We start from the raw sequence: 113085 nt of genomic DNA, 5'->3' as shown, positions 1-113085 counted from the left end.
TCGCCACCGCCGAGGATGGTGCTGGCGCGCCAGCGTTCCAAGGCCGTCGGGGCGTTTTCATCTCTGGCGATAAGGTCGTCACACCCTGTCAAAAGCACAGCCGCAGCTGCGCCAAGCACAAACTTTTTCATCATCTGCCTCAATATACGCGCCCGGATGTACCCCCGGATCGCCCTGCTTTTTTTCGCATCGTTAGCATAAGTTTGGCCCGTAAGGGTCTAGAAAGGAAAGAAAAGAACATATGCCACGCACATGTGTGCCCCATATGCAACGCCGTATCTTTTGCGCCGGTCGGCGCGTTGCAGGGCCGTGAAGGCCAGCGCCGTCAGCGCCGCGAGGCACAGAATAAGGGTGATCCTGTCAGGCCCCGCCAGGATGCCAAGGGCGGCGGCGAGCCAGATATCACCGGTGCCAAGCGCCATGACCCCACGCAGTTTCAGGAACATGAATTGCAAGGCCCAAAGCAGGCCGCCCCCCAATACGCCACCTATCAGCGCCATCGGCAGTGCCCCCTCTGTCAAGGCCTGCAAAAGCCCCAGCCCAAGCAATGGAAGGGTCCATTCGAGAGGCAGCCAACGCCACGCGAGATCCATCAATGCAAGGAATGACAAAAGTGCAAAAGTTGCGGTCACCACGGCCGCGGTCACATCCATGACGACCAGCGCCAGCAAGACGGCAAGAACCGCGCCAGCGGCGACTCCCCAAGTCACGGGATGTTGCCAGCGGCGCATCCGCGGCACATCTCCAAGGCGCCGAAGCACGGTACGGATCATCAGGCGCAAGGGTCCGACGAAAACGGCGTAGCCGATGGCCAGCAAAGCGGTCGCTCCCAAAATCATATCGCTCATGATCCCGCTCACCGCACCTGCCGGACCGACAGGATTTCGTATTGCATCAGCCCACCGCGAAAGGCGACGCCCCGTTGCGCGACTTGCGCCTGCAGGACCGCACGCGCACCTGTCGCCAAGATCGCCTCGGCCTCGATCGTGTAGACCGGCCCGGCGCGTTCCGACAGCCACAGCGCGGCGCTGCCAAGCCGGGGCAGGGGCTGGCCATCGGCGCGACGGGCCATGATTTCTTCCACGTCGCTCGGCCCGAGCCCTGGGATCGCCTGCAGCACTACCCGTGGCGCGGTGCGCGGATTGACCTGCGCGGTAAAGTTCAGCGTGGTCAGATAACGCCCCGCGATATTCGCCGTGCGTGCACTGAACCCCGCCCGCGTCAGTGCGGCATAGACCGATCCAATAGACCCGTCCGGCTCCGCCGCGAAATCGGCGATCGCGTCGGCGACGGTCACAGCGTCGAACGCATCCACGCCCTCAGCCTCGGCAATCAGAACCAAGGCCGGGGCGATCAACTGACGTGGCGCGTTCAGGATGTCGATCTTGCCCGTTTCATCCTGCAGACGATAGATTACAGTGCCTTCGGCCATGTTCAGCGTGACGGGCGTGCCATCCAGCGGACTGCGCGCCTGATCTGGGTTGATCCGTCCCAGATCGGCCAGCGCGACGTTCAACCCACTGCGGGCGAGCGCTACCGCACGGGCGGCCCCAACCTCGGCGCGAACACCCAGCGCCTCTTGCCGAGCGGTCGCCAGAAAGGCGGCAACGGCCAGCAGAAGGGCAAGGCTGATCCACAACACGGTAATCAGCATGTAGCCCTTGGCGCGATGGCGGCGTCTTATCGCAAGGCGCATCGGCGTTCCTCCAGCCCGCCGGGGCCAAGTGCGCCAAGGCACGAGGCGCTGATCGTCGGGAAAACCGGTGCGGTCAGCATACGCCTGTCGCCCACCTCGATCCCGATGGCGGTGGGCACCCCGTCATCGCCACTGCCTGTCTCGTACCGCCATGATAGTCCAACGACATCGCCCTCACGTGGCAACAGGTACAATAGCCGGATCGGATCAAAGGCGCGCAGCACCGCGGTTTCCTGCGGCTCATCCGCCGTTACCCGCGCATCGGGCTGGCCGAAATGGCGCGCGGCGATCAGGGCATAGATGCCGTCTGCCACCGCCTCGACCCGTAATTCGCCGACGAAAGGCACGCTGCGGCCTGTGCCCTCGGGCATGACGACCATCCGCGCGGTCGTGGCGGTCCCGATGATGCGGCTTTCGGTGTTCAGACGGCCTGATGCTGTGATACCGCCCGCCCAATCGGCCAAGGCCCGGCGCGCTGCCAGCCAGTCGGCGGCGGATGTCTGGGCCGCTGCCGCACGGCTTTCCGACGCGATTCGCAACCCAAAGACGGCGCTGGTCAGCAGGGCCAAGGTCAAGGCGGCGATGGCGAGGGCCACCAATGCCTCTGCCAGTACGAACCCTTCCTGATGCCGCCGCCTCATAACGGGGTCTGCGCATAGCGAATGGCGCGCAGCACGACGGGATCGGCGGACCCATCAGTTACGCTGACCGACACGAACAGCAACTCGCCGTCGTAGACAGGTCCCAACTGCATATCAGCGGGCGGCGTGTTGCCGATCACCAGATCCCATGACAGATCATCGTGCGTGCCCGTGTCGACCGTGCCTGCGCGCAAAGGAATATCGATGCCGACCTGATCCATGATCGTCGTGGCCAGCAGCACTTTTTCCGCCTGTTGATCCGCGCGGCTGTTGAGCAGGCTGCCCGTCGACAGTGCGCTATAGAACCCGTTGATCACCAACGCCGCGATGGCCAGCGCCACCAGCGTCTCGATCAGGGTGAACCCGCGGTTGAATGCCGTCCTCACTCGACCACCACGCGGCCGGTCAGCCAATCAAGTGTGACCTGCGCCGATTGGGTGCCCTTGGTCAGGGACATGACCAAGCCATCCGAACCGCCTGCAGGGGCAAGAACCAGTTGTGCGGCCTCGGGCGCAATGTCGATGTCGTCGGAGAACGGAAAGACGTGTCCACCCGCCTGCAGTACCCCCTCATCACCGGAAAGGATGATCTCGATCGGGCGGCCACCCTCCAGCGCGCGCAGACGGGTCTGCTGCAGGAACAGCCCTAACTCCGCCGCTTCGTTACGCACCTGCGCGCGGTCGGTATTGCCGAATGTCAGCACGCCAATGGTCCCGACGACCATGACGATGGCAACGGCGACCAGAACCTCGACCGTGGCGACCCCGCGCGCGGCGCGGCGTTTATCCGGTGATATCCGCATTGCGGCCCGTCCCGCCGGGTTGCCCATCGGCCCCCAGCGACATGATCTGCACCTGATCGCCCTCTAGCGTGTAGATGAACGGGTTGCCCCAACCATCGACCGGCAGCTTGCCGTCGCGGACATAAGGACCGTTCCACCCCGGGATCGCGCCATTGTCCGCGACCAGCACGTTCAGTCCCTCAGCCTCGTTCGGCACCCGCCCCGTCTCGATGGCGAAGATATCGACCGCCGCGCGCAACTGGCTGATCTGCGCCTCGGTGGTATTCACCCGCGACCCTTGCAGCTGCCGCATCGCCGCGGGGCCCACAAGACCAACCAACAGGCCGACGATCGCGACGGCCACCAGCATTTCGATCAACGAAAAGCCGCTGGTCGCCCGCGTCCGCCTAGAACGAAATCGCATTGACCGAGACGATAGCCGAGAAAAGCGCATAAAGGCTGACCCCTACAAGTAGACCCACGATGACGATCAAGGCGGGTTGGAAAAGCGCAAGAAAACGTTCCAGTTCACGGTCCGCCGTCTCGCGCATTTCTGCGGCGGCCCGTCCGATCATGCCCGGCAGATCGCCGGTTTCTTCGCCGATGCGGATCATCTCGACCGCCGCCGACGGCATGATATTGGCGGCGCGCAAGGACGATGACAATGGCTGACCGGTCTCGACCTCGGATGACACTTGATCCACCGCCGCGCGCACCCGTCCACCGGGCGCGGTGTTGGTGACGACGCGCAACGCCTCGCTCAGCGTGACCTCGCGGCGCAGCATGGCGGCAAGGATATAAAGGACGATCATCACCTGATTTCGCACGATCACCCCGCTGATCACGGGCAAACGCGCGCTGAAGGTTTGCAGGATCGGCACGGCACGGCCCCGCCGGTGTAAGATCCACAAGGCAAAGCCGCCAATCAGCATCCCGCCAACCAGGATCGGCCAGATCGCCGTCAACGTGGCCGAGATCGCGAATATCGCGCGGCCCAACACCGGGATCGCGTCCATCCGATCTTCGACCAAGGGCCGGAATTGCGGAATGATCGCGATCATGATCAACCCGACCGAGATGATGGCGACCACGAGCAACAGCGATGGATAAAGCAGCCCCGTCATGATCCGCCGCGTCAGCATCAACCGTTGTTCGAGGATACCTGCCGCTGTCGCCAGCGCGTCCGCCATATCGCCCGAAATCTCTGCCCCGCGCACCAGTGCCTGTGTGGCAGCGTCATCGAGGCCCAGATGCTGTTGCAGCCCATCGGCAAACCCGCCGCCTTCGCGCATATGCACCCGCAACGCACCCGCGCGGCCCGCAATCGCGCCATCATCGCCATCGGCCATGATCGCCAGCGCCCGGTCGAGGCTGATCTGGCTACCCGTCAGTTTAGCCAAGCGCGATACGAAAGCCGCCCGTTGCCGCGCGGACATTTGGCCCGACACGCGGCGGGGCTTTTCCTTGGCCACCGATGCCGGACGAGCCGCCCGAATTTCGATCGGATACAGCCCCTCGGCCCTTAACCTTTTGGCCGCATCCGTATCATCGCGCGCGGTGATACGGCCCTTCTTGCGCCCGCCAGCGGCATCGCGGGCGGCGTAATCAAAGGGGATCAGGTCGGATCGTGCCGCCTCGGGCATCAGGTCACACCCAGAATTCGCCCGCGCCAAAGACGCGTACCAATTCGTTCAGCGTTGTCTGTCCGCGAGTGAACAGGCCCAGCCCCTCCAGCCCCATGGTCCGATAGCGTGGGCGCTGGCCTGATGCGGCGGCCAGGGCCTCACCCTCACTCATCATTTCGAACAGGGCCATCCGGCCCGAATAGCCGGTATTGTTGCAATGGCTGCAGCCCTTGGCCACATGCGGGGCCCACGTGTCGGGGTGACCCAGCGACGGGTCCGCTTTCAAAAATGTCTCGGCCAGCGATGCATAGCTGGGATTGACCGTCAGATCGACGGGCTCTGCGCAATGGTCGCACAAGGTGCGGACCAACCGCTGCGCGCCGACAAGGCGCAGCACCGACTTCAGCAGATAATCCGGCACGCCCATATCGCCCAAACGCAATACGGCCTCCGCCGCGCGGTTGGTGTGCAAGGTCGACAGGACAAGGTGCCCGGTCAAAGCAGCACGCACCGCCAGTTCCGCCGTTTCGGCATCCCTGATCTCACCCACCATCAGCACGTCGGGGTCATGGCGAAGGACTGACCGGAGGGCGCTGGCAAAGGTCCAGCCAAGTTCAGGCTTGATATCGATCTGGATCAGGCCGGGCGTCTGGATTTCGACTGGGTTTTCGATCGTGATGATCTTGCGGCCCGTCTCGTTCAATTCAGCCAAGGCAGCGTGCAATGTCGTGGTCTTACCACTGCCCGTCGGGCCAGTGACAAGGATCAGACCATTCGGCTGATCCAGCGCCGTCTCCAACCGCTCCCGCGCGGCATTCGGCATCGCCAGCAGGTCAAGGCGGGCGCGCTGCTGCGAATTGTCCAACAGGCGCAGCACCAGCGTCTCTCCGTGCACCGTGGGCGCACTGGCCACACGCACATCGATCGACCGGCCCGAGGCCTTTTGCCGGATGCGCCCGTCCTGCGGCAGGCGGCGTTCGCTGATATCCATCCCGGCTAATATCTTCAGGCGGGACACGACACCTTCGTACAGGTGACGCTCGACCGCCGCGGTCTCGACCAAAATCCCGTCGATCCGCAACCGCACGCGCGGACCTTTTTCAAGCGCCTCGATATGAATATCGGTCGCGTTCCGCTCAACAGCTTTGGAGAACAGACCATCCAGATACTTCACCGTCGGCGCGTTGTTGGCCAGTTCGGTCAGACGATCCGTGTCGATCTCACCATCGGCCAACGCTATGACGTCATCAAGCGCGTCGCCCTCTTCGTTTGTTTCCTCGCCCAACGCCTCGCTGCGGTCCAACGCGGCCTCGATATCGCGGTCGGTGGCCACGGTGAAATCGATTCGCGCGCCGAAGATCATGCGCAGGGCCTGACGGACCTGCTGGGCCATCGGATTGGCGATCGCAATGCGCGGCACGTCATCCTCGGTCAGCGATAGCAGCGCGACGCTATTGCGCTTCATATATTCCATCGACAACCGGTCATCGCGCGGCAGACGCTCTGGAAAGTCGTCCAAGGCAATCAACGGAAGGTTGTTGGCCTCGGCTACTGTCTCGGCCCAGCGGCTTTGCGAAATAATGCCAAGGCGGTCCAAAACGACACGCACAGGTTGACCAGTGGATGCACTGACCTGCCGCGCCTTGATCACGTCATTGGATGCAAGGGTGCCGTCCTGCAGAAAGCGGGCAGGGATTTCGATGTCGTCCACATGGACTGTCAGTACACGCGCCATTGGTCCCTATCCTCAGCTACCCACCCCAGATAGACCTGCATCTGATAGACCCATGCCTGCCATTTCGCAATAAATCATGGCAAATCGGGCAGAAAAGTGGCGGACTGTTCTTCAAAGCGCGGCAATTCCGGGACTTCTTAAGTGATTGTTCCAAGCGGCAAATCTGCGATGGGCGGAAAAACTCCGAAAGGGGATCATTCGACACGGCACTTTTGACAGACGCATTCCGCCTACCTACCCCGAAAGGCAATCGTGATTGTACGGGACAGGTGTCAGGATGAAGATCACAACGACCAAGTCATGGCTGATTTCAAGCGCGGCCATCATCGCCCTTGGTGTCGCGGCGCACGCCGAACCGACGGCCAACTTGCCATCGATGACCATTCAGGATGCGGCGAAACTTGCCGCCGAAGCGGTCGAAAATCAGCGGCTCTTGCGCAAGCTGACCCTGCCCACCGACGGTATGGTCGCTGTACATGTGCCCGGCAATTCGGGGCTGACGATCAAGATCGATGGTCAAGTCGTCGTCGATGCGACAGGCACCCGCCGCGCGGAGTTGCGGGAAGACATCACCGGTATCCTGTCGCTGCAATCCGGTGATCATGCGGTCGAAATCGGCGGGGCCGATATCGAAAATACCTATCTCAGCGGCATCATGGTCAATCAGGTCGGTCAGACGCCGCAGATGATTCTGGACGCCACCACGGCGATCGAAGTGGATGAGGCGAACGAAATCCTGGCAGCACGGTCGTCGCTCGATCCGGCGGGCGCCCCCGCCGCAGTGAAAAGCGCAGGCGAGACGCAGCAGGCCTCGGCTTTCTCGATCGGTGGCGGATCGTCCAGATCGGAGGGCGCCGCGACACCCGGCGCCGCGCCAATGACGGCTTCGGTCCAAAGCGCCGCAACGGCGTCCGACATCGCAACGCGCGCCGCGACCGAAGGATCAGGTGGCGGCAAGCGCAAGGTGGCGCTGTCGTCATCGGTCGGGCGTCTGGGTTCGATCGGGATGGTGCCTGAAATTCCCACCGCATTCGGTGGCAACGGTGGTGGCAGCAGTGATTCCGATGCGCCACCCCCACCTCCACCCGCCGGTGCCGTGGTGATGTCACCATTGTCGCCACCGACAAATGTCACCCTGACACAGATGGTCGAATTGACCGCCGTCGGCAACAGCAACAACCAGGTTCCCAACACCGGCGCGACCCTTTTCGGCGGCGTGATGGACAACGCCATGTTCGATCAGGTCGACGTCGTTGTCGGGCCCGTGAATCGGCGCACCACCGTCGATGTGGGTGCCCAGACCGGTCAATTCGCCATACGCCTGTTCGAAGAGGACTTCGCCCAAGGCGCCAACGTCACTGTCACACTGACGGGCAGCCACAGTTCCGGGTCCGATGTGACCTCTGAGCCGGTCAGCTATACCGTCACAGGCGTCGTGCCCACGGACGGGGCGACCCAAGCGCTCAGCCGTCTGACATTCGGGCCGACGCCTGCCCTCTATGCACGCCTGCGCGGTATCGGGTTCGAGGCCTATGTCGAACAGCAGTTGAACCCCGACCGGATCAATGACCGCGCTTTCCAGAACATGCGGCCCGGCAACCTTGTGAACCGCCGGACCGATAACCGGGGTGAGATGTTCCGGGGCCTGATGGCGCATGAAATCGCCCATGCGGCCTTTAGCGAAAAGCAACTGCAGGAAGTGATGGCCCAGTTCTGGTCCAACCATTTTCATGCAGTCAACAAGGACACGAACATCTATCAGCAGGCGATCCTCGATCGCGATTTCTTCCGCGCCAACGCGCTTGGCAATTTTCAGGATCTGTTGCTGTACAGCGCGCGCAGCCCGCTGATGTCGCAATACCTGGACAATGACCAGAACCGCCGTGGCCGGATCAATGAAAACTACGGGCGCGAGATTCTGGAATTGTCCACCATCGGGACCGAGGCCGGATATACGCCCGAGGACGTGATTGCCGTTTCGCGTATTTTCACCGGCTGGGCCTATGAACGGACCAACCCGAATGCCGAAGGCGTGGCTCCGGAATACCGGTTCGCCTTCTTCCCCGACCGGCACGACACAGACGACAAGGTCATCCCGTTCTTCGATACCACGATCGAAGGCCGCGAAGGCCCGGCAGGTGTGCAGGAAGGCGAAGAACTGATCGCGATCCTGGCCCAGCACCCGCTGACCCGGAATCGGATCTGCGGCAAGATCGTCCAGCTTTTGGTGGCAGATGTGCCGCCTGCCAGTTTCGTGCAATCCTGTGCTGCCGCGTGGGAAGAAACCGGCGGCGAAATCGAACCGATGCTGCGTGCGATCCTGCTGGACCCGGCCTACATCCGGAACGTGGAATATCAGCGAAGCAAGGGCAAGACGCCGTTCGAATATGCGGTATCCGCCATCCGTGCCTTTGGGGCAACCCCGACAGGGAATGCGGACGACCGTGAACGCTTTTACCGGATTATTCGCGAAACGTCCGAGGATGCGGGCTATGCCCCTCTTTCCTTCCCGGTTCCGACGGGCCTGCCCGAGGTCGCTTCGGCCTGGTCGAACACTGCGTCGATGATCGCGGCATATCGCGAGATGACGAATATCGCCCGCCAACCTGAACGCTATGGCGTCAATCTTGCAATCGATATGCAAGATGCGGGGCTCGAAACAGCGGAAGAGGTGGCCAGCTATCTGCTTGCCGTCGCAACGGCAGACCGTTTCTCGGAAGAGGAATTCGAAGCGACGCTGACCGCCCTCAAGCAAAACGACGGGATCTTCGACCCGCGCAATAACAATGAGCAGCGTGGGTATAGACGGGCGATCGGCGTTATCGCGGTCACACCCAGCTTCCTGCTGCAATAACGACAACCCAAACCGGGTATGGAGTAAACGAACATGACAACGCGCAGAGACTTTTTGAAATCCCTCACCGCCGCTGCGGCGATGGTCGGTAGCGCAGGCGCCCCCAAATTCTCCTTCGCTCAAGAGGCGGGCGGCAAGACCTTTATCAAGGTGTTCATGCGCGGTGGCGCGGACGGGCTGCACCTGTTTCCGCTTTACGGCGATGACTTCTATTATACCTACCGGCCCGACATGGCGATCGAGCGTCCATCAGATAGCGACGGGAACACGGCGATCGACCTTGGCCCTGCGGCAGGCGGCATGCGCGGGATGAACCCGAACCTTGAACCGCTGATGGATATCTGGGACGCGGGCAACATGATGATCGCGCCAGCGACATCGTTCAATCCGAACAACCGGTCGCATTTCGACTGTCAGCGCTGGATCGGCACCGGCGCGCGCAATAATCTGATCGACGGTTATCTTAACCGTTATATGCAACAAGACCTGACCAATGATCACCCCCTGCGCGGCGTCGTGGCTGGTAAAACATCGATCAGCACTGAAATCCGCGGTGAACTGCGGGTCCCCGCCGTGTTCAACCGCGAAAGTTTCGACCTTCGGAACGGCGATTTCTGCATGGGCGATGGATGTTCCGACAACCAACTCACCGACCTGATGCGCGAAATCTCGTCCCACGACGTCGATCTGCCCGGGGCCGAAGGCGAATTCCGCGACACGCAGGTCGTCCTGCTGGACACCATCGCCGAGGTGCAGGCCGCCGGCGCGAGCTATACGCCCGCAGATGGCGTGACATATACGAACTCCGACCTTGGTCGTGGTCTTCGGCTGTGTGCGCAACTGATCAAAGCCGGTGTGCCGTTGGAAGTGGCGGCGCTGGACTGGAACATCGGATGGGACACCCATTCCGACCAGATACCGGGCAACAATGCGATGAACCGGTTCACCGACCAGAATTTCCGCTATCACCGCCGCATGGCCGAAGGCGCGCGAGACTTTGCGGCCTTCTACCGCGATCTGGGCGCTGACATGTCGAACGTCGTTGTCCTGGTTGGCAGTGAATTCGGCCGGACCAAGAAACAAAACGGCAGCCGTGGCAGCGACCATGGCGAAGGCGGGAGCTGGTTCGCATTCGGTGGGCCGACACAGCAGGCCATAGCGCCGGATGTTTCTACAATCGACGACTCCATGATCGATCGGAATTGGCTCCCGACGGTGACCAATTACCGCAACATCGTGGGTGAGATCATGGTGCGGCACATGGGCATGTCGCAACAGCTGATCTCAACCATCTTCCCGAATCACAGTTTCGAGGATTATTCTCTGTTCCGTGGCGCGTCTTCCTGATCTATAGGCAGCATCACACAATGCGGGGGCGCTGACTGAGGAACGGATAGGCACATCGTGGCAGACAGGACAAGTGGCCCTTCGTTTGCCGGTGCGGCAAAACCGTTCGCGCGTCAGATCATCCGTTTTCGCAATCTGGTCAGTCAGGGCCTGGCCGAGGCAGGCACTGCACCCGCAGCCGCGGCGCATCTGTCCGACTACTACATCGAAATCGGCGAAGATCAGATGATTATTCGCCGTCCCGAAAAGCCGGGTCATATTTTCGTCGGTGATGAAACCCTTACCCAGCTTGTGGACAAAATCGATGGCCAGCCCGTCGACCTTGTCTTCGTCGGCAACAGCTGTATCGACCTTAAGTTCAAGCTGCCGGTCGGGCTGATCAGCGAAATGCGCCCGATCATCGAAAATGAAATCCAGTTTCGATCGCCCTTCAACGAAGACGCCGCGTTGTCGTTCTATGTGGCCGAGGAGTTACCCGACAAGAGCTGGCAGGCCCGCGCTGCGGTCACCCTGCGCAAACCGGTCGAGGACCTGATCGGCAAACTCAAGGACCGTGGTATCGCGCTGGGCGTCGCGCGGCGTGAGGGCGAGAACAAACGGATCACGGCGCGCCCCGACTGGATGCATCCCGGCGTTGCACGCAAGGCAACGCTGCGCAATTTGCCTGTCAGCCTAAAGCTGGCCTTGCTGGGTGGCATCGTGTTTTGCGGCTCCGCGCTCGCCCTGACCGTGCAGCAGGGTGTCGCCAGCAATGATTTGGCTGAACGCGCCACTGTCGCCCGCGCGCAACTTGGCGAACAGGCACGGGCCAATGAGGGCAACCGGGCGGTCGCCGACGCGATGGCACGCGGCACACAGAAACTCGCCCTGACCGGCACGCTCAGCGGCCTGTTGCCGGACGGTGTCTGGCTGGAACAGCTGGTAATCGAGGATGAAACCGTCACCATGATCGGTTTCGCGCCCTCCGCTGCGGATGTCACCCGGCTGCTCACCACGCTGCCCTATCTGACCGACATCCACTTCGCTTCGCCCGTGACACGCGACAACACCCAGTCGCTTGAACGGTTCCGCATCGCGGCGACATTGGGCGAGGGCGCGGGATGAGCGATTTTCAGTTCGCCAAATCCACGGCCCCCGCTCGCGCTGTGTATGTCGCGGGGATCATTGGCGTGACCGCGCTGATCGCGATTGGCCTTCTTGCATTGACCGGCGGATCTGACCGACTTGCCGACCGCGCACAGAACCGCGATATCATCGCGCGCGCCGCGGCCTTGTCCAACAGGGGACAGGTCGGACTGGCCCAGGATCAGTTCTATACCGGCGACACGCCGCAACTCGCCCAGGCCGCGCTGCAGACCAACCTGCAGACGCTGGCCGAAAGTTTCGGCATCCAGATCGATGTGATTCGCGCGGATGAAATCGAACAGATCGACAATATGGTGCGGCTGAACCTCACGCTGAACGGCGTCGCGCCCGAGGAAGAACTGGGCGAATTCCTGCACGGGGTGGGCACGCTGAAACCGGCCGTGATCGTTGAACAACTGAGCCTGCGGCGGGCGCGCACCGCCAGGTCGGAACAGGGGCGCAAGATCGCCTTTCAAACCCGCCTTTATGGGATGGCGCTGCGATGAAGAGGCTTTGGGGATCGACGCGCAACCTGATCGGCCTGCTGATCTGCACGCTGCTTTGTATGGCGGCGCTGTTGATCTGGCGGACCGACCCGCCCGCGCCACCGCCGCAAACCAGCCAGCAGCAAGACACGCTTGCCCAGCGTATCGCCGAGCGGGAAGAGACGCTTGCCCCGCTCATCGCTGTCACGCAGGAACGTCCGCTTTTTCACGCCTCACGCAGTCCTGTCCAGGCGCCGACGCCCGCTGCACCCGTCGCCGCACCCCAGCCCACGCTGGCCCTGGTCGGCATCCTCGCCGATCAAGAGGCACGCATCGCCCTCTTGCGGTTATCGAACAGTACGGAACTTTATCGGGTGGGCCCGGGCGGGCGGCTGGCACAATGGGAGGTTGTGACCGTCGGACCGGACTTTGTTGCGGTGCGCGAAAATGGTGGCGAAATGGTCACATTGTCGATGGATGCAGAGTGAAAAAGCCCAGCTTGGGTAACGCTACGTCATTTCGGTCGATAGGCGCCTTGAAAGTTAAGCGACACCCTTTAATTCTGCCTGAAAACAACAAGTTACAGCAAAGCTCCACTTGTGGTTCGTATGTGTTGAAAATAGACTTCCTTGCGTGGGTCCTCCTCCCCCCGAACATGATCGATACCACCAGCAAGTTATTGAAAATAAATCGAAAATTACGAAATCGCATCGAATGATCCAAAAACAATCATCACGCCGCATTCTTGCCTTCCAAAGGCTTTGTCTGTTCAAAACCAGACATAGACTAAAGTATGATATCGCCTACACTGACCGACGACCGGAGATACGAGGCCTGATGCTGAAAAAGATCGCGATCGCATTGTTTTTGACGACCAGTCCGGTCGCGTTGCTGGCCCAAGAGGTCGAGTTGCAGTCGGCAGACGGATTTATCAGCGTCACCGGTCAGATCGTCGGTTTTAACGGAACGATGCTATCGGTGGAAACATCGGTCGGGGTTGTTAGCGTGCCAGCGTCCGAGGTGGCCTGTATCGGTGATGCCTGCCTGACGGCGCTGGCCGATCCGGCCTTGGGGTTGACAGAGGACGATTTCGAGGACGTCATCGCAAGCGCCACGCCGCCTGCGCCCGCACCGGCCCCTGTGCCCGTGGTGACACCACGGTCCGACACGCTTTCGATCAGTTTCGCGCAATCCGGTTTCGGGGAACTGTTCGGTGCCCTCGCCAACAATTTCGCCAGCAATGCCGATGATGGGGTCACCGAAAACATCACTGCCGCAGGTGCCGTAGAGCTTGCCAACAGCGCGCAGCAGCAGAACGCGACGATCAACGTCACCCAAGGCAACTCGAACAGCGCGATCCGCGTCGTGACGGCGCCCCTCACGGGCACGGACACGGCCGAATATCAAAGCCCCGCAGATTGGTCCCTGATCGGGCCATGGACGCATCACATGATGGCGCTGCGCGGCTTTGCGGTCGTCGTGTCCCCGGACGTGCCGGTCACGCAGATGTCGCTTGCCGATCTGGCAGGCATCTATGCCGGGGAAATCGACAACTGGTCCGACCTTGGTGGCCCGGACAAGCGGATCCTGCCGCTGCAACTGCCTGCAGGTAGCGCGGCGCGGGACGAATTGATCGCGCTGGTGATGGAACCGGCAGGCAAAACCATCGCGGGCAATGTACTGACCATGGCCGATGAAAGGGCGATTGCGGGATCGGTGCAGCAATTCCCCGGCAGTATCAGTGTCGTCGGTCTCGAGAATATCGGTGACAACGACGTGCTGCCCGTCGCCGGTTCTTGCGGCAAGGCCGTAACTCCGGATCCGTTCAACCTGATCTCGGGGGATTACCCGCTGGTGCGGCCGGTGATGGCGCAAATGAATACAACCCCCAGCACATCGCTTGTCACCGGATTTTTCGACTCGGCCGCACGTCCGGCCGGGCAGGCCACCGCGGCCGCCTTGGGTTTCGTCGATCAGACACCCGTCACCCAAGATGCCGGGCTGAACAACGAACGGCTCGCCACCATTCTGGGAAGTGAGCTTGGCAATGCCTCGCGCGCCGCAGCCGCCCGCATGTTCGAGTCCCTGTTCGACGCCGAACGTCTGTCCCCCACGCTGATCTCGGGCCCGCTTAGCGGGGTCGAAGGGGCCTGGAACCGTGCGATGTTCGTCAGCCTCGCCGATCTGTTGGCGGGCGATGACTATACCGGGCGCGAGGTGTTCTTCGTCGGTCTTGCCGAAGCTGAAAGCGATCAGGCCGCCATCGACATCTCACAGCGCGCTGCAGCGGAAATGCAGGCCGCGTTCGGTCAGTTCGCCGCCGATGTAATCAGCGAAAATGATCTGCAACTGTCGTCTTTCGGTTTCGGCAACGTGGCGCAGGTGACCTGCTACGACAGTCAGATTTCTGGTGAGGTCAGCGGCCAGATCGAAATCTGGGTGCGATAGGCACGCAATTCTGCAACACCGCATACCGGCGCTGAAACCGGTGTTTGCGGATAGCGAAAATCTGCTTTGCGCAGGGTTCTGCCCAAGTCCGGGCCCTATTCAACGCCAACAACAGGAGGGGTGGCACATGACAAACATCGCAATCACCCTCCACGGGCGCATCACGACCTAAAGGGCCGTGACCTCTGGCAGCAAGGCCATCTCAGACATACGAATATGGAACCATTTCAATGGGCAATCCTGCTAAGGATGGCCGTCCGTCTGCTGTACAGTCGGATGGGGTCATCACACGTTTCTACACCTCTGCCGCCTGGATCGAAGGGCGGGCAGAGGATCAGCTGAACCACGTCGGCACATGGGCTGGCGTCACCAAAATCGCCGCCTTTCCCGACCTTCAAAGAGGTCACATAACCGTGTGAGGATCGGCAACGCACCACCAATTAGGAGAAAAAATAAATTATTATCAATGCCTTAAACAAAATCGCACGACCCGGTTATCCGAAAACCGGCGGCGTGATATCGCTTAGCGCGTGCAGCTCGGCTGTTGTGCCCCATATGCAACGGGTGCAAACAGGCACCTCAAACCATAGGTAAGGGCCATGACCAGACGTATTTTCATTTTCGCCATGACGGCGCTTCTTGCGATCTATGCAGGGGCGGCCTCGGCGCAGCAGCTGAGCCTCGGGCAGTTATCCGGCTATCTGAACCAGCTTCAGACGGCACAAGGCGGGTTCACCCAGATCAACGCCGATGGCACGCTGTCCACCGGCACGATCTACATCAAACGGCCCGGTCGGATCCGGTTCGAATACAACCCGCCGGAAAAGTCACTGGTGATCGGGCAGGGCGGTCAGTTGGCCATTTTCGATCCCCGGTCGAACCAGAACCCCGAAACCTATCCACTGAACCAGACGCCGCTGGGGATCATTCTGCAACGGAACGTGGACCTTGGCCGCGCGCGAATGGTGACGAACCAGACGTCCGACGGGACAACAACGACGATCACAGCCCAAGACCCGGACAACCCGCAATACGGTAACATCCAGCTGGTCTTCACCGCCAATCCGATCGAGCTGCGGCAATGGATCGTGACTGACGATACCGGGACACAGACCACGGTGATCCTGAACGACCTCGTCTCGGGCGGCGGGATTAACGACCGCAAGTTCAACATCGTCGCCGCAACGCGGGATTGGCGGCCCTAAACCGAGAGTTCACAAGGTCATAGCCGAGGCGGGCCAACTGGTCCGTCTCATTCGTTATGTGAAGACGAACGCATGCCACTGTCGGCAAGCCCTATCTTTGGGTACTTCTAGCGCCGTTCTCCGGTGTGGCCCCGGCATGAAACTCCCAAAAGCACAACGTATGTATCGCTTGTATACTCGACCGTATCCTCCAAACCTGACAGATTGGTTTCCGGGCATGTTATGCGAATAGCGTCCCTCGCAAGTTCCATACGCTTCGTCTCGTCCGGGACCCGACGCGCGAAAAACAGCTCAATGTCATCCCGAAAAACATCGGCATGCCCGGGTGTTCCATCAGACCGTGTTATCGATACGCCGACAATTTCTCTGACTGCACGCAAATTTACACGCGGCCTAAAGTCCAGGTGGTTTTCGTAGTACGGATACAATCGTTCGTAATACCAGGCGCCTTCATACCCGGATCGATCATTTTGAATCGTGCATCCAGCAAGGAAAGCAGCAAGCGGCCAGACACTTCTAGCTCGCATCATGCAGGACCACTGTCACCGTTCCGTTTTCGCAAGACTGATGACGCAAACCTACCGCCGCCCACACCCCCGCAGCTGCGTATCATACAGCACCGCCCGCGCTTCGACCTCTCCAGCGATCCGTACGAGCCAGCTTTTCGATCGCCAAGTGCCGCGTTTGAACCCGGTGCGCCCGTCGTGATAGGCCAGATATTGGTTGCGCGTGTCATAGATCGGCACGCCCGTCTCTTCCACGGTCTGTTGCATGTACCAGCCCATGAAATCGGTCGCAGCGTCGATATCATCGCGCCTTGCACGGCGTCCGGCGACCTGATCCTGATATTCCTCCCACGTGCCATCCAGCGCCTGGGAATAGCCGAATGCCGAGGACTGGCGACCGACCGGGATCACTCCCAGCGCGTATTGATGCGGGGTCCGGTTGTCGCTGATGAATTTGCTTTCCTGATAGATGATCGCCATCAGGGAAGGGACAGGAACGCCATATTTGCGTTCCACACGCTGAAACGCGCGTTGGTATTCGGGGCGCTCGGATAGGATACTGCAAGCATTGTCCAGCTCACGCGGGGCCTTGCCATAGCCACTGCCGCCCCCGCTGCAGCTACCAAGGACCAGTATCACCATCATTGCGCGAAAGATTCTGCTCATTGGCCTCTCGCTTTTCTTTGTTTTTTTACAGTCTAACCGATTCAGGTCGGTCTTGGAATCCTAAATCACGAAGGCAAGGATCAGCGGCAGTGCCACGACCGACAAAAGCGTGGAAATCACCACCAACCCGGCCACCGGTTGCGCATCGGTTCCGTATTTCTCGGCCAAAAGGTATGACGTGACGGCCACCGGCGTCGCCACTTGCACGATCAGAACCGCGGCCGCGACCGGATCCAGCGCGAAATACGTCGCGGCAACCCATGCCGCCCCGACACAGATCACCACCTTGATCACCGACAGAAACACCGCCCGCCCGATCGCCTTGACCTCCAGCCGGGCCACGGCCACGCCAAGCGTGATCAGCATCAGGGGAATCGCCATCTGCCCGATCAGATCCAGCGCATTAGTCAGGAATTCCGGCGTCTCCCACCCCTGCCACAGGAACAAGGCACCCAGTAACGTGGCGGCAACCAGCGGTTCCTGCACCAGCCGTTTCAGCGACCCGCCACCCGATACGATCCAGATGCCGATGGTGAACGACAGGATCGCCATGACCGCGAAAACCACCACGGCATAGCCCAGCCCGACCTCACCGAATGCAAAAAGGGCAAGAGGCAGGCCCAGGTTGCCCGTATTGCCGAACACCATTGGCGCCAGATAGGTCGGCACATCCAGCCGCATGATCTTCACCAGCGCAAAACAGGCAGCCATAACAAGGGCATAAGCGACGAACGATGCCAGCGACAGCGCCGCCAACGCCTCTGGCGCGATCTCAGTCCGCATCAAGGCGACAAAGATCAGGCACGGCACCGCCAGCGTCATCGCCATCCGGGTGACAAAGGCCACGCGATACTCGAATCCCAGCCTGACCCAGACGAATCCCACCGCAGCCAGAAGAAAGACAGGTGCCGTGATGTTCAGCACTGTCAGGGCAATGTTCACAGACTGTTTCCTTTGATTCGCAGGCCGAACGGTAGACTTTTTAATGCTGCAGGCGCATATATAAAGGTGTGGGGTAGTTCTATTATGTTAAAAACACGCGCGAAATATCATTTAGGGCAGGTGGTCCGGCATCGGAAACACCCCTTTCGGGGTGTCGTTTTCGACGTGGACGCGATGTTTTCGAACACAGACGCCTGGTACAATGCCATTCCCGAAGACAGCCGGCCCAAGAAGGACCAGCCGTTTTATCACCTGCTCGCCGAGAACGAACAGAGCTTTTACGTGGCTTATGTGTCAGAACAGAACCTTGTCGCCGACTATTCCGGTGAACCTGTGGAACATCCCGACCTCGACGATCTGTTCGGTCCGTTCGAAGATGGGCAATATCCGCTACAGGTGCAGTTGAACTAGGCATCCGGCGTGATAAATCCCTAAGAAACGTTCAGGGATACACATGCTCATCACCATTTCACCCGCCAAATCGCTTGATCTGGCGCCTGTCGATATCGCACCCTCCGCACCAGCCTTTCAGAAAGAGGCGATCAGCCTCGCGCGCACAGCGCGAAACCTGACCTTACGCAATCTCAAGGGCCTGATGGGGCTCTCCGACGATCTGGCGCGGCTGAACCGGGACAGGTTCAAGAACTTTGCTGATGCGCCCGACGCAGACGCGATCAAACCCGCGGCCCTCGCCTTCAACGGCGATACCTATCAAGGGCTCGAGGCGAAAACGCTCTCCTCCAACGATCTGAACTGGGCGCAGGACCACCTGCGTATCCTCTCGGGGCTCTACGGCCTCTTGCGCCCGCTCGACGCGATCCAGCCGTACCGGCTGGAAATGGGCAGCCGCCTGAAAACCCGGCGGGGTAAATCGCTCTATGACTATTGGGGTGACACGATCGCCAAGGCGCTGAACATGCAGGCCGAGGTGCTTGGCACCGACATCCTGATCAACTGCGCCAGCCAGGAATATTTCGGCGCCGCCGACCGGCCAGCGCTGAAACTGCGAGTGATTACGCCAGTGTTCATGGAGCTCAAAGACAACAAACCGCGCATCGTCAGCTTCTTCGCCAAACGGGCACGCGGGGCCATGGCGCGGCACATCATCGAAAACCGGCTGACGCAGGCGGAAGATATCAAAGGGTTCACCAGCGGCGGCTACGCCTTCGACGCGGACCTGTCGGAAGGGGACAAATGGGTGTTTCTACGGGATTATCCGTCTTAGCCGCAATGGCTGACTTCGGGCCCTTATATCGCTTAACCGAATGTCTACTTTGACGAAACCAAAGATGCAGTTTTCAAATGTCACGCCCGCCTGCGCGGGGGCCAGGCGACGATCTTCCACAACGGCGGTAAGGCAGCACCGAAAAGGATAATCGCGATGCCGAGAATTGCCGTTGGCCCAATGGGCGTGTCGAAGATGACGGACGCAGCCAGTGCGCCGATGCCGGGCGCACCGGCGGCAAGAAGCCCCAGGATTGGCGTTGGCAGACGGGACAACGCAAAATTGTAGGCCAGATAACTTACCGCCGTCATGCCGACGATCAGGTACAGAAATGCAGGCACCTCGGTCGCAAGCGCGGCCGGATCCAGGGTCGCACCGGTCAAAAAGGTCCCGATCCACGCAACAATCGCGCCGCCTGTCACCTGAAGTGGGGCCAGTACAAACCATGGCATGACGGCGCCTGTATTGAACGCCCGCCCCGCGATCATCGCGCCGCTGGTCAGTAACAGACCCAAACCGCCCAACGCGAACCCCATCGGTGTATTCGCGCCAGTCGTCTCGCGTTCAGAGATGAGAACGACCAGCCCAATCAGGCTGACGCATATGCCCATAAGCACCACGGGACGCAGGGTTTCCCGCAGGATCAGCCGGCCACCTACGGCGATGAAGGCCGGGCCAAGCGCAAGCAGCAAAACTGCCGTAACACTGTCGAGACCGCCGCTTGCCGCCGTGTAGACGATCATGAATGCACCGGGGTGCAAAATGCCAAGGGCAAGCCCCATCAGAATGGCACGAGGGCCGACTGATGCCTTCGGAAAGAGAAGCCAGCGCACCAGCCAAAGCAGGACTGCCCCGCCCGTGGCCTGTATTGCGATGATCAGGAAGGGGCTGAACGACGCGACAAGCCACTTTTGAACAACGACCCCCACAGGGCCAAGGCTGAACGACAACAGTGCCGCCAAAATGCCCAAGGCAGCGCCATTATAGGTGGGCGTGACAGAGCTTGGGGTGGTGTGTGGGGCAGCGGACATGGTGTTCTCCGGATTGAAAAGCAGTCGGTAGTCGCTCGTTCGCATTCATGCTATTATGAGAGTAGCATATCAAATGCAACTAAGAAAGTAGCATGAAACGAAACTCACGTCTTTCCCTCGCGCTGCACGCACTTGGCCATATGGCGGCCCAACCGGACCAGTCTCGAACATCTGCTGAGATTGCCGAGCAGCATGCAACCCATCCCGCCTTCGTGCGACGGGTTTTGGGGCTCCTCAAGGACGGGGGCATCCTGCGGTCCGAGAAAGGTCATGCGGGTGGATGGTCACTGGCGCGGTCGGCAGATGAAATCGCCCTATCCGATGTCTATGTCGCCCTTGGCGAGCGCTTCTTGCGCCCAGAGCCCGAGGGGTCGGAAAACCCGGTCACATGCGCCATTGAGCGCGCATTGCGCGGAAAGGTGGAAACCGCGCTTGATCTTGCTGAGGCAACGCTCATCGCAGAATTGAAGCGCACGTCGATCGCATCGCTTGCCATCGATCCAGATCGGCAGGTTAAAGATCACTGAACGATCCGCTCCGATGTCGCGCCGTGGATCGCCCGGTTTCATGAACGTGGCGACCATAAGCGTCGGCAAATGCCGTAACATCCGCCCGGCATATCCGGGCGAATGTGTGGTCTCTCCAGACCTCAGTTTCGGATGAACGTCACCCGCCGGTTCAGCGCGCGGCCCTCGGCGCTGTCATTGCTGGCGACCGGGCTGCTTTCGCCCTTGCCGCCAATCAGCAATGTCACATCGACATCGTGGACCAGCTTCAGCTCGTTCACGACCGTTTGCGACCGGGCATTGGACAGGGCGAAATTGTCGGCGTCCGATCCGACGCTATCGGTATGACCCTCGACCAGCACTTTGACCTCTTCGTCGAAAATGAAAAACGCCTCTGCCACCTGCGCGACTTGTGCCTTTCCGTCCGCGGTCAATGCGGCAGAGCCGCTATCGAACAGAATGGACACGTTGACTGACGCACCGGGAGTTTCCATCGCTTCGGTCATCGCGGCAACATTGATTTCGCTGCCCATCGAGACCGAGCCATCGGCCTCGACCCGCATCCCCGGCATGATCACGGCGCCATCGGCACCCACTGAAATATCGCCAAGGGCGACATTGCCGTCCGCACCTGCGACCAGGCCACCGATGCTTGCGCCACCGGCGCCTGCGTTCAGACTGCCGCCGATCGTCACATCACCATCGCCATCCGCGGTGATCTCACCGATTTCGACATCCCCATCCCCCGTGACCGAAAGCCCGGGCAGCGATACATCGCCATCCCCCGTCACACTGACCTGCGCAGCGGCAGGCACAGCCAGAACAAGCGACAAAATAACAGGGACAAGACGGGAAGGACGTTGAAACATGATTTGGTTTCCTTGGCGTAGTGAAAAAATCGCAATGTGTTTGCTGCCGCATGCGTAATGATTTTCCCACCTGCTATTCAATAGCGTGCAAGGAAAAAGGCGACGCACGGCTCGGAAAACCAGCCGCGCGGTCGTCAGGCTATCCAATCTCGGTATGGACGTCGATCCGATGTGAAAGAAACTGTGGTCAGTCCGCCTGGAAAGCGCCCAGAACGCGGATGTCTTCGCTTGTATCGTTGAACACCAGCACACCGCCCAGCTCATCCGCCTCTGGGCCGAAGAAGTTCCCACTAGTCGAACTTGTGACGTTCAACGGCGCAAAAATGCCCGTCCCAGTCACCCGACCACCCGAGAAATTGTCGCCAGTGATAGTCGCATCGGTTAGAATGATCGTGCCTTGGTTTTCAACGCTGGTTTCACCGATACTTCCCGACAGGTTGAAGAACCGGCCATTGATGTTACCGCCACCGTCGTTCCAGGCCGCCTCGAAGGTCGCGTCACCCGTCAGGCCGTAGGTGCCCTCCTCAAGAATAGCGGTCATATTGACCCAGCCTTCGTTATACATCGTCGTTCCGGTCGTCGGTAAATCGCCTTGGACATCCAGACCGACAACGCCGAACAGGCTTCGCGGTTCGATTAGCACAATCCGGGAAAATTCACCATTGGCTGGATTTACATACGCATCTGGATCATCAATGTTGGTGCCGTTTAGCAAGTTGTCCGCGACCGCTCCACTATTGTAGGTAAATGTGACGGTAGCGCTGCCGACAGGATCCTCTCCATCCAGCAAGATATAGGTCATGTCTGCGGTGCTGGTTGCCGATGAACGATTGCTCAGGTCGGCGTTGACGTCTTCGACTTCAATGGCATCCTCGGTCGGTTCTGTCGGGATCACAGGGGTGCCACCACCGCTGCCGCCCCCTCCACCGCCGCCGCAAGCGGTCAACGCCATGGCAATCAAAGCGATCGGTACGGTACGCAATAGGGGCATGGTCATCACATGAAGTCCGCTTCAGTCACAACGGCGTCTTCGAACGTGATCGAGAAACGAACACTGCCTTGGTTGAACGTAAAGATCGTATCATCGCCCGAGGCGCTCAGGCTGCCCTGATCAACAGTAAAGCCCTCTAGTTCCACCATGTCAAAGCCCACCTCAAAATCCAGAATCCGATTGCTGCCGCTGGCGCGGTTGAACACGAATGTATCCGAACCGCCGCCGCCTTCCAGCACATCGTTGCCAGCCCCTGCAATCAGCGTATCATTGCCAGAGATAAAGCCGCCCACAGGATCGCCCCGCAGCGTATCGTTGCCAGTGCCGCCGTCCAGAACATCATCACCGATCCCGCCGATCAGCGTATCGTTACCTGCATTGCCCTCGGCATTCAGCGTCCCGCCACCGCCGACGATTGTGTCATTGCCATCGCCGCCAAACAGATCGTTGCGGCCACGGGTATCAACCAGCAGATCATTGCCGCCCTGGCCATACAGGTCATCATCACCGAAGCCGCCGTAAAAGCTGTCGCCGCGCGAGGTCCCGCTAAGGTCGTCGTTCCCGCCCTTGGCAAACACCGTCTGCCCGACGCCGATATGCTTGAAATCGACATCCTCGCCCGTGTTGTCCCAGCGGCGCGCGCCATAAAGGTTCTGAACGCCCGCAATGTCATCGTCACCCAATGTGCGTGAACCATCGTTAGCAAAAGTGTTCATGATCGAGTCGGATACGTCGAAATGATCAAGACCCAGCGCATGTCCGATTTCGTGCATCAGAACCTGCACGAAAGTGTATGTGCCGCCATTTCCATCGGCACGCCAGAACTCGCTGCTGTCCATCTCGATGTCGGATCTGGTGATTTCGGTCAAACCGCTGAAGTTGAAGTCGGTCGTAAATGCGAAAGTCGTCGCCACGCCAAGTGTACTGCCGGACAAGTTCGCCATGTTGATGTCGATATCTGCCGTACCGAAGTCCTCTTCGAACCGAAACGTCAGGCCGGCGATCGCTTCCCATGCCGCGAAGGCCTCAAACGCGACCCGCTCAAAATCCGCAACGCTGAATCCGCTCGCTCGCTGAAGACCCGCCAGGTTCATCGACCAGGTGATTTCCCCACTTTCCGTCCCCCGGATCGTGTTGCCCCACTTGATGTTCACGATGTTGTTTCGGTCGCTCAGCCGTTCACTCAGATTGAAAGCATCCGTTCTCGTCTCAAGCATGTCATCAGCACCGCAACCGGCGCAGCCGCACATGATACACATTCGTCAGGTCCCCAATTAACGCACCGACTGCACGGCGCCTCGATCAGCCTTTCACCTAGGCGAGCAATAGGCCCAAAATATGACGAAACAACGATCATAACCCGTCGATCAAGACTGGCCATTCTCTTATCCCGCACCGCTCACTGCTGCGCATCCGACAGGTCGCGGTTCAGGGGCAGGACACCCAGATCGGCCAGCGCCATTTCGACCTGCGCGGCGCGCTCCAGGTCCTCTTCGCGATCAATGCGCAGCCGCTCGCGTTGGGTCGCGACAACCATGCCCGGTCCCACGGGCATGACCACCGCAAAGTCAGGCAGGGACGAGGGGGCGATCTGCTCGGGAAACCACCCGATCCACCCGCGCCAAGCCCGCAGCTCGAACACCGCATAGTGGTGGGCATAGGACGATGTACCAACGGTCAGATACCGCGTCTTGCGCCACGTGGTGATGGTTTCGATCATGCTGATCCACTGATCAAAGGTCAGATCCTGCGTGACCTGCGGAGCGCGTGTCTGAAACCGGACCTCATCGAAGAGGCGTCTGGACAGGCCGCCGGTATAGCTGAACTGTGCGCTGTAGGAACGCGGATCATCAGGGTAGATCAGATCACTGAAAGCAAGAATTTCCATGATGTGCCAGTCATCGGACTGTCGGTCGTGGTGTCTTAGAAACTGGATGTACTCTTCTGTCTGGGTGATCGGGTCCAATCCCGTTACGGCCTCGTGATCCTCGGGTGAACGGACGATGCGCCAGCTTTGACAGAAATCGTTCTGCTCACGCAGCGCCATCAGCACATCGCGCAGGCTGTGCACCGCATGATCAAGGGTTTGTGGAACAGTAAACAGTCTGCCAAATAACGAAGGTCTTTGGTTTGGGTTGGGAGCAAAGTGCTCTCTGAGCTGCGCACGAAGATTACGTTCCGCCTCACGCAGCAATGCCTCACGATCGCCCATCAATTATCCTCCCAATAGCCATAGTCCTGCTCTCCGTTGTCATAGAGCGCACGAACAAATGTGGTTCCGTTCGGGGCCAACTCGTAAGGTACATGTCTTGTGGTGATGTTATAAATCTCCATATCGTCAAGTATCATCAGAAAGACCCATAATACGTCACTATCACTAAAAACCCATTCTAGCGTCACGATTGGCCAATCCGGGCTGAACGCGGCATGCTGCGCAGAAATTTGGCCCTTCCATTGTCTCTGGAGCGTCCCTAGAAACGGTTTTCTGGGATTGCGTGTAGTATGCGGGTCATCCTCAGGTGGCGGATCACCAAACGCGCGCGGCGCGATCAAATCCTCATCCAGAAAATCGCGATACCCCAGTTTGCATTCGATCAGCTTGCATTCCGCATGGTGCAGCTCATCCCAGCTTCCGGCGCGGCCGCGCCTCCATTCCCATTCCTCGATGTGAACGCGCAGTTTCCCGCCGATATCCTCGGCCCCAAACCCGAACCACGGCACCACATGGTGCTGATACAGCGCTCCCTTTGCTCGTGGCGACGGCTTTCGCACCGTGCCCGCGTCGAAAATGTGCCAGGGCACGGTGGGGTTCCCATCAACGGCGGGTTTGCAATCGGGGCATTCCTCCTGATCCTCGTCCTCACACCGCCTGCGCATACGTTTTTGCGTCCGCACCATCTGCTCCAACGCCTGTCGCAAGGCTTCGTTGCTTGGTCTCGGCTGCCGAAGCGGTGTGCGTTCCGGCTCGCGTTCAGGGTCAGGTTCCGGATCCGTTCGCAGATAATCGGGCAGTTCGATGCGCCCCAATTCCAGCTCTTCATCACGATATCGCTGCAGCGCTGGCCCCCGCCGCGGCAAGGATGGCAATGCCCCAGACGATCGGATACGCAAACGCAACCATGCTACCACCACACCTCAATCGTGGCGCGGTCCTGCCGTGCGATGTATTTCAGCTTTGCACAGAAATCCTCGAACAGATCATTGGCCTGCCCGGGCCTTTCGCGGATTTGCTGCCACATCGGTAGTTCCAGGAAAGCGGGCCATGGTTTCGGGTATTTGATAAAGGCAAGGATCATCATCCGCGCGCGCAGTTCCGGGTCCGACAGCCCCACATCCCACACTTCATCGGCAAATTGGTGCAGCAACGGCACAAGGTCACTCGGTTTGTCCCCATATCTCGATGCCTCGTGGGGATGAAGTTCGAACAGGTCATCAGCAGCATCAACCATCTGCCGATGCAGGCGCGCGCGGCGTCCTGCTTCCATTTGGGTCTGTTTGATCCGGAGAACCAATGCAACACCTCGTCTTAACGCACACACGCTCTCATTGTTATGCGGTGGTGTCTACCCGTTTCCCGGTCATTTTCGGCGCCTCTCTGTGTCGGTCTAAATGAAGCGCGCTGACGTACCCTTCACCTTCCCTTAACGCCCCCATCCACAAACTCAGATCCTTAACAAAAACCATCCCGACCGCGCGCGATGGTCAGATGGAAGTCCGATGAAATTCCGATAGTTTTCCGATAGAGTGATTTTACGATTCGTGATTTTAGATCAAAGGGTTACACTTACTTCGCCGGAAAAAGCGCAAATTTCCCCTCTGACCACTCAATTCTTGACGAAACCTTAACGGAAATCTCAGAAATCCACTGCAATTCGCTGATCGCGCAAGGGTCTGACGATATCGATCGATTTCTGATACAAGGGATGGGCCCGATACGCTTCCAGATCCGCGATACTGTCGAATTCCGCATAGACGACCACATCCATATCGGGCGATATCGGGTCCGATCCAAGATTGCGCCGCACCTCGAAATGCCGCGCTGCGGGGATATCCGCCAGCACTTCGAGCCCGGCGACGATCCGCGGGATGTCAGACCGGTCCCGTGCGCTGAAAAAGACGACGTGGCGGATCGTGGGGCGGTCGGACATGACCGCGATATGCGCCCGATCGGAAAGGAACCGCCACCGGACAGAAGGTCGCGCTATTCGATGCTCATGTAGATCTCGGCGACCCGTTCGGCCTTGTCGCCTGCCGCGATGTCGGCGCTATAAAGCGCGTTCAGCAGACGCAGATCGGGCGCCCGGTCTTCACGCACGTCACCGGTATTGTCGAAGGTGAAAATCGTGGACCCTTGCGAGTCGTTCAACAGCCCCAGGGTCTGCATGAATTCCTCATAGATGCATTCCAGAACAGGGGTCTGCGCATCGTCCATATTGACGAAGATGAACCCTGCGCGCAGTTCGTCATTCTTCGACATCAGGTGGAAATAGCACTTGGTATTGGTGCCCTCGGCAAACTGACGGCTGAGGCGTTCGGTGCTTTGCGTCAAGGCGCCAAACGTGATCCCGGCCTCGAGCCCGGTCAGGAAGATAAAGATGTTCCCCGTGATGTCCTGATCCTGCGCCTCATCCTCACCACGGAACAGCGCGCGGACGATCGATCCTTCAACACCATCGAAATCGGTCGTGCGCATGCGGAAATTCGTGTTGCCCGCAAGCCTGCGGTCATAGGCGTTCAGGTCGAAAAACTCGACCGCGCCCACACCGGGAAAATTGGGAATGCCGGTATTCACGCCATCGACCATCTGCTGGATGTAATCCTGCTGCGCGTTGCCTTGGTGGATCACCGTCACCTTCGGCGCATAGGTCCATTTTCGCACGGTGCCGCGGTTCGACGACACGATTTCGACCACCTGATCATAGATCGGTTTTTCGTCCGCTTTGACCGTCGTGGGCATCATTCCCATCGCCAAAGCCGCCATGTATGAAAGAAGTCTTCCGTTCCGCAACGCCCTTACTCCTTATCTGAACCGCTTCGTTCAGACTGGAGAGCAAAGGCGTCAGAAATGGGGCCGGTCCGAGCCTTTCTGTCGGCAATCACTGAAAAGACGGCGGACTGTTTCCAAAATGCAACGTCAGAGGCGTTCGATCGCCAGCGCGATTCCCTGACCGCCACCTATGCACATCGTGATCAGGGCGCGTTTCCCAGCGATCCGCTCAAGCTCGTACATTGCCTTGACGGTGATGATCGCGCCCGTTGCGCCAACCGGATGGCCAAGCGCGATCGCGCCACCATTCGGGTTCACCTTCGCACCGTCGAAACCAAGTTCGCGGGACACGGCGATGGCTTGGGCCGCAAAGGCCTCGTTCGACTCGATCACGTCGAAATCGCGCACCGATAGGCCCGTCTTGTCCAACAGATTGCGAACCGCAGGGACTGGCCCGATCCCCATCACCTCCGGGCGGACGCCTGCATGTGCATAGCCCAGCACGCGGAATTTCGGCGTCAGCCCGGCCTTTTCCGCCGCATCCGCCGTCGCCAACACGACAGCCGCCGCGCCATCGTTCAGGCCCGATGCATTGCCTGCGGTGACCGAACCATCCTTCTGAAACACCGGTCGCAATCCGGCCAAGGCCTCGGCCGTGGTCGCCTTCGGATGCTCGTCCTCCATGAAATCCATCACCTCGCGCTTGCGCTTGACCTGCACGGGCACGATCTGATCCTCGAAATGACCCGCGGTGATCGCCGCCGCCGCACGTTCCTGGCTTTCCAATGCAAAAGCATCCTGATCTTCGCGGCTGACCTGATGCTCACCCGCGACATTCTCGGCCGTCACGCCCATATGCCCTGTCCCAAAGGGGCAGTTCAGCGCACCCAGCATCATGTCCTGCGTGCGGACATCGCCCATCTTCGCGCCCCAGCGCTGGTCCGAGATGATAAAGGGTGACCGGCTCATGTTCTCGGCCCCACCGGCAAGGCCGAATGCCGCATCGCCCAGCATCAACGACTGCACGACCGACACAATCGCCTGCACGCCCGAGCCACACAACCGGTTCACGTTCATCGCAGGGGTCGTGTCCGGCACACCGGCATTCATTGCGGCGACGCGGCTGACATACATGTCTTTGGGTTCGGTGTTGATGACATGGCCCATGGCGACATGGCCGATCTGCGCGCCATCAACCCCAGCGCGCGCCAACGCGGCTTCGGCCGCCACAGTCCCCAGTTCGATCGGCGTCGTTCCCGCCAATGATCCGCCGAATGTCCCGATCGCGGTGCGCGCGCCGCTTAGGATGACGATATCAGTCATGAAATCCTCCCTTGATGTTTGCGCGAATTATAACGCGCTGTTCCGCAAGATCAGAAAAACGTCACGGCAATCGGGCACTTGAATTTCAGCTGAACGTATACATATACTGTATACAATAGTATGCAGATATTTGGAGGCTACATGGCGCAAGATGTTCTCGACAGCAATTTGATTATCGTCGTCCTCGTGATTGCGGGGGTTTTCTGGCTTTTGGGACGTACCGGCAAAGGGTCATCCCGCCGTCGAAACAGCCGCGACAACGGCGGCGGCGGATGGTTTGATGGTGATTTCGGTGGCGGCGATGGCGGCGGAGGCGGAGAATGATCACCAGCCTCGACCACGTCCAACTCGCCCTGCCAGCGAGGGCCGAGGATAAGATGCGCGCCTTCTATTGCGATCTGTTGGGGATGCCAGAAATCGAAAAACCCGCGCCACTGCAAGGGCGCGGCGGTCTCTGGGTGATGGCAGGCGCAATGCAGATCCATTTCGGGGTCGATCCTGACTTCAAGGCGGCGGGCAAAGCCCATCCGGCCTTTCGGGTCACCGACCTTGACGCACTGGCGCAAGACCTCGACAAAGCGGGTCATATCGTGAAATGGGATACGTCATTGCCTGATATCCGACGCTTTTTCACGGCTGACCCGGTCGGAAATCGTGTTGAACTGATCGCGGCGGCGTAGACGCGGAAGACACCTCTATGGAAGACCTCAGCACATTTGTCGGCGTTTTCGGCGCGCTGATCCTGATCATGGTCTACTTCAACCTGCGCCGTCGTCCTCCCGAGGACCGGCCCAAGGTCAAACCGGGCGGCGCCGACATGGCCCTGAGCGCCGGACGCGACGCAGGAAACAAAACCAATATGGCGCAAGAGGTTCACGTGCCGATGGAACCGGAAGAGGAACCGGCGATGCGGGCCTTCTACCTCGATCTGATCGGCATGGATGAAATGCGCGCGCCTACATGGCCAAAGGAACAGGATGGGTTCTGGGCCATCCTCGGAACGCGACGCACGTATTTCGGCCTGTCGCCCAGTTTCACGGTCAAGGCCGGCATTCTGCCCACCTTTGCCATTCGCGATCTTGACGCGATGGCCGACCGTTTGACGACCGCCGGGCACGAGATCGCATGGGATAACCGTTTCGACTATGCGCGCAGGCTTGCAACGTTGGACCCCGCAGGTAACGGCATCGTCTTCGTGCGGGGATAAGTGCCGCACCCCGTTTCCTTCCTTCGCCGCCGTGATAGATCATCAGCAACGGACGAGGGATCATGTTGCTGAACGTCACGAATATCCACAAAACTTATCAGGCTGCCGATGGCCCGTTCGAGGTGCTGCGCGGGGTCGACCTGACGTTAGAGGCGGGCGAAACACTTGCGCTGACCGGCGAATCCGGCAGTGGGAAAAGCACGCTTCTGCATCTGATCGGCGGGCTCGACACGCCCGATCAAGGCATGATAATGGTGGATGGTCGGGACATTGCGGCGCTGGATGACGAGGGACGCGCGGAATTGCGGCGTGGGAAGGTCGGGGTCGTCTTTCAGCAATTCAACCTGATCCCCAGCCTCAAGGTTGCCGACAACATCGCCTTTCAGGCGCGGCTGGGCGGACGGCATGAAGCGGGCTGGACGGAAGTGTTGGCCGATCGGATGGGCCTGACGCCGCATCTGGCGAAATACCCCGAGCAGTTGTCTGGTGGCCAGCAGCAACGAGTCGCCATCGCGCGGACCCTGGCCCCGAAACCAGCGCTGGTGCTGGCGGACGAACCCACCGGCAATCTGGACGAGACGACAGCGGGTACCGTCATGGACCTCATGCTGGAACTCGTCACTGAGGCCGGCGCGGGCCTCTTGATGGTCACCCATTCCGAAACGCTCGCCGCCCGGATGTCGCGCGGCCTGCATTTGCGGGCAGGGCGGGTTGCATGACGGGGGTGACCCTTCAGGCGCTATTGTCGCATTGGTGGCGCAATCCGCTGCAGCTGTTCACGTTGCTGGCCGGGCTGGCGCTGGCCACGGCGCTGTGGTCCGGCGTGCAGGCCGTGAATGCCGAGGCGCGGGCCAGCTATGACGCGGCTGCCGCGACCCTGGGCGAAGGCCAGTTCGACCGGCTGCAGCGTCGTGATGGACAGCCGATGGATCAGCAAGCCTTTATCGACCTGCGCCGGGCGGGATGGCTTGTCAGTCCGGTTGTGCAGGGGCGGTTTAATGGGGTACGGATTATCGGGATTGATCTGCTCACCGCACCGGGCAGCATCGGCCCGGTTGATCTGACCGGCGATGTCGCAATCGATGCCTTTCTGACCGGTGAAGGGCAGTTGTTCGCAAACCCCGAAGCCGCCGCCCAGCTGCCTGATCTGAACGTCCGGATCAGCCCCGAAACCGCGCCGAATACCGCCGTGACGGATATCGGTGTGGCGCAAAGGCTACTGGGCAAAGAAGGGCAGATCGACAGCCTGATCATCGCCCCGAACCAGCCCATCGGACGGCCCGATCTTGCGGACATCGCCCCGCAACTGATCCGCCAGCAGGCCCAAGGCGGGTCGGATATCGGGCGGCTGACGGACAGCTTTCATCTGAACCTGACGGCCTTTGGCCTGCTTTCTTTCGCCGTCGGCATCTTCATCGTCAACGGTGCGATCGGCCTCGCCTTCGAACAACGCCGCCCCGTCGTGCGAACGCTGCGCGCGCTGGGTCTGCCGCTGCGACGGCTAATCCTCCTGATGGGCGCAGAACTGATGCTGTTCGCGCTGGTCGCCGGGGCGATTGGGGTCGCGCTCGGCTACGTCATCGCCGCGCTCCTCCTCCCCGATGTCGCCGCGACCCTGCGCGGGCTCTATGGCGCAGACGTCGCGGGTAACCTGCAATTACGGCCTGTCTGGTGGCTGTCGGGCCTCGCCATCGCGCTGGGCGGTACGGCCATCGCGGCCAGCGGCGCACTTTATGGCCTGTCGAAAATGCCTCTGCTCGCCGCCGCGCAGCCCCGTGCGTTGGCGATGGCGGCAGGACGGCGTGCGATGATCCAGGGTATCCTCGCCGCGATGTTGATCGCCTTGTCTATTGTCCTGATGTTCACCGCCGATGGCCTGATCGGCGGCTTCGCCTTGCTCGGATCGTTGCTGATCGGCGCAGCCCTCGCCTTACCCCTGATCCTTGACCGGGTCCTCGCGGGTGCAAGCCTGACGGCCAAATCCGTCAGCGCCCAGTGGTTTTGGGCCGACACGCGCCAGCAACTGCCGGGCCTGTCGCTCGCGCTGATGGCGCTTCTGCTGGCGATGGCCGCCAATATTGGTGTGTCGACCATGGTCTCGAGCTTCCGCCTGACCTTCATCGATTTCCTCGACCAGCGGCTCGCATCCGAGCTTTACGTCAGTACCGAAAACGCCAGCCAAACCGCCGATCTGCTGGCCTTTGCCGCCCCGCGCGTCGATGAAATCCTGCCGATCCAGAATGCCGACACCGAAGTCGCGGGTCAGCCCACGCAGGTTTTTGGCGCCGACGACAACCGCACCTATCGTGAAAACTGGACCTTCCTGCAAAGCACCGCCGATCCTTGGGACACGACCTTTGCGGGCGACAGTATCGTGATCAACGAACAACTCGCCCGCCGGAGCGCTTTGAGCATCAGCGACACCGTGACTCTACAGGACACCACATTCACCATCGCGGGCATCTACGGCGATTACGGGAACCCGATCGGGCAGGCGGTCATCAGCGAGGCGCAATTCCAGCGCCTATATCCCGACATCGCACCCACCCGCTTCGGCCTGCGGATGGACCCAGACGCTGTGGCCGATTTCGTAGCCGCGATGGAGGCCGAGGCCGGCATTCCCGCCAGCCAAACGATCAATCAAGCGGGGATCAAGGCGATCTCACTGCAAGTCTTCGAACGGACGTTCACCGTGACGACCGCGCTCAACATCCTGACGCTGGCGGTCGCCGGGTTCGCCATCCTCATGAGCCTCCTAACCCTCGCCACGATGCGCATCCCGCAACTCGCACCCGCATGGGCGGTGGGGATGACACGGCGAAAACTCGGTCAACTGGAGTTGTTGCGCGCTGTGCTGCTAGCCGTGCTGACAGCCATCGTCGCGCTACCGCTGGGTCTGGCACTGGCATGGGCGCTGCTTGCGGTCGTAAACGTGGCGGCGTTCGGATGGAAGCTGCCCATGTTCCTTTTCCCATTCGATTACGCGCGGCTGGGCCTCTTCGCGCTCTTCGCGGCGGCATTGGCGGCCGCGTGGCCCGCAATCCGACTGTCGCGTACGCCACCGGCCGATCTGCTCAAGGTGTTTTCCAATGAACGCTAAAGTCCTTTTGCTCTGCCTGCTGCCGTTCGAGGCGACGGCGCAAGGCTTCGCAGGTCTCGGCACCTCCGCCGAAGGCTTCGCCGTGCCCAAACCCAACCCCGCGTTCGACTTCCCCGCCGATCATGGCGCGCACCCGGAATACCGGATCGAATGGTGGTATCTGACCGCGAACCTCACCGCCGGAGACGGCACCCCCTACGGCTTGCAATGGACCCTTTTCCGCTCTGCCCTCGCACCCGAGGCAGGCGAGGGTTGGACCGCGCCGCAACTCTGGATGGGGCATGCCGCGGTCACGACGCCGGACGAACACTTTGTCACCGAACGGCTCGCCCGCGGGGGTATCGGGCAAGCGGGCGTCACCGCCGAGCCGTTCGAAGCCTGGATCGACGACTGGTCCCTGCAGGGCGACTGGCAAACCCTGCAGATGAACGCGACCGGTCCCGATTTCGGCTATGACATGACCTTGAGCGCCGAAGGACCGCTGGTCTTCCACGGCGATAACGGCTTCTCGGTCAAATCCGCGCAGGGGCAGGCATCTTATTACTATTCCCAACCGTTCTTCAGCATCACTGGTACGCTGCAACTGCCCGCAGGCGATGTGCAGGTCACCGGCAACGCCTGGCTCGACCGTGAATGGTCCTCGCAACCCTTGTCCGACGACCAGACCGGCTGGGACTGGTTCTCGCTCTCCTTCGACGACGGGAACAAGTTGATGGGCTTCCGGCTGCAGCAGACGGACGGGAACAACTACACATCCGCCACGTGGATCACGCCGGATGGCAAAACGACAGCCTTTCCGGACGGCGCGTTTCAGGCAACGCCGCTGGAAACCCACACCACCGCAGGCCGTGACATCCCGGTGCGCTGGCAGGTCCAACTGCCCGACAAGGATATCGACGTGACGGTCAGCGCCATCAACCCCGATGCGTTCATGACAACCACGGTGCCATACTGGGAGGGTCCGGTGACGGTCACCGGCAGCCACGACGGCATCGGCTATCTGGAGATGACGGGTTATGAGTGAGTGGTTCGAAACGCTCGACGGCATCCACACCCGGCTCTGGTCCACCCTCGGGCGCGGGGTGGCGGACGCGAAACACCCCGCGCGCATCCCGACACTCGCCACGGTCTCGCCTGACGGCTGGCCCGAGGCGCGCACGGTCGTTCTGCGCTCCGCCGACCGACCGACCACGCAACTAACGATCCATACCGATATCACCTCGGACAAGATCAAAAGCCTACGGGCAAACCCGCGGGCCGCCCTGCACATCTGGGACCGCAAGCAAGCCTTGCAGATCAGACTGCAGACAGAGGTCACTATCGAAACCGGCCCCTCGGCCCGCCCGCTCTGGGACAAAATTCCCGACCACGCCAAGCAAAGCTATGGCATCACACCGCCGCCCGGCACACCCATCCCCGACGCGCTCGACTACGTCAAAGACCCGGACCCCGCGACCTTTGCCATCCTCCACTGCCAGATCACCCATATTGACGCTGTGCATTTGGGCGAACAGCACCGTCGTGCCGCATTCTCACAAAGCGATGACTGGAAAGGGAGGTGGCTTTCGCCGTAGGAAAGCCACCGCTACAACCGGTTCATGAACAGTTTTCCTTTGACCCGTGACCTGGTCCTGATCGGCGGCGGCCACACCCACGCATTGGTGCTGCGCAGTTGGGGAATGAACCCGCTGCCCGGTGCCCGGCTGACCGTCATCAACCCCGGACCGACGGCCCCCTATTCCGGCATGCTGCCCGGATTTGTCGCCGGGCATTACACGCGGGATGAGTTGGACATTGACCTTATCAAACTCGCCCGTTTCGCCGGCGCGCGGCTGATCAACGGGGCGGCGGACGGGATCGACCGTGAGGCCCAAACCGTCCACGTTCCCGGTCATCCACCCATCGCCTACGACACGCTGGCGGTTGATGTCGGCATCACATCCGCAATGCCCGCACTGCCCGGTTTCGCGCAACACGGCATCCCGGCCAAACCGCTCGGCACGTTCGCATCGCGCTGGGATGCATTCCGGAACACCACGCAAGAGCCGCAAATCGCCATCATCGGTGGGGGTGTTGCAGGGGCGGAACTGGCCATGGCTATGGCCTACGCGCTGCGGGACAAAGCTCCAAAGGTGAGGCTGATCGAACAGGCCAAGGTGCTAACGGCGCTGGGCTACAAAGCGCGGCAACTGATGCTGGCAGCGCTCCGTGCAGCGGAAATCGACATCATCGAAGACGCTCAGGTGACCGAGATCTTCGCCGAAGGCATCATCCTGCATGATGGGCGCACGATCCGCAGCGATTTCACGACCGGCGCGGCAGGCGCTAAGCCGCATGACTGGATCGCAGGCACAGGGCTGGACCTGCATGAGGGCTTTGTCACCGTCGACCGCAACCTGCAATCAAGCGATCCGAACATTTTCGCCGTCGGCGATTGCGCGCATCTGCGCGACAACCCACGGTCTAAGGCCGGAGTTTATGCCGTGCGGGAGGCCCCCGTGCTTTATGATAACCTGCGCGCCGCGTTGTCGGGTGGCAGCCTGCGACCGTACAAACCGCAGAACGATTACCTCAAGCTGATCTCACTCGGCGAAAAATCCGCGCTGGCCGAGAAATTCGGGACCGCCCGACAAGGGCCGTGGCTGTGGAAGCTGAAGGACTACATCGACCGCAAATTCATGGACCAATTCGATGAATTGCCGGTGATGCGCGTGCCCAAGCCACCGCGCACGGCGGCCTTGGGCATGAAAGAGGCACTGGGCGACAAACCCATATGCGGCGGCTGCGGGGCCAAGGTCGGGCGTGGCGCGTTGCAGACGCTCACCACCTTCGGCGACGACGCGGCCGAGGTGCAGCGGGGGCAGTTCATCACCACCGATCACCTGCGCACCATGGTGTACGACCCTGTGATGATGACGCGCGTCGCGGCCATCCACGCGCTGGGTGACATCTGGGCCATGGGCGCGCAGCCGCAGGCGGCGACGGCACAGATCATCCTGCCGCGGATGTCGGCGGAGTTGCAGGCACGAACGCTCTCAGAGATTACGGAAGCGGCGACGAAAGCGATGGAAGAGGCGGGCGCCAAAATCGTCGGCGGGCATACATCGGTTGGCGAAGAACTGACCATCGGTTTCACGATCACCGGTCTGACGGACCAGCCCATCACCCTCACCGGCGCACGACCCGGCGACGCGCTCATACTGACCAAACCCATCGGCAGCGGGACAATCATGGCCGCCGAGATGGCCGGGCAGGCAAAGGGGTCGGACGTGATCGCCTGCCTTGATCTGATGACCCAAAGCCAGGCCCAAGCCGCCGCGATCCTGCGCACCGCCCACGCGATGACCGACGTCACCGGTTTCGGCCTCGCCGGGCATTTACGGAATATGTGCGAAGCGTCCGCGGTCGGAGCTTCGCTGAACGCCGATGCAATCCCGACGATGCAAGGGGCCGAGGGGCTGTCGGAACAGGGCATCCGATCCAGCCTTTTCGCTGACAACAAGACCGGAGCGGGACAGATCATGGGCAGTCCACATGTCCTCCTCTTCGACCCGCAAACCGCCGGCGGGTTACTCGCAGCGGTCGATGCTGACACGGCTTCGGGCATCCTCAACCAACTACAGGATGCAGGCTACAAAGCCGCGATCATCGGCACGATCACCGAAGATCAGATACTCCATGTCAGTTAGCCTGACGCAGTCCCGGATTTAATCCGGGACCTCTTTCCGATGGCCGAGGTAGAGGCCCCGGATCACCTCCGGGGCTGCGTATCGGATGGACGTTCAGCCGTAAAATCAACCTGCCGCTCCGGCAACGCCGCCGCGAACGCTGGCAACGCCCGACACAGCGCATCAATCGCTCTCAGCCGCGCAAACGCCGAAAGATCACACCCGAACCGCCGCGCATTCGCCATCTGCGGGACGAGACAGATATCGGCCACAGTCGGACAGTCCGCAAAGCAAAATCGCTGATCGCGCCCGACGCTTTTCTCCAAAGCCCCCAGTGTCTCTGACGTCCAATGCGCATACCAGTCAGAAACCAGATCCGATGGCAATCGCTTCCGCACGCGCTTGACTGTCAACGCATGCAACTCCGCACAAATCCCCACCGCAAAGGCCCGCGCCTGCGCCCGCCGCACCGCATCTTCCGGGAAAATCGTCGGCGTCGGACACACCTTCTCCAGATATTCAAGGATCGCCAGCGACTGGCTAATCGGCTGCCCATCCACCTCAAGCGTCGGCATTAGCTGCTGCGGGTTGAGCCGTTCATACTCCGGTCCAGCCAAATCCGGGATCGGCACATATTCATAGTCCAACCCTTTCAGGTTCAGCGCAATCCGCACCCGCTCTCCGGCTGAGTTCCGCGCCTGTGTATGCAAGCGCAACCTCATAGCAGCCCTACGACCGCATCCGCCGCCCGTGCCAGACCATCAGCATCCAGCCGGTCCACGGCCACCGTGCCCAACATCTCCCGCGTATCGATCCGCCGCGATTTCGCATAGGCCGGATCGTAATGTTCCGTCACCAATGCCGCCGCCAATGCACGCAAGTCTCCTGCGCGCGAAAGCGCAATCCACCGATCCACAACCGCGTGACCGCGCACACGGCGCAACGGTGCAAGCCGCTCTGCCAGCCCGTCCGCATCCGCAATCACATCGTGATATGCCTCGGCCAAATAGGTGGCGCGCGCATTCAGTGGCACCTCCATCACAATCCGCGGGGCGGCCAACATGGCCTGCCAAAGGGCGGGGGGCAGGGTGATCCGCCCGATCTTGCTGCTCTCGGCCTCCACTACCACAGGGCGTGCGGGATCCAGCGCCACCAAAGCCTGCGCCAGTCCCGTCTCAAACCCTTTCTGCGTCGGCTGGCCACCCGGCATCGCCCCCAGCAACGACCCGCGATGGCAGGCCAGACCCTCCAAATCCAACATCTGCATCCCACGCGCCTGCAACAGCGGCAGCAGGGCGGTCTTCGCAGTCCCCGTATTTCCATCCAGCAACACCAGCCGATAGGGCAGCGGATCGTCATACAGCATCCGGGCCACCAACCTGCGATAGGTCTGATAGCCACCTTTCACCGTCTCGGCCCGCCACCCGATCTCGGACAACAGCGTGCGAAACACGCCCGACCGCTGCCCACCCCGCCAGCAATAGACCAGAGGGCGCCATGACCCGTCCTTGCCCGCCAAAGGCCCATCCAGATGATCCGCCACATTGCGCACGACCATCCCGGCCCCGATCTTGCGGGCGCCAAACGGGCTCACCTGTTTGTACATCGTGCCCACCTCGGCCCGCTGGGCGTTGTCCAAGGCAGGCAGATTGATCGCCCCCGGCACGTGATCCTCGGCAAATTCGGCGGGGGAGCGCACGTCGATTACGGTGTCGAACCCATGCGTCAAAAGCGCGGCGAGACTATCGAATTTGAGCGGCATTCCGTGGCATCTAAGCTACTCTGCCGCCATGCAAAAGGGGCAAACGGCATTCGCGGATTGCCGGATCATCCGCCCACCCCTAGCCTTGCCCTCATGATTTACGACGACCTGCATCTGATCACCGATTGGGCGCAAGTGGTGCAGCTGCGCGAAGATGATCTGCTCACCCCGGCCGAGCTGACCCTGATCGAACAGGTCGCGCAAGGCGAGGTCGCCCGCATCGGGCCGACGGTTCCCACGCTCAAAGCGCCGCAGGTCCTGATCCGGGCGGCCTTGCTGCGCTATCTGATCCTTGGCGGCTGCAAAGACTTCGCGACCCAACCCATGGGTGTCACCGTGACCGGCGCTTGGATAGCAGGCAAACTCGACCTCAGCTTCACGCAGGCGCGGGGGCCGATCGACCTATTCAACTGCCACATCGCCGAACAGCCCCAGATGCTGCAACTTCAGGCCGATGGGCTGGCGCTGGCGGGCAGTACGCTGCCGCAAGGGCTGAACGCCGCACGTCTCCAGATCAGTGGGAATGTCGCGCTGAACGGGGCGCGGATCGACGGCAAAACCTCGCTATCGGGGGGCGAGATCAAGGGGCATCTCGCCTGCAATCGCGCCGTGTTCCACAACCCCGGCAAATCGGCCTTCAAGGCGCAGGGCATCCGCATCGCCAGCAGCGTGCATTTCGAGGAAACCCGGGCCGAGGGTCTCGTCAGCCTGCTTGGCGCACGTATCGGCGGGCAGGTCGTCTGCATCGGGGCCGATCTGCGCAACGAAAACGGCATCGCACTGAACGCGCAAAGCACGCAGGTGCAGGGCGACGCCTTCTTGCGGGAAAGTGTATTCGAGGGCGAGGTCAGCTTTCTGGGGGCCGAAATCGGTGGCGTGCTGGATTGCGCCCACGCGACGCTTCACAATCAGGGTGGCCACGCGCTGAACGCGCAACGGCTGGTCGTGAAAGAGGGGTTCATCTGGCGGCGGATCACGGATGTGGCGGGCGCGGTCGATCTGACCTCGGCCCATGTGGGCGACCTTTGGGACGACGCGCAAAGCTGGGCCAAGGTCGATCGGCTGTTCCTGTCCGGCTTCCGCTACGATGTGCTGCACGGCGGGATCAACGTGCCCGAACGGCTGACCTGGCTGCAAAAGGGGGCGGTGTCGCGGCGGGAATTCTATCCGCAACCCTATGAACAACTGGCGGCGCTCTTGCGCGAAACGGGGCACCGGTCCGACGCTCGCGCGATCATGGTCGCGAAGGAAAAGGAACAGCGCAAAGCCTCGCGCGTGCGCTGGCAGCGCGAAATGGACTGGCGGGATGATCTGGTCAAGGCAAGCCTGATGGAGGGCGAGGCGCGGGACACCCGGCTGTCGCGGTTAGGGAAACGCCGGCCCGATGACAAGAACCTGCGGCGCCTGCAGATGCTGCTCGACCCCGGCGCGGTCGGGGCGCTGACCCATGGCTACGGCCTGAAACAGTTCCGCGACGAACAGCGCTGGCACAACATCCGGGCGCGTCTGCGGAATGCAGGCAGTCTGGCCGCCGACAAGGTGTTCGGGCTCGTCGTCGGCTACGGGCACAAGCCCGAGCGCAGCTTTTACATGCTCATGGCGCTGGTGCTGATCGGCTGGCTCTTGGCCGATCAGGCATGGAAACGGGGGGATTTTGCCCCCACCGCCGCCCCCATCCTGATCTCCGAAGGCTGGCAGGTACTCGCCCGCGACGACAATGTGGCCAACCCCGCGCAGGTCTGGTCCGACAAATACATCGCAGGCACCGACGCCTACACCGAAGGACGCGACTACGAAACATTCAACGCCGTCGCTTACGCGGTTGATCTGGTGGTGCCGCTGGTGGCACTGGGGCAAGAGGCCGCCTGGGCCCCATCAACGACGCGGGGCCCATGGGGGCAATGGCTCTGGTGGACACGGTGGTGGCTGATCACGCTCGGCTGGGTAGTGACAGCGATCGGAGCCGCAGCGGTGACCGGGGTTATTCGACGGGAGTGATGCGGTTTGGGTGAGCGATCATGAGGGTCGGGTTTGAGGCCAAGGTGACATCTGCTTGTAGGCGCACAGGGACCACTTAGCGAATTGTTTCATATTTGTTGTTGGACGGTGGCCGCGGTCAGCTTGGTGAAACTTTGAAATTCCAAATCGCCATTCGTGTTCGCAAAGGGAGACAGAAGCTCTCGAAGTTCTCTATCAAAGCTCTCGAGATCACTACCCAGCTTTGAAATCGTAAAAGTATCGCGAGAGTGTTGGCATGAAATGAAGTCCTCGATGCTCTGATGCATTGGCTCGGAAACGATCTCATGCGTTTCCTTTACCTCGACATAATCGAGATACCGTTCCCAGAACGAAGGATCTTTGTTCGGATGAAATGGCTTTCCAGTAAGCTTTGGCACCCACTTTTCATGGAAGGTTTGCCAATCGCTTTCCCACGGTGGTTTATGCGCGCCATCACCTTCTATGACTGCAAAGAGATGATGCGTTTTCAGATGCTCAGACAGTTTGGGAAAGAGAACATCATGGTTCATCCAATGGATGCTAAGGGCGGCGACGACAGTGTCGTACCGACCTGTCAACGGCGCTGTTTCCGCATAGCTTTCGACCCATTCAAGGTTCGTCGCCGCTCCAAATTCAAGGGACTTTCCAAGTGCGAGCATGTGTGCTGATGGGTCAACTGCCGTCACAGAGCTGAAATGTTGTGACATCGGCCTTGCGATTTTGCCGTGTCCGCACCCCAGATCCAGAATACGGCCTCTGCTAGGGGAATGACTGACAATCAGATCGTATATTTTTTGGGGGTATGGGGGTCGATAGAGATAGAGATCGACGACCTCTTCAGATTGAAAAGAAGTTCCGATCTTTTGTTTCATTCAATTTCCCAATCAACAGGATCCGCAAGTTGTCATAGTGTTTTCGCTGTATTGGCTCAATGGCAGCTTCTTCCCGCAAAGCCGAAATCAAACCGATATAACTCTTTGGCAGACAACTCCCATAAGCTGATTAGAAATTGCTGCCTGTTCACCCTCTTTTAACCGTCCTGACGCATGCTCTCAAACGTTAACGCGACGATGACCGTGCGCACTGTGGGGTCCTATGGAGGTCCGATGGAATTCATATCTTTTTCCGATAGATGGTTTTGAGGATTAGATAAATTATATCAATAGCTTAAGCTGATCATGGCATAAACGAGAAGATTTTGACTCTACATTTCCCGCTAGGGTTGTAACGCCACGCGCCCGGCATTGGTCAAAAGCCAGCAATCACGCCCTTCGAACACAGCCGGGATCAGCGGGTTCCCATAACCCGCGCCGCCATCCAGATCGACGCGGTTGCCGAAGTGCTGCGGGTGATCGAGCGCTGTGTGACCATGCACGATCAGCCACCCGAAATCATGATCGCTGTCGAGAAAACCATCGCGAATCCAGATCAGATCATCCTCCACCTGATCTTCAAGCGGCACGCCCGGGCACAGCCCTGCATGGACGAAGAGCAGATCATCGGTCCGGTGCCAGAAGGGCAGGGCGTCAAGGAAATCAAGGTGTTCGGTCGGCACTTCCCTGCGCGCGATATCTAACAACTTTTCGGGACTGATCCACCCAAGATCGCTTTCGAAATGGGCCAACCGTTCAGGCTCGCCAACAGAATGCGGATCAAAATGCATCACGCCATTGATTTCGTATGAGGCCAAAGTGGCCTCACCGCCAAGTCGTCGATTGACCCACGAGATCCCCGACTTCACCCGCGCATCGTGTTCAATCCCGTGCCGCACGAAATTAGTGAACATCCGGTCATGATTACCTTTCAGGCAAGTCCAGTCGCGCCCCGCGGCAACCCCGTCCATCAGCGTTTGCACGACCCCCCGACTATCCGGCCCACGATCCGTGTAGTCGCCCAGAAACACCACCTGCGCCTCTGGACCGCCATCTTTCTCGATCAATGATAACGCCCGATCCAGCATCGCCTTCTGGCCATGCACATCGCCAATCGCATAGAACGGGCGCGTCATTCTCACACCGCGAACGTCAGGGGTTTGACCTGTTGGAACAGCCCCGTCGCCTCAAGCGCCGCAATCGCGGGCGCAGGCACCACCTCGTCCACATAGAGAAGCGCAATCGCCTCGCCCTTGGCCTCGGACCGACCCAGCGTAAAGTTCGCGATGTTCACATTATGCGACCCCATCGTCATCCCCAGCGCACCAATGATCCCCGGCACGTCCTCGTTGGTGGTATACAGCATGTGCGCCCCGATCTCGGCGTCGATATTGATGCCCTTGATCTGGATAAACCGCGGCTTGCCATCGCTGAAGACAGTGCCGGCAATCGACCGTTCCCGCTTTTCGGTCACGACTGTCACCTTCACATAACCCTCGAACGCACCCGATTGGTCCTGCTTGGTCGTGGACACTTTGATGCCGCGTTCCTTCGCGATCACCGGGGCGCTGACCATGTTCGTATCCGGGTTCGCCTTCATCATGATCCCGGCAATCGTCGCGGCGGTCAGGGCCTTGAGGTTCATCTCGGACGCTTCACCGTCGAACAGGATATTGATCGCCTTGATCGGTTCATCCGTCATCTGGCCGATGAAGTTGCCAAGGTGCCCCGTCAGCTTGATCCAGGGACCCATGACCTTGGCTTCTTCGGCAGTGACAGATGGCATGTTCAGCGCGTTCTGCACCGCACCCGTCAGCAGATAATCGGACATCTGCTCAGCCACTTGCAGCGCGACGTTTTCCTGCGCCTCTGTGGTCGCTGCCCCAAGGTGCGGGGTCACGACGACATTGGGCAGATTGAACAGCGGGCTTTTCGTGGCGGGCTCCACGGCAAAGACGTCAAAGGCGGCCCCGGCGACATGACCGTTTTTCAACGCCTCAGCCAACGCCTCTTCATCCACCAGACCGCCCCGGGCGCAGTTCACGATCCGCGCGCCTTTCTTCAGCTTGGCGATGTTTTCCTGTGACAGGATATTCTTGGTTTGCTCGGTCAGCGGCACATGCATCGTGAGGAAATCAGCCCGGGCGAGAAGTTCTTCCAACTCCAGTTTCTCCACCCCGATATCCACCGCCCGGTCCTCGGAAAGGAATGGATCATATGCCACCACCTTCATCTTCAGCCCCTGCGCACGGTCGATCACGATCGACCCGATATTCCCCGCGCCGATCACGCCCAGCGTCTTGCCGGTCAGTTCCACACCCATAAAGCGCGACTTTTCCCACTTCCCCGCATGGGTCGATGCATTCGCCTCGGGGATCTGCCGCGCGACGGCCATCATCATCGAAATCGCATGCTCGGCCGTCGTGATCGAATTGCCGAAAGGCGTGTTCATCACGATGATCCCCTTCTTGGACGCGGCGGGGATATCGACGTTATCCACCCCGATCCCGGCCCGCCCGATGACCTTCAGGTTATCGGCAGCCGCGATGATTTTCTCGGTCGCCTTGGTGGCCGAGCGGATGGCAAGGCCGTCATACTGGCCAATGACTTCAAGCAGTTTGTCCTTGTCCTTGCCGAGGTCCGGTTGGAAATCGACGTCAATCCCGCGATCCTTGAAGATCTGCACGGCGGCGGGGGAGAGTTTGTCAGAGATGAGTACTTTGGGGGCCATGAGGGCGCTCCTTTGGATGTTTTGCAACGCAGTCCCGGACTTGATCCGGGACCTCTTGGTCAATTCTGTTGGAGGCCCCGGATCTTGTCCGGGGCAGCGGATCACTGGGTGGCAATCTCGGTTTCGAACGCCCATTCCAGCCAAGGCAGCATCGCTTCGATGTCAGACGTCTCGACCGTCGCGCCACACCATATGCGCAGACCCGCCGGAGCATCGCGATAAGCGCCGATATCCAGCGCGATATTTTCGCCCTCCAGCCGCTTGGCGACCGCTTTCGCAAAGGCCGCACCGTCCTTGATCCGGTCATCGGTGAATTTCAGGCAGACGGAGGTATTCGACCGCGTCGCCTTGTCCACCGCCAGATTGTCGATCCAGTCATGCGACGCACAGAAATTCCAAATCGCGCGCGCATTCGCATCGGCGCGATGGATGAGCGCATCCAACCCGCCAATCGACCGGCCCCACTTCAGAGCGACCAGATAATCCTCAACCGCCAGCATTGACGGCGTGTTGATCGTGGCGCCTTGGAAAATGCCTTCGATCAGCTTGCCACCCTTGGTCAGGCGGAAAATCTTGGGGAGCGGCCATGGCGGAGTATAGCTTTCCAGCCGTTCCACCGCGCGGGGCGACAGGATCAGCATGCCATGCGCTGCCTCGCCACCCATCACCTTCTGCCAGGAAAAGGTCGTCACATCCAGCTTGTCCCACGGAAGGTCCTGCGCAAAAGCGGCGGAAGTCGCATCGCAGAGCGTCAGCCCAGCCCGGTCGGCGGGAATGACATCGCCAGAGGGCACACGCACGCCAGAGGTCGTCCCGTTCCACGTAAAGCAGACATCATTGTCATAGTTCAGCGCGGCCATATCGACGATCTCGCCATAGCCCGCCTGATGAACAGTCGCGTCGATCTTCAACTGCTTGACGACATCGGTCACCCAACCCGCGCCGAAGCTCTCCCACGCGACCATCTCCGCAGGCCGCTCACCCAGAAGCGACCACATCGCCATTTCATAAGCGCCTGTGTCAGAGGCTGGCACGATCCCGATCTTGTAGTCAGCAGGGACACGCAGGACCTCGCGCGTCAGCTCAATCGCTTCGGCCAGCTTGGCCTTGCCGACAGCAGCCCGATGCGACCGCCCGAGGGCGGCGTCGCTTAATGCATCCAGTTTCCAAACGGGGGGTTTGGCGCAGGGGCCAGACGAAAAACGCGAATTAGCCGGCCGCGTAGCCGGTTTGGTCAATGCCATTGATGTGTATCCTCACAGATATGCGCCCTTCGTTGGGGAAGGGTGTCCCATTGGCGGAGATAGCGGCGGCTTTCGTCTTTCACAACAGACAAAATCGCACTAGACCGCCGCGTAAGATGCTTTTTGCGACATCGCGGACGCCGATAGGAAACCCATGTTCATCGTCACACTCCTGACTTCGCCCGAAATACGCACGCTGGATGCGGCACTTGTGGATGTGCTGCGCAATGCTTGGGGCGGGGGCGATGCGACATGGCTCGCCGTGGATGAGGCGGCGGAATTTGTGGTGCCTGCGAAACCGGGCAATCAATGGGATGTCTGGGCGGATTTGCAGACAGCGCAGGTGGATTTGATCGTTCAGCCATCAAAGAACCGCCGCAAGAAGATGCTGCTGGCCGATATGGATAGCACGATGATCCGGCAGGAATGCATCGATGAACTGGCGGCAGAGGCCGGTGTCGGCGAGCGTGTCGCGGACATCACCGCGCGGGCGATGAACGGCGAACTGGATTTCGAGGAAGCGCTGAAAGAACGTGTCTGCCTGCTGAAAGGACTCGACGAGAGCATCATCGAACACGTCCTCGACACCCGCATTACATACATGCCGGGTGGATACGAATTGGTTGCGACGATGCAGGCGAACGGGGCTTATGCGGCTTTGGTCTCTGGCGGGTTCACGGCGTTTACCTCGCGCGTGGCCGCCGCACTTGGTTTCGATGAAAACCGGGCGAATACGCTGCTGGTGGAGAACGGCAAACTGACAGGCGCGCCGGGTCTGCCGATCCTGGGAAAGCAGGCCAAGGTGGATGCGCTGGAAGAGATTACCGCGCGGTTGGGGTTGACCGGTGTGGATGTGCTGGCTGTCGGGGACGGTGCCAACGACCTTGGTATGCTGACCCGTGCAGGCATGGGTGTCGCGCTGCATGCAAAGCCTGCGGTTCAGGAAAAATGCGAGATCAGGGTGAACCACGGTGACCTGACCGCACTTTTGTTCTTGCAGGGCTACAGCCGCGAAGACTTTGTGACCTGAGCGCTGCGGCCCAGTCAATTTCATCAACAATTTCCGATGTCGCGGCACATTGTCTGCGTTTTATGCTGCAACTGCGAAAAACGCACCATTTCCGCACCACCCGTGTCATGGAATCGCCCCAATGCGGGGGAAAATCGCCGGTGTAACGACCGGAGATCGGAAAATGAACGCTCATGCCAACATCGCCGCCCACGATGCCCAGACGCAGACCCGCATGGTCGCGCGCCATATCGTGCAACGGCAAAGCACGGGCACCTGGGTCGATCTTGTCGGTGCCTGCGATGATTGTAGCACCGTACCCGCCGATGCCGCCGCCGCCGGCCGCCGTCGGAATCTGGTGATCGAGGATGATCGTCTGGTGATGAAAGACGTCTAATTCAGGTGATAGGTCAGCCCGTGAAAGATCAGCAGGCGCAGCCTGTCGGGTTCGATGTCTGACGGGTCTTTGAAAATCACCGCCCGGTTCCCCTCGATCCGCTCGCAATCGTGGAAGGTCGCCGCGTAGGTGCCGATGATATCGGTCGCGCAATGGGCAAAGATCGCGCAGCCGCCGCCTTTGGCCTCAGCGATCCTCAACGTCGAACCGGATTTGGTCTCAGGTGTCAGGTAAGACGGCTGCCCCCAGCGCAAAGCCTCTTCGATACGACCCGCCTGCGGTGTGTCGTCGGCCACCTCAAAGATCAGATCGCGCAAGGTCAGCGCCATATCGCGGATATCGGGTGGAAAGCCGTCAAAGACGGCCTTTACTTGCGGATTATCGAAAGGGCGGGTCATGGGGCCATCCTGTCAGCAACACGTTTGGCATAGTCGGCCAGTTTGGGATCGTTGGCCACCCTTTCGCTCAGACCGGTCGGTAGGGGGCTGGCGATGATCGCGCCCAGCATCGCGGCAACACTGTAATCAGGCAGCCGCGGTTCGTCGCCCAACAGGAAAGGGTCGTCGCCGAGGACATGGTGAATGGCCTGCAGGTCGGGTTCGATCCGCCTCAGCCGTTCTTCGGGGGTGAAACGGCCAAGCCCCTGCGCGTGCATCCCTTTCAGGGTGGACTTGCGTATCGCGCCCGTGATCGGACGGCGCAGCAGAGCGGGGATGGCGGCAAAATATTCCTCGCGGATGATCGGCCAGATCTTTTCGTTCCCCCAGCGGTCGAGCAGAATGTGGAAATATATGTGCTCTTCGGCCATGCGGATCAGGGCGTGACCCATGGCACGGGCCGCCGGGTCCGCACGACCCCAAAAATCGGCACCTTTACTTTCCAGATGCGCCTGGATGCTGTGGCTGTCGCCGATGATCTGGCCGTTATCCTTGATCGCCGGCAGCTTTGCTTTCGGGTATTTGCGTGGGTCGTTGCAGTCGTCCCGCTTCCATTCCACATCCGCCGCCTGCAACAGCCACATGGCCTTGACACAGAATGGGCTGAAGCTGAGTTGGCCGAACCCGGCCTGATAGGTGATGAGGGTGATCATTGGCATCTCCGTTTGTCTGGTCGATGAGATGCCAGAGCCTGCTGACAATTTCCGGCAGGAGCATTAGAGTGGCCACATGTCCCGCACCGCCCGCCTGTTTCAACTGATGCAAGCCCTGCGCCGCAATCCGCCGCCGGTGACGGCGGAATTGTTGGCAACCGAAACAGGCGTATCCTTACGGACACTTTACCGCGATATCGACGCTCTGCGGGGCTTGGGAGCGATCATCGACGGCACGGCAGGCTACGGTTACGCGCTGGTCGAGGATGCCTCGGTCCCGCCGATGATGTTCGACGATGAAGAGATTGAGGCGATCGTGCTGGGTCTGCGCGAGGTGCAGGCGGTGGCTGACCCGCATCTGGCGGCCTCGGCCAAGAATGCGCTGGCGAAACTGCAAGCGCGGCTACCAAACGCCCAAGCGCACAGGCTGCAATATGCCGTCCTTGCCGCCGATCGGATTGTCCGCCCGCCGCAGCCGACCGTCGATGTCCGCGCCCTGCGCAAGGCAACCTGGGATGAGCGGACGATTGAGATCGACTATATCGATGCCGAAGGCGCTGCGACGACCCGGCAGGTCGATCCGCTGAGCATCGTTTATCTGAAAGAAACCCATTCGCTGATCGCGTGGTGCCATCTGCGACAGGCTTACCGAAATTTCCGGCTCGACCGGATGCAGAACCTGCACGTCACCGAACACTCTTTCCGTCCGCGCCGGATCCCGATGCTGCGCGAGGCGATCGAGGTTCTGTCGAATTGCTGGCCCGAACCATCGGTGATGATCGCAAAAAATCGCGAGACCGCCGAACTGTGATTGGGCTCTGCCGCTGATTGCGTTATCTTAGGGGCAAAAGAAAAATCAGAGGCGGTAAACACAATGCAAAGAAGGACTTTCATCGCGACAGGGTTGGCGGCAGCAATGCCGGGCGTGCTGTCTGCGCAAGCGAGCGGTTTCGGGAATTGGGTGGCCGGTTTCCGGTCGCGGGCGCGGGCTGCGGGAATCACGGACCGAACGTTCAACGCGGCTTTCGCCAATGTGCGTTACCTGCCGGATTCCATCGAACGCGACCGCAATCAGGCTGAATTCGTGAAACCGTTGGGCGAATACATGTCCACCGCCGCATCGGACACGCGGGTGCAGAACGGGCGCGCGATGGTGCGCCAATATGGCAACCTGCTGAACCGGATCGAAGCGACGTATGGCGTCCCACCCCACATCGTCGTAGCGATCTGGGGGATGGAGAGCAATTACGGGCAGCGCCGTGGCGACGTGCCCCTGATCTCGACCCTTGCGACATTGGCCTATGACGGCAGGCGTGGGCGGTTTTTCGAACAACAGCTGATCGCCGCCTTGGGCATTCTGCAGCGTGGCGACGTGGCGCCCCAGAACATGACCGGATCATGGGCCGGGGCGATGGGTCATACGCAATTCATCCCGACATCCTATCAGGCCTATGCCGTCGATTTCACTGGCGACGGGCGTCGCGACATCTGGGCGGATGATCCCAGCGACGCGCTGGCGTCGACTGCGGCCTATCTGCGCCGGTTCAACTGGCGTCAGGGGCAGCCTTGGGGGATCGAGGTGCTGCTGCCGCGCGGGTTCGACTACAATCAGTCTTCGGGTCGGTCCATGGCGTCATGGAACCAGCTTGGCGTACGCGGCGTCGATGGACGGGCCGTGCCGAATTACGGAAATGCGTCGCTGATCACGCCGACCGGGGCGGGCGGGCCATCATTCCTCATTTTTGCCAATTACACGACGATCTCGCGGTACAACAACGCGCAGGCCTACATCATCGGGGTGGGGCACCTCGGCGACCGTATCCGCGGGATGGGTCCTCTGCGCACAGCTTGGCCCAACGGCGAACGCGGCCTGCGCCGGGCCGAGCGGATCGAGCTGCAGCAGCGGCTGACAGCGGCAGGTTTCTCGACCGGCGGGGTGGACGGCAAGATCGGCCCGAACAGCATGGCAGCGATCCGGGCCTATCAGCGCAGTCAGGGGCTACCTGCGGATGGCTACGCTTCGGTCAGCCTACTGCAACGGCTGCGATGAACAATCGCCGCCCTGCATGCAGGTGGTGAGCGCGTCCAGCATGGCCTGCGGCGGGTCGTCGAAGATCATCCCGCCACACGGTTCGGCGATGAAGGTCACAGGGTCATCCGCCAAGACGAAGTAAACGGCCTCGGCTCCGCTCCGGGCCGACCCGCACCATGGTCCAGCGCATTGAATCTGCAGGTTCACGGGGCTGATGAAATCAGACGTAAATCCCTGTTTCGTCAGTCCTTTTCCTTCGAACCGGGCCGGGATAGGATCGGGCGTCGACTCATTGCCATTCAACAGGCCTGGCGGCAAAGCGGCCTCGTCAAAGGTCAGTTGACCGTAAAGCACGTAATAAGCCTCTTCCGCCGCCGCGACGCGCTGGAACGTCGACATAGGGTCAGGGCGGATGCAGCTAAGGGCCATAGCTTGCGAAGCAAGGGCGGTCAGGCCAAGGGCAAGGGTGATCGTTTTCATGGGCGATGCTCCTGTTTCGGGATTGGACGTGCGCCAGCCCCGGTTCCTTGGCGCAGCTTACCCCACTAACCCAAAAAAGTCAGAGCTTGTCCGAGAATGCGGTGACCACCTGCTGATAGACCTCGCGCTTGAACGGCACGATGGCATCCACCAGTGCCTCTTTCGGCAACCATTTCCATTGCGAAAACTCCGGATGTTCTGTCTGCAGGTTGATCTGGTCGTCCGAGCCATGGAACCGCATCAGGAACCATTTCTGTTCCTGCCCCCGATAGCGCCCTTTCCAGATATTCGGCACCAACTCATGCGGGATGTCATAGCGAATCAGTTCCTCCGTTTCCGCCTCGATCGTGACCAGGTTCGGCGTCACGCCCGTCTCTTCCACCAATTCACGCAAGGCCGCATCCAACGTTTTCTCACCGGGATCGACGCCCCCCTGGGGCATCTGCCAGGCGTCCTGATTCCGATCGATCCGCTGGCCGACAAAGACGTGGCCGCGGGTGTTCGCCAGCATCACGCCGACGCATGGGCGGTAGGGAAGTTGTTCGATTTCTTCGGGGGTCATAAAGGGGCCTTGGTGCTTCATCGGTGGTGCCTCTCACGTTTCGTGGGGCGAGTTTACGCGCGCGTGACGGGTTATTGGATAACAAGCCGCGTCGCGTAACGAATACGTGGCGCGATCCACAAAAGATCGGCGCGGCTGACGCCGACGCAGCCCGCCGTCGGGCGGCCCTTGCCGCGCCACTGATGCATGAAAATGGCCGAGCCACGACCCTTGACCGAATAAGGCCAGTTCCAGTCTGTCAGAATAATCACGTCATACATCGGGTCCGCACGGCGCAGCGTTTCGGCCCTGTATTTGTGGGGTTTTTTCACCATGAGGTTGTAGTCGGGGTCGGTCACATCGTCCGACCAAAGGTCACCAGGGCGGATCGGAAGGGCCCAGTCGGCTGGCCTTTTCAGCCGATCCGGGCGGTAGAGTATTCCCACGATCCGATGGGTCCCGCGGGGGGTCGCACCATCCCCTTCGGCCTTCCGATCGGTGACGCCGCCGCGACCAACGGTGCGCGAAAACCGACGATTGAGAAAGCGTAAATGGGTGGGCGTGACCACAAGATCGGTGATTTTCATGCGATCGAATAAACCATAGTTTACGGGTCTGGCACGAATCAAATCAACGCATGTGCCGACACGTCATATGCCCATGCGGTGCGCAGTTTCACCCGTCTCACAAACTGTCATCCGACAGCTGATCACTCGGGGTGCGCGGCGATGCATTGTGTGATGCGCTGGTCCGACGCCGCACGGTTCTGGGCCTGCCGTTCCAGCAGCGACTCCAGCTTGGCCTGTTCCGCATTCAGGTCGATCGCGACCGGACGGCTGGTCTCGATCGTCTGAACATCATTGCACCAATACCTGAATTCGGTTCCGTCCGAACGTTCGCCCGTGCAGCGGCGTGGCACCGTGCGCACCTCTTGATCCTCTTCGATCGCATAACCGCGCGCGATGTTGGCGCGGGTCTCATTGACCAACGCATCCACGATCCGTGTCTCGCGCAGCGCGTTGTTGATGCATTGCTCTCTCGGCGTGGCGCAGGCGGCCAGTGCGGCAAGGGGCAGCAGGATCAGGGCAGGGCGCATTCAAAGTCTCCGCAATTCTGTGGTTCGTTGATCTGGATCATCGCGTATGCATCGCTATGCTGACAGGACGCTAGCACGAAATGCTATGCAATATCAGGCTGTAGGGACACCAATGTCAGAAATTTTCAACGCGGAAAAGGCCAAGGCCTCTGCATGGTTCCGCACATTGCGGGATGAAATCGCCGCGGCGTTCGAGGGGATCGAGGATAGTGCAGGCGGCGACACCCCCGCAGGCCGTTTCGACGTGACCGAGACAAAGCGCGCCGCCGATGACGGCAGCGACGCAGGCGGCGGCTTGATGTCGGTGATGCGAGATGGCCGCGTGTTCGAAAAGGTCGGCGTGAACGTCTCAACCGTCTACGGCAAACTGGGCGATGCCGCTCAAAAGGCGATGGCGGCCCGCGGTGTGCCCGGCATGGACGCCGACCCGCGCTTTTGGGCCTCTGGTATTTCGCTGGTCGCGCACATGCAAAACCCGCATGTCCCTGCAGTGCACATGAACACACGCATGTTCTGGACGCCCCATGCCTGGTGGTTCGGCGGCGGGTCTGACCTGAACCCCTGTATCGAATACGATGAGGACACAGCGCATTTCCACGCGACGCAAAAGGCCCATCTCGACCCGCATGGTGAGGCGCATTACCGCAAACTCAAGGCATGGGCCGACGAATACTTCTACGTCCCCCATCGCGGACGCGCCCGTGGGGTCGGCGGTATCTTCATGGACGATTACTGCACCGGCGATTGGGAGGCCGATTTTGCCCTGACCCAGGACATCGGCCGCGCCTTCCTGCCCGCCTATGTGCCGCTCGTCGAAAAACGGCGGGACACGCCCGCATCTGCTGCGGACAAGGATACGCAGTTGATCCATCGCGGGCTCTATGCCGAATACAACCTGGTCTATGACCGGGGAACAAAGTTCGGCCTCGCCACAGGCCATGACGCCAACGCCGTCCTGATGAGCCTGCCGCCACTGGCAAAATGGGTGTGATCTGAACCAAGCGCCCCGGATCTGATCCGGGGTCGCGCCCAGCTGCAAAACAACTGCAAGTGGATTGAAAACGGCCAAGTATAGCCGCAAACGGCCGCTACCAGTCTTTGCCGGCGTGTCAGAGCGCATCCAGTTCTATTTCGATCGGGTTACTTTCGGATACACATTCTCTCGGATTATCCTGTCATCGCACGCTCATACTGTTCTTGCCGCTCCGCGCGACGATGCAACCTATATCGCCCAGCGCAGCCTTAATGCGGGTCACAAAGAGCGAGCTACAGGCTTTCTCAAACGCGCGCTTATCGCTTCCAACGACGCTGCAGATTAGGTGTTGTCATTATCGACGGTGACGACCGCACCGAAATCGGCGATCGCCCCGCTCTACGTATTAACCTGTGATTTGCAAACGCGAAGCTAACCTTCATTCGTTAACGTCGATGCGATCGACCGCGCGGCGGTGTCATATGAAAGTCCGATGGAAATCCGATACTTTTCCGATCGGTGTTTGGTCTGAAAAATCTTTATTATTCAGCATCTTATGTCATTTTCCGAGCGTCAGATGTCATTTTGTACCCAAAAACATCAAAATTCATAACTTGTTAATATTTCCCGCAAGAAAACCCAAAGCAGAGGCCCCGCTCAATTCGCCGGAACGAACTTTGCGCCGCCGACCCGCCGGGCCGTTGATGTCTGGCCACCATCGGCGACCATGGCATCGAACGCCGCCTGCTGAGCGGCGGGGCCGGCCGCCAGATGGCGCAGCATCATGCCGGCCAGCTCCGGCGAAATCTCACCATCACTGGCCTCGCTCAGAAACGCAGCGGCGCGATCTGGTGCAAAGTGAACCATGGCCCGCGCGACACGCATTTGCACCAAACCCTGCGGCCGCTCATCACCGATCTGGGCGCCCAATGCCGCGCGTTCTTCCGGCGTGGCTGCGGCCAGACCCAGCCAGGCGGCCAGTGTGATCATCACGGCCAACCATCCGCAGCGGAGGCTGTGAAAGGCAATGCGCAGGGTCAATGGCATGGGCGTCTCCTGATGGTGTGCTGACGCTGCCAGCACTTTGCGCCAAAACTATGACCCGCGGACCGTGTCGATCATCAGTTGGACATTGTCAGGATTTGCATCCGGCGTGATCCCGTGCCCGAGGTTGAAGATATGCGGACCGTCCGAGAAAGCCTCGCAAATCCGCCGCGTTTCATCGACCAGCGGTTGCCCTCCTGTCACCATGTGGCTCGAGGCAAGGTTGCCTTGAACGCAGCCATCGCTTTGCACATGCTCCGCCGCCCAACCGGCATCGACGCCATCATCCAGCGCCACGCATTCCGCACCGGTCGCCTGATGTACACCCGCAAAACGGTGATCAGCGCCGCGCGGGAATACGATCACCGGAACGCCGGGATGGCGGTCGTGGATGGCGTGGGTGATCCGCTCCATCGGGTGGATCGAGAATTCAGTGAAATCGTCGCCTTGTAGCGATCCGGCCCAACTGTCGAACAGCTTGACGACTTCGGCCCCGGCCTGGATCTGCATCGACAGGTATTCGATCGTGGCCTCGGTCAGGCGGTGGATGATCCCTTCGAACACGGGGCGGTTTTCGGATTTGAGCGCATGGGCTGGCCCTTGGTCGGGAGTCCCTTTGCCCGCGATCATGTAGGTCGCGACGGTCCAGGGGGCGCCGGCGAAACCGATCAGCGTCGTCTCTTGCGGCAGTTCCCGCGAAAGGATCTGCACCGTCTCATAGACCGGGCGCAACGTGTCGTGAATGTCATCCACGATTTTCAGTTTCTCGAAATCATCCGCCGTTGTGATCGTGGACAGGCGTGGCCCCTCGCCAGTGACGAACCACAGATCGGCCCCAAGCGCCTGCGGCAGCAGCAGGATGTCGGCGAAAAGGATAGCCGCGTCGAAGCCATAGCGGCGGATCGGCTGCAGCGTGACCTCGGCGGCCAGTTCGGGATTGTAGCAAAGCGACAGGAAATCCCCGGCCTGCGCCCGCGTGGCCTTGTATTCCGGCAGATACCGCCCGGCCTGACGCATCATCCAGATCGGCGGGGTCGGCAGCGTTTCGCCCGCGAGGGCCCGGAGGATGGTTTTTTGCGGTGCCATGGCTTGTCCTTTTCTTTCGTCCTTGGTCCCAAGTGCAGTGGGTGTTGTCAAGCTAGGTTGACAGGTCTAACAATCGCTGCATGACCACAGAAATGCCTTCCCCCGACAACCCGTTTCAGATCGGCACGCGCGGGTCTCCGCTGGCTTTGGCGCAGGCGCATGAGACGCGGGATCGGTTGATGGCGGCGTTCGATCTGCCCGCGGCGGCTTTTGCTATTCGCGTGATCAAGGTGACCGGAGATCAGATCCTCGACAAGCCGCTGCGCGAGATCGACGGGAAGGGCCTGTTCACCCGCGAGATTGAAGAGGCGCTGTTGGACGGGTCGATCGACATCGCGGTGCACTCGACCAAGGACATGCCGGTGCAGCAACCGGATGGCCTGGTCCTCGACACGTTCCTGCCGCGCGAAGATGTGCGGGATGCGTTCGTGTCGTTGAAGTACAAAGGTTTGGCCGATCTGCCGGACGGCGCAGTTGTCGGAACGTCTTCCACCAGACGTCGCGCGCAGCTGGCCGCCCGCTTTCCGAACCTTCAGGTCGTCGAGTTTCGGGGGAACGTGCAGACGCGGTTGAAGAAACTTGAAGACGGCGTGGCGGATGCGACGTTTCTCGCGACCGCCGGTTTGCGTCGGTTGAGGATGTCAGATGTACCGTATCATCCGATTTCCCCCGAGGACATGTTGCCCGCAATCGCACAAGGGGCGATCGGGATCGAACGGCGGACCGGCGATGATCGGGCAGGCGAGATGTTGGCGGCCATCCATGATGGCCCGACTGGGCACAGGCTCGCCGCCGAGCGCGCGCTGTTGGCTGGTTTGGATGGGTCGTGCGAGACGCCGATTGGTGGTCTGGCCGAAATTGACGGTGACGCCCTGCGGCTGCGTGGTGAAATATTGAGGCACGACGGATCAGCTGTCTTCACCGATGATGTCGGGGGGGCAGTCGCTGATGGTCCCCAGATGGGTCGTGCGATGGCGGCGCGGTTGCTGGAGCGTGCGGGGCCAGGATTTTTCTGAGCGTTGCGGCAGAGGATTTTCGTAACGAAAATCCTCATGTGGTCAGAGTTTTCGCTTCGAAAACTCTATTTCCTAAGCGCTGGGGATCACCTTGCCGGGGTTCAGGATGTTGTTTGGATCGAGCGCCGCCTTGATCGCCCGCATCGCATCGAGCGCGACCGAATCCTTACGCCGCCGCATGGTTTCCAGCTTTGACAGACCGATCCCGTGCTCCGCGCTGAATGTGCCGCCCAAATCCTGGACGACATCCTCGACCGCTTCGACCATCGCGGCCATCACATCCGGATCGTTGCGTTTGAGAAACGTCGTGTGATGGATGTTCCCGTCGCCCAGATGCGAGACGATGACCTCCTGACAATCGGGGTCGATTGCTTTCAGTTTAGGTGTCAGTTGCGTCTCAAACGTTGCCACCTTGTCGAGCGGGACGGCGACGTCGGTATTGACGAAAATGCCGCCTTTCACCGCGACCTCGCCTGCAGCTTCGCGACGGGCCCACATTTCGGTCCGTTGCGCCTCGTTCTGGGCGATGACAGCGTCAAGGACCTGTCCATCTTCCATCATCGCGCCCAGCGTATTTTCCAAAAGCGCAGCGATCGGGATCTCGCCGTCTGGCCCGGGCGTGGCGTCATGTGTCGCCGTCGCCCCGATCTCGACCATGATGTTGATGTCGTAGGGCTGATCAAATGGTGCCCGCGCATCGGGGAACAGCGTCATGTGCCGATCGACATAGCTGCGGGGCATGTATTCAAAGGCTTCCACGGCGCCGCCGCTTGCGTCTTGGAGCGTATTGAGCAGGGTCAGCGCGTTGTCCAGAGCTGGGACGGCGACCATGGCGGTGGCATAGGCTTTAGGCTTTGATTTCAGCTTCATGACGGCGGCGGTGATGATGCCCAATGTGCCTTCGGCCCCGATGACCAGTTGTCGCAGGTTCAGCCCGGAATTGTCTTTGTGCAGCGCCGACATGAGGTTCATGATGCGGCCATCTGCCATGACGACCTCGACCCCCAGGCAGAGGTCGCGGGTATTGCCATAGCGCACCACGTTGACCCCGCCCGCATTGGTCGAGAGCACACCGCCGATCATCGCCGAGCCGCGCGCGCCGAAGGTCAGCGGAAAGATAAGGTCATGGGCGTCGGCCGCATCGTGTAGCGATGAAAGAACGACACCCGCGCCGACCGTCGCGGTGCGCGCCTGCGTATCGATATTGTGGATCGTGTTCAGCCGGTCGACCGATAACATCAGCGCGTCTTGCCCCATCGTCGCACCGGTCAGCCCCGTATGGCCCGAAACCGGGACGATGGGTGTTCGGGTGGCATTGGCGATCTTGACGATACCCGCGATTTCCTGGGTGCTTCCCGGGCGCAGGACGGCCAAAGGCGTCCCTGCGTATTGCCCGGTCCAATCGGTGACATAGGGTGCCGCGTCTCTGTCGGTCAGAATGCGATCAGGGCCGATGATGGCGGCGATTTCGTCGAGAATGGATATGTCGACCTCCCTAGCGATGCACTGGCAACGCTAACGGCAAATTCGGGGATGGGAAAGTGTTGGTGGCGCGGGGGAGACTTGAACTCCCGACCTCGCGATTATGAGTCGCGCGCTCTAACCAGCTGAGCTACCGCGCCGCACCACGCACGCCCGATTACGCAAAGGGGCAGGGGCTGTCAAACTGATTTTCGACCGAGGATGGGTGCAAGTACCCACCCTACGCAACGTTCTGTATAGGATGGACGATTTTGCCCATCCTCCATCAATCATAGCGCAGTTCGGTCGCCTTCCCCCGGAAGATCGTATAGGCCAAGATCGTGTAACCTCCGATCGTGGGCAGCACGATGCAGGTCCCGATCAGGATGATGAACAGGCTTTCCGGCGCGCTCGCGGCCTCATAGATCGTCAACTGCTCGGGGACGACATAGGGGTAGAAACTGTACGCCATCCCGCAGAATGCAAGTACCCATAGCATTGTCGCGACGGCGAAGGGCAGCCATGACCAGCGGTCTTGATAAAACGGCATCCGGCGCAGCATCCACCACAACCATACGACAAGCGCACCTGACAAAATCGGCAAGGGCGACAAATATAGGATTGAAGGCAGGCTGAACCATTTCTCAAAAATCCGCGCGCTCACGAAAGGCGTGGCAAGCGAGATAGCCCCGATACCCAGCACCAGGCCCCAGATGCCGCCTTTTGCCCAGTCGACCGCTTTGCGCTGCAGGTGTTCGTCGGTTTTGTGGATCACCCATGTGGCCCCGATGAAGCTATAGCCGACGGTCAGGAAGACGGCCGTCAGCAATGCGAAAGCGACGTGACCCAAAGTCCATGTCAGCCCCATGATATACATGCCCAGCATGAAACCCTGGCTGAGCGACGTCATGAGCGATCCGGCGAAGAAGGCGTTGTTCCACGCTTCTTTGTGCGGGGCAGGTGCCTTGGCCCGGAATTCGAACGCGACGCCGCGCAGGATCAAACCGATCAACATGATCGCGACGGGCAGATAGAGCGCCGTCAGGATGTCCCCATGGGCCGCCGGGAACGCCACCAGCAACAGTCCGACTGCGAGGACCAGCCATGTTTCGTTTGCATCCCAGAACGGCCCGATCGAGGCGATCATCCGGTCTTTTTCCTGTGCGTCGGCGAAGGGAAACAGAACCCCCACGCCTAGATCGAACCCGTCCAAGACGACGTAGACAAGGATCGAGACCCCCATGAGCCCGGCAAAGACGAAGGGCAGCCAGATGTTGGGGTCACCAAAAGTGTTCATGTCTGCCTACTCCGCTGGGATAGCTTTGGGCTGTGCTGCCGTGGACGGTGCGACCCGCGTTCCGATGTCTTCGCCGCGCGACATTTTCCGGGCGAGATAGAAGATCACGAAGATATAGGCAAAAAGCAGGACCGCGTAGACCGCCAGGTAGGCGATCAGCGTGCTCAGCACCATCGGGGCGGGCACGTCGGCCACGGCCTCTTTCGTACCAAGCACCCCTTGCACCAGCCACGGCTGACGCCCGATCTCGGTCGTGTACCACCCGGCGAGGGTGGCGACCCAGCCGCTGAAACTCATCGCGACAAGCCCATACAGCACCGGTTTGGGCAGCCCTTCGACACCGCGCCGTTTGCGCAGCATCATCGCGGATGCGCCCCAGCTGACGAGCAGCATCAAAAGACCTGTGCCGACCATGACCCGGAACGACCAGAACACGGGGTTTACCGGCGGATGTAGGACGGTGCCGTCGTCGGCCACGAAGTCATTCAAACCCTTGACCTCTCCATTCCAGTCATGTGTCAGGATGAAGCTGGCGAGGTTGGGAATGCCGATCTCGAACCGGTTTTCCCGCGCCTCTTCATCCGGCAGCGCGAACAGGATCAGCGGGACGCCGGTATCCGTTTCCCAGTTCCCCTCCATCGCCGCGACTTTGGCGGGCTGATACTCTTTGGTGTTCAGACCGTGCATGTCGCCCAGGAAAATCTGGACGGGGATCAGCAGGGCGGCGGCATAGATGGCTGTTTTCAATGCGACGCGCACGCCCGCCGTCCGTCCACCGATCAACCAGCGGAAAGCACTGACACCTGCGATCAGGAAGCTGACGGTCAGAAAGCTGGCCAGTACCATATGCGCAAAGCGATACGGCATGGATGGGTTGAAGATGATGGCAGCCCAATCGGTCGCATGCGCCACACCGTCAATCATTTCAAACCCTTGCGGCGTGTGCATCCACGAGTTCAGCACGATGATCCAGAAGGCCGACATCATGGTGCCGAACGCCACAAGGAATGTAGCCATCGTATGCAGCCAGTTCGGTACGCGACTGAACCCGAACAGCATGATCCCGAGGAATACGGCCTCAAGAAAGAAGGCTGTCATGATCTCATAGGCCAGAAGGGGCCCTGCAATATTACCGACCTTTTCCATGAATCCAGGCCAGTTGGTCCCGAATTGGAACGACATTGTTATGCCGGATACAACGCCCAGCGCGAATGAAAGGGCAAAGATCTTCACCCAGAACCGATAGGCTTCCATCCAGCGATCCTGGCCGGTCTGGTTGTAGCGCACCTTGAAAAACAAAAGCACCCAGCCCAACGCAATGGTGATGGTCGGGAACAGGATGTGGAAAGAAATGTTGGCCGCGAATTGAATCCGCGAAAGCAGGAGCGTTTCCATTATACCCTCGGTTATCTTTACCTTGTTCCTGATATAGCTGCCATGCCCGCCACTTCAGGGGGGTGCGACAGCAGATCGCGGGTGATTCCGATCGCCGTTTTTTACCTGTTTTTCATTGGTTTGTGTCGTATTGGATCACCAGTTCCTTGTGGCCGCCGATTCACCTGACGTATCACCGGCGCTGTCATTTGGGGGCCTGCAAGGGGAAAGGCGGGGCATGGCCTGCCCGTGCCAGGCAAAACGGTTGGTTTATATCGGGTCGAGGACGGTACGCTGATTCAGCTTGCGTCAATCCGCACTAATGACAATGGACGGACAGATAGCCCGATCCTGCCGAAAGAGAATTTCCAGACCGATTGCTATGCGTTGGTGTTTCTGGCGGGTGCCTGTTTCGGTGGGTGCGATGATCCCGGTTTCTGGAAGATACCTCTATCCGGTTCGGCATCGATGACACGGAGTGCCATTAGTATATCCCTCTTTTGATCTCGCTCTTCGGGGAAATTGAGGCCGGTTACTTGGCGAATATCCAACGTGTCGTCTGCTGATAGGTTTCTTCCGGTTCTATCATGATCGAAGGAAAGTGCGGGTTGTTGGGGGCATCCGGCCAGCCCTGGGCTTCGATCGCCAATCCTTCATATAGGGCACGGCCGGGTCGCTTGGCCTGGCGTCCGTCATAGATCTGTATCCCCGGTGCAGTCGTCCCGACAGTCACGCTGACCCCGCTCTGTCCCTGCAGATGAAGGATATCGCGCAACGGCTGATCGGTATCGGACAGGCAGAAATTGTTGTCGATGTTCGGCTCACCCGGGCTGATCCGACGAGCGTGGCGAAAGTTCATATCTGTGCCGGCGACATCCGCGATTTCGCCGGTCGGGTAAGCGTCGGCGGTGCTGGGCAGGTACTGATCTGCATCGATCTGCAGGCTGTGTCCATGCCATGTGTCGGATCCGTCGAGGTTCCAGTAGCTGTGATTGGCGAAATTCATTGCGGTTTTTTCATCCGTCGTTCCCGTGATCTGCATGGTCAGGGTCGCGGGCGGCGACACGGTGAAAATCGCGGTGATCTGGCGATTGCCAGGCAAGCCGCACACGCCGTCCCGCAGGTCCAGAGCCAGCGTAGCGCTGGTCGATGTGGCCGCGAGCACATCCCAGATCTGACGCTGCGTGCCGTATGGACCGGAATGAAGATGGATATGGCCTTTCTCGTTCCGTTCGAGTTCATAGACCATGCCGTCGATCCGCATCCGCGCATTGCTGATCCGGTTGACGACCGGCCCGATCAGCGACCCGTGATAGCACATCGGTCCTTCGTAATCGGCCAGTCTGTCAGAGCCGAGTGTGAGCGACCGGTCGATGCCCGTCAGCCGAACGTTCTGGAGAATGGCCCCGTAGGTCAGAAGGCTGATGGTCAGGTCGCCTGCGGAGAGGGTGATCTTGTGGACGTCTTTTCCATCTATCGTGGTGCCGAAAGGTGTCACGGCAGCTTTTCCCAATACACACCTGCGGGGCCAATGGTCGTGCCGCTCCACGTCAGTGCTTCGGGCGCATAGTTGAAGATGAAGCGGTGCGTGTCGGTGTCGCGGATGCGCAGCCCCTCGGGAAGATCGTGGGTTTCGATGTTCAGCGTTTTGGATAGATCCCGGATGATCCGATCGAAGGTGGGTTCATCCGGCCACCCGGCGAGGTAGCGTAGATGGTCATTGCCCATGATCGCGGGGTGGCCTGATGTGGTCTTTTCATGGGCTTCTGCAGTGCCCTCGAGATGTTCAAACCAATGCAGAAACTGACCCCCGTTTTGCAGAGGGATCGCTTCCGTTGGCGGGATGCTTTCGGTGACCGCGACGCTGACATCAAGGCTTGGCAAGTCGGGGCCGAGGGGAACCTTGACCGCGAGTTCGTCAGTCTTGGTGTCGGTGCGCGGGCCGATCAGGGCGATGCCCTCAAAGCGGACGAGTGCTGTGCGGAGTTCGTCGGTAATGTTCATCAGACCCGGCGCAAGGACCAGTTTGTAGTCGGACAGATCCGCCGTGTCGGGCGGCAGGATGTCGATGTTCAGCCCGGCCCGCCGCAGGGCGCGATAGGCGGCGAATGCGAGGCGGAACATTTCGAAATCCGCGCCTTGCGGCTGGGCGTCCCAAGCCCATGCGCTTTCGTAATCGAAGATCAGGGCGGCTTGCGCTTTGTTGGTTGTGCCGACATCGGGCAGTTCGGCGAATTCATCGGCGACCTGCCGCGCCTCGGCCAAGGCAGGGGCGTCTGCGCTGTCGGGACGTAGCAGCCCTGCATGCATTTGCTCTTGCGCGAAGGGCGCTTGTCGCCAGCGGAAATAACAGACGGTTTCGGCGCCATGGGCAAATGCTTCCCAGGCCCAGAGTCGCGCCATACCGGGAAGCGGCGCCGGATTGTAGGGGGCCCAGTTTACGGGCCCGGGCTGTTGTTCCATGACCCAAAGCCGCCCTTTTCCGACCGCGCGATAGAGGTCATGATGAAACGCCTGCATATCAGGATGGCCTTGGCGCAGGAATTTTTTCTTTTGTTCTGAAGACCCTTCGAGGCGATCTGAAAGAAAGCCAATCGGGTAACTGTCCCATGAGGCGATATCGAGGTCTTGCCCGACCTTCCAATGATCAAACGCGGTGATCCGACCCATGTAGTTGTGGATCAGTGGCGCGTCGGTGTGCTTGCGCAGCTCATCTGCCTGCACCTTGTTGAAGGTTACGACCTGATCTGAACTGTAGCGGCGGAAGGCAAGCTGGTGCGGGTGGTTCGGTTCAGTCACCGTCAGGTTTGGCAGGTCGATCTCGTCGAAGGTGTCGTATTCCATGGACCAGAACACATTCCCCCAGGCCCGGTTCAGCGCGTCGGTCGATTGGTACTTCTGTGCGAGCCAGTCTTGGAAACCTTTCCTCGCAGCGTCGGAATAGCTGAGCGTGGTTTCGTGGCAGTCATATTCATTGTCGATCTGCCATGCGGCGATGTGCGGGTTGCTGCCATATCTCTCGCCCATCAACCGCGCAATGCGGCGGCATTCGTCGCGGTAGCCGAGATGGCTGAAATCGTAGTGGCGGCGGGAGCCGAATTTGCGTGGGCGGCCTTCGGCGTCGATGGCCAGCATGTCCGGGTGTTTGTCGATCATCCAGCGAGGCGGGGTCGCCGTCGGTGTGCCGAGGATGATCTTGAGGCCTGCGTTGCCGAGGACGTCAATCGCCTGGTCGAGCCAGTCCCATGTGAAGGTGCCGGGGGTTGGCTCCATCCGGCTCCACCCGAACTCGCCGATCCGCACCCATGTGAGGCCGGTGGCCACCATGCGCGCGGCGTCGTCTGCCCATTGGTCCTCGGGCCAGTGTTCGGGATAGTAACAGACGCCGAGCGTGCGTTTCATGTTTGTCCTTTTGAGTATTTTTAGCGAGATGATAGAGCAGGTCGGGTCAGAGGATAACCCGATGCTCTTTCTGGCCGGTGATGTCGGTCTGGATGGCGAAGGTTTTGCCTTCGTCCGGGCCATCAAGGCCGACGGCAGCGCTAGTGCAGTAGAGCGTGCTCAGGTTAGGGCCACCAAAAGTCGGGCAGGAGGTTTGTTCGGCGGGGAAGCTGTGGGCGGTGATGAAGGTGCCGTCCGGCGCGTAGCCTGCGACCTGCGATGCGCCCCATTGGGCGTTCCACAGGTTGCCCTGGGCATCCACGACCGCACCGTCGGGGCGGAAGTCGGTGCCGGTCAGGTCGATGTGCAGGGTGGGTTCACCTTCGGGCCAGCCTTCGGCGTCGAGCGCCACGCGCATGATTTGATGTGTCGGCGTATCGGTGAAGTATGCCGTCTTACCATCGGGGGCGAAGCAGATCGCATTGCTGATCGTGATGGGTGCAAAAAGCTGGCGGAGTTCGCCTTTGTGGTAGCGGTAGATAGCGCCTGCGCCTTCTTCGGCATTGATTCCCATGGTTCCAATCCAGAACCCGCCCTGCGGGTCGGCGCGTCCGTCATTGGAGCGGGTCACTGGGTTGTCGGCTTCAAGTGGGCAGATTTCGGTGTAGTCGCCTGTGCAGATGTCGAACCGATGCAGTGCGCGGGCGGAAGCAATCATTAATGTGTCGTGGTTCACCCATCCCGCTGCACTGACAAAAGTGTCGAATTGCCAATGTTGGCCTTTCGTGTGCAGTCGGTGGCCAAGTATGTCGAACCAGAAGATCTGTTGGCGCTCGGGGTGCCAGAGCGGCCCCTCGCCTAACTGGCATTGGGTGTCGTCAAAGATCATCCGGCGGCCTCGTCATAGGCAGCGACCATGTCTTTCGCGCGGGCGGCAACCTCGGCGACAGAGAGGCCGGGCTGGTAGAGGGCGGAGCCGATGCCAAACCCATCTGCGCTTGCCGCTATCCATTCGGCGAAATTGTCAGCGCCCGCGCCGCCCACTGCATAAACTTGTGTGCCGGGGGGCAGGACGGCGCGGATCGCCTTGATCCCGTCCGGGCCGATGAGGCTAGCGGGGAAGATTTTCAAACCGTTGGCGCCCCATTTCAGGGCCTCGAAGCATTCGGTTGGTGTCATCACACCGGGCCAGCTTTCCATATTAGCGTTCTTTGTGGCGACGATGACCCGCTGGTCGCAGTTGGGCGAGACGATCAGTTTGCCACCCGCCTTTGCAACACGACCGACATCGTCAGTCGACAACACGGTGCCCGCACCGATCAGGGCGTCGTCACCATATGCGTCGACCATACGTTTGATGCTGTCAAATGGATCCGGAGAGTTCAGCGGGACCTCGATTTTGGAGATACCGGCGTCGATCAGAGCCCCACAAATGGGCGCCGCTTCGTCGGGTGTGACGCCGCGCAGGATGGCGATCAGGGGGCGTGACATGTGTTATCCTTTCAGACGTTGATAAGCGGCGGTGAGGCCCGCGATCGTTATGGAGTTGGCCTGCACCTGCGTGGCTGGCGCGTGCTGCGCTGCCAGCGCATCGACGTACAGCTTCGCCAGACCACCGGCGCCGATCACCGCGATTTGCTGGCCAAGCCAACAGGGTTTGGCGGCAGCGAGTTCGGCACCGATCAGAAGACCAGAAAGACGCGCACGGGCGGCGTTTGCGGACAGATCGTCGAGCAGTCCCTCGGCGCGAAGCGAAAAGAGCCGGGCGGCGAGACGTTCGGGGCGGGCCATGGCCTCTTCTACGGCATTCGTAAAGGCGTCCTCGTCCCAGCCTTTGGAGGCGATGGAATGTCGTAGAACCGTGTTTTCGCTGATGGCCGCAAATAGCTCACCGGTCATGAAGGTCTGGAAACTGACCACTTCGTCCGCGCTGACATGCACCCATTTGGTGTGGGTGCCAGGAAGGCAGATGACGCCGTCCCAGTTCTTGTTCCGAGCAAGGAAACCGGCAATCTGGGTTTCTTCGCCACGCATGACGTCTGCCGGGTCGGTCTGTTTGATACCGGGGATGACGTGGACCTGTAGATCACGGTTCTTGACGACCGGACGGGCGAAACCCTCGGGCAGCGCAGGGCAGGGGACTGTTGTGTATGGTGCCTCGACCCATCCTTGCCGCGATCCGACCATGCCGCAGGCGATGATCGTCGTCGGACACTTGAGCCAGTCGTCGATGGTTTTCAGCAGTTCGGGTTCGAATCCGTCGCGGGTCAATTCGCCCATGCCTTTGTCGGAGGTCGCTTCGGCCAACACAACGCCCGATCCGGACATGGCCCAGGCGCGCATGTTCGACGTGCCCCAATCAACGGCGATCCAGTCTGATGTCACGTCACTCATCCCGCATGCACCACGCCGGCATCAACGACCATGACCTGCCCGGTCATCATGGCCGAAGCCTGTGAGGCCAGAAACAGGGTCGGGCCGACCATATCTGTGGGTTGTATGTGTTCTTTCAGGCATTGTTTTTCGAGAAAAGCCGCCTTGGTTTCTGGTGTCGCCCACATCGTTTCCTGCTTTTCGGTGAAGACCCAGCCAGGGGCGATCGCGTTCACGCGGATGCCCTTTGGCCCCCATTCGCGGGCGAGCGCGCGGGTCATTCCGACGATACCGGCATTGGCGCTGACGTAAGGGGCCATGCCCGCCGCACCCATTAGATATGTGATGGAGGAGAAGTTGATGATCGCGCCGCTTGGCGCCATGAGTTCTGCCGCCTTTTGGCAGGCGAAGAAGTAGGCCTTGAAATTGACGGCTTGGCTGTCGTCCCAGATATCGGGGGTGATCGCCATGGCGTCATGACGCATGTCATTGGCCGCGTTGTTGACCAACACATTCAGCGGGCCGTGGGCCTTTGCCGCCTGTGCCATGGCGTCATGCAATGTATCGGTGTCGGTGATGTCGCACCGGATGAAGAGCGGGCGATCGCCGTGCGTCGCTTCCATCGCTGCGGTGAAGTCGGACGCATCGGATCGCCCGACGAAGGCGACTTTGGCGCCTTGCGCCAGAAACCCTTCGGTCAACGCTGCGCCGATGCCGTTGCCGCCGCCGGTGATGAAGACGGACGTATCTTTCAGATCGTGGAAGGTGGTGGTCACAGGCGCTCGCCCTCCAACACCCACATCCGTTCGGGAAAGGACCATGGTAGCGTCATACCGTGGCGCATCAGGTAAGTGCCGGACACATCGATGGCGCGTTCTTTCAAGACAGGGTTGCCGCGTGACAATGTCGGCGCGCTGTCGCGGTTGATGAGGCGGACGCGGTAGGTGGCATCAGGGCTGAGTCCGGTCAGGCGCAGAGGCCGCGGTGCGATTTGTGCGCTGGTGGCGGCCTTGCCTGCAAACACGACAAAGCGATCCTGTTCGTACGACAGATGCTGTTCGGCCATGACGGCCGGATCGGCGCTGTCGAGACGCAGGATGTCGGCGCGCTGAAGCCAATGACGGTGATGTTTCCACCAGCTTGTGACCTCTTTCAGGACTGCCGCTTCGCGTTCGTCCAGTTCGCGCGGGTCCATTTCGAAACCCATATGGCGCTGGGCCGCGACCCAGGCGCGGAAGGTGATATCCAGCGTCCGACCTGATGTATGGCAAACGCGGGGGCCGACATGGGAGCCTGTCACGACCATCGGCAGGAACAGCGCCGCATCGTGCTGGATACGCAGGCGTTCCAGTGCATCGTTGCTGTCTGACAGCCAGACCCGTTGGGTGCGTTCCAGAATGCCGAAATCGATGCGTCCGCCGCCAGAGGCACAGCTTTCAATCTCGACATGTGGAAAATCGGCGCGCAAGCGGTCGATGAGCCGGTAAGACCCACGGGTCTGCGATGCGTCGGGCATGGGCAGGACGCGGTTATGGTCCCATTTGATGTAATCAATGGGGTGGTCGCGCAGGATTCCGGACATGCGGTCATACAGGAAATCGCGCACCTCTTTCAGCGCCATGTTCAGCGCTTTTTGCTGACGGCCCAGTGTCTGATCTTCGGCCCCGAACACCCAATGCGGGTTGGCCCGGTGAATGTCGCTGTCTTCGTTGATCATCTCGGGTTCGAACCAGATGCCGAACGTCATGCCGAGCGAATGCACATGGTCGATCAGCGGATGCAGCCCGTCGGGATATTTGCGCGGATCGACCTCCCAGTCGGACAGGGATCGTGTGTCGTCGTCGCGGTTGCCGAACCAGCCGTCGTCCAGCACGAATCGTTCAGCCCCAAGTTCGGCCGCGCGGTTTGCGATATCTTTGAGCACCGGCAGCTTGTGATCGAAATAGACGGCCTCCCAGCAGTTGTAGTGTACGGGGCGCGGTGCATCCGGCTTAGGCCACGTCACGACCCGGTCGCGCAGATGGCGCTGGAACGCGACAGCGCAGCCGTTCAGGCCGGTATCCGAGTAGGTGATATAAAGCGGTGCGGTTTTGAACTGCGTTGCAGCCTCGGTTTCCATCCGGGCGGCGTGGCCCCATTGGATCTGGCGGCGGCCATCCTGTAATTCCTCGGCGATCATCTTGTGACCGCCGGACCAACCGTAGTGGAAGCCGTAAGCCTCGCCTTCGGTGTTGGTCGCACCACGACATGGGACGATCAGGCCGGGAAAATGTTCGTGCCCCGTGCGCCCGGTCCGGTTCTCACGATAGCGCATCCCGGGCGCCCAAGCAGTCCGGGACAGCTGAAATTCACCGCACCAGCGACCAGAGACGTCGATCATCTCGTCCGATTGCTGCGGACCGGGCAAAACCGGGGCAGCGAGCCAGTGAAGATGGACCGGTCGGGTTGCGTCCAACGTCGTCAGACACGTGATAATGTGGGTCTGTGGATCGCAAACGAAACTGAAGGTCAGTGTCAGACCATTGGCATTGTCAGCATATGTCAGTGCCAACGTACCGTTTTGTTCGGCCTTCTCAAAGCAGAATTTGGGCAGCAAGGGCGTGCCGTCGCTATCGCGCACGATCAGGCCCGGCTGGCCCGGAAAACTGCGCGTCGCCTCTGGGCACAGCGACAGGTCGGGGTTTTCGTCGAGCATACCGCCGGTGACGTCGATGATCGCGGCGGCGTGCAGTGTTTCGAGGTCTTCACCCTCGGGCAGACGCGGTCCCCAGTAGACGACCTGGGGCAGGCGATCGTTGGTCGAGGTCAGCACCAGGGTTTGGCGCCCGTCATCGACCCGCCAGACGTGTTTCGCCGATTGACTTGTCTTTGCGATGGCGCCCACAGGCAACTCGGACGAAAGGGGCGCCTGTCCGGCGCCGCTTTGCTCGACAATATCCGTTGTCATTTCGGTACACTCCGAAAAGAGGGTGTTACTTGACCGCGCCGAGGGTGAGGCCGGCGATGAAATGTTTTTGCATCAGGAAAAACATCAGGACGGGTGGCAGGGCCGCGACGATCGATCCTGCGCTCATCAGGTGATAGGCGGCGCGGAATTGCGAATTGAACTCGGTAATCCCCGCTGTCACCGGCTGCGCGCCCGGGCCCTGGGTCAGAACGACCGCCCAGAAATAATCATTCCAGATGAAGGTGAAGATCAGGACGGCGAGCGCGGCGAGCGCGGGCTTCATCAGCGGCAGCACGACGAAGAGAAAGATGCGCCATTCCGCGACGCCCTCGACACGGGCCGCTTCGATCAGGGGGAAGGGTAGGGCGCGGATAAAGTTGCGCATGAAGAGCGTGCAGAACCCGGTTTGAAACGCGATATGGAACAGGACGAGGCCTGTCTTTGTGTCATAGAGGTTCAAATTCACCGTCAAATCGCGGACCGGCACCATCAAAATCTGGAACGGCACGAAGTTCCCCGCGATGAAGATAAAAAAGATCAGGAGGTTGCCGCGGAATCTATAAACGCCAAGCGCAAACCCTGCCATGCAGGACAGTGCGACCGCTCCGATAACCGTAGGCACGGTGATAAGGAGAGAATTCCACAGATAGCGTGGCATGTTGGATTCGAGGAACACCTTGCCGTAGTTGTTCAACGCCTCGAAACTGCTGGGGATACCCCAGTAATTGCCGTTGACGAAATCTGTCTCGGGCTTGATCGAGAAGTTGGCGACGGCGATCAGCGGCAAAAGCCAGATGATTAGCATGAAGGGCAAAAGGACTTGGTAAGAGATTTGCCACTGGCGGGAGGTTTTTTCGATTGGGGTCGGAAACATCAGCGGCCTCCCTTTTCGTCCTGATACATCGACCACAGGAAGTAGACGATGAAGCCGAGCATGATGAAGAAGAGCACCACGGCGATGGCCGAGCCATAACCCATGCGGAAGCCGAATTCGGACAGTGCCTCTTCGAACATGTAGAATGACAAGACGCGGGTTGATCCGAATGGCCCGCCATTGGTCATGACGCTGATCAGGTCGAATGAGCGCAGCGCACCGATGATGGTCACGACGAAGGCGATGAAAGTCGCGGGCTTCAGCTGCGGCAGGATGACATACCACAGCATCTTGCGCCCCTTGGCCCCGTCAAGCCGCGCAGCTTCGACCTGTTCGGGATCGACCGCGTTCAGACCTGTCAGATACAGGATCATGCAATAGGCCGTCTGTGGCCACAGACCGGCGGCAATGATGCCATAAGTGGCAAGATCAGGATCGCCGAGGATGTTGACCGGCCCCGCGCCGAACAGGCCAATGACTGCATTCAGCAACCCTTCGCGCGGCAGGTAGAACCAGCTGAAGACGAGGCCGACAACGACTTGGCTAATCACGAACGGGAAGAAGAACAGCGACTTATAGATGCGAATCCCCCTCACCGTCTGGTTCAGGAACAGCGCGATGAAAAGACCCGCCGGAATAGCTAGCAAATACAGCACCAACCATCGGATATTGTTCCAGAACGACACCTGGAATTTCCGGTCCATATTCTGTTCGCCGAGACCCAGAAGACGTTCGTAATTGGCGGTGCCGACCCACTCAGCCTCTCCCAGACCATCCCATGCGTGGAACGAAATCCAGAAGGACTGCCCGATCGGGATGATCACGTAGACCGCGAAGAACAGCATCGCGGGCAGCAGGAACAGCCACGGCGTTATCGCGATTTCGTTGCGTTTATACCAGCCGCGCTGCACTTCGGCTGCGTCAGTGGTGGGAACAGCCGGGGATACCGACATGGCGTCTCTCCTGATGGGTCAACACATGTGAAAGACCGCACGGTCTTACAAATGGGTTGAGAAAGGGCGGGCCGCGATGGCCCGCCCCAAATCATTCTTATTCGTAGATACGCTGACGTGTCTCTTCGAGGCGGACCAGAATGTCATCCAGATTATCCGGGAACACCATGAATTCCTGCAGACCTTCCATGCCGACTGATGCCATCTCGGCGTCGAAGTCACGGTCAAAGAATTGCATAATACCGCCGCCGGCGTTACCTGACAGCATCTCGAAACCTTCGCGCAGGAACTTGTCATCGTCGATCGACGCATTCGCGTTCACCGGAAGCTGACCCAGCGCGTCGCCGCTGTTGATCTTGGTCTGGTTCTCGGCCGAAGTGACGAAGCGCAGGAACTCCTTTGCAGCGTCCATATTCTGCGCACCGGATGCGATGTGGAACGTATCTGTCGGCGCGTCTTCGGCATAGTCGACATCGGGATTGATCTTGGGGAACTGATAGAAGTCCAGTTGATCATCCGTCAGACCACCGTCACGGAACGCCGCGACCGAAAAGTTACCCATCAGGTATGATGCAGCTTCGCCGTTGACCATAAAGGGCAGCGCTTCCTGCCAGCTATAGGTCTGGTGATCGTCGATGAAGGCGCCCATGTCGATCAGCTCGCGCCAGTTGGCGAATGTCTGACGCACGCGGTCGTCGGTCCAAGGCACCTGACCCGTGGCCAATTCGATGTGGAAATCATAACCATTGGTGCGCGAGTTGATGTAGTCGAACCAGCCACCTGCGGTCCAAAGGAACTTGGTTCCAATCGTGTAGCACTTGATGCCGTTGTCCAGCAGGGTCTGGCAGTTGGCCTTTTCTTCTTCCCAAGTGGTTGGCTCTTCCAGGCCATACTCTTCGAAGATGTCTTTGCGATAGTAGACGCCCCATTGGTAGTAGGTGTAGGGCACGCCCCACTGCTTGTCGTCGAGTGTCATCGCGCCTTTTGTCGAGGCCAGTGCCTCAAACTCAGGCTCCGCCCAAAGATCGGAGATATCGGCGAAAAGACCCGCATCCACGTAAGGACGCATGCGGTTGGCGGCATACCAGTTCACGACGTCCGGTGGGTTTGCACCCAGCGCGTTACGGATCTGGGTTTTCCATGCTTCACGATCGACGATCGTCAATTCGATGTTCAGGTCAGGATGCAGTTCGGCGAAGTCGGCGACCATCCCCTCCATCACCGCGCGCGGGGCGGGGTTCGACATGTCAGACGTGATCCGTAGATCACCAGACAAAGCCGCGTGGCCGTCCGCGACGACCGATGTTGCTGTTACGCCAGCAGCAACCAACGCCGCAAGCGACGTTTTCAGAATGGAATGCATGTTGTCCTCCCAATGCTTCCTTAGTCAGTCAGTTTCATTATTTGAAACTTTGTTTTGGATATTGATACTAAACCGCGACTCGGCTAGCGTTGTCAACAGTTCAAGGCTGCACCGACGAGGAGGCCGGTGTCAAAAGTCGCGGACGATTAGGGGAGGAAATATGGGACATGTGACCGGCGACGGCACAGTCGGCAAAGCACTTAGCGTTTTGGATCAGGTGGCGGCCTTTGGGCGACCGGTACGGTTCGGTGAGTTGCTGGCCCAGTCTTCCTACCCCAAACCTACACTTTACCGTTTTGTCCAGACGCTGACCAACCAGCACATGTTGACCTACGACCCCGAACAGCAGACCTACGCGCTGGGCATCCGGCTGGTCCGCCTGGCCCATGCGGCCTGGGAGCAATCGACGTTGGCCCCGATTGCCCGCCCGCATATCGACGCGCTGAGTGCCGCGGTGGGTGAGACGGTGCATCTGGCACAGCTCGACAATGCGCAAGTGCTGTACATCGACAAACGCAATGCGGGTAACCCTGTGCAGATGTACAGCCAGGCGGGTAAGGTCGGCCCGGCCTATTGCACAGGTGTCGGCAAGGCGATGCTGGCGTTCAGCGCCCCCGACGTCGCTGACCGTATTATCGCCCAACAGAGCTTTCACCGGTTCACGCCGCAGACGCTGGACAATGCCAAGGCCCTGCGTGACGAGCTGCAGAATATTCGGATCAACGGCTATGGCTTTGACCGCGAGGAACACGAACCGGGGATCATTTGCATCGCGACCCCGATCCTGTCCGAAAGCGGTCGGGTGCTAGGCGCGCTATCGGTGACGAGCACGACGGCACGGACAAATCTCGCCGGGTTGGAGGGCTATGTCCCGATCTTGCAGGATACCGCGACCGATATCGCAAGGGATGCCCGAAACTGGAGCTTTCCGGATTACGAGACCAAAGAAACAACAAGGATGTAGAAGCCATGTCAGGTGTTACGCTGAACAAAGTGATCAAGCGCTATGGCGATGTCCAGGTGATCCATGGGGTCGACCTGCAGATCGAGGATGGGGAATTCTGCGTCTTTGTCGGCCCGTCCGGCTGCGGAAAATCAACGCTGTTGCGGATGGTCGCGGGGCTTGAGGAAACCACCGAGGGTCAGATCAATATCGGCACCCGCGATGTGACCCGAATGGACCCGTCGCAGCGTGGTGTTGCGATGGTGTTTCAGACCTATGCGCTTTATCCGCATATGACGGTCAAGGACAACATGGGTTTCGGGCTGAAAATGAATGGCCATCCCAAGGCCGAGATCGAAAAGAAAGTGGCCGAGGCCACCCGCATCCTAAAGCTGGAACAGTTTCTAGAGCGCAAACCCTCTGCCTTGTCGGGCGGTCAGCGCCAGCGTGTCTCTATCGGGCGGGCGATTGTCCGCGGCCCGGATGTTTTCCTTTTCGACGAACCGCTTTCGAACCTTGACGCAGAGCTGCGTGTCGAAATGCGGGTTGAGATCGCGCGTCTGCATAAGGAAATCGGCGCCACGATGATCTACGTCACGCACGACCAGGTCGAAGCGATGACGCTGGCCGACAAGATCGTCGTGTTACGCTTGGGCAATATTGAACAGGTCGGTGCGCCGATGGATCTTTACCGCGACCCCGACAACAAATTCGTCGGCGGCTTTATCGGATCACCAGCCATGAATTTTGTCGATGGGGTCGCCAACGGTGGCAATGTCAGCGCGCCTGGCCTGGGTATGAGCTTTGATGGCTTGCTGAACAGCTCTCACGACGGGAAGGCGCTTAGCGTCGGGGCACGACCCGAGCATCTGATGATCGATATGGCCGGCGACACGCACACGGTCGAATTGACGGAAAGTCTGGGCGGTGTGTCGTACGCTTATCTGACCAGCAAGACCGGCGAGCGCGTCATTGTCGAAGAACGCGGCGATCATCGATCGACCGAGGGCGACGTCGTGGGCGTGCAGATCGATGCCTCGCGCATCTATATTTTCGATGCCGAGAACGAGCAGCGCATTCGGACCTGATGCGGGTCAGGGAATAACAAACCCATTCCCGCGCTGCTGCCAGATCTTTTCCCCGATCAGGCAATCTGTCGGGTCGCGGGCGAGGTCGCCGGATTGTGCGTGAACGACCGGTGGCGGCATGTCGCCACCGATTTCCAGGACCAGCTTGCGTCGCACGGCCGCTGCAAAATCCTGCCAATCGGTCACAGGAAGCACAAACGCGCCGAAACCTCCGATGACGCAAGTCCGGAAGTAGATATCCAGATCATCCAGGTGCCAGGCAAGCCCTAGCCCCTCGCGGGTCATCAGCGGGAGGCCGTTGATGACGATACCCTGTGCCACCACGGCATTGCGTGCATGCAACACCGGACGTCCCTGATTGTTCGGGCCGTCGCCGGATATGTCGATGACCTGCCGAAAACCTGCATATTCATTGTCGCGCAACATGTCCGCCCCCATGAGCAGCGCACCAGAAATGGACGTCCTCCGCAGTGATGGATCGAACCGGGCGGTCAGCGCATCGGCGAAATCGTCGAGGTCGTCTTGTGTTTCGATCAAACGCCAATCAACGATTACCTCCTGATAACCCGCCCATTCCACATAGGTCAGTGCGATCCGCTGCAGGAATCCGCGCTGGATGGCTGCAAGCACATCGCCCGACCGCAAGGCTTCGGCATAGCCGCGCCGCTGTATCTCCAATTCGCGTTCGGTCATGGAGCGGGATACATCGGCCATCAGCACCAGCTCGAGGTCGACCTCGAGCTGCTCGGCGGCACTTCGCACGGTCAGGCCAAGCAGGACCAAAAACGGGATCATGAAACGCATGTCTTGACGATGGCCAATTTGATCCGATCGGTCCAATCACATTGCGAAAAAGTGTGGATTGCGGAAAGGTGCGCAGACGTCGCAAAGTTCGGGATACCGCATTGACCTTTACCATTGACGACATCCGCTCCGCCCACGCGGCGATAGCATCGGCGACGATCAAGACGCCGATGGTGCCTGCAACGCGGCTGTCCCATCATCTGGGGATCGACCTGCATCTTAAGCTGGAAAACCTGCAACACACGAATGCGTTCAAGGCCCGCGGTGCACTGGCGAAATTGCTGACGTTGGACGAGGCGTCGCGCAAAAACGGAGTCGTCGCATGCAGCGCGGGCAATCACGCGCAGGGTGTGGCGTATCACGCGACACGGCTTGGCATTCCGTCGATCATCGTCATGCCGGAAGGCACGCCGTTCAACAAAATCCAGCGGACAAGCGATCTTGGGGCAGAGGTTGTCATCCACGGGACGGGGTTTGACGATAGCGTGCAGTATACGCTCGATCTGGCGTCAGGGCGGGGAATGACCTTTGTGCATCCGTTCGACGATCCCGTCGTTGCGGCGGGACAGGGTAGTGTAGCGCTGGAGATGTTGGAGCAGCAGCCAGACCTTGACTGCATTGTGGTGCCGATTGGCGGTGGTGGATTGATTGCGGGAATGGCCGTTGGGGCCAAATCGGTGAAATCGGATGTCGGGATCATCGGCGCGCAGGCGCATGTATTTGATGCCGCAAAGGCGGACTTTGATCGTGGTCAGACGCATTTCGATGGCGCAACGCTTGCCGAAGGCATCGCGGTCCGAAAGCCGGGAGCGGCAAACCTTGCCGTGATCCGGGAACATGTGAGCCGCATAGACAGCGCAACCGAGCCCGAAATCGAGGCAGCGGTTTTCGATCTGTTGTCCTATGAAAAGCTGGTGGCCGAAGGCGCGGCCGGTGCAGGTCTTGCGGTAATCAAGAACAACCTCGCGGACTATGAGGGCAAGAAAGTCGGGCTGGTGATTTGCGGCGGCAATATCGATTCACGGCTGCTGTCGACGCTGATCGTACGGGGCTTGATGCGGGATGGGCGGATCACGCGGCTGTTGTTTGAGATCGACGATACGCCGGGACAACTATCCAACATCTCGCGGATTATCGGCGACGCCGGGGCAAACGTGATCGAGGTAATCCATCAGCGTATGATGCAAAGTGTCTCGCTCAAGCAAGCCGAGCTGGAGATCGTCATCGAAGCCCGCGATCAACGGCATGTGGATGATATTCTGAAGGTGTTGCGCGACAGCGGGCTCAATGTGCGCATGCCAGAGGCCCTTTAACATTGCTGTCCCGGGCTTGACCCGGGACCTCGTGGATTGAGACAGAGGCCCCGGATCAAATCCGGGGACTGCGCCGCACTTGTTTCAGCGTTTCCCGTAATACAGCCCCACGACATGTTCCGCCTGCGCGAAAAATAACCACCGTAATGTCAGTACGCCTGCGATATGGCTCAGCACTGCGAGGCCCGCGATGAGGTGGTTGGAAGCTATGAGGAGCAGCAGGACAGGGACGACAAAGGCCAATGCAATGGTGATCAAACGTAATTGCTGCGCGTGTTTGCGGCCCACGACGTGGATGAATTCGCGCATCAGGTAATTCGTGCCGGTATGCGGTGGTTCAAACGCGCGGACCTTACCGATGTGGCCCAAGCCGGTGGCGCTGGCCATATCGGTTCCGGCCTCGGCAAAGCGGCGATCGCCCGTGCCCCAGGCGAAAAGCTGCAGGATGCCACCAGCAATCAAAAGAACGGCCGCAATCTGCACTTGTCCGGCAAGCAGCGCGCCGCCGCCAAGTGACAAGAGCAGATACATCGCAGGCGTCGACCAGTGACGCCAACGCGGCACGGTTTTCATTTGCGTGTAGATCATCGAGGTCGTGAAGACGACGCCAAGCGAGGCGATCCCACCGACGATCCCGATCAATCCAAGACGGGTGCCTGCAAAGACCAGACCGGCACCGTAAATCGCCATGAGAAGCAGCGCAAAGACGGCGCAGATCCCTTCGCGACTGAGCCAACTTGTTTTCCACTGGCTGAACGCTTTGATCGCCCGTTCCGGGTGGCCCAAGTGGAATGTGGATGCGATCAGTCCGCCGACGGCAAAGATGTAGGCGATAGCGAACCAGATGAATGCGGCCCAGCCGGTGGGCGTGATAACGCCGATCCCCAGCCAAAACAGCAACCCGAAGCCCAGACCGGAAAACGTATTGAAAATGATAACGGATGGTGCGGGATGCATTTACTTTGTCCCTCCGGGGAGTGCCGAGAGTGCTTTGTCCAGCCAATGTGCGAAGCCTGCACCGTCTTGGGCGACAGGTTCGAGATAGGGCGCCAAGATGTCGATTTCAGGTTCCTGATCCTTAGGCCGTGGTGGCAGGTATTTGTTGACTGGTTTAGTGCCTTGTTCCGGCATCAGGTCCATGCCGCCGCGCTCGGCGACCAGTTGCGACACGTCGCTGTTCGGGTCGCCCAAGTCTCCGAAATGCCGCGCCCCCGCCGGACAGGTGCGGACGCAGGCGGGTTGCCGGTCTTCCTCGGGCAGGTTTTCATTATAGATGCGGTCTACGCAAAGGGTGCATTTCTTCATCACCCCTTCCGCCGCATCGAGTTCTCGCGCGCCATAAGGACAAGCCCAAGCGCACAGGCCGCAGCCGATACAGTCGCTTTCGTTGACCAGTACGATCCCGTCCTCGACCCTCTTATAGCTGGCGCCGGTCGGGCAGACCGTCACGCAAGGCGCGTCCTCGCAATGCAGGCAGGATTTGGGAAAGTGGATCAGCTGCGCCGCACCCTGATCAGGCTGCACCTCGTAAGAATGGACCCGGTTGAGGAACGTGCCCGACGGGTTGGCGCCATAGGCGTCCTGATCTGACAGCGGTGCGCCGTAGTTCTCGGTGTTCCAGCCTTTGCAGGACACGACACAAGCATGGCAGCCGACGCAAGTGTCGAGGTCGATGACAAGGCCGAGTTTCTTTTCGGTGTGGGTGGGGAGTTGGGTCATACGATCGCTCCTTCTGAGAGGTTGGGAGCCTCCGGCGGGAGTATTTTTGGCAAGATGATGAGGGATGTTTCACGGCTGTCCCATGTGGCGACATAGTAGATGAAACTACCCACGGTCAGCACGAGGAAGGCGGCAATCAGGAGGAGGATTTGTGCGTTGCTCATGATCCCACTTTCCATGCCAGTTTGTTCGGTCCTTTGCCGACTGGCGACTTGATAGCAGGCATCGCCGGTTGTGCTTCGTTCGGGACAGCGGATTTCTCGATCTTCACCCGCAGGTCGAACCATGCCGCTTGACCCGTGACCGGGTCAGAGTTCGCCCAGCGTAGCCCGTCCCCTTGTTCCGGTAGGAGTTCATGGATCAGGTGGTTCAGCAGAAAGCCCTTGGTGGCCTCCGGCGCGTTTTCGTCCAGCGCCCAGGCCCCTTTGCGTTTGCCAATCGCGTTCCATGTCCAGACCGTGTTTTCGTTCAGGCTCGCCTGATGTGCGACGGGCACGACGATGGACCCATGGGCAGACGAGACTTTGGCCCAGTCGCCGTCTTGGAACCCGTTCGCCTCCCAAATCTTGGTCGGGACATAAAGCGGGTTGTGTCCATGAATCTGCCGCAGCCATGCGTTTTGCGTTCCCCAGCTATGATACATTGCCATTGGCCGCTGGGTCAGGGCGTGGATCGGGTACTCTTCGGGGTCGACATGGCCGTCCTCGAACGGTGGATACCAGATCGGTAGCGGGTCCATCGTCACCTTGATCCGACCGCGCAGGTGGTCCGGTGGTTGTCGTTCGCCGATCCCTTCGGCGGCCGCCTGAAACTTGCGCAACGGCTCCACGTAAAGCTGGAAGATGTAGGGCTGTACCGCATCGTAGAAGCCCATCTTCACCGCCCAATCCTGATAGGCGGCGTTGAAGGGTTTGTAATACGTGGCCTCCTGCGGAACATGCTCGATCCAGAAACCGCCATTGTCGATATAGCGGTCGATCTGGTTCGGGTTCACTTCGCCGCGGCCATGGTCGTCGCCGTTACCACGGAATCCGGCCAAGGGGCCGACGCCCGGGCGACGGATGTGGTTGGTGATGTAGTCGGCATAGTCCTTGTATTTCGCCGATCCATCGTCGTTCACGAACCCGGGCATCCCCAGCCGCGCACCCAGATCGCAGAGGACCGATTGGAATCCGCGGACGTCCCGGTCCGGTTCGACCACCGGCCAGCGGATAGCGTCGGCGACCCCGTCCGCCTCGCAGATCGGGCGGTCGAGAAGCGAGATGCAATCGTGCCGCTCCAGATAGGTTGTGTCCGGCAGGATCAGGTCTGCATAGGCGACCATCTCGGAGGAATAGGCGTCGGAATAGATGATGTGGGGGATCACGTAATCGCCGTTTTCATCCTTATCCGTCAACATCTTATGCACGCCGCCGGTATTCATTGACGAATTCCACGACATGTTCGCCATATACATAAACAGCGTGTCGATCTTGTAAGGCACGCCCGCATGCGCGTTGGAAATCACCATATGCATCAGCCCATGGGCCGACATCGGGTTTTCCCAGCTATAGGCCTTGTCGATCCGCTTGGGTGTGCCGTCTTCTTCTAAAAGCAGGTCCTCTGGCCCATGCGTATAACCCAAATGTGGGCCATCGAGCGGCGCGCCGGGCGTGACCTTGCCATGCGGCTTCGGGTGCGCCGTCGCTGGCTTGGGGTAGGGCGGCTTGAACCGCATGCCCCCCGGTACTTCGACCGAGCCGAGGATGATCTGCAGCACGTGCAAAGCGCGGCAGGTCTGGAACCCATTGGAATGGGCCGAGATGCCGCGCATGGCGTGGAATGATACCGGGCGCCCGATCATCGCATCATGTTTCTTGCCCCGGAAGTCGGTCCAAGGCTGGTCAATCTGGATCGCCTCGTCAAAGGCGACCCGTGCCAGATCAGCAGCGATTGCGCGGATGCGGTCCGCCGGAATGCCACAACTCTCGGCGACCGCCTCGGGTGCGTATTCGTCGGACAAGTAGCGGTCGGCCATCAGGTGGAAGACCGGGCGGTGCGTGATCCCCTTGGCGCGATAAGTCGCCGAAAGGTCAGGCTCGACGCCCTCGCCATTCCATGGGGCCAACTGCCCCGTGCGGCGGTCAATGACCTGCGGTTGTCCATCAGCGTCGCGCAGGAACAGGCCGAATTGGGGTGAGTTCTTGTCCTCATTCACCAGCGCAGAAGCATTTGTGAACCGGGCGAGATAGTCCAGATCGACCTTGCCCGCCTTCATCAGGCAATGCACCAGCGCAAGGATAAACTGCCCGTCAGTCCCCGGTGTAATCCCGACCCAATCATCAGCAACGGCATTGTAGCCTGTGCGGATCGGGTTCACGCCGATCATCCGTGCGCCACGGGCTTTTAGTCTACCAATACCCATCTTGATCGGGTTGCTGTCATGGTCTTCGGCCACGCCAAACAGCATGAACAGCTTGGTCCGTTCCCAATCGGGTTGGCCGAATTCCCAAAACGCACCGCCCATCGTGTAGATGCCCGCAGCGGCCATATTCACCGAACAGAACCCGCCATGGGCAGCGAAATTGGGCGTGCCATAGGCCTGTGCCCAGAAGCCGGTGAATGATTGCGACTGATCCCGGCCCGTAAAAAACGCCAGCTTCTCCGGGTGCTTCTCGCGAATGGGTTTCAGCCACTCAACGGCCTGACCCAACGCCTCTTCCCACGAAATCTCTTCAAACTCACCCGACCCGCGCGGCCCAACCCGACGCAAAGGCGCCCGCAGCCGCGACGGTGCATTGTGCTGCATGATCCCCGCAGACCCCTTCGCACACAGGACCCCTTGGTTCACCGGATGATCGCGGTTGCCTTCGATATAGGCGACCTTACCCTCCTTCATATGCACGTTGATTCCACAGCGGCAGGCGCACATGTAACAGGTTGTCTTCCGCACCTCGTCTGAGACTTTGGGCGATGTGTCTAGCGGTGGCTGGTCAAGGGACATGTGGCTACCTTTCAAGCGAACATTCAGGTGAGGAAGTAAACCCCGGTGAGGATCACTGTGGCAATGAAAATTGTCTCGGCGATGATGAGCGCAATGGCGGCGCCGCCGACGCCAAGCACTTGCTTAAGGTTGGTTTTCATCCCAACGGCGGCGATGGCGGTGAGGAGCAGCCAGCGCGACGCTTCCGAGAAGGCTTGGGTAATGGCAGCGGGGATGTAGCCCAGCGAATTGAGCGTCGCGAGGACGAGAAACCCGACGACAAAGCTGGGCACGATGGGGGGGCGCTCGCCGCCTTCATCAGGCGTGGCGAAGCGGCGGATCAACAGGGTGGCGATGATCACGACAGGGGCCAGCAACGACACCCGGATCAGTTTGACCAGCGTAGATGTATCGCCGACGTCCTGGCTGACAGAGAAACCGGCACCGACTACTTGCGCCACGTCGTGGATGGTACCGCCAAGGAACACGCCCGCGGCCAGATCGTTCAATTCCAGCATATTCACGAGGATCGGATAGAGGATCATCGCTATCGTCGACAGAACGGTCACGCCCATCACGGTGAACAATAGCCGCTCTTCCGACCGTTCATCTTTGGGCAGGATCGCCGCAATGGCCAGCGCCGCCGAGGCGCCGCAGATTGCCACGGACCCGGCGGTCAGAAACGAAAACCGCCATTTCGATCCAAAGAACCGCCCCACAAGCAACCCGAACCCGATAGTGAGGGCCACAGCGCAGACAATCAGCAAAAGCAAGGGCCAGCCCAGTTCAGCCGCCAGTCCAAAACTGATCCGCGCCCCAAGCAGCGCAATCCCCAGCCGCAGAAGCGTACGCGCAGCATAGGCGATGCCGGGCACGGTTTTGCCATCTTCGCCAAGGAACGACAGAGCGATCCCCAGTAATAGCGCGAGCAGCATCGCGGGCGTCGCGTAGTGTTCCGCCAGCCATTGCGCGGCGATGGCGGTCAGACCGGCAATCACAACACCGGGAAATAGTATCCGCGCGCGGTCCATCCAGGCATCTTTCTTGATGGTCGACGTCATGTGGCTTGCGTCCTGACGGCGCTGATCACGGCCAAGGCGCAAAGAAGCGACAGGCAAAACGGGCGGTAATAGGCTGCGAAGCGCGGCATGAAGAGTTGCTGGCCCAACCAGACGCCCAAAGCGGCGGGTGCAGCGAAGGCCAGACCGCGCCAGACCGCCTGCATGTTCATGACATCGGCCAAGATGTAGTAGACCAGCGAAGTGAACATACTGATGAAAAGATATAGAACCAAAGCGGCCCGCATTTTTGCCGCTGGCGCGTTCTGTGACAGTACGTAAAGCGCAACCACCATGCCGCCCACATGGGCCACGCCGGTGACGATCCCCGCGACGAGGCCCGACAGATACAGCCCAGCCTTTGTGGCCAGAAACGCCAGCCTGATCTTTGCTAACTGCGTCATCGCCAGCACGATGATGATGGCAAGGACAATCAGCTTTGATGTTTCAACCGGCAATGTCGTCAGCAACGCCAACCCAATCGGCACGCCCACAGCCGAGCCAATGACCAGCCCAAACACCACGCCGCGGTCCGCCTCTTGCCAGCCCGACTTCGCCATCAGGATAGATGCCACCATCTCAAGGCACCAGCAGATCGGGATCAGCTCGATCGGTGGCAGGATCAGCACGCCCGACGCCATGACCAGCGCGGACAGGGCAAAGCCCGAAAAGCCGCGTACGATGCCTGCGACCACCACGATGACCGTTAGGATCAGGAATTCCTGGCCGGTGAGGTTTGTTATGGTCAGCAGGCCAACCAAAGCTCAGCGTCCCTCGGCGATCAGGGCGAGGGCATCGCGGGCGATTTGCTTTTCTTCGTCCGCCTCGATCACATGAAGCGGCACCTCACCGAAACACTCCAGATGCTCCATGATCCGGTCACGGATCGGGGCGGCATTCTCGCCGATGCCGCCGGTGAAGGCCACCGCGTCGAGACCACCCATCGCGACGATGGCCGAGCCGGCGTTGCGTGCCGCCCAGTAGCAGAAGTGTTCAATAGCGAATTTCGCCGCATCGTCGTCGCGCTCGAGCAGCGTTTTCATATTGTTATCGCCTGCCAGCGCCTTCAGGCCCGAATTCTTGTTCAACATCCGGTCCGTCTCGTCCTCGCCCAGCGATTTCGACATGCGCAGCACAGCGGCGCCGTCGATATCGCCCGACCGCGTCCCCATGGTCAGGCCCGACAGGGGTGAATAACCCATGGATGTCGCGATAGATTTACCTTTGAGGATTGCGCATAGGCTCGCACCATTGCCAAGGTGGAAGGCAAGCAGACGTTCGGGCAGATCACGTCCGAAATCGGCGACCATATTCGCATAGCTAAGGCCGTGAAATCCGTAGCGGCGGATGCCTGCGTCATGATGCGTTTGCGGTATGGCATAGCGTATGGCGACATCGGGGTTGGTCGCGTGGAAGGCAGTTCCGAAGCTGCAGTATTGCGGCAGGTTCGGGGCCATTTCCTGCAATGCATGAATCCCCGCCAAGTTGTTCGGGTTATGCAAAGGCGCAAGCGGAATCACACTCTCGATCGCCTTGATGACTGGCGGACGCAGGCGCGCCGGTTCGGTCAAGACTGTCCCGCCATGGACCACCCGGTGGGCGGCGGCGCTGAGGGCCGAGATTGGATAGCCCGCTTCGTCCAGTGCCCCCAGCATGCGGGCAAGCGCCTCGGCATGGTCGCGGGTTTCAACATCAGTTTGGCTCTCTCCCAGCTTCAATTGGCCCGCAGTGCCGATATTTGTGACAGCTCCGCTTGTCATCGAGGTCAGGTCTTCGTTGAAGATTTCGATCTTGAGCGACGAGGAGCCAGCATTGAGAACCAGTATCATGGGCACGACTCCTGTTGGAGACCCCGGATCAAGTCCGGGGCTACGGCATCGCGCTGGGCGCAGTCCCGGACTTGATCCGGGACCCCATGGTCAGACGCGCTCACTTCGCCAACCCACAAGAGATCGCCGCCAGCGCAACCGACGTGATCCGCGCAGCAGGTGGATCGGCCCGAGAGGTCAGCAGGATCGGCACCTTTGCCCCCGTCACGACGCCAGCCGCGCATCCTCCGGTCAGGTAGACAAAGGCTTTGAACAGCGCATTCCCCGATACGATGTCCGGCACAATGATCGCATCCGCCTGACCGGCAACTAGATCATCGGTTATCTTCTTTGTCGCGACCGCCTTGGGCGACATGATCAGATCAAACGCCAATGGCCCGGACACATCAACGCCATCGACATTTTGGCGCGCCCAATCGGCTAGTGCCCGGCCATCCATCGACGACGGCACCGAAGGGATCGGACTTTCGGTCGCCGACAGCACCGCGATCTTTGGGCGGTCATTGCCCAGCTTGTTCAGCAGCTTCTTGACCTCAAGAACGGATGATTGCCGCGTCTCCATATCGGGCGCGACGTTCACCGCCGCATCCGAGATCAGAACCGGACGCCCGCCATCGGGATGCGTGATATGAAAGATATGCACAAATCGCTGACCCGTGCGCAGGCCAGCGTCGCGGTTCACAGCGGACTTCATAAAGACATCCGTGTGCAACTGACCTTTCATCAGGACATCAGCCTCACCCGCACCACAAAGCGCCGCCGCAGTACGGCCAGCCTCTTCCTCGCCGGCCGTATCGTGTAACGGATATGCCGAGATATCCCAATCGAGCTTCTTGGCCTCTTCCCGAATCATGTCCGCCTCACCCACAAAGACGGGGGTCATGATCCCCGCCTTGGTCGCGTCCTCCGCCGCCTCCATCGGCAGGGGCGACCCGGCACGCGCGATCGCCACGCGCGGCGGGCCGAACTGCTTGGCCCGGTCGATCAGGTCTTGTGGAGCCACAGCCTCGCGGTCGGAGATAAATGGTGATGTCATATCAAATCCCTGTCATGGCGCGGGTCAGACCCAGCGCGGATAATCCCAAAAGCAGCATCACCGCAAAGCGCCGGAATGTCGAAGGGGAAGCAGCCAGAAATTGGCGACCACCCAGCCAGACGCCGAGGCCCAGAATGGGGAAGGCCATGGCGGCGGCGATGGCCGTCTCCCAAGTCACCAGCCCACCGGCCCACAGAAGCGGCATGGTGATCAGGTCGAGCCCCGTCAGATAGACAATCATCGTCGCGCGAAAGGTTGGGGCGGTGATAGGCTGCGCCGTCATAAACGCCGCCACGGGCAAGCCGCCGATCCCTGCGCTGTTGCAAAGGCCAGACACCATCCCAACGCCCACATGGCCGCGCGCCCGGATTGCGGGTAGCGTCCAGCCTGTCAGCAGGATCAGTGACATGATCAAAACGATCAGGGACACCGTCACCCGCACCGTTTCTTCGCCTAATGACAGGATGAACCAGACCGATGCGGGCAAGACTACCGCAGCCCCGATCAGCAGCGCAATCACCCGCCGCCAATCGACATGGCCGCGGATGCCGCGTGCCTGAAAGAGGGTCATGAGCATTTCGCATGCGAAAACAACCGGGATCAGGGTAAGCGGGTTGGTGATCAGCGCCGCAAAGGCAATGAAGATCGCCGAAAACCCGAACCCCGAATAGCCCCGGACAAAGGCAGCGCCGAACAATGCAATCGCCAGCGCCGCCCCGGTGCCGGGGCCAAGGTCGAATGGCACCGATTACTCGGCCGCCATGTCAGCTTTGTCGATGCCCGCCACGCGGACAGGTTTCTTCATTGCGTCACGGCGGAACGGCTCGCCCAGTTCCTGGTTCAAGATGACCTCGATCAGCGTGGTCTTGTTGTTTTTCATCTGATCTTTGATCGCCTGGTTCAGCATTTGGGTCAGTTCATCCATGGTCTTGGCCTGTACACCGATCAGGCCACAGGCCTGCGCGATCCCGGCGTAAGACACTTTCATGTCTAGTTCTGTGCCAACGAAGTTGTCATCAAACCACAGGGTCGAGTTCCGCTTTTCCGCACCCCACTGGTAGTTGCGGAATACGATCTGTGTGATGGCGGGCCATTCTTCGCGACCAATCGCGGTCAACTCGTTCACCGCGATACCAAAGGCGCCGTCACCGGCAAAGCCGATCACCGGTACGTCAGGGCAACCGATCTTGGCGCCGACGATGGAGGGCAGGCCGTAACCGCACGGACCAAAAAGACCGGGGGCCAGGTATTTGCGGCCGGTCGGGAAGGATGGGTACGCATTCCCGATGGCGCAGTTATTTCCGATGTCGGACGAGATGATCGCGTTTTCGGGCATTGCGGCCTGAATCGCGCGCCATGCTTGCCGGGGTGACATCCAGTCGGGACGGGCCTGACGGGCGCGCTCATTCCAAGTCGTGCCGGGATCGTCTTGTTCGTGGTCAAGGCTGGAAAGTTCTTGCGCCCAAGCTGATTTCGTCTGCGCGATCATCGCCTTGCGGTCCTCGCGACCCGCATCACCGGCGGTGTCGGCCAGATTTTCGGTGATGCCTTTCGCAACTTTTGCCGCGTCACCGACGATACCGACGCTTACTTTCTTTGTCAGACCGATCCGGTCCGGGTTGATGTCGACCTGGATGACCTTCGCATCCTTGGGCCAGTAATCGATGCCATAGCCGGGCAGGGTCGAGAATGGGTTCAGACGGGTCCCAAGGGCCAGCACGACATCGGCCTTGCTGATCAGTTCCATCCCTGCCTTGGACCCATTATAGCCCAACGGTCCGGCAAATAGCGGGTGATTGCCGGGGAATGCGTCATTGTGCTGATAACCGACACAGACGGGTGCATCCAGTGTTTCAGCCAAGGCCTTTGACGCCGCGATGCCACCTTCGGCCAGTACGACGCCAGCACCGTTCAGGATGACCGGGAACTTGGCGTTCGACAGCAACTCTGCTGCTTTGGCGATCGAGGTTTCGCCGCCGGGGCTCGCTTCGAATTCGATGGGCTCGGGGATCTCGATATCAACCACTTGGGTCCAGAAATCGCGCGGGATATTGATTTGGGCCGGTCCGGACAGGCGGTGCGCTTTCGCGATCACGCGCGCGAGCACCTCGCAGATACGGGATGGATCACGCACTTCTTCCTGATATGCCACGCAATCCTTGAACAGGTTCATCTGTTCCATTTCCTGGAAACCACCCTGACCGATTGTCTTGTTGGCGGCTTGCGGGGTCACCAGAAGACAAGGGGTGTGGTTCCAGTAGGCCGTTTTCACAGCGGTTACAAAGTTCGTGATGCCGGGGCCATTCTGCGCGATCATCATCGACATCTCGCCTGTGGCGCGCGTGTAACCGTCTGCCATCATGCCGGCAGATCCTTCATGGGCGCAGTCCCAGAACGTGATCCCTGCCGCGGGGAAGATATCCGAAATCGGCATCATGGCCGAGCCGATGATGCCGAAAGCATGGCGAATACCATGGGCCTGCAGCGTTTTGACGAATGCTTCTTCGGTAGTCATCTTCATTGGTGTGGTTCCTTCCCCCTGAATCGGTCGATAATGGCGCCGCTTGGCCCCATATGCTGGCGCGACCCTATGTTTTCCGACAGAGTCGCGTTAGGTCCAGTGACTACAGTGCATTAAGGCCAATGTCTATTTTAATGAGACAAAACGTCTCAAAAATTAACCCAGAATGGCGCGTGCGATCAATGCGATGCCGTCTGGGATACGCGATGCATCGATTGACGAATAGGCCAAGCGGAAGAATTCTCGCGGGGGGTCTTCGGCTGCAAAAAATGGCGCTCCGGGCTCTATCAAGACACCGTCTCTTCGCAGGCGTGCAGCAAGATGACCGGTATCGACACCTTGCGGTGCCCGCATCCAGACGGATGAGCCCCCATATGTGCCCTCGCCTGCGATATTCAGCTTATGCGTCTTTACCGCGGCATCCAGCACCTTCCGTCGTTCATGGTAAGCCCGGCTCATCCGGCGCACCAGCGCGTCGTAGTGTCCAAGCGACAGGTAATAGGCGACCGTGCGTTGGATATGGCCGGGCGGGTGGCGCAGGACCGTCGCGCGCAGGGCGCGTGCTTCGCGGATGAATGGTGCGGGTCCGATAAGGTAGCCAAGGCGCAGCCCTGGAAACAACGATTTCGAGAATGACCCGACATAGATCACACGGCCGTTGCGGTCGAGCGATTTGAGAGAGGGCGACGGCGATTTCAGAAACGACATCTCGAATTCGTAATCATCCTCGACAATAACGAAGTCTTCTTCCTCGGCCTTTTCCAGCAATTCTTTGCGGCGCGCCAAAGGCATGGTAGCAGCAGTGGGGCATTGGTGGCTGGGCGTCGTAAAGACGACATCGGTGCTATCCGGCAAGGCGTCCGGGGGTAAACCGTCCCGATCGACAGGCACGATGCTAAGTTGGTTGCGCGATTGCGTCAGGATCGTTCGGAGTGCGGGGTAACAGGGGTCTTCGATTACGGCGCGCCGCCGTATATTCAGCAAAACCTGTGCTGACAACCACAGCGCATTCTGGGCACCCATGGTGACAAGGATCTCATCCGGGCTGGCCAGAATGCCCCGGCGCGGCAGGGTCTGACGGGCGATGAATTCGACAAGTTTCGGATCGTCACCATCAAAATAATCGGCAGTTAGCGCGGAGAAATCCCGCATTCCAAGCGCCTGCAGGGCGCAAAGCCGCCAATTCGCACTGTCGAACAGCGTCTTGTCGGCCTGACCATAGATGAACGGATAGCGATAGGTGGCCCAATCCGCGGGCTTGTCGATACTCAGGCCGGGTGTGAACTGCCGACCGATTGCCCTGCTCCAATCTACTGTACCGGTGCCGAAGCGCTGTGCAGGAAAGGCCGGCGGCTCGGGTGCGTTCTCGGACACATAATAGCCAGAGCGACCACGAGAGGTCAGATAATCGTCGGCGACCAACTCGGTATAGGCCAGGGTCACGGTGATCCGACTGACTCCCAGATGCTGCGCCATCTTACGCGATGACGGCAGACGCTCTCCGGGGCGAAAACGGCCGTTGAGGATGCCTTGCGCGACCATCTGCTGAATGCGCGATTGCAGAGTGCCTTCGGAGGTTTGATCAAGAAAAAAAGTTTCGACGGAGATCGACATGATACTGGCCCTATTTCCGGGGCAGATTGGACTTATCGCGTATTGGGCGCAAGTCGGCCCGGTGGTCTGCGACGGAAATGTCGCCGTCGCACGTATCACACGTGATCTATGACTGAGGTGGGCGATGCGATTTTTGCAAATCGGCTTTTTGATCTTGCTAAGTGGGCTTGGGCTTGCGGCAATAATGACGTCGGACCGGCTTCACGGGGCAGAAGGGGCCACGGCTCCGGCCTGCCAAGTGGCCTGTGTCAAACAGATCAGCCGTACCGCGCCGAGCGAAAGGTTTACCGACGTTTGAAACCGCGTGCCCGCATGACATACGGGCACGCATTATATTCAACCCAGAACGCGCGTGATCGCCTGATCGACCGCATCGGTGATCTGATCCAGATCGTCCTTGGTTGCGATCAGGGCCGGCGCAAAAAGCAGCGTGTTGTTATAGCCCGGCAGTGACCGGTTGGTTGCACCGACGATCACGCCTTGCGCCATGCAGTCTGCCACAATGGCCATTGTGTGCTTTTCGTCGATGGGCTCTTTCGTGGCGCGGTCGTTGACCAGTTCGGCGCCTGCAAACAGACCTTTGCCCCGGATGTCACCGATCCATTTATGCTTGCCCATGAGGGCCGACAGGTTGCCCATCAGGTGATCGCCCATCGCGGCGGAATTCCCCAACAGGTCTTCTTCCTCGATGATCTTCATGTTCTCGATCGCCGCGGCGGGACCGGCGGTGCAGCCTCCAAAGGTCGAGATATCGCGGAAATAGCTCAGGTGATCGGTGTCGTCCTTGAACATTTCGAACACTTCATTGGTCGTCACGCAGCACGAAATCGCAGCATAGCCGGACGCCACGCCCTTCGCCATTGTCACAATATCCGGCTGCACGCCGAATTGCTGATAGCCGAACCATGTACCCGTCCGTCCGAGGCCGCAGACAACCTCATCGATATGCAGCAGGATGTCGTATTTTTTGCAAATCTCCTGCACGCGGTCCCAATAACCCTTGGGCGGCACGATGATCCCGCCCCCTGCCGTGATCGGCTCTAGGCAGAGCGCGCCGATCGTATCGGGCCCTTCGGCAAGGATCACATCCTCGATGGCCTGCGCGGCTTTTTCGCCATATTCCTCGCCGGTTGAATCGTCTTGGCTGCGATATTCCAGACAATGTGGAACCCGAATGAAACCGGGGGTGAAAGGACCATATTGCGCATTCCGCTCGTCCTGCCCACCGGCGGATAGGGCGGCGATGGTGGTGCCGTGATAATCACGCTCGCGATATAGAATTTTCTGCTTCTTCCCGCCATAATGCTTGTGGCTGATCTGGCGGACCATCTTGAACGCCTTTTCGTTCGCCTCCGACCCGGAGTTGGCGTAATAGACCCGGTCGAGTCCGGGCATTTTTTCGGTCAACATGTCCGAAAAACGCGCCCCCGGGATCGTGCCAGCGGTGCCGCCGAAGAAGCACATCTTGGTAATCTGATCGGCCACCGCCTTGGCAATCCGTTCGCGACCATAGCCGACATTCACGGTCCACACACCACCAGAGACAGCATCGATATGTTCCTTGCCTTTGATGTCCCACACCCGCAGGCCCTTGCCCTCGACGATGATGCGGGGGTCGATGGTCTCGTAAGGTTTGTGCTGACTTAGATGATGCCAAACATGGGCACGGTCGGCTTCGACCACGTATTCGGGATCGTTGGAAAAGGAATGATCATCCATATCGGCAACTCCGCTGTTGGTGGGGTGGTGCAAAGCGAATCCAATTCCTTCGCTTGCGCATTCTTTCCGCACATTTTGTATACTACATGCGTATCGGATAGGGCCAGTTGACTTTGTTAAATAAGGCCACATCAGAGGCGCGATATCGCGCTACTATCGCATACAATCGACCTAAGTCGCTGATTAGTTTTGCAAAAGTCCAGTTTGTAGTCAATCGGCTGGTCGCACCACGCTATACTGCTGCGACAGCCAATGATTGACCCCGGGTCACGAATTTCTTTCGCTCTCCCCGAGCAGGCGAGGATCGCGCCGACAAGAAACGGTTGGAGCATCGTCTGATCACAACAGCTGTGATGCTTAAGAGGGCTAGGAACCGCCTGAAAAGCATGATCATCTACAACACGAGCGCGGGTGACATTGCGCCAAGTTCCGCCTCTGTTATCGAGGCACAACACGGGAGACACACATGAAAATCAAAAGTGCACTGATGGGCGCTGCTGCCAGCGTCGCAATGATGGCTGGTTCACAGGCTGCTTTTGCCGACGGCCACCTCGAAGAGATTACCGTCGCCTACTTCCTGGAATGGCCCATGCCTATGCTGGCGGCCAAAAACCGCGGCACATATGACGAGGCGCTGGGCGTCACCGTGAAGTGGGTCAGTTTCGACACGGGAACTGCCATGTCGGCGGCTATGGCTGCGGGTGACGTCCACCTGGCGGTCAGCCAGGGTGTGCCGCCTTTCGTGGTCGCGGCCTCTGCCGGGCAGGATCTGCAAGTCGTTGACGTGGCTGTTTCTTATTCGGAAAACGACAACTGCGTTGCCGGTGCGGCGATGGACATCACCAAGGACAATGCCACAGACCTGAACGGCACCAAGGTGGCCGTACCACTTGGGACCGCTGCTCATTACGGTTTCCTGCGGCAGGTCGAACATTTCGGAATTGATCTTGGCAGCCTCGAAGTTGTCGATATGGCACCACCGGAAGGTGCTGCAGCGCTTGCGCAAGGCGCGGTCGATTGGGCCTGTGGTTTCGGCGGTGGTCTGAACACCATGAAAGAGAACGGCAACGTCCTCCTGACCGGCGCGGAAAAAGAAGAGCTGGGCATTCTGGTCTTTGACGTCACTTCGGCCCCGGCCGAGTTCGTGGCCGAGAACCCTGAGATGGTCGCCAAATTCCTGAAGGTGACTGCAGACGCCAATGCCGAATGGGCCGCAAATCAGGACGAAGCGATGCTTGAAATCATCGCTGAGGAGTCGGGTCAGGAATTGGAAGCTGCCCGTGGCAATATCGCGACCTTCTCGTTCCCGACGATCGAAGAACAGCTGTCCGAGACATGGTTCGGCGGCAACGCGGCGACCTTCATGAAAGGTGTGGCGGATGTCTTTGTGGATGCCGGATCGATCCCCTCCGCGCTCGACAGCTATGAGGACGCGATCAATACCGGGCCGCTCGAAGAAGCATCCCAGATGTAAATTCCTTGAAGGGCGGCCAACGGGCCGCCCTTTGACCACCAATCGTGCGTCGTGAAAACGACGGCTCGGGAGACGACATATGACCGGACTATCCATCGAGAATATCTCGATGCGCTTCGACCTGCCGAACGGGTCCTACGTGCAAGCGCTGAAAGACGTGACCCTTGACCTGAAGAACGGCGAATTGCTGAGCGTGCTGGGGCCATCCGGTTGCGGCAAGACCACGCTGTTGAACATCGTCGCTGGTTTCCTTGCCCCGACCGAGGGGAAGATTATCCTCAACGGCCACCGTGTGACCGGCCCGGATGCCGAACGTGGGATGGTTTTTCAGAAAGGCGCGCTGTTCGAATGGATGAGCGTCAGGGAAAACGTTGAATTCGGTCCGTTGATGAAGGGCACGCCATCAGCAGAACGCCGCAAAACCGCCGATCATCTGCTTGAGATCACCGGTCTGGCCGATTTCAAGGAAAAGGCGATCTACGAATTGTCGGGCGGGATGCAGCAGCGCGTGGCTCTTGCCCGCTGTCTCGCCAATGAGCCGGACGTGATCCTGATGGACGAACCATTGGGTGCGCTCGACGCGCTGACCCGTGAAAAGATGCAGGGGCTGGTCCTGAAACTATGGAAAGAGACCGGCAAGACGATCATCCTGATCACCCACTCGGTCGAAGAGGCGCTTTTGCTGGGTGAACGGTTGCTGGTCATGGCGCCGCGCCCGGGCCGTATCCACAAGGAATATAATCTTCCCTTCGCGGAAATGGGCGTCGATCAGGATTTGCGGATCGTCAAGAAACACCCCGAATTCAACTCCGTTCGCGAAGAGATCCTGTCGATGATCTGGGAAATGGAAGAAGAAATCATGGGCCGGACGGAGGACGCTTGATATGACCGGATTGCTTATTCTCGCGGCCTATATCGGGCTTTTCGCCGGGTCGATGTTTCTGGTCAATCTGTTGACGGCCAAGTCAAAGCCCAAGGATTTCACCTCGCTCAAGACAGTGACCTTCGGCGATGAAAGCGCCGTTCGGCCCAATCGCTGGGCGTCAGTCATTTCGATTGTGGTGCTGTTCCTGATCTGGGGTGCCTTCACCGGCTCTTCCCTCTCTCCCATCAAGGTGCCCGGCCCGTTCGAGGGTGATACGACCTTCACCTACACCGCCACAAACGCGGCGGGTGAAACGGATGATGCCACCGTTACCGTTCGCGTGCACGAAGTCGGCGCCGATGTCGACGATCCCGAAATCGACCCCGGCGACGGTTTTGCCAAGAACGACGTAGCAACCGTGGGCATCTATCGTTCCAAAATCATCCGCATGGAAAACAACGATGAAGGCAGTGATGCAGACAGCTATGCGATCACCGCGATCGACGGAAAGCCCATCGGGCCCAACCAGAGCGTCAGCACAGCCGATGGCGAAATCACCATGAACGCGCGCGGCGCGCTGAACTTCGTCCCCGATCAGGGCTTTCAGATGCAGCCGCTTTACCTGCCATCGCCCGAACGGGTCTGGCAGGCGCTGACCGAAGTCGCCACTGACGGGTTCCGCCAGTTTACGTTGCTTGAGCATCTGGGCTGGTCGCTTTTCCGCGTGCTGGCAGGCTTTGCCGTAGGTGCCCTTGTCGGTATCCCGCTCGGCTACGCGATGGGCCTGAGCGATTGGTTCCGCGGCTGGTTCGACCCGATCGTGGAATTCATGCGCCCGGTTCCCCCGCTGGCGCTGATCCCGCTGGTGATCATCTGGTTCGGCATCGACGAAACCGGAAAGGTGGTGCTGCTGTTTCTTGCGGCCCTCTGGATCATGGCCATTGGCGCGCGCGCGGGCGTGTCCGGTGTCAACATCTCAAAGGTGCACGCCGCCTATTCGTTGGGTGCGTCCAAGTGGCAAATTCTGCGTTACGTTATCATTCCCAACTCGCTACCCGAAATCTTCACGGCGGCCCGCGTCGCCATGGGGGTATGCTGGGGGACGGTGGTCGCGGCAGAGCTTGTCGCCGCCAATGTGGGCGCAGGCATGATGATCACGACTGCGTCCAAGTTCCAGCAAACCTATATTGTCGTCATGGGGATCATCCTGATCGGGATCATCGGTTTCGGGATCGACATGCTGATGCGAAAAGCGGAAAGCTGGCTGGTGCCTTGGAAAGGCAAAGGTTGATCACAAAGGGGCGCGGCATTGTCCGCGCCCCTCCCGTCAGAGCGGCCAGTTCTCCACCGCCTGAGATTTCTTGGCTAGCCGCGCGAAGACAGGGCCAAGAACACCAACCATGCGACCCGTAAAGGCTGGTTTGCCTCGCTCGCACAACGATTTCAGGTTGCTGGCGATAAAGCCCTGCGAAGACACCATTTCCTTGGCCAGCTTGCTGCCGGGCACCAGGTCGTCGATCCGCAACTCGAATTCTGTGCCGCCGTCTTTTTCGGTCAGCGAATAGGTCACGGTCACTGGCGGTTCGTCGATATTCGTCATCGTGAAGGTATGCGCATAGACATGCGGCGGCTCGAACCGCAGCACTTCGCCTACCACCATCGCCACTTTGCGATTGGCGCTGACCATCCGATAGTTCGCACCCGCCCGCATCCCGTCCTTGGTTTCGCAGACCGCACCGAAGAAAAACGGCAGCGCCTCGTCTGTTTTGACCAATGTGTTCCAGACTACTTCAATCGGCGCATTGATCAGCACGCGGTTGATGTTGGTTGTGGTGGTGTTCATTTGTTTGGGTCCTTCGTGGTCTTGGCTGCAGCCTCAGCGACGGCTTTGACAAGGCTCATGCGGTCGAGCCAATGGGCGGAAAATGAGTCGGTCCAGCGGTCATAGATCGCCTGGATCGGAACGGCATTCAGATAAAGGCGGCGCATGCGGCCATCCTTTTCGCTGATGACCAGTTGCGCGTCTTCCAGCACCTTCAAATGGTTCATCACAGCGATCCGTGTCACATCGAAATTGGCCGCCAGATCACCGACGCTGATCCCCGGCGTCTCGCGCAAAAGGTCCAGCATCTCTCGGCGGCTGGTATGCGAAAGCGCGGCAAAGACGCGATCCATGGCTAAATCAGTAAACATGTAATTACATAATTACATATTGACGCATATGTCAACGTCCCTTGACCTTCCTATTACTGGAACCCTTATGTAATGCGGTATGGAGCAGACAACCCTCAAATTCCCGCTGGACGGGCTGTCATGCGGATCTTGTGTCGCTCGCGCGGAAAGGGCGATCAACGCGGTGCCGGGTGTGCGCGCGGTGCATGTGAATCTTGCTGATACTAGCGCGGCTGTGACGCTGGAGAAGAGTGTAACACAGGACGTCTCTGACGCATTGCAGGACGCTGGCTATCCGGCAGTGCCGACGCAGGTGGATCTCATGATCGAGGGCATGCATTGCGCATCATGCGTGGGCCGGGTCGAAGGGGCGCTATTGGCGGTTCCCGGTGTCCTGTCCGCGCAGGTCAATCTCGCGCAGGGCAGCGCCCATGTGACCACTCTGGGGCAACGCGAACCGCTGAAGGCAGCGATTGCATCTGCCGGCTACGAAGCGACATTGCAAACCGACACGGAAACAGATCATCAGTCAGACGAAGCAAACAGCTTTCGCCGTCAATTCCTAATTGCAGCCGCCCTGACCATCCCGGTCTTCGTTCTCGAAATGGGCGGTCATGTCGTCCCGGCCTTCCATCACTGGATCGGGCAAACGATTGGCCACCAGAACAGCTGGTTGATCCAGTGCGTGCTCGCTACCGCGGTGCTGGTCTGGCCGGGTCAGGTCTTTTTCACCAAGGGTGTCCCGTCCCTGCTTCGCCGCGCGCCGGATATGAACGCGCTGGTCGTTCTAGGCACGAGCGCGGCATGGCTGTTTTCGACGACCGCCCTGTTTGCGCCGAACCTTTTGCCCGAAGGCACGCGGGTCGTCTATTACGAGGCCGCCGCGGTCATCGTGACCCTGATCCTTCTTGGTCGTTGGCTGGAAGCGCGCGCCAAAAGCCGCACGGGGGCTGCGATCCGCGCGCTGGCCGGGCTACGGCCGAAAACAGCGCGCGTTTTGCGCGACGGGGCCGAGGTCGATATCGCCATCACCGACATTCAGATTGATGACACTTTGATTATCCGCCCAGGCGAACGCATCCCGACAGATGGCACGGTGACAGAAGGTGAAAGCGCCGTAGATGAAAGCATGATCAGCGGTGAGCCGCTGCCTGTCACCAAAATCACCGGCGATCCTGTCGTGGGCGGGACGATCAACGGAACTGGTACGCTGACCATGCAGGCCACGAAGATCGGTGCTGATACCGTCCTGTCCCAGATCATCACTATGGTGCAGGACGCACAAGGCGCGCGGCTGCCGGTGCAGGACCTCGTAAACCGGATCACAGCCTGGTTCGTTCCGTTGGTCATCGCGATCGCAACCGTCACGTTCATCACATGGCTTGTATTCGGCCCAAGCCCCGTCGTGTCTTATGCACTGGTCGCAGGTGTCTCTGTCCTGATCATCGCCTGCCCCTGTGCGATGGGGCTTGCGACGCCGACGGCGATCATGGTGGGCACTGGGCAGGCGGCCAATCTGGGTGTGCTGTTCCGGCAGGGCGATGCATTGCAGACATTGGGGCAGGTGGATGTCGTGGCCTTCGACAAAACCGGCACGCTGACGAAAGGCAAGCCAACGCTGACCGATGTCACCGCCCTTAGCGGTGATCAGGACGCGCTTTTGCGCGACGTTGCGGCGGTCGAAAAACGGTCGGAACACCCACTGGCCCAAGCGATCCTTGCCGCTGCGCCTGTTACCCTGCCCGAGGTCAGCCATTTTGAAACTCACACGGGCAAGGGTCTGTCAGGCATGGTCAAGGGGCGCCATATCCGGATCGGCACCGCCCGATGGTTTGACGAATTGGGTATCGAGACTGCGGACACCGACAGCCTTGCCGACGCGGGCAAAACCCCCGTCCTTGTCGCCGTTGACGGGCAACTGGCGGGCATGCTCGGGATCGCCGACGAAATCCGGCCAGAGGCCGCCCGTGTCATCCAACGACTGAAATCCCAAGGCAAACAGGTGGCGCTGATCACAGGCGATACCGAACGCACCGGACAGGTCGTGGCAACGAAACTGGGTATTGATCACCTGATTGCCGAGGTGCGTCCGGATGGAAAAGTCGATGCCATCCGCGAACTGCAGCAAAACGGTCGAAAGGTCGCCTTTGTGGGTGACGGGATCAACGACTCACCCGCGCTCGCAGCCGCTGATGTGGGGATCGCGATTGGCACAGGCACCGATGTCGCGGTCGAAACCGCCGCCGTTGTGTTGATGTCCGGCAATCCCAACGGGGTTCTCAACGCACTCAGGATCAGCCGCGCTACCATGCGCAACATCAAACAAAATCTTTTCTGGGCCTTCGGCTATAACATCATGCTCATCCCCATCGCGGCTGGTGTTCTGTTCCCAATGACCGGCATTCTTCTTTCACCGGGCCTTGCTGCCGGGGCGATGGCACTATCGAGCGTTTTGGTCGTCACCAATGCGCTTCGCTTGAAACGAATCGAAGCCTCATGAATATCGGAGATACCGCCGCCCGCACCGGCCTGCCCGCCAAAACGATCCGGTACTATGAAGATATCGGGCTGGTCGTCCCGCGACGGAGCGCCAATGGCTACCGCGTCTTCAGGGACGCGGATGCACATAAACTCACCTTCCTTGCCCGCGCACGACAGCTGGGTTTTTCTATCAAGGATTGCCGCAACCTTCTCGCGCTTTGGGAAGATCAGACGCGGGCGAGCGCCGAGGTGCGCGCCATCGCCAAGGACCATCTGAGCGAGATTGACGACAAGATCGCCGGGCTGATGGCGGTGCGCGATACGCTTGCCGATTTGGTCGATCGCTGCGCAGGTGATGCGCGTCCTGACTGCCCGATCCTGAAAGGGCTGGAAGGGCCATAAAATCACCCCGATCCTGCCTTTGGGATGCACCCATTACGTGTGATTGTAGCATCGATAGGTGACGACGGGTACAATACATGCGGTTGATGAAAGGAACGTTGATCGGGCTACTGACGCTGCTGGTTTTCTGCGCGGCGGTTCTTCCCGAAAATGCGGAAAAGGCGCGGATTATAGACGGGATCGGCAAAGGCATCTTTGTCGTCTTCGGTCTTTTGACGCTGGGCTATCTGACCCGATTTGCATTGTGGTCACGACGCCCCAAACCGCAGCACCCCGTCAAACAAGTGTCACCTGGTCGCCCGATCGTTGTTGATGGATCTAACGTCATGCACTGGGCGGGTGAACCGTCGGTAGCGGTCCTCAGTCGTGTGCTGGCGGAATTGAAGCGCCGGGGGATGCAACCGTTTGTCTATTTCGACGCGAATGTCGGCTACAAACTTTTCGACAAAAAGATCAAACCGGCGGACCTTGCCGCGCGCCTCGATTTGCCCCCGGCGCAAGTGACCGTCGCACCCTCGCGCACGCCCGCGGATGAGGTCCTGCTCGAACGGGCTGTCAATGATGACCTGCGCGTTGTCACGAATGACCGCTTCCTCGACTGGAAGCAGCGATTTCCCAAGGTCGGCGACAAGGGTTTCCTGATCAAAGGCATGTGGAAAGAAGGCAACGTCATTCTGTTGGGTCTCGGCAGAGCCTGAGCCTTGACGTTCAAGGCGCGGCAGCCATGTCTGTCGTATGTCTTTACCTACTGAAAATGTCCAAGACTATCCGCGCCCGCCCGCGCTTGAAAAAGTGTCAGAGCGATTGCGCGTTTTGGTCGGTGATCAAACCATTGCTGACACAACGAATGGCTGGCGCGTGCTAGAAACCCATCACGCCCCAACATACTACATCCCGCCCGAAGATGTGCAGATGGAAATGCTGTCCCCGTCTCGACGGGTCAGCCATTGCGAATGGAAGGGGCGGGCCGCGTATTTCCATATCGGCGCGGCCCGGGATGCGGCTTGGGGTTATCCCAAACCGAACAACCGCTTCGCGCCGATCAAGGACATGTTGGCCTTCTACGCCAGTGCGGTCGATGTCTGCTATGTCGGCGACGAAAAGGTGATGCCCCAACCGGGTGATTTCTACGGAGGCTGGGTGACAGCCAACCTGACCGGCACGATCAAAGGCAGCCCCGAAACGATGGGGTGGTAGTCAGGTCAAATCGGAGGGGGCCAGCCGATACGCCTTGCCGAAGCCACCGTTCAGATGCACCTCTGTCGGTATCAATTCGAACATAAGGAAATCGGTGAAATCGTAGTACAACTGCGCTTTGGGTATCGCCGTCAGCCAACGTTGTTTCCATGCAGCTTTGTCGGCTTCAATCGCGTCGCATAGCAGCGTCATACGCGGATGTGTCAGTGGATCAACTTTGTCACCCGGTTCACCGACCAATACCGCGCATGCGCGGTTGGCCTGCAGGGCAGCGGTATGGGTGGATAGCGTCGAAATCAGCGTCAGTAATGTGCCATCCGCCCAAATCATCGCGACCCGCGCGACATACGGCACTGGTCGTTCAGGCAGGGTGACGGCCAATGCGCCGTAGCGCACGCCGCGCAGCAGATCACGGGCGAGCTGACGTGCTTCTTCATCGGTGGCATTGATCGGATCACGCCGCGCCATCTCAGGACAAGGCGTCGCTGGGGCAATCGCGAAAGGCGCGGATCGCGGGGCCGATATCGTCAAGCGGGATGTTCACCGATGCCTCCCCAGCAAACGCAACCGCCCGGGTGCCGAACTCCAGGCCATCCAATACGTTGCCAAATCCGCGATCGACGACGGTCAGCGTAGTGCCATCGGTGCTTAGCATGTGGCGATCGGTTTGAATGACGAAGGATCGCACACCGTCGAAAGCGATCCCGAATATCGGCGCCTCGGGCCACACGCCCGATGGCAATGTGATCGCGATACGATACTCTGGCAGGTCGGGGTCGAAGGTCACCACAACCCCATTGCGCGCCAGCGTACAGATCGGGTCCGACCGAAACTCCCATGCGGATAGTGGCGTTGCAAGGCACGTCAGAAGAAGGAACAGTCGCATACCTAAGAGATAGCGGAACGATACTGATGGTCAAAGTGACCCCCACAAGACATCACCCCTTGTCTCGACGCCGGATTGGCGTAGGTCACAGGGCGCAGACAATGTGAGGAATAATAATGGGCCTCGTCTCAGCCATCGTTCTTTTTGCCGTCGTCTGGGCGATGGTGTTTTTCGTGGTGCTGCCATTGCGGCTGACCACACAGGGTGAAACAGGCGACATCGTCGAAGGCACCCACGCCTCGGCACCCGCGGATGCGCAAATCGGGCGCAAGGCCAGGGTCACCACCTATTGGGCCCTGCCGATATGGGCAATCATCGCAGGCACAATCTTGTCTGGGGTGATTTCGGTTCGTGATATCGACTGGTTCGACCGGATGGCGACACCTGCCGTCAGCGCAGGCGATGATAGAGGTGAGTAAAGGTCGCGGCCCCTAGGATCGGGATCACCAAATTGATCAGTGGGAAAGATAGCGGCAACGCCATAAGACAACCCGCCAACCAGATCTGGCCCGCATGTTTTTCGCGCAACGCGCGGGCACCTTCGCGCCCTTCGCGGCGCATCGCCGCAAGCTGGAAATATTCGCGGCCCAGCAGAAAACCGTTCAATGCATAAAAGATAAAGACCGCGGCGAACGGAAAGATCACGTAAAGAATAAAGGCCATGATGTTGGCCCCGACCAACACGCCAAGAAAATTGACCGTATCGCGCAAACCCTCGCTGAATCCGACCTTACGAGCAGGGGGCAGATGCGGGTGATGCTTATCCTCGACCGCTTGCGCGATCTCGTCGAGGAACAGGGAGGTAATGGCCGATGCCACCGGGATCATCAGAAAAATCGACAGGACGATGACAAGGCCAAGTGACCCCCAGCTCAATAAATCGCCCAGCCACGTGACCTCGCCCGCGAAAGGCAGCGACACAGGGCCCTGCGTCAGCCATTCGACCAGCCACAAAAGCAGCGCATAAACCGCCACAAGCAAAGCAAGGGTCAAGGCGATCCCGCGCCAAAGGACACCTCGAAATCTGCGGTCGGGCAACTGCGCCAACGCCTTCGCGAAATCTGCGAATATCACGTGTCGACCCAAGTCGTGATAGCCCCCAGATCGGGCCGTGGCCGCTCTGGGGGCGCGGTCGTTTCGGTTCCCAAATGGATCAGGCCCGCGACATGTTCGTGGTCAGCAAGGCCAAGCCCGTCACGTATGAATTCCCGATCATGGCTGGGCCAGCCAGACAGCCAGTTCGCGCCCCACCCCGACGCCAGCGCCGCGTTCAAAAGCGCAAGGCATGCGGCGCCCGCGGAATAGACCTGCTCGATCTCAGGGATTTTTTCGGAGGTTTTCGGGCTGCTGATGACGGCGACGGCCAGATCGGCATTCGCATATTGGAGGCGTGCCTTTTCGATCTGTTCCGGCGCATGGCCCAGTGCAGTACCGCGTTCCGGCACCATCGCTGCCAAACGCAGCAGGGCGGTCTTTTGCAGCACGATGAATCGCCATGGCTCCAGCTTGCCGTGATCTGGCGTCCGGGCGGCGGCAGTCAGGATCGTCTCGAGAGCCCTGTTGTCCGGCACCGGTGTCGCCAATGTCTTCGCAGGGCGTGATCGGCGGTTCAGCAGAAAATCGAGGGCGGCGGGATTCGGGGTGGGCATGGCGATCCTTTCTGTCAGCCAGTCTCACCTATGTGCGGCCCTTGATGATGGCAAGCTACGCCAGCGCGTTGGCCATGTCGTCCAATATGCCATCCAGGAATGTATCGAGTCGTACATCTGGCTGACGCAGGTCGAACGTCGCGGCCATCGGATCAGGCGCATGCACGTCGCTGCCAGACATCACCTCCAGCACACGGTGCCCGCAGAACGGCACATAAACCTCGGAATATCCACCCTCATGCACCATGACCAAACGGCCATTGCAAACGTCAGCGGTCAGATCCATCACCTGTTGGGTCATCGCGCCGAAGGTCTCTGATGTTGCCAGCATACGGCCCAATGGATCATTCGCAGAGGCATCGAAACCACAGGCGACAATCAAGACATCGGGCCGAAACGCGCGGATCGCGGGCAGGGCCACCCGATTCATAGCTGACAGATAACCATGATGGCCCGTTCCAGGTGGCAGAGGAATATTGAGGTTGAAACCCTGGCCGACATCAGCGCCGCGATCCGTGAAGGCGCCGGTATCCATCGGATAATTCCGATCCTGATGTAGCGAAACCGTCAGCACATCCGCACGATCATAGAACACCGCCTCGGTGCCGTTACCGTGGTGAACATCCCAGTCCAAAACGGCAAACCGCCCGGCCAGTCCGGCGGCTCTGGCTGCTTCGATCGCGATGCCGATATTGTTCAGCAGGCAAAATCCATTAGGGCGGTCGGGAAGGCAGTGATGGCCGGGCGGTCGAGACAGGGCGTAGGCATTACTCAATTCGCCGCACAGGACCGCAAACAATGCCGCCTTGGCCAAACCAGCCGACAGCGCGGCAATCTCGAACCCACCCGGACCAAAGGGCGCGCGCAATCCGATCTCACCTCCTTGGTCGTCCGACAAGGTCTTGAATGCGCTGAGATAACGTTCAGGATGCACGCGCCGCAGATCGTCCATCGTCGCTGCTGTGGCACCTGACATCAACAATTCCTTGGCCAGACCCGTCACGTCGATCAGGTTTTTCAGGCGGCGTTTGCTTTCGGGATTTTCAGGCAATCCGCCCGGTAAGGGCTGCACCAGTCCACCGACCGGTAACATCCCGGCATAGTTGCCACCCGCATGCCAAAAGCACTTCTCATCCCAAAAGAACCCGGTCGTCACCACCTAGACCTTTTTCAACTGATACACACCCTCGGGCAGGTCCAGTGCGGCGCGCAAATCGCGCAGTTGGCTCATCGAGAGGGTAATCTGCACGATCTCGTCCGTGCGTGGGTCGGCCTGGCGCAAGGTCACGCAATCCTCGAACGCGCTGATCGTGATATCCTCGATCAGCGGCGCTTTGCCTTCGTCGATCAAGGTGACGATCGTCGCATCATATTCGTGTTCGATCGTAAACATGGGACCGACCCTAGCCGCTGCAATCTGCCGTGCAAGGCCTTTGGGTCTGGTCGGTCCAGTGTGACGTGCTAAAGTCGGCCTCGACCAACGATTGGGAGAGAAGAATGCGCATTTTACCATTGGCTTTGATTGCGGTTCTTGCCGCGTGTGAACCGGTCGTCGAGCAAGCGCCCGTCGACGCGCCGAGAGTCCAGCAACAGCAGGCCACCCCGAAACTGTCGACTCGGGCGGCGCTTGCGAATTTCAACAGGGCCAAAGCACGTGTCGAACCTGTTGCCGAACAAGTCTGCCGTCAGCGTGCGCCAAACCTGAATTGCGATTTTCGCATCATCATCGATGAACGGTCTGGACAAGGGATCAACGCTTACCAAACGCTCGACCGTAGCGGACGTCCGATCATCGGTTTCACCGTGCCGTTGATCGCGGATGCACGCAATCAGGACGAAATCGCCTTCGTGATGGCGCATGAAGCTGCGCATCACATTCAGGGTCACATCGCACGACAGCAGCAAAATGCGACCGTCGGTGCCATCGTATTCGGTCAGCTCGCTGGCGCGCTCGGGGCTCCGAATTCGATCGATACCGCACAGCAGATCGGGGCGACCGTCGGCGCGCGCACGTATTCGAAAGAATTCGAGCTCGAGGCGGATGCACTTGGAACACGTATCGCCGCGGCCTCCGGTTACGATCCGCTAAAGGGGGCTCAGTTCTTTTTCCGCATTCCTGATCCGGGCAACCGTTTCCTTGGCACACACCCCGCCAATGCCGATCGGCTGCGGACGGTTGAAAGGGTGGCCGCGGGCCTCTGATCCGGCAAAATAGCAAGTGCGATCAAGCGGCAGGAGCGATATGACGTTAAGCTGGCCCTCGTGAACGTAAGCGAGGGTATGCATGTCGCTGGTCGCAAAACTTGCCTGGCTGATCGAACTCCGCCTGACCGAAGCCATATCGCTGAATGATCTGGCATCGGCCTGCGCGGTCAGCCCCTATCACATGTCGCGGGCCTTTCGGCAGGCGACTGGGCTGGCCCCAATGACTTATCTGCGGGCGCGGCGGTTGTCGTGCGCAGCACAGATGCTGGCCGACGGCGATGCAGATATTCTGCAAGTGGCGCTCGATATCCAATACGGCTCTCATGCCGCGTTCACCCGGGCATTCGCAAACTACTTCGGGGTCACGCCCGAAGCAGTGCGCAAGGCCCGGTCAACGCAATCCCTGATCCTGATGGAGCCCTTGAAAATGAAAAAAGACATGCTGGTCGATGTAGCCGCGCCGAATATCATGGAACGTGTTGCCTTTCGGATCGTGGGTATCAGCGCGCAATGCACGTTCGAAGACAACAGCGCCATTCCCGGCCTTTGGCAGCAGTTCAACGCGCGCGAAGGGGAAGTGTCCGAAACACCCGGCCCAGCCTATGGCGTCTGTTGCGATGCAGATGACAGTGGGCATTTTCGCTATGTGGCCGGCATGGAAAATGCCGAAGGCACGCTTCCCAAAGGTATGGATTCGGTCGATATCCCCGCCGGGCGTTACGCCGTTTTCCAACACAGCGGCCATATCAGCGACCTGCCGAAAACGGTCTATACCATCTGGAACAAGGCCTTGCCTGAAAGTGGGCACCAACTACGCAGTGCGCCGGATTTCGAAATTTACGATCAGCGTTTCGATCTGGCGACGGGGCGCGGTGTGGTCGAGATTTGGATGCCCGTTAAATGACCCCCCAAAAAGATCATCCGCCTGTGTGGGACGACACAGGCGGATGGAAATGGTGTAGGCCGCTTGTATGATCCGGACACCATTGGATCATTGCCTATGACGGTCGGGCGGGGGATGATTGCCCTATGTCGTGGCGTAGCGGCACCATTTGTCGCGTAATATGCGACGGTTTCCGAACCGGCCCGGCATGATCACGTGCCGGCGATCATGCGGGCGGTCGGAATGGTTAAAATAGATACTCATCAAAACTTACAATATGGTCATCGTTAAAAGCCTGGGGGCTTGAAAACTCATCGCCCTTGGCAACACGTTAACATTACGTGAATGCAGGGTATGTGCGCATTGTCACAATGTCAGGTCCGGGTTTCCTTACCCTACGTCACATGCCCGAAATGCAGCAGTGAGCCTTACCGGTCCAAGAGGAGGCGAACCATGACCATCGAAGGTCGATGCCATTGCGGTGCCGTCAATTACATTTTCCGGCACACACCGCGCTGGGCGACGTCATGTAACTGCAGTGTCTGCCGCAAGATCGGTGCGTTGTGGATTTACGCGCCAATTCCGCAGGTCACGGTAACTGGCCCCACCATCAGCTATGCGCATGGTGGGAAATCACTTGCTTTCCACAGTTGCCGCATCTGTGGCTGCACCAGCCATTGGGAAAATTTGCTGATGGAAGGTGAGACGCCGCGCATGGCTGTCAACCTTCTGCTCGCCCCGCCCGACGTGATCGCAACGGTTCCGATCCGTCGCTTTGACGGCGCCGAGACATGGTCTTTTCTTGATCCGGTACCCTAACTCATCGCACCGGCGCCAACCGCGATCGCCGCAAAAAAGCAGGCCGAGGCAACGACGACGAAACCATGCCAGATCGCGTTCGAGAATTTCATTCCCTCCGCGGCGTAGAAATAGACACCTGCGGTATAAAGCAGACCACCTGTCGCGATCAGCGCCATGGCGACACCCGGCATGATCGGCCACAGCGACCAGATCAGCAAAAGGCTCAGCCAGCCCATGATCAGGTACAGGGCCGGCCCGAACTGCCCCGGTTTGCGCCAGAAAAACAGTTTCAGAACAATCCCTATCACGGCCAGCGCCCAAACCACGCCCAGCACGGCGTAGGCAAATGCGTTACCGATCATCACGACAAGCGGTGTATATGTACCCGCGATTTTCAGATAGATCGCGGCATGATCCATGCGCCGAAATGCGGGGCGCAGGTTTTCCCAGGGGGTCATGTGATACAATGCGGATGCGACGAATGTGCCGATCAGTGTCGCGCCATAGATCGAAACCGCGGCGATCTGACCCGGGCTCGACATGCCCGCCACCCAGATGATCAGGACGATTGCGCCGCTTACGGCACCGATCACGCCGACGGCATGCATCGCGCCATCCGCTATCCGTTCCGATCGGGCATAACTGGGGTACATGGCAAACTCCTTCGCTCCACCAAACCGTAGACGCTGCACCTGACAGATCAAACGTTTCGTAGGGTCATTTGCCTAAGACTTGGCATCTCCGTCAGGATCGCCCAATTTGGCAAAGATTTTGTGAAGAGAGGTAAGCGATGCTGAGGCAACAGATTTTGCGGGTGCGGCAGCGGATCATCTGGTCGTGGGACGGTTTGATCCATGTCTGGCGAACCGAAGGATCGCTGCGGCAATGGATGGTCGCGAATATCGTCTTCGGTATACTCGCCTTCATCCTGCCGCTGTCTGCCGGCGAACGGGGGATGCTGCTGATGGGCGGTGTTCTCGTCATGGCGGCCGAGTGTATGAACACCGCGATAGAACGGGTGGTCGATGATATCAGTCTCGATCGGCGCGATGCAGCGAAACAGGCCAAGGATGCGGGTTCCGCCGCCGTGGCCGTATCCTCCGTCGGCGTCGGCATTGCATGGCTCTGCGTGATCATCGGACTTTTCTAGCTGGCCCCGCGCCGCCTGCGGCCTATCTCGACGATGAACAAGTCAGGAGATCAGAATGCGCCTCGCCACCCTTGCCGTCGTCCTTACGCCGTTCGGTGCTTTCGCCGCGGGCAGCGCGGATCCGAAGCCACCCGCACCGACAGAAACGACCGAGAATTGTCCAGAGGGTCAGATTTGGGACTTGGCCACGCAAAGCTGCATGTCCCCCGAGGACAGCACCAACGATGACAGCGCAAGATTGGATGACGTGCGGGCCCTGGCCTATCGCGGTCACTACGCGGCGGCTTTCGACATTCTGAACAGCATTACGGATACCGACGACAGCTTGGTTCTGACGTATTATGGCTTCCTGCATCGCCAGACTGGCGACATCGCCCGCGGAATGGCCTTCTACGATGCCGCATTGGCGCAGGACGCGAACAACCTTCTTGCGCGTTCTTACATGGGTCAGGGCCATGTCACCTCTGGTCGGATGGCGTTGGCGCAAACACAGCTGGTCGAAATCCGAATTCGCGGCGGGCGCGGAAGCTGGTCGGAAACATCGCTCGCCCAAGCGATCGAAACGGGTGCGACAGTAAACTACTAGGCCTTGGACCTATGCGCACTTTGATAAATCAGGATTTGGCGCTATTCTTTTCCCCAAGTCAACATATAGGAGGTACGACATGCGACTGATGATCTGCACGCTGGCACTGCTCCCGTTCAGCGCGCTCGCACAAACGGCGACCGAAGAGATAACGCCCCTTCAAAGCGCACCAAGCTGTGCCGTGGGAACGGTATGGGATAACACTTCGCAAAGCTGCGTTCTGGCGGAACAGAACATCACACCACTGCAAAGCCACCCCGACGGGTATACTTGCGGTGGCAGTGCTAAATCGGTGACGTCCTAGATCAAAACTGTTTTCGCCGCCTCTTGTCGGGCGGCGTTATCACACGCGATCCTTACTTGGGGTCGATTGCACTGACTGGCGGTGTGCCATCGCCACCCGAGTCACCACCACCTCCATCGCCGCTGCCATTCGCAGCCACTGCACCAAGAAGTAGCAACGCAGCCGCTGGTAAAACCCATCCCGGCAGTGCATTTGCGGTATTTGCCTGCGCTGGCGCAACTGCAACAGGTTCACGCTCTACAATGGCATCCGCCAATCCCCCGGCGAAAGAGGCGGAGGACGTGGCAATTATAGCTGCGGTCAAAACCAACGCTAATTTACGCATTTTCATTTGTATTTCCCACAATAACCTCATCATCATCCAGTGAAGTGATCAGATCAATCCGTGTCAACCGAGAAGCTTCGCGGGAACCTCATTATTTGCGAGAATGCTGATTTCGGACCGCACAGACGGGAAACCGAAAATGAAATAGAAGGCCAGAGAGTTCAACTTTTCCCGCATTCTTTTTTAGGACATGGATTAAATGGTTAGCGCCTAAGATAGGTTTGTCGCGTTTAAGTATGTATGGATTGATCTATTTCTACTAAGGGCTATTGAAAGTCATTCTGCTATTTGCACCCGCCTAAAAAGTAAGCATGACGCCAAAGGCCGATGTTTATTGGGAAAGATTGAGCGTGTGGGGTCCGATTGTTTCCATACTGATGTCGAAAAGAAGCGATTTTTCGCTCAGCCAGCGCAGAACTGTAGAATCACTTGCCAGCGTAACAGGTGAAAGCACAACCCATATTTTTAGAAACCAGCTGTAATTTGCCGGGTCACCACCGACGGAGTGGCCCGACCGCTTGACCGAATCGTCGACAATGGCTCTAACTAGCCATACAGGAACATTTTTTTCCATCTGGTATACGAGTATTGTTGTGTGGGGGTACTGATAATGATGCAGTGTGTTCGTGACGTTCAAGTCGTCCAGCGGTCGACTCCGCTGGGCAAGTCGCGTGCATCTGCAATCCCACCAACGCTGAATGCTTTGCTATCACCGACACCACATCCAACCACAATAATGGAACCTGCCGCGCCTTGAGGGCGCGTCACACTGGGGGACATCCGCATGACGTATCAGAATTATCGTTGGTTTGCCTTTTCCGAAAATGACCTTCTGGCGGGGCGTCCGCGCGATCATTCAATTAGCGTCGGCGATGTTTTCGACATGCCGGCACGGGCAGATTTCGAACTCAGCGTGCGTGACGACGATCGCAAGTTGAGTGGCGATAAGTGTAATGACAAGTCGACGGATCACGACCAAAAGGCTTTCGTCAACGGCCACGCTATTCCCGGTCGCGACATGTATGTGGAACAGGTCTTTATTCTATGCGGGTCCGATGGCGAATATTACCGATTGGCCGAAATCGAAATAGAAGGATATCACGCCCCGGGTCGGGGCGATGACTTTTTTAGCTTTGTCGGTGCGGTGCCGCCAGCGGGAACGGAATTGGTCATCGTCGACGTGCACGATGTAAACGGTAGCGGGATCCCTTACGACGATTTCATGGACCGGCCCGCGGTCGACCCCAAAAACAACGCTCCCGAATTCGACAACCTTCCTGGAAACGGCGTCATCGAGATCGCAGAGAACAGCGATGACGTGATCGATATAGACGCCACCGATGATGACGGTGACGCGATCACCTATTCGATTGTCCCGGGTGCGGATAGCGATGCCTTCATGATCGATCCGGAATCCGGCGCGCTCAGCTTCGTCACACCGCCCGATTTCGAGAACCCGACTGATGTTTTTCGTCAGGATAATACCTACGACGTCACCGTTCGTGCGGATGATGGGAAGGGCGGCGTGACCGAAAAGACGCTTTGGGTGAAGGTCCGAAACGTCGATGAGGCCACTGATCCCGTCTGCATCGTCATCGAGGCCGAGACGATGGATTTGTCGGGCTTCCGTATCCGACATGGCGATAATGCATCGGATGGTGGTTTGGTGCGTCTCGAACATTTCGGCGGCAAAGGTGAGATCAGCACCGATTTCAACGGAGCAGCCGGGGCGTATGATCTGTCGCTGTTCGTTCAGGACGAAAGCGATGGTCAGTCCGAAATCAGCATCCTCGTGAATGGTGAAATCGTCGGTACTGCAGTTCTCGATGCCGATAGCGACGGTCGTGGCAGTGACGATGGGCGGTTCTCGGAGATCACATTCCCTGACATCGCCCTTGCCCCCGGTGACCGCGTGGCGATCCAGGCCGCAGGTGACGGCCACGAATACGTCCGCATCGACCGGATCGAACTCTGCCAGGACGGTCAGATTTGCCCGGATGGCTTCAGTTTGCTCGATTTCGAAGGAGTCGCCGCCGGCACGGTCGTCAGCGATCAATTCGCCGGCGTCACGATCACCGCGCAGCGTGACCGCGACAACACCGATGCCAATGACGCGATGTTGTTCGACAGCGCCAACCCGACCGGTGGCGACACCGATCTTGCCTTTGCCGACCAAGGCAACCTGCTGATCATCTCCGAAGACAATGACAGCAGCGATCCGGACGATGCGCTTGGCGGTATGATTACATTCGACTTCGACGCACCTTCCGACCTCCACAACATCAAAATCTTCGATATCGAGCAAGAGGGCGGTACGATTACGCTTACCTTGGCGTCCGGTGAAACCCGCATCATTCCGATCCCGGCGACCGGTGATAACAGCGAACAGACCATCGCCCTTGATGCCGCGGACGTCACACAGATGGAAATCGCATTGGTCAGCTCCGGCGCGATCGACGATCTGTGCTGGGCACCCGGCGCGGCCCCTGACGTTGGCGCGCTGACGGGTCGTGTGTTTATGGACGCCGATGACGACGGTGTGGATACGGATGAGATGGGCGTTGCGGGTGTGCCGGTGACGCTTGTCGATGCCGACGGCAATGACGTCGCCACGGTGACGACGGGGGCGGACGGATCCTATGTGTTTGCCGATGTGGTGCCGGGCAGCTACAGCGTGCGGTTCCCGACGGTGACCGATGACGGCAAGGTGCTGGTGGATCAGGATGCGGGTGACGACGACGCTGTCGACAGCGACGCCGATCCGGCGACGGGTCTGACGGCGCCGATCACGGTTGTGGCCGGTGAGACGACGGAAGATGTCGATGCGGGTCTGGCCGATCCGGGCACCGCCTCGCTCGGCGGGCGTCTGTTCGCCGATAGCGACGATGACGCGATCGACAACGGCAATGGCGACGAAGCCGGGATCGGCGGTCAGACGGTGATCCTGCAGGATGGCGATGGCAATGTGATCGCCGAGCAGGTCACGGGCGATGACGGGTCCTACCTGTTCGAAGACCTTGCGGCGGGCGATTATGTGGTGGTGTTCCCGACGGATGTGGATGGCCAGGGCCTTGTGGCCCAGGACCAGGGCGGTGACGAGACGGCGGACAGCGATGCGGACCCGACCACGGGGGCCACGGCAGTGATCCCGGTGGCGATCGGCGATGCGATCCGGGACGTGGATGCGGGGATCACCGCGCCCGCGGCGGGTGCGATCACCGGTGTCCTGTTCATGGATGCGGACAAGTCCGACACGCAAAGCGATGGCGACATGCCCGTCGCCGGTGCGGTGGTGACGCTGTTGCAGGGCGGCGTGACGGTGGCGCAGACCGAGACGGGCGCGGATGGCAGCTACAGCTTCGACGGGCTGGCGCCGGGTGACGATTACGTGGTGCAGTTCGGCAATCCGACGGACAAGGTCTTTGCCGGTCAGGATGCGGGCGATGACGATACGATCGACAGCGACGCGGATGCGACCGGACAGACCGGGCCGATCACGGTCGTGGCGGGCGCGACGACCGAAGACGTGGATGCGGGCCTGGTCGATCCGGGCACGGCGTCTCTGGCGGGTCGGATCTTCATGGATGGTGATGATGACGGCGTCGATGATGCCGAGATGGGTGTCGCCGGTGTGCCGGTGACGCTGCAGGATGCGGATGGCAACGACGTGGCGACGACGACCACGGGCGCGGATGGGTCATATGTCTTCGAGGACCTCGATGCGGGTGATTACGTCGTGGTGTTCCCGACGACCACCGCGGACGGCAAGGTACTGGTCGCGCAGGATCAGGGCGATGACGACGCTGTCGACAGCGACGCCGACCCGACCACGGGCGCGACGGCGCCGATCAGCGTGGGCGTGGGCGACGCGATCACCGATGTCGACGCAGGCGTCAGCGACCCCGGCACCGCCTCGCTCGGCGGACGGGTCTTCGTCGATAGCGACGATGACAGCATCGACAACAATAACGGCGACGAAGCCGCCGTGGCGGGCGTGCTCGTCACGCTGCAGGATGGCGACGGCAACGAAGTGGCGACGACGACCACCGATGACGACGGCAATTACCTCTTCGAAGACCTGGATGCGGGCGATTATGTCGTCGTCTTCCCCACCGATGTGGATGGGCTGACGCTTGTTGATCAGGATGCGGGCGACGATGACAGTGCCGACAGCGATGCGGATCAGGGGACAGGTGCGACCGCCGTGATCCCGTTGGCGATCGGCGAGGATATCCGTGACGTGGATGCGGGTCTCGAAGACCCCGGCACGGCGTCGCTCGGCGGGCGGGTGTTTGTCGATAGCGACGATGACAGTATCGACAACAATAACGGCGACGAAGCCGCCCTGGCGGGTGTGCCGGTGACGCTGTTTGACGCCGATGGCAACGAGATCGCCACGACGACCACCGATGACGAGGGCAATTACCTGTTCGAGGACCTGGATGCAGGCGATTATGTCGTGGGCTTCCCGCCGACCTTCAACGACCTGATCCTGGTCGATCAGGATGCGGGCGACGACGATACCGCCGACAGCGATGCGGGCGCCGACGGCCGCACCGCGCCGATCAGCCTCGGCATCGGCGCGGATATCCGTGACGTGGATGCGGGGCTCGAGGCCCCGGCCCCTGACGTTGGCGCGCTGACGGGTCGTGTGTTTATGGACGCCGATGACGACGGTGTGGATACGGATGAGATGGGCGTTGCGGGTGTGCCGGTGACGCTTGTCGATGCCGACGGCAATG

At 59.8% G+C, this 113085-nt stretch carries 116 protein-coding genes and 1 tRNA gene (1 of these 117 only partly in view); 44 read left to right on the top strand and 73 right to left on the bottom strand.

What is annotated here, in order from left to right; all coding sequences use genetic code 11:
- The 9 genes from gspD to V8J85_RS08325 form a co-directional block, all read right to left on the bottom strand.
- Positions 1–134 carry the start of a type II secretion system secretin GspD gene (gene gspD / locus V8J85_RS08365; RefSeq protein WP_339953269.1) on the bottom strand. The gene continues 2230 nt to the left of window position 1, outside the view, so only the first 134 of its 2364 coding nucleotides appear in the window; it begins with the start codon at positions 132–134; its stop codon lies beyond the left edge, outside the window.
- Positions 135–218: 84 nt separating this feature from the next.
- Positions 219–848: a prepilin peptidase gene (locus tag V8J85_RS08360; RefSeq protein ID WP_339953268.1), complete on the bottom strand. Its 630-nt coding sequence runs from the start codon at positions 846–848 to the stop codon at positions 219–221.
- An 8-nt stretch (positions 849–856) separates the two neighbouring features.
- Positions 857–1654, bottom strand: coding sequence for a hypothetical protein (locus tag V8J85_RS08355; RefSeq protein ID WP_339953267.1), 798 nt, complete (start codon positions 1652–1654; stop codon positions 857–859).
- Positions 1655–1680: 26 nt separating this feature from the next.
- Positions 1681–2337, bottom strand: a complete 657-nt coding sequence (locus V8J85_RS08350; protein WP_339953266.1) for a hypothetical protein — start codon at positions 2335–2337, stop codon at positions 1681–1683.
- Positions 2334–2723 carry a prepilin-type N-terminal cleavage/methylation domain-containing protein gene (locus tag V8J85_RS08345; RefSeq protein WP_339953265.1) on the bottom strand — a complete coding sequence of 130 codons (390 nt, stop codon included), beginning with the start codon at positions 2721–2723 and terminating at the stop codon, positions 2334–2336. The genes V8J85_RS08350 and V8J85_RS08345 overlap by 4 nt, the downstream gene beginning before the upstream one ends.
- Complete coding sequence (locus V8J85_RS08340; protein WP_339953264.1) at positions 2720–3139, bottom strand: pilus assembly FimT family protein; 420 nt, start codon at positions 3137–3139, stop codon at positions 2720–2722. Before V8J85_RS08340 ends, V8J85_RS08345 begins: the two co-directional genes overlap by 4 nt.
- Entirely contained in the window at positions 3120–3542 is a 423-nt protein-coding gene (gene gspG / locus V8J85_RS08335) for a type II secretion system major pseudopilin GspG (protein WP_339953263.1), read from the bottom strand. Before gspG ends, V8J85_RS08340 begins: the two co-directional genes overlap by 20 nt.
- On the bottom strand, positions 3526–4761 hold the full coding sequence (locus V8J85_RS08330) for a type II secretion system F family protein (RefSeq protein WP_339953262.1): 1236 nt from the start codon (positions 4759–4761) through the stop codon (positions 3526–3528). The genes gspG and V8J85_RS08330 overlap by 17 nt, the downstream gene beginning before the upstream one ends.
- Before the next feature lie 4 nt (positions 4762–4765).
- A complete protein-coding gene (locus tag V8J85_RS08325) occupies positions 4766–6478 on the bottom strand; it encodes a GspE/PulE family protein (protein WP_339953261.1) in 1713 nt (570 codons plus the stop codon).
- A gap of 277 nt (positions 6479–6755) precedes the next feature.
- Between V8J85_RS08325 and V8J85_RS08320 the strand changes: the two genes are divergently transcribed.
- The 8 genes from V8J85_RS08320 (at position 6756) to V8J85_RS08285 (ending at position 15942) form a co-directional block, all read left to right on the top strand.
- Positions 6756–9332 carry a DUF1800 domain-containing protein gene (locus V8J85_RS08320; RefSeq protein ID WP_339953260.1) on the top strand — a complete coding sequence of 859 codons (2577 nt, stop codon included), beginning with the start codon at positions 6756–6758 and terminating at the stop codon, positions 9330–9332.
- 33 nt (positions 9333–9365) lie between these two features.
- Positions 9366–10679 (top strand): DUF1501 domain-containing protein, encoded by a 1314-nt coding sequence (locus V8J85_RS08315; protein WP_339953259.1) that lies wholly within the window; start codon positions 9366–9368, stop codon positions 10677–10679.
- 57 nt (positions 10680–10736) lie between these two features.
- Complete coding sequence (locus tag V8J85_RS08310) at positions 10737–11783, top strand: PilN domain-containing protein (RefSeq protein ID WP_339953258.1); 1047 nt, start codon at positions 10737–10739, stop codon at positions 11781–11783.
- The gene (locus tag V8J85_RS08305) at positions 11780–12310 is read left to right on the top strand and encodes a GspMb/PilO family protein (RefSeq protein ID WP_339953257.1); all 531 of its coding nucleotides are present in this window, start codon (positions 11780–11782) and stop codon (positions 12308–12310) included. Before V8J85_RS08310 ends, V8J85_RS08305 begins: the two co-directional genes overlap by 4 nt.
- Positions 12307–12777 (top strand): type II secretion system protein N, encoded by a 471-nt coding sequence (locus tag V8J85_RS08300; protein ID WP_339953256.1) that lies wholly within the window; start codon positions 12307–12309, stop codon positions 12775–12777. The genes V8J85_RS08305 and V8J85_RS08300 overlap by 4 nt, the downstream gene beginning before the upstream one ends.
- A 349-nt stretch (positions 12778–13126) precedes the next feature.
- Positions 13127–14737, top strand: a complete 1611-nt coding sequence (locus tag V8J85_RS08295) for a PstS family phosphate ABC transporter substrate-binding protein (protein WP_339953255.1) — start codon at positions 13127–13129, stop codon at positions 14735–14737.
- Positions 14738–14967: 230 nt separating this feature from the next.
- Positions 14968–15156 (top strand): hypothetical protein, encoded by a 189-nt coding sequence (locus V8J85_RS08290; protein WP_339953254.1) that lies wholly within the window; start codon positions 14968–14970, stop codon positions 15154–15156.
- Between the two features lie 180 nt (positions 15157–15336).
- The gene (locus V8J85_RS08285; RefSeq protein WP_339953253.1) at positions 15337–15942 is read left to right on the top strand and encodes a LolA family protein; all 606 of its coding nucleotides are present in this window, start codon (positions 15337–15339) and stop codon (positions 15940–15942) included.
- Between the two features lie 578 nt (positions 15943–16520).
- Here V8J85_RS08285 and V8J85_RS08280 read toward each other — a convergent pair.
- Together V8J85_RS08280 and V8J85_RS08275 are read right to left on the bottom strand one after the other, a co-directional pair.
- Entirely contained in the window at positions 16521–17114 is a 594-nt protein-coding gene (locus V8J85_RS08280; RefSeq protein WP_339953252.1) for a transglycosylase SLT domain-containing protein, read from the bottom strand.
- Positions 17115–17174: 60 nt separating this feature from the next.
- Positions 17175–18056, bottom strand: a complete 882-nt coding sequence (locus V8J85_RS08275) for an AEC family transporter (protein WP_339953251.1) — start codon at positions 18054–18056, stop codon at positions 17175–17177.
- A gap of 84 nt (positions 18057–18140) precedes the next feature.
- Between V8J85_RS08275 and hspQ the strand changes: the two genes are divergently transcribed.
- Complete coding sequence (gene hspQ / locus V8J85_RS08270; protein WP_339953250.1) at positions 18141–18467, top strand: heat shock protein HspQ; 327 nt, start codon at positions 18141–18143, stop codon at positions 18465–18467.
- Positions 18468–18510: 43 nt separating this feature from the next.
- The gene (yaaA, locus tag V8J85_RS08265) at positions 18511–19281 is read left to right on the top strand and encodes a peroxide stress protein YaaA (RefSeq protein WP_339953249.1); all 771 of its coding nucleotides are present in this window, start codon (positions 18511–18513) and stop codon (positions 19279–19281) included.
- A gap of 80 nt (positions 19282–19361) precedes the next feature.
- Here yaaA and V8J85_RS08260 read toward each other — a convergent pair whose 3' ends face one another.
- Entirely contained in the window at positions 19362–20312 is a 951-nt protein-coding gene (locus V8J85_RS08260; protein ID WP_339953248.1) for a DMT family transporter, read from the bottom strand.
- A 92-nt stretch (positions 20313–20404) separates the two neighbouring features.
- Between V8J85_RS08260 and V8J85_RS08255 the strand changes: the two genes are divergently transcribed.
- Positions 20405–20839 (top strand): RrF2 family transcriptional regulator, encoded by a 435-nt coding sequence (locus V8J85_RS08255; RefSeq protein ID WP_339953247.1) that lies wholly within the window; start codon positions 20405–20407, stop codon positions 20837–20839.
- Positions 20840–20961: 122 nt separating this feature from the next.
- On the opposite strand, the gene V8J85_RS08250 is transcribed toward V8J85_RS08255, so the two are convergent.
- The 9 genes from V8J85_RS08250 to V8J85_RS08210 form a co-directional block, all read right to left on the bottom strand.
- Positions 20962–21687, bottom strand: coding sequence for an OmpA family protein (locus V8J85_RS08250; RefSeq protein WP_339953246.1), 726 nt, complete (start codon positions 21685–21687; stop codon positions 20962–20964).
- A 187-nt stretch (positions 21688–21874) separates the two neighbouring features.
- On the bottom strand, positions 21875–22684 hold the full coding sequence (locus V8J85_RS08245) for a transferrin-binding protein-like solute binding protein (RefSeq protein ID WP_339953245.1): 810 nt from the start codon (positions 22682–22684) through the stop codon (positions 21875–21877).
- Positions 22684–23895 (bottom strand): matrixin family metalloprotease, encoded by a 1212-nt coding sequence (locus tag V8J85_RS08240; protein WP_339953244.1) that lies wholly within the window; start codon positions 23893–23895, stop codon positions 22684–22686. Before V8J85_RS08240 ends, V8J85_RS08245 begins: the two co-directional genes overlap by 1 nt.
- A 182-nt stretch (positions 23896–24077) precedes the next feature.
- Complete coding sequence (locus tag V8J85_RS08235; RefSeq protein WP_339953243.1) at positions 24078–24890, bottom strand: hypothetical protein; 813 nt, start codon at positions 24888–24890, stop codon at positions 24078–24080.
- Positions 24890–25756 (bottom strand): hypothetical protein, encoded by an 867-nt coding sequence (locus V8J85_RS08230; RefSeq protein WP_339953242.1) that lies wholly within the window; start codon positions 25754–25756, stop codon positions 24890–24892. The genes V8J85_RS08235 and V8J85_RS08230 overlap by 1 nt, the downstream gene beginning before the upstream one ends.
- 44 nt (positions 25757–25800) lie before the next feature.
- On the bottom strand, positions 25801–26127 hold the full coding sequence (locus V8J85_RS08225; RefSeq protein WP_339953241.1) for a hypothetical protein: 327 nt from the start codon (positions 26125–26127) through the stop codon (positions 25801–25803).
- Positions 26128–26532: 405 nt separating this feature from the next.
- The gene (locus V8J85_RS08220; RefSeq protein ID WP_339953240.1) at positions 26533–26826 is read right to left on the bottom strand and encodes a Dabb family protein; all 294 of its coding nucleotides are present in this window, start codon (positions 26824–26826) and stop codon (positions 26533–26535) included.
- 53 nt (positions 26827–26879) lie between these two features.
- Entirely contained in the window at positions 26880–27686 is an 807-nt protein-coding gene (locus V8J85_RS08215; RefSeq protein WP_339953239.1) for a DUF2927 domain-containing protein, read from the bottom strand.
- A 126-nt stretch (positions 27687–27812) separates the two neighbouring features.
- On the bottom strand, positions 27813–28988 hold the full coding sequence (locus tag V8J85_RS08210; protein ID WP_339953238.1) for an acetyl-CoA C-acyltransferase family protein: 1176 nt from the start codon (positions 28986–28988) through the stop codon (positions 27813–27815).
- A 141-nt stretch (positions 28989–29129) separates the two neighbouring features.
- Between V8J85_RS08210 and V8J85_RS08205 the strand changes: the two genes are divergently transcribed.
- The 8 genes from V8J85_RS08205 (at position 29130) to selD (ending at position 36984) form a co-directional block, all read left to right on the top strand.
- The gene (locus V8J85_RS08205) at positions 29130–29312 is read left to right on the top strand and encodes a hypothetical protein (RefSeq protein WP_339953237.1); all 183 of its coding nucleotides are present in this window, start codon (positions 29130–29132) and stop codon (positions 29310–29312) included.
- Positions 29309–29668, top strand: a complete 360-nt coding sequence (locus V8J85_RS08200) for a VOC family protein (protein ID WP_339953236.1) — start codon at positions 29309–29311, stop codon at positions 29666–29668. Before V8J85_RS08205 ends, V8J85_RS08200 begins: the two co-directional genes overlap by 4 nt.
- A gap of 17 nt (positions 29669–29685) precedes the next feature.
- Complete coding sequence (locus V8J85_RS08195; RefSeq protein ID WP_339953235.1) at positions 29686–30195, top strand: hypothetical protein; 510 nt, start codon at positions 29686–29688, stop codon at positions 30193–30195.
- A 62-nt stretch (positions 30196–30257) separates the two neighbouring features.
- Positions 30258–30914, top strand: coding sequence for an ABC transporter ATP-binding protein (locus V8J85_RS08190; protein ID WP_339953234.1), 657 nt, complete (start codon positions 30258–30260; stop codon positions 30912–30914).
- On the top strand, positions 30911–33295 hold the full coding sequence (locus tag V8J85_RS08185) for an FtsX-like permease family protein (protein ID WP_339953233.1): 2385 nt from the start codon (positions 30911–30913) through the stop codon (positions 33293–33295). The genes V8J85_RS08190 and V8J85_RS08185 overlap by 4 nt, the downstream gene beginning before the upstream one ends.
- Positions 33285–34319 carry a lipocalin-like domain-containing protein gene (locus tag V8J85_RS08180; protein ID WP_339953232.1) on the top strand — a complete coding sequence of 345 codons (1035 nt, stop codon included), beginning with the start codon at positions 33285–33287 and terminating at the stop codon, positions 34317–34319. The genes V8J85_RS08185 and V8J85_RS08180 overlap by 11 nt, the downstream gene beginning before the upstream one ends.
- Entirely contained in the window at positions 34312–34869 is a 558-nt protein-coding gene (locus V8J85_RS08175) for a pyridoxamine 5'-phosphate oxidase family protein (RefSeq protein WP_339953231.1), read from the top strand. The genes V8J85_RS08180 and V8J85_RS08175 overlap by 8 nt, the downstream gene beginning before the upstream one ends.
- A 24-nt stretch (positions 34870–34893) precedes the next feature.
- Positions 34894–36984, top strand: coding sequence for a selenide, water dikinase SelD (selD, locus tag V8J85_RS08170; protein WP_339953230.1), 2091 nt, complete (start codon positions 34894–34896; stop codon positions 36982–36984).
- A 62-nt stretch (positions 36985–37046) separates the two neighbouring features.
- On the opposite strand, the gene maiA is transcribed toward selD, so the two are convergent.
- Together maiA and mnmH are read right to left on the bottom strand one after the other, a co-directional pair.
- On the bottom strand, positions 37047–37685 hold the full coding sequence (gene maiA / locus V8J85_RS08165; protein ID WP_339953229.1) for a maleylacetoacetate isomerase: 639 nt from the start codon (positions 37683–37685) through the stop codon (positions 37047–37049).
- Positions 37682–38725, bottom strand: a complete 1044-nt coding sequence (mnmH, locus tag V8J85_RS08160) for a tRNA 2-selenouridine(34) synthase MnmH (protein ID WP_339953228.1) — start codon at positions 38723–38725, stop codon at positions 37682–37684. The genes maiA and mnmH overlap by 4 nt, the downstream gene beginning before the upstream one ends.
- Before the next feature lie 93 nt (positions 38726–38818).
- On the opposite strand from mnmH, the gene V8J85_RS08155 reads away from it, so the two are divergent.
- Positions 38819–40723, top strand: a complete 1905-nt coding sequence (locus tag V8J85_RS08155) for a hypothetical protein (RefSeq protein WP_339953227.1) — start codon at positions 38819–38821, stop codon at positions 40721–40723.
- An 89-nt stretch (positions 40724–40812) separates the two neighbouring features.
- Here the strand turns inward: V8J85_RS08155 and V8J85_RS08150 are convergent, their stop codons facing one another.
- From V8J85_RS08150 to V8J85_RS08135, 4 genes are all read right to left on the bottom strand, one after another.
- Complete coding sequence (locus V8J85_RS08150) at positions 40813–41595, bottom strand: class I SAM-dependent methyltransferase (RefSeq protein ID WP_339953226.1); 783 nt, start codon at positions 41593–41595, stop codon at positions 40813–40815.
- Between the two features lie 344 nt (positions 41596–41939).
- Positions 41940–42731: a metallophosphoesterase family protein gene (locus V8J85_RS08145; RefSeq protein ID WP_339953225.1), complete on the bottom strand. Its 792-nt coding sequence runs from the start codon at positions 42729–42731 to the stop codon at positions 41940–41942.
- Between the two features lie 2 nt (positions 42732–42733).
- The gene (gene serA / locus V8J85_RS08140; protein WP_339953224.1) at positions 42734–44326 is read right to left on the bottom strand and encodes a phosphoglycerate dehydrogenase; all 1593 of its coding nucleotides are present in this window, start codon (positions 44324–44326) and stop codon (positions 42734–42736) included.
- 101 nt (positions 44327–44427) lie between these two features.
- Positions 44428–45570: a phosphoserine transaminase gene (locus V8J85_RS08135; protein WP_339953223.1), complete on the bottom strand. Its 1143-nt coding sequence runs from the start codon at positions 45568–45570 to the stop codon at positions 44428–44430.
- Positions 45571–45724: 154 nt separating this feature from the next.
- Here V8J85_RS08135 and serB point away from each other — a divergent pair, with 154 nt between their 5' ends.
- Complete coding sequence (gene serB, locus V8J85_RS08130) at positions 45725–46600, top strand: phosphoserine phosphatase SerB (protein ID WP_339953222.1); 876 nt, start codon at positions 45725–45727, stop codon at positions 46598–46600.
- 121 nt (positions 46601–46721) lie between these two features.
- Positions 46722–46976 carry a hypothetical protein gene (locus V8J85_RS08125; RefSeq protein ID WP_339953221.1) on the top strand — a complete coding sequence of 85 codons (255 nt, stop codon included), beginning with the start codon at positions 46722–46724 and terminating at the stop codon, positions 46974–46976.
- Here the strand turns inward: V8J85_RS08125 and V8J85_RS08120 are convergent.
- Positions 46973–47374 (bottom strand): DUF1801 domain-containing protein, encoded by a 402-nt coding sequence (locus tag V8J85_RS08120; RefSeq protein WP_339953220.1) that lies wholly within the window; start codon positions 47372–47374, stop codon positions 46973–46975. The two genes, V8J85_RS08125 and V8J85_RS08120, sit on opposite strands and share 4 nt — an antisense overlap.
- Positions 47371–48066 carry a glutathione S-transferase family protein gene (locus V8J85_RS08115; protein ID WP_339953219.1) on the bottom strand — a complete coding sequence of 232 codons (696 nt, stop codon included), beginning with the start codon at positions 48064–48066 and terminating at the stop codon, positions 47371–47373. The genes V8J85_RS08120 and V8J85_RS08115 overlap by 4 nt, the downstream gene beginning before the upstream one ends.
- A gap of 76 nt (positions 48067–48142) precedes the next feature.
- Between V8J85_RS08115 and V8J85_RS08110 the strand changes: the two genes are divergently transcribed.
- Positions 48143–48877: a helix-turn-helix transcriptional regulator gene (locus V8J85_RS08110; protein WP_339953218.1), complete on the top strand. Its 735-nt coding sequence runs from the start codon at positions 48143–48145 to the stop codon at positions 48875–48877.
- A gap of 63 nt (positions 48878–48940) precedes the next feature.
- A complete protein-coding gene (locus V8J85_RS08105; RefSeq protein ID WP_339953217.1) occupies positions 48941–50116 on the top strand; it encodes a lytic murein transglycosylase in 1176 nt (391 codons plus the stop codon).
- Here the strand turns inward: V8J85_RS08105 and V8J85_RS08100 are convergent.
- From V8J85_RS08100 to V8J85_RS08085, 4 genes are all read right to left on the bottom strand, one after another.
- On the bottom strand, positions 50096–50578 hold the full coding sequence (locus tag V8J85_RS08100; protein ID WP_339953216.1) for a hypothetical protein: 483 nt from the start codon (positions 50576–50578) through the stop codon (positions 50096–50098). The two genes, V8J85_RS08105 and V8J85_RS08100, sit on opposite strands and share 21 nt — an antisense overlap.
- A 79-nt stretch (positions 50579–50657) precedes the next feature.
- Positions 50658–51140 (bottom strand): RNA pyrophosphohydrolase, encoded by a 483-nt coding sequence (locus V8J85_RS08095; protein ID WP_339953215.1) that lies wholly within the window; start codon positions 51138–51140, stop codon positions 50658–50660.
- Positions 51141–51211: 71 nt separating this feature from the next.
- Positions 51212–51706, bottom strand: coding sequence for a L,D-transpeptidase family protein (locus tag V8J85_RS08090; RefSeq protein ID WP_339953214.1), 495 nt, complete (start codon positions 51704–51706; stop codon positions 51212–51214).
- Between the two features lie 122 nt (positions 51707–51828).
- A complete protein-coding gene (locus tag V8J85_RS08085) occupies positions 51829–52215 on the bottom strand; it encodes a hypothetical protein (protein WP_339953213.1) in 387 nt (128 codons plus the stop codon).
- Positions 52216–52327: 112 nt separating this feature from the next.
- On the opposite strand from V8J85_RS08085, the gene hemF reads away from it, so the two are divergent.
- Positions 52328–53206: an oxygen-dependent coproporphyrinogen oxidase gene (gene hemF / locus V8J85_RS08080; RefSeq protein WP_339953212.1), complete on the top strand. Its 879-nt coding sequence runs from the start codon at positions 52328–52330 to the stop codon at positions 53204–53206.
- Between the two features lie 639 nt (positions 53207–53845).
- Here the strand turns inward: hemF and V8J85_RS08075 are convergent.
- The gene (locus V8J85_RS08075) at positions 53846–54235 is read right to left on the bottom strand and encodes a hypothetical protein (protein ID WP_339953211.1); all 390 of its coding nucleotides are present in this window, start codon (positions 54233–54235) and stop codon (positions 53846–53848) included.
- Between the two features lie 48 nt (positions 54236–54283).
- Entirely contained in the window at positions 54284–55318 is a 1035-nt protein-coding gene (hemE, locus tag V8J85_RS08070; protein WP_339953210.1) for a uroporphyrinogen decarboxylase, read from the bottom strand.
- An 80-nt stretch (positions 55319–55398) separates the two neighbouring features.
- On the opposite strand from hemE, the gene hemC reads away from it, so the two are divergent.
- Positions 55399–56334, top strand: coding sequence for a hydroxymethylbilane synthase (gene hemC / locus V8J85_RS08065; RefSeq protein ID WP_339953209.1), 936 nt, complete (start codon positions 55399–55401; stop codon positions 56332–56334).
- Positions 56335–56406: 72 nt separating this feature from the next.
- Here hemC and V8J85_RS08060 read toward each other — a convergent pair whose 3' ends face one another.
- The 14 genes from V8J85_RS08060 to V8J85_RS07990 form a co-directional block, all read right to left on the bottom strand.
- The gene (locus tag V8J85_RS08060; RefSeq protein ID WP_339953493.1) at positions 56407–57819 is read right to left on the bottom strand and encodes an FAD-binding oxidoreductase; all 1413 of its coding nucleotides are present in this window, start codon (positions 57817–57819) and stop codon (positions 56407–56409) included.
- Between the two features lie 60 nt (positions 57820–57879).
- A tRNA-Met gene (locus V8J85_RS08055) sits at positions 57880–57956 on the bottom strand.
- A gap of 125 nt (positions 57957–58081) precedes the next feature.
- Positions 58082–59092: a cytochrome d ubiquinol oxidase subunit II gene (locus V8J85_RS08050; RefSeq protein ID WP_339953208.1), complete on the bottom strand. Its 1011-nt coding sequence runs from the start codon at positions 59090–59092 to the stop codon at positions 58082–58084.
- A gap of 6 nt (positions 59093–59098) precedes the next feature.
- Positions 59099–60487 carry a cytochrome ubiquinol oxidase subunit I gene (locus V8J85_RS08045; protein WP_339953207.1) on the bottom strand — a complete coding sequence of 463 codons (1389 nt, stop codon included), beginning with the start codon at positions 60485–60487 and terminating at the stop codon, positions 59099–59101.
- A gap of 511 nt (positions 60488–60998) precedes the next feature.
- On the bottom strand, positions 60999–61964 hold the full coding sequence (locus tag V8J85_RS08035) for an aldose epimerase family protein (protein ID WP_339953205.1): 966 nt from the start codon (positions 61962–61964) through the stop codon (positions 60999–61001).
- Positions 61961–63868 carry a beta-galactosidase gene (locus V8J85_RS08030; RefSeq protein WP_339953204.1) on the bottom strand — a complete coding sequence of 636 codons (1908 nt, stop codon included), beginning with the start codon at positions 63866–63868 and terminating at the stop codon, positions 61961–61963. The genes V8J85_RS08035 and V8J85_RS08030 overlap by 4 nt, the downstream gene beginning before the upstream one ends.
- A gap of 46 nt (positions 63869–63914) precedes the next feature.
- Positions 63915–64736: an SMP-30/gluconolactonase/LRE family protein gene (locus V8J85_RS08025; protein ID WP_339953203.1), complete on the bottom strand. Its 822-nt coding sequence runs from the start codon at positions 64734–64736 to the stop codon at positions 63915–63917.
- Positions 64733–65338 (bottom strand): 2-dehydro-3-deoxy-6-phosphogalactonate aldolase, encoded by a 606-nt coding sequence (locus tag V8J85_RS08020; protein WP_339953202.1) that lies wholly within the window; start codon positions 65336–65338, stop codon positions 64733–64735. Before V8J85_RS08020 ends, V8J85_RS08025 begins: the two co-directional genes overlap by 4 nt.
- Positions 65339–65341: 3 nt before the next feature.
- On the bottom strand, positions 65342–66241 hold the full coding sequence (locus tag V8J85_RS08015) for a 2-dehydro-3-deoxygalactonokinase (protein WP_339953201.1): 900 nt from the start codon (positions 66239–66241) through the stop codon (positions 65342–65344).
- Positions 66238–66996 carry an SDR family NAD(P)-dependent oxidoreductase gene (locus tag V8J85_RS08010; protein WP_339953200.1) on the bottom strand — a complete coding sequence of 253 codons (759 nt, stop codon included), beginning with the start codon at positions 66994–66996 and terminating at the stop codon, positions 66238–66240. The genes V8J85_RS08015 and V8J85_RS08010 overlap by 4 nt, the downstream gene beginning before the upstream one ends.
- Positions 66993–69167 (bottom strand): alpha-galactosidase, encoded by a 2175-nt coding sequence (locus tag V8J85_RS08005; RefSeq protein WP_339953199.1) that lies wholly within the window; start codon positions 69165–69167, stop codon positions 66993–66995. Before V8J85_RS08005 ends, V8J85_RS08010 begins: the two co-directional genes overlap by 4 nt.
- 25 nt (positions 69168–69192) lie before the next feature.
- Positions 69193–70041 (bottom strand): carbohydrate ABC transporter permease, encoded by an 849-nt coding sequence (locus V8J85_RS08000; protein ID WP_339953198.1) that lies wholly within the window; start codon positions 70039–70041, stop codon positions 69193–69195.
- The gene (locus tag V8J85_RS07995) at positions 70041–70994 is read right to left on the bottom strand and encodes a carbohydrate ABC transporter permease (protein WP_339953197.1); all 954 of its coding nucleotides are present in this window, start codon (positions 70992–70994) and stop codon (positions 70041–70043) included. The genes V8J85_RS08000 and V8J85_RS07995 overlap by 1 nt, the downstream gene beginning before the upstream one ends.
- A gap of 97 nt (positions 70995–71091) precedes the next feature.
- Positions 71092–72357, bottom strand: coding sequence for an ABC transporter substrate-binding protein (locus V8J85_RS07990; protein ID WP_339953196.1), 1266 nt, complete (start codon positions 72355–72357; stop codon positions 71092–71094).
- 160 nt (positions 72358–72517) lie between these two features.
- Here V8J85_RS07990 and V8J85_RS07985 point away from each other — a divergent pair, with 160 nt between their 5' ends.
- The gene (locus V8J85_RS07985) at positions 72518–73321 is read left to right on the top strand and encodes an IclR family transcriptional regulator (protein ID WP_339953195.1); all 804 of its coding nucleotides are present in this window, start codon (positions 72518–72520) and stop codon (positions 73319–73321) included.
- Between the two features lie 5 nt (positions 73322–73326).
- Positions 73327–74388 carry an ABC transporter ATP-binding protein gene (locus V8J85_RS07980; RefSeq protein WP_339953194.1) on the top strand — a complete coding sequence of 354 codons (1062 nt, stop codon included), beginning with the start codon at positions 73327–73329 and terminating at the stop codon, positions 74386–74388.
- Positions 74389–74394: 6 nt separating this feature from the next.
- Here the strand turns inward: V8J85_RS07980 and V8J85_RS07975 are convergent, their stop codons facing one another.
- Positions 74395–75192, bottom strand: coding sequence for a DUF1194 domain-containing protein (locus V8J85_RS07975; RefSeq protein WP_339953193.1), 798 nt, complete (start codon positions 75190–75192; stop codon positions 74395–74397).
- A gap of 101 nt (positions 75193–75293) precedes the next feature.
- On the opposite strand from V8J85_RS07975, the gene V8J85_RS07970 reads away from it, so the two are divergent.
- On the top strand, positions 75294–76505 hold the full coding sequence (locus V8J85_RS07970) for a threonine ammonia-lyase (protein ID WP_339953192.1): 1212 nt from the start codon (positions 75294–75296) through the stop codon (positions 76503–76505).
- A gap of 84 nt (positions 76506–76589) precedes the next feature.
- Here the strand turns inward: V8J85_RS07970 and V8J85_RS07965 are convergent, their stop codons facing one another.
- The 12 genes from V8J85_RS07965 to V8J85_RS07910 all read right to left on the bottom strand — a co-directional run bounded on the left by V8J85_RS07965 (position 76590) and on the right by V8J85_RS07910 (position 90963).
- Positions 76590–77462: a dimethyl sulfoxide reductase anchor subunit family protein gene (locus V8J85_RS07965; RefSeq protein WP_339953191.1), complete on the bottom strand. Its 873-nt coding sequence runs from the start codon at positions 77460–77462 to the stop codon at positions 76590–76592.
- Positions 77463–78224, bottom strand: coding sequence for a 4Fe-4S dicluster domain-containing protein (locus V8J85_RS07960; protein ID WP_339953190.1), 762 nt, complete (start codon positions 78222–78224; stop codon positions 77463–77465). It abuts the gene before it with no gap.
- On the bottom strand, positions 78221–78388 hold the full coding sequence (locus V8J85_RS07955; protein WP_339953189.1) for a hypothetical protein: 168 nt from the start codon (positions 78386–78388) through the stop codon (positions 78221–78223). Before V8J85_RS07955 ends, V8J85_RS07960 begins: the two co-directional genes overlap by 4 nt.
- Positions 78385–81207, bottom strand: coding sequence for a molybdopterin oxidoreductase family protein (locus V8J85_RS07950; RefSeq protein ID WP_339953188.1), 2823 nt, complete (start codon positions 81205–81207; stop codon positions 78385–78387). Before V8J85_RS07950 ends, V8J85_RS07955 begins: the two co-directional genes overlap by 4 nt.
- 23 nt (positions 81208–81230) lie before the next feature.
- Complete coding sequence (locus V8J85_RS07945; RefSeq protein WP_339953187.1) at positions 81231–82247, bottom strand: YeiH family protein; 1017 nt, start codon at positions 82245–82247, stop codon at positions 81231–81233.
- On the bottom strand, positions 82244–83005 hold the full coding sequence (locus tag V8J85_RS07940; RefSeq protein ID WP_339953186.1) for a sulfite exporter TauE/SafE family protein: 762 nt from the start codon (positions 83003–83005) through the stop codon (positions 82244–82246). Before V8J85_RS07940 ends, V8J85_RS07945 begins: the two co-directional genes overlap by 4 nt.
- A gap of 3 nt (positions 83006–83008) precedes the next feature.
- Positions 83009–84073 carry an acetate/propionate family kinase gene (locus V8J85_RS07935; RefSeq protein WP_339953185.1) on the bottom strand — a complete coding sequence of 355 codons (1065 nt, stop codon included), beginning with the start codon at positions 84071–84073 and terminating at the stop codon, positions 83009–83011.
- A 100-nt stretch (positions 84074–84173) separates the two neighbouring features.
- Positions 84174–85109 (bottom strand): phosphate acyltransferase, encoded by a 936-nt coding sequence (locus V8J85_RS07930; RefSeq protein ID WP_339953184.1) that lies wholly within the window; start codon positions 85107–85109, stop codon positions 84174–84176.
- Between the two features lies 1 nt (position 85110).
- On the bottom strand, positions 85111–85854 hold the full coding sequence (locus V8J85_RS07925) for a sulfite exporter TauE/SafE family protein (protein ID WP_339953183.1): 744 nt from the start codon (positions 85852–85854) through the stop codon (positions 85111–85113).
- A 3-nt stretch (positions 85855–85857) separates the two neighbouring features.
- Positions 85858–87630, bottom strand: coding sequence for a sulfoacetaldehyde acetyltransferase (gene xsc / locus V8J85_RS07920; protein ID WP_339953182.1), 1773 nt, complete (start codon positions 87628–87630; stop codon positions 85858–85860).
- A 156-nt stretch (positions 87631–87786) separates the two neighbouring features.
- Positions 87787–89244 (bottom strand): MocR-like pyridoxine biosynthesis transcription factor PdxR, encoded by a 1458-nt coding sequence (gene pdxR, locus V8J85_RS07915; RefSeq protein ID WP_339953181.1) that lies wholly within the window; start codon positions 89242–89244, stop codon positions 87787–87789.
- Positions 89245–89580: 336 nt separating this feature from the next.
- Entirely contained in the window at positions 89581–90963 is a 1383-nt protein-coding gene (locus tag V8J85_RS07910) for an aminotransferase family protein (protein ID WP_339953180.1), read from the bottom strand.
- Positions 90964–91429: 466 nt separating this feature from the next.
- Here V8J85_RS07910 and V8J85_RS07905 point away from each other — a divergent pair, with 466 nt between their 5' ends.
- The 3 genes from V8J85_RS07905 to V8J85_RS07895 all read left to right on the top strand — a co-directional run bounded on the left by V8J85_RS07905 (position 91430) and on the right by V8J85_RS07895 (position 94593).
- The gene (locus V8J85_RS07905) at positions 91430–92437 is read left to right on the top strand and encodes a taurine ABC transporter substrate-binding protein (RefSeq protein ID WP_339953179.1); all 1008 of its coding nucleotides are present in this window, start codon (positions 91430–91432) and stop codon (positions 92435–92437) included.
- A gap of 79 nt (positions 92438–92516) precedes the next feature.
- Positions 92517–93320: a taurine ABC transporter ATP-binding protein gene (locus tag V8J85_RS07900; protein ID WP_339953178.1), complete on the top strand. Its 804-nt coding sequence runs from the start codon at positions 92517–92519 to the stop codon at positions 93318–93320.
- Positions 93321–93330: 10 nt separating this feature from the next.
- A complete protein-coding gene (locus V8J85_RS07895; protein ID WP_339953492.1) occupies positions 93331–94593 on the top strand; it encodes an ABC transporter permease subunit in 1263 nt (420 codons plus the stop codon).
- A 36-nt stretch (positions 94594–94629) separates the two neighbouring features.
- On the opposite strand, the gene V8J85_RS07890 is transcribed toward V8J85_RS07895, so the two are convergent.
- Both V8J85_RS07890 and V8J85_RS07885 read right to left on the bottom strand, forming a co-directional pair.
- Complete coding sequence (locus tag V8J85_RS07890) at positions 94630–95145, bottom strand: SRPBCC domain-containing protein (RefSeq protein WP_339953177.1); 516 nt, start codon at positions 95143–95145, stop codon at positions 94630–94632.
- Positions 95142–95495, bottom strand: coding sequence for an ArsR/SmtB family transcription factor (locus V8J85_RS07885; protein WP_339953176.1), 354 nt, complete (start codon positions 95493–95495; stop codon positions 95142–95144). Before V8J85_RS07885 ends, V8J85_RS07890 begins: the two co-directional genes overlap by 4 nt.
- A gap of 79 nt (positions 95496–95574) precedes the next feature.
- On the opposite strand from V8J85_RS07885, the gene V8J85_RS07880 reads away from it, so the two are divergent.
- The 4 genes from V8J85_RS07880 (at position 95575) to V8J85_RS07865 (ending at position 99554) form a co-directional block, all read left to right on the top strand.
- Positions 95575–97974 (top strand): heavy metal translocating P-type ATPase, encoded by a 2400-nt coding sequence (locus V8J85_RS07880; protein WP_339953175.1) that lies wholly within the window; start codon positions 95575–95577, stop codon positions 97972–97974.
- Complete coding sequence (gene cueR / locus V8J85_RS07875) at positions 97971–98357, top strand: Cu(I)-responsive transcriptional regulator (RefSeq protein ID WP_339953174.1); 387 nt, start codon at positions 97971–97973, stop codon at positions 98355–98357. Before V8J85_RS07880 ends, cueR begins: the two co-directional genes overlap by 4 nt.
- A gap of 77 nt (positions 98358–98434) precedes the next feature.
- Entirely contained in the window at positions 98435–99055 is a 621-nt protein-coding gene (locus V8J85_RS07870; RefSeq protein ID WP_339953173.1) for an NYN domain-containing protein, read from the top strand.
- 37 nt (positions 99056–99092) lie between these two features.
- A complete protein-coding gene (locus tag V8J85_RS07865; protein WP_339953172.1) occupies positions 99093–99554 on the top strand; it encodes a DUF427 domain-containing protein in 462 nt (153 codons plus the stop codon).
- On the opposite strand, the gene V8J85_RS07860 is transcribed toward V8J85_RS07865, so the two are convergent.
- The gene (locus V8J85_RS07860; RefSeq protein WP_339953171.1) at positions 99555–100022 is read right to left on the bottom strand and encodes a HugZ family pyridoxamine 5'-phosphate oxidase; all 468 of its coding nucleotides are present in this window, start codon (positions 100020–100022) and stop codon (positions 99555–99557) included.
- A 1-nt stretch (position 100023) separates the two neighbouring features.
- Positions 100024–100440, bottom strand: coding sequence for an excinuclease ABC subunit B (locus V8J85_RS07855; RefSeq protein WP_339953170.1), 417 nt, complete (start codon positions 100438–100440; stop codon positions 100024–100026).
- 116 nt (positions 100441–100556) lie between these two features.
- Between V8J85_RS07855 and V8J85_RS07850 the strand changes: the two genes are divergently transcribed.
- The gene (locus V8J85_RS07850) at positions 100557–100859 is read left to right on the top strand and encodes a DUF1467 family protein (protein WP_339953169.1); all 303 of its coding nucleotides are present in this window, start codon (positions 100557–100559) and stop codon (positions 100857–100859) included.
- Here V8J85_RS07850 and V8J85_RS07845 read toward each other — a convergent pair.
- From V8J85_RS07845 to V8J85_RS07830, 4 genes are read right to left on the bottom strand one after another with little or no spacing between them, the layout of a single operon-like run.
- Entirely contained in the window at positions 100831–101514 is a 684-nt protein-coding gene (locus V8J85_RS07845) for an EI24 domain-containing protein (protein ID WP_339953168.1), read from the bottom strand. The genes V8J85_RS07850 and V8J85_RS07845 overlap by 29 nt on opposite strands.
- On the bottom strand, positions 101511–102089 hold the full coding sequence (locus tag V8J85_RS07840; protein WP_339953167.1) for a nitroreductase family protein: 579 nt from the start codon (positions 102087–102089) through the stop codon (positions 101511–101513). The genes V8J85_RS07845 and V8J85_RS07840 overlap by 4 nt, the downstream gene beginning before the upstream one ends.
- A gap of 55 nt (positions 102090–102144) precedes the next feature.
- Positions 102145–103245 carry a class II histone deacetylase gene (locus V8J85_RS07835; RefSeq protein ID WP_339953166.1) on the bottom strand — a complete coding sequence of 367 codons (1101 nt, stop codon included), beginning with the start codon at positions 103243–103245 and terminating at the stop codon, positions 102145–102147.
- Between the two features lie 3 nt (positions 103246–103248).
- Positions 103249–103482, bottom strand: coding sequence for a hypothetical protein (locus V8J85_RS07830; protein WP_339953165.1), 234 nt, complete (start codon positions 103480–103482; stop codon positions 103249–103251).
- A 104-nt stretch (positions 103483–103586) separates the two neighbouring features.
- Between V8J85_RS07830 and V8J85_RS07825 the strand changes: the two genes are divergently transcribed.
- The 3 genes from V8J85_RS07825 (at position 103587) to V8J85_RS07815 (ending at position 105996) form a co-directional block, all read left to right on the top strand.
- The gene (locus V8J85_RS07825) at positions 103587–104291 is read left to right on the top strand and encodes a M48 family metallopeptidase (protein WP_339953164.1); all 705 of its coding nucleotides are present in this window, start codon (positions 103587–103589) and stop codon (positions 104289–104291) included.
- Positions 104292–104373: 82 nt separating this feature from the next.
- A complete protein-coding gene (locus tag V8J85_RS07820; protein WP_339953163.1) occupies positions 104374–105198 on the top strand; it encodes an AraC family transcriptional regulator in 825 nt (274 codons plus the stop codon).
- Positions 105199–105630: 432 nt separating this feature from the next.
- A complete protein-coding gene (locus V8J85_RS07815; RefSeq protein ID WP_339953162.1) occupies positions 105631–105996 on the top strand; it encodes a GFA family protein in 366 nt (121 codons plus the stop codon).
- On the opposite strand, the gene trhA is transcribed toward V8J85_RS07815, so the two are convergent.
- Positions 105993–106631 carry a PAQR family membrane homeostasis protein TrhA gene (gene trhA / locus V8J85_RS07810; RefSeq protein WP_339953161.1) on the bottom strand — a complete coding sequence of 213 codons (639 nt, stop codon included), beginning with the start codon at positions 106629–106631 and terminating at the stop codon, positions 105993–105995. The genes V8J85_RS07815 and trhA overlap by 4 nt on opposite strands.
- Before the next feature lie 137 nt (positions 106632–106768).
- Here trhA and V8J85_RS07805 point away from each other — a divergent pair, with 137 nt between their 5' ends.
- From V8J85_RS07805 to V8J85_RS07795, 3 genes are all read left to right on the top strand, one after another.
- Positions 106769–107128, top strand: a complete 360-nt coding sequence (locus V8J85_RS07805; protein ID WP_339953160.1) for a diacylglycerol kinase — start codon at positions 106769–106771, stop codon at positions 107126–107128.
- A 55-nt stretch (positions 107129–107183) separates the two neighbouring features.
- Positions 107184–107714, top strand: coding sequence for a tetratricopeptide repeat protein (locus V8J85_RS07800; RefSeq protein ID WP_339953159.1), 531 nt, complete (start codon positions 107184–107186; stop codon positions 107712–107714).
- A 79-nt stretch (positions 107715–107793) separates the two neighbouring features.
- On the top strand, positions 107794–108018 hold the full coding sequence (locus V8J85_RS07795) for a hypothetical protein (protein ID WP_339953158.1): 225 nt from the start codon (positions 107794–107796) through the stop codon (positions 108016–108018).
- A gap of 52 nt (positions 108019–108070) precedes the next feature.
- Here V8J85_RS07795 and V8J85_RS07790 read toward each other — a convergent pair whose 3' ends face one another.
- The gene (locus V8J85_RS07790; RefSeq protein WP_339953157.1) at positions 108071–108349 is read right to left on the bottom strand and encodes a hypothetical protein; all 279 of its coding nucleotides are present in this window, start codon (positions 108347–108349) and stop codon (positions 108071–108073) included.
- A 325-nt stretch (positions 108350–108674) separates the two neighbouring features.
- Complete coding sequence (locus V8J85_RS07785) at positions 108675–108980, bottom strand: hypothetical protein (protein WP_339953156.1); 306 nt, start codon at positions 108978–108980, stop codon at positions 108675–108677.
- A gap of 147 nt (positions 108981–109127) precedes the next feature.
- On the opposite strand from V8J85_RS07785, the gene V8J85_RS07780 reads away from it, so the two are divergent.
- A partial coding sequence (locus V8J85_RS07780) for an SdrD B-like domain-containing protein (RefSeq protein WP_339953155.1) occupies positions 109128–113085 on the top strand: 3958 nt, incomplete at its 3' end.

It is taken from the genome of Yoonia sp. 2307UL14-13, from assembly GCF_037572755.1.
Lineage (GTDB): Bacteria > Pseudomonadota > Alphaproteobacteria > Rhodobacterales > Rhodobacteraceae > Yoonia.
The sequence above is the reverse complement of the archived record's forward strand: the minus strand, read 5'-3'. Positions and strand labels throughout refer to the sequence as shown.

What these genes read in the sequence shown, in the direction of transcription:
- V8J85_RS08220 (WP_339953240.1), bottom strand. Translation starts at nt 26,826, where the DNA reads ATGTCCGACCGCCCCACGATCCGCCACGTCGTCTTTTTCAGCGCACGG.
- V8J85_RS08245 (WP_339953245.1), bottom strand. Translation starts at nt 22,684, where the DNA reads ATGACCATGCCCCTATTGCGTACCGTACCGATCGCTTTGATTGCCATG.
- hemE (WP_339953210.1), bottom strand. Translation starts at nt 55,318, where the DNA reads ATGGCACCGCAAAAAACCATCCTCCGGGCCCTCGCGGGCGAAACGCTG.
- mnmH (WP_339953228.1), bottom strand. Translation starts at nt 38,725, where the DNA reads ATGCCGCTCAAATTCGATAGTCTCGCCGCGCTTTTGACGCATGGGTTC.
- V8J85_RS07960 (WP_339953190.1), bottom strand. Translation starts at nt 78,224, where the DNA reads ATGACCCAACTCCCCACCCACACCGAAAAGAAACTCGGCCTTGTCATC.
- V8J85_RS08150 (WP_339953226.1), bottom strand. Translation starts at nt 41,595, where the DNA reads ATGAAACAAAAGATCGGAACTTCTTTTCAATCTGAAGAGGTCGTCGAT.
- V8J85_RS08295 (WP_339953255.1), top strand. Translation starts at nt 13,127, where the DNA reads ATGCTGAAAAAGATCGCGATCGCATTGTTTTTGACGACCAGTCCGGTC.
- V8J85_RS08280 (WP_339953252.1), bottom strand. Translation starts at nt 17,114, where the DNA reads ATGAGCAGAATCTTTCGCGCAATGATGGTGATACTGGTCCTTGGTAGC.
- V8J85_RS07795 (WP_339953158.1), top strand. Translation starts at nt 107,794, where the DNA reads ATGCGACTGATGATCTGCACGCTGGCACTGCTCCCGTTCAGCGCGCTC.
- V8J85_RS08090 (WP_339953214.1), bottom strand. Translation starts at nt 51,706, where the DNA reads ATGAAAATCACCGATCTTGTGGTCACGCCCACCCATTTACGCTTTCTC.
- V8J85_RS07815 (WP_339953162.1), top strand. Translation starts at nt 105,631, where the DNA reads ATGACCATCGAAGGTCGATGCCATTGCGGTGCCGTCAATTACATTTTC.
- V8J85_RS08095 (WP_339953215.1), bottom strand. Translation starts at nt 51,140, where the DNA reads ATGACCCCCGAAGAAATCGAACAACTTCCCTACCGCCCATGCGTCGGC.
- V8J85_RS07980 (WP_339953194.1), top strand. Translation starts at nt 73,327, where the DNA reads ATGTCAGGTGTTACGCTGAACAAAGTGATCAAGCGCTATGGCGATGTC.
- serB (WP_339953222.1), top strand. Translation starts at nt 45,725, where the DNA reads ATGTTCATCGTCACACTCCTGACTTCGCCCGAAATACGCACGCTGGAT.
- V8J85_RS08015 (WP_339953201.1), bottom strand. Translation starts at nt 66,241, where the DNA reads ATGAGTGACGTGACATCAGACTGGATCGCCGTTGATTGGGGCACGTCG.
- hspQ (WP_339953250.1), top strand. Translation starts at nt 18,141, where the DNA reads ATGTTAAAAACACGCGCGAAATATCATTTAGGGCAGGTGGTCCGGCAT.
- V8J85_RS08135 (WP_339953223.1), bottom strand. Translation starts at nt 45,570, where the DNA reads ATGGCATTGACCAAACCGGCTACGCGGCCGGCTAATTCGCGTTTTTCG.
- selD (WP_339953230.1), top strand. Translation starts at nt 34,894, where the DNA reads ATGAACAGTTTTCCTTTGACCCGTGACCTGGTCCTGATCGGCGGCGGC.
- V8J85_RS08050 (WP_339953208.1), bottom strand. Translation starts at nt 59,092, where the DNA reads ATGAACACTTTTGGTGACCCCAACATCTGGCTGCCCTTCGTCTTTGCC.
- V8J85_RS08325 (WP_339953261.1), bottom strand. Translation starts at nt 6,478, where the DNA reads ATGGCGCGTGTACTGACAGTCCATGTGGACGACATCGAAATCCCTGCC.
- serA (WP_339953224.1), bottom strand. Translation starts at nt 44,326, where the DNA reads ATGGCCCCCAAAGTACTCATCTCTGACAAACTCTCCCCCGCCGCCGTG.
- V8J85_RS08105 (WP_339953217.1), top strand. Translation starts at nt 48,941, where the DNA reads ATGCAAAGAAGGACTTTCATCGCGACAGGGTTGGCGGCAGCAATGCCG.
- V8J85_RS07930 (WP_339953184.1), bottom strand. Translation starts at nt 85,109, where the DNA reads ATGACATCACCATTTATCTCCGACCGCGAGGCTGTGGCTCCACAAGAC.
- V8J85_RS08320 (WP_339953260.1), top strand. Translation starts at nt 6,756, where the DNA reads ATGAAGATCACAACGACCAAGTCATGGCTGATTTCAAGCGCGGCCATC.
- V8J85_RS07840 (WP_339953167.1), bottom strand. Translation starts at nt 102,089, where the DNA reads ATGCCCACCCCGAATCCCGCCGCCCTCGATTTTCTGCTGAACCGCCGA.
- V8J85_RS08145 (WP_339953225.1), bottom strand. Translation starts at nt 42,731, where the DNA reads ATGACGCGCCCGTTCTATGCGATTGGCGATGTGCATGGCCAGAAGGCG.
- V8J85_RS08285 (WP_339953253.1), top strand. Translation starts at nt 15,337, where the DNA reads ATGACCAGACGTATTTTCATTTTCGCCATGACGGCGCTTCTTGCGATC.
- V8J85_RS08250 (WP_339953246.1), bottom strand. Translation starts at nt 21,687, where the DNA reads ATGTTTCAACGTCCTTCCCGTCTTGTCCCTGTTATTTTGTCGCTTGTT.
- V8J85_RS08005 (WP_339953199.1), bottom strand. Translation starts at nt 69,167, where the DNA reads ATGACAACGGATATTGTCGAGCAAAGCGGCGCCGGACAGGCGCCCCTT.
- V8J85_RS07955 (WP_339953189.1), bottom strand. Translation starts at nt 78,388, where the DNA reads ATGAGCAACGCACAAATCCTCCTCCTGATTGCCGCCTTCCTCGTGCTG.
- V8J85_RS07900 (WP_339953178.1), top strand. Translation starts at nt 92,517, where the DNA reads ATGACCGGACTATCCATCGAGAATATCTCGATGCGCTTCGACCTGCCG.
- V8J85_RS08020 (WP_339953202.1), bottom strand. Translation starts at nt 65,338, where the DNA reads ATGTCACGCCCCCTGATCGCCATCCTGCGCGGCGTCACACCCGACGAA.
- V8J85_RS08190 (WP_339953234.1), top strand. Translation starts at nt 30,258, where the DNA reads ATGTTGCTGAACGTCACGAATATCCACAAAACTTATCAGGCTGCCGAT.
- V8J85_RS07865 (WP_339953172.1), top strand. Translation starts at nt 99,093, where the DNA reads ATGTCTTTACCTACTGAAAATGTCCAAGACTATCCGCGCCCGCCCGCG.
- V8J85_RS07890 (WP_339953177.1), bottom strand. Translation starts at nt 95,145, where the DNA reads ATGAACACCACCACAACCAACATCAACCGCGTGCTGATCAATGCGCCG.
- V8J85_RS07860 (WP_339953171.1), bottom strand. Translation starts at nt 100,022, where the DNA reads ATGGCGCGGCGTGATCCGATCAATGCCACCGATGAAGAAGCACGTCAG.
- V8J85_RS08155 (WP_339953227.1), top strand. Translation starts at nt 38,819, where the DNA reads ATGATTTACGACGACCTGCATCTGATCACCGATTGGGCGCAAGTGGTG.
- pdxR (WP_339953181.1), bottom strand. Translation starts at nt 89,244, where the DNA reads ATGTCGATCTCCGTCGAAACTTTTTTTCTTGATCAAACCTCCGAAGGC.
- V8J85_RS08185 (WP_339953233.1), top strand. Translation starts at nt 30,911, where the DNA reads ATGACGGGGGTGACCCTTCAGGCGCTATTGTCGCATTGGTGGCGCAAT.
- V8J85_RS08305 (WP_339953257.1), top strand. Translation starts at nt 11,780, where the DNA reads ATGAGCGATTTTCAGTTCGCCAAATCCACGGCCCCCGCTCGCGCTGTG.
- cueR (WP_339953174.1), top strand. Translation starts at nt 97,971, where the DNA reads ATGAATATCGGAGATACCGCCGCCCGCACCGGCCTGCCCGCCAAAACG.
- hemF (WP_339953212.1), top strand. Translation starts at nt 52,328, where the DNA reads ATGTCAGAAATTTTCAACGCGGAAAAGGCCAAGGCCTCTGCATGGTTC.
- V8J85_RS07950 (WP_339953188.1), bottom strand. Translation starts at nt 81,207, where the DNA reads ATGTCCCTTGACCAGCCACCGCTAGACACATCGCCCAAAGTCTCAGAC.
- V8J85_RS08225 (WP_339953241.1), bottom strand. Translation starts at nt 26,127, where the DNA reads ATGGTTGATGCTGCTGATGACCTGTTCGAACTTCATCCCCACGAGGCA.
- V8J85_RS08330 (WP_339953262.1), bottom strand. Translation starts at nt 4,761, where the DNA reads ATGCCCGAGGCGGCACGATCCGACCTGATCCCCTTTGATTACGCCGCC.
- V8J85_RS07910 (WP_339953180.1), bottom strand. Translation starts at nt 90,963, where the DNA reads ATGGATGATCATTCCTTTTCCAACGATCCCGAATACGTGGTCGAAGCC.
- V8J85_RS07935 (WP_339953185.1), bottom strand. Translation starts at nt 84,073, where the DNA reads ATGATACTGGTTCTCAATGCTGGCTCCTCGTCGCTCAAGATCGAAATC.
- V8J85_RS08240 (WP_339953244.1), bottom strand. Translation starts at nt 23,895, where the DNA reads ATGCTTGAGACGAGAACGGATGCTTTCAATCTGAGTGAACGGCTGAGC.
- V8J85_RS08030 (WP_339953204.1), bottom strand. Translation starts at nt 63,868, where the DNA reads ATGAAACGCACGCTCGGCGTCTGTTACTATCCCGAACACTGGCCCGAG.
- V8J85_RS08290 (WP_339953254.1), top strand. Translation starts at nt 14,968, where the DNA reads ATGGGCAATCCTGCTAAGGATGGCCGTCCGTCTGCTGTACAGTCGGAT.
- V8J85_RS07825 (WP_339953164.1), top strand. Translation starts at nt 103,587, where the DNA reads ATGCGCATTTTACCATTGGCTTTGATTGCGGTTCTTGCCGCGTGTGAA.
- V8J85_RS08260 (WP_339953248.1), bottom strand. Translation starts at nt 20,312, where the DNA reads ATGTCCGCTGCCCCACACACCACCCCAAGCTCTGTCACGCCCACCTAT.
- V8J85_RS08255 (WP_339953247.1), top strand. Translation starts at nt 20,405, where the DNA reads ATGAAACGAAACTCACGTCTTTCCCTCGCGCTGCACGCACTTGGCCAT.
- V8J85_RS07965 (WP_339953191.1), bottom strand. Translation starts at nt 77,462, where the DNA reads ATGCATCCCGCACCATCCGTTATCATTTTCAATACGTTTTCCGGTCTG.
- V8J85_RS07880 (WP_339953175.1), top strand. Translation starts at nt 95,575, where the DNA reads ATGGAGCAGACAACCCTCAAATTCCCGCTGGACGGGCTGTCATGCGGA.
- V8J85_RS08025 (WP_339953203.1), bottom strand. Translation starts at nt 64,736, where the DNA reads ATGATCTTTGACGACACCCAATGCCAGTTAGGCGAGGGGCCGCTCTGG.
- V8J85_RS07870 (WP_339953173.1), top strand. Translation starts at nt 98,435, where the DNA reads ATGCGGTTGATGAAAGGAACGTTGATCGGGCTACTGACGCTGCTGGTT.
- V8J85_RS08115 (WP_339953219.1), bottom strand. Translation starts at nt 48,066, where the DNA reads ATGATCACCCTCATCACCTATCAGGCCGGGTTCGGCCAACTCAGCTTC.
- V8J85_RS07905 (WP_339953179.1), top strand. Translation starts at nt 91,430, where the DNA reads ATGAAAATCAAAAGTGCACTGATGGGCGCTGCTGCCAGCGTCGCAATG.
- V8J85_RS08045 (WP_339953207.1), bottom strand. Translation starts at nt 60,487, where the DNA reads ATGGAAACGCTCCTGCTTTCGCGGATTCAATTCGCGGCCAACATTTCT.
- trhA (WP_339953161.1), bottom strand. Translation starts at nt 106,631, where the DNA reads ATGTACCCCAGTTATGCCCGATCGGAACGGATAGCGGATGGCGCGATG.
- V8J85_RS07995 (WP_339953197.1), bottom strand. Translation starts at nt 70,994, where the DNA reads ATGTCGGTATCCCCGGCTGTTCCCACCACTGACGCAGCCGAAGTGCAG.
- V8J85_RS08315 (WP_339953259.1), top strand. Translation starts at nt 9,366, where the DNA reads ATGACAACGCGCAGAGACTTTTTGAAATCCCTCACCGCCGCTGCGGCG.
- V8J85_RS08360 (WP_339953268.1), bottom strand. Translation starts at nt 848, where the DNA reads ATGAGCGATATGATTTTGGGAGCGACCGCTTTGCTGGCCATCGGCTAC.
- V8J85_RS07790 (WP_339953157.1), bottom strand. Translation starts at nt 108,349, where the DNA reads ATGAAAATGCGTAAATTAGCGTTGGTTTTGACCGCAGCTATAATTGCC.
- V8J85_RS08125 (WP_339953221.1), top strand. Translation starts at nt 46,722, where the DNA reads ATGCGGGGGAAAATCGCCGGTGTAACGACCGGAGATCGGAAAATGAAC.
- V8J85_RS07800 (WP_339953159.1), top strand. Translation starts at nt 107,184, where the DNA reads ATGCGCCTCGCCACCCTTGCCGTCGTCCTTACGCCGTTCGGTGCTTTC.
- V8J85_RS07850 (WP_339953169.1), top strand. Translation starts at nt 100,557, where the DNA reads ATGGGCCTCGTCTCAGCCATCGTTCTTTTTGCCGTCGTCTGGGCGATG.
- V8J85_RS07805 (WP_339953160.1), top strand. Translation starts at nt 106,769, where the DNA reads ATGCTGAGGCAACAGATTTTGCGGGTGCGGCAGCGGATCATCTGGTCG.
- V8J85_RS07990 (WP_339953196.1), bottom strand. Translation starts at nt 72,357, where the DNA reads ATGCATTCCATTCTGAAAACGTCGCTTGCGGCGTTGGTTGCTGCTGGC.
- V8J85_RS08200 (WP_339953236.1), top strand. Translation starts at nt 29,309, where the DNA reads ATGATCACCAGCCTCGACCACGTCCAACTCGCCCTGCCAGCGAGGGCC.
- V8J85_RS08175 (WP_339953231.1), top strand. Translation starts at nt 34,312, where the DNA reads ATGAGTGAGTGGTTCGAAACGCTCGACGGCATCCACACCCGGCTCTGG.
- V8J85_RS08355 (WP_339953267.1), bottom strand. Translation starts at nt 1,654, where the DNA reads ATGCTGATTACCGTGTTGTGGATCAGCCTTGCCCTTCTGCTGGCCGTT.
- V8J85_RS08100 (WP_339953216.1), bottom strand. Translation starts at nt 50,578, where the DNA reads ATGAAAACGATCACCCTTGCCCTTGGCCTGACCGCCCTTGCTTCGCAA.
- V8J85_RS08300 (WP_339953256.1), top strand. Translation starts at nt 12,307, where the DNA reads ATGAAGAGGCTTTGGGGATCGACGCGCAACCTGATCGGCCTGCTGATC.
- V8J85_RS08205 (WP_339953237.1), top strand. Translation starts at nt 29,130, where the DNA reads ATGGCGCAAGATGTTCTCGACAGCAATTTGATTATCGTCGTCCTCGTG.
- V8J85_RS08085 (WP_339953213.1), bottom strand. Translation starts at nt 52,215, where the DNA reads ATGCGCCCTGCCCTGATCCTGCTGCCCCTTGCCGCACTGGCCGCCTGC.
- maiA (WP_339953229.1), bottom strand. Translation starts at nt 37,685, where the DNA reads ATGAGGTTGCGCTTGCATACACAGGCGCGGAACTCAGCCGGAGAGCGG.
- V8J85_RS08110 (WP_339953218.1), top strand. Translation starts at nt 48,143, where the DNA reads ATGTCCCGCACCGCCCGCCTGTTTCAACTGATGCAAGCCCTGCGCCGC.
- V8J85_RS08000 (WP_339953198.1), bottom strand. Translation starts at nt 70,041, where the DNA reads ATGTTTCCGACCCCAATCGAAAAAACCTCCCGCCAGTGGCAAATCTCT.
- yaaA (WP_339953249.1), top strand. Translation starts at nt 18,511, where the DNA reads ATGCTCATCACCATTTCACCCGCCAAATCGCTTGATCTGGCGCCTGTC.
- V8J85_RS07985 (WP_339953195.1), top strand. Translation starts at nt 72,518, where the DNA reads ATGGGACATGTGACCGGCGACGGCACAGTCGGCAAAGCACTTAGCGTT.
- V8J85_RS08180 (WP_339953232.1), top strand. Translation starts at nt 33,285, where the DNA reads ATGAACGCTAAAGTCCTTTTGCTCTGCCTGCTGCCGTTCGAGGCGACG.
- V8J85_RS08075 (WP_339953211.1), bottom strand. Translation starts at nt 54,235, where the DNA reads ATGCCATTGACCCTGCGCATTGCCTTTCACAGCCTCCGCTGCGGATGG.
- V8J85_RS08210 (WP_339953238.1), bottom strand. Translation starts at nt 28,988, where the DNA reads ATGACTGATATCGTCATCCTAAGCGGCGCGCGCACCGCGATCGGGACA.
- gspG (WP_339953263.1), bottom strand. Translation starts at nt 3,542, where the DNA reads ATGCGATTTCGTTCTAGGCGGACGCGGGCGACCAGCGGCTTTTCGTTG.
- V8J85_RS07885 (WP_339953176.1), bottom strand. Translation starts at nt 95,495, where the DNA reads ATGTTTACTGATTTAGCCATGGATCGCGTCTTTGCCGCGCTTTCGCAT.
- V8J85_RS08235 (WP_339953243.1), bottom strand. Translation starts at nt 24,890, where the DNA reads ATGGGCGATCGTGAGGCATTGCTGCGTGAGGCGGAACGTAATCTTCGT.
- V8J85_RS07945 (WP_339953187.1), bottom strand. Translation starts at nt 82,247, where the DNA reads ATGACGTCGACCATCAAGAAAGATGCCTGGATGGACCGCGCGCGGATA.
- hemC (WP_339953209.1), top strand. Translation starts at nt 55,399, where the DNA reads ATGACCACAGAAATGCCTTCCCCCGACAACCCGTTTCAGATCGGCACG.
- V8J85_RS07830 (WP_339953165.1), bottom strand. Translation starts at nt 103,482, where the DNA reads ATGTTTACGATCGAACACGAATATGATGCGACGATCGTCACCTTGATC.
- V8J85_RS08350 (WP_339953266.1), bottom strand. Translation starts at nt 2,337, where the DNA reads ATGAGGCGGCGGCATCAGGAAGGGTTCGTACTGGCAGAGGCATTGGTG.
- xsc (WP_339953182.1), bottom strand. Translation starts at nt 87,630, where the DNA reads ATGAAGATGACTACCGAAGAAGCATTCGTCAAAACGCTGCAGGCCCAT.
- V8J85_RS07820 (WP_339953163.1), top strand. Translation starts at nt 104,374, where the DNA reads ATGTCGCTGGTCGCAAAACTTGCCTGGCTGATCGAACTCCGCCTGACC.
- V8J85_RS08340 (WP_339953264.1), bottom strand. Translation starts at nt 3,139, where the DNA reads ATGCGGATATCACCGGATAAACGCCGCGCCGCGCGCGGGGTCGCCACG.
- V8J85_RS07855 (WP_339953170.1), bottom strand. Translation starts at nt 100,440, where the DNA reads ATGCGACTGTTCCTTCTTCTGACGTGCCTTGCAACGCCACTATCCGCA.
- V8J85_RS07975 (WP_339953193.1), bottom strand. Translation starts at nt 75,192, where the DNA reads ATGCGTTTCATGATCCCGTTTTTGGTCCTGCTTGGCCTGACCGTGCGA.
- V8J85_RS08120 (WP_339953220.1), bottom strand. Translation starts at nt 47,374, where the DNA reads ATGACCCGCCCTTTCGATAATCCGCAAGTAAAGGCCGTCTTTGACGGC.
- V8J85_RS08195 (WP_339953235.1), top strand. Translation starts at nt 29,686, where the DNA reads ATGGAAGACCTCAGCACATTTGTCGGCGTTTTCGGCGCGCTGATCCTG.